Annotated in this window: 101 protein-coding genes and 3 pseudogenes (1 of these 104 only partly in view); 58 read left to right on the top strand and 46 right to left on the bottom strand. The window is 62.5% G+C overall.

Going from position 1 to position 113,066, the window contains the following annotated elements:
• The 5 genes in view from I6L32_RS01295 to nqrM are tightly spaced (at most 17 nt apart) and all read left to right on the top strand, a layout consistent with a single transcriptional unit that may run on beyond the window.
• A protein-coding gene (locus I6L32_RS01295) for an NADH:ubiquinone reductase (Na(+)-transporting) subunit D (protein ID WP_005303545.1) crosses the window boundary here: on the top strand, positions 1-296 show its 3' end. 337 nt of this gene lie to the left of the window's left edge; only the last 296 of its 633 coding nucleotides appear in the window; the start codon falls outside the window, past its left edge; its stop codon occupies positions 294-296.
• Between the two features lie 3 nt (positions 297-299).
• Positions 300-896: an NADH:ubiquinone reductase (Na(+)-transporting) subunit E gene (gene nqrE / locus I6L32_RS01290; protein WP_005303538.1), complete on the top strand. Its 597-nt coding sequence runs from the start codon at positions 300-302 to the stop codon at positions 894-896.
• A 17-nt stretch (positions 897-913) separates the two neighbouring features.
• A complete protein-coding gene (gene nqrF, locus I6L32_RS01285; protein ID WP_010673369.1) occupies positions 914-2,137 on the top strand; it encodes an NADH:ubiquinone reductase (Na(+)-transporting) subunit F in 1,224 nt (407 codons plus the stop codon).
• A gap of 3 nt (positions 2,138-2,140) precedes the next feature.
• Entirely contained in the window at positions 2,141-3,178 is a 1,038-nt protein-coding gene (locus I6L32_RS01280; RefSeq protein ID WP_103260659.1) for an FAD:protein FMN transferase, read from the top strand.
• A gap of 11 nt (positions 3,179-3,189) precedes the next feature.
• Positions 3,190-3,414, top strand: coding sequence for a (Na+)-NQR maturation NqrM (gene nqrM / locus I6L32_RS01275; protein ID WP_010673371.1), 225 nt, complete (start codon positions 3,190-3,192; stop codon positions 3,412-3,414).
• Positions 3,415-3,494: 80 nt separating this feature from the next.
• On the opposite strand, the gene I6L32_RS01270 is transcribed toward nqrM, so the two are convergent.
• On the bottom strand, positions 3,495-3,707 hold the full coding sequence (locus I6L32_RS01270) for a hypothetical protein (protein WP_039040708.1): 213 nt from the start codon (positions 3,705-3,707) through the stop codon (positions 3,495-3,497).
• A 192-nt stretch (positions 3,708-3,899) separates the two neighbouring features.
• Here I6L32_RS01270 and dinB point away from each other — a divergent pair, with 192 nt between their 5' ends.
• The 6 genes from dinB (at position 3,900) to rlmM (ending at position 10,527) form a co-directional block, all read left to right on the top strand.
• Positions 3,900-4,952, top strand: coding sequence for a DNA polymerase IV (gene dinB / locus I6L32_RS01265; RefSeq protein WP_216944537.1), 1,053 nt, complete (start codon positions 3,900-3,902; stop codon positions 4,950-4,952).
• Between the two features lie 67 nt (positions 4,953-5,019).
• The gene (locus tag I6L32_RS01260; RefSeq protein WP_216944536.1) at positions 5,020-7,155 is read left to right on the top strand and encodes a methyl-accepting chemotaxis protein; all 2,136 of its coding nucleotides are present in this window, start codon (positions 5,020-5,022) and stop codon (positions 7,153-7,155) included.
• A gap of 286 nt (positions 7,156-7,441) precedes the next feature.
• Entirely contained in the window at positions 7,442-8,362 is a 921-nt protein-coding gene (locus I6L32_RS01255; protein WP_216944535.1) for a transcriptional regulator GcvA, read from the top strand.
• Between the two features lie 12 nt (positions 8,363-8,374).
• Positions 8,375-9,010 (top strand): alpha/beta fold hydrolase, encoded by a 636-nt coding sequence (locus I6L32_RS01250; RefSeq protein ID WP_042015876.1) that lies wholly within the window; start codon positions 8,375-8,377, stop codon positions 9,008-9,010.
• Between the two features lie 43 nt (positions 9,011-9,053).
• Positions 9,054-9,440, top strand: a complete 387-nt coding sequence (locus I6L32_RS01245; RefSeq protein WP_010673377.1) for a DUF423 domain-containing protein — start codon at positions 9,054-9,056, stop codon at positions 9,438-9,440.
• Positions 9,433-10,527, top strand: coding sequence for a 23S rRNA (cytidine(2498)-2'-O)-methyltransferase RlmM (gene rlmM, locus I6L32_RS01240; protein WP_041211280.1), 1,095 nt, complete (start codon positions 9,433-9,435; stop codon positions 10,525-10,527). Before I6L32_RS01245 ends, rlmM begins: the two co-directional genes overlap by 8 nt.
• A 66-nt stretch (positions 10,528-10,593) precedes the next feature.
• On the opposite strand, the gene I6L32_RS01235 is transcribed toward rlmM, so the two are convergent.
• From I6L32_RS01235 to queF, 7 genes are all read right to left on the bottom strand, one after another.
• A complete protein-coding gene (locus I6L32_RS01235; RefSeq protein ID WP_041211281.1) occupies positions 10,594-11,037 on the bottom strand; it encodes a hypothetical protein in 444 nt (147 codons plus the stop codon).
• Positions 11,038-11,157: 120 nt separating this feature from the next.
• Positions 11,158-12,165, bottom strand: a complete 1,008-nt coding sequence (locus I6L32_RS01230; RefSeq protein WP_010673380.1) for an isocitrate dehydrogenase — start codon at positions 12,163-12,165, stop codon at positions 11,158-11,160.
• Positions 12,166-12,307: 142 nt separating this feature from the next.
• On the bottom strand, positions 12,308-13,105 hold the full coding sequence (gene xni, locus I6L32_RS01225; RefSeq protein WP_124813281.1) for a flap endonuclease Xni: 798 nt from the start codon (positions 13,103-13,105) through the stop codon (positions 12,308-12,310).
• Between the two features lie 120 nt (positions 13,106-13,225).
• Positions 13,226-14,581, bottom strand: a complete 1,356-nt coding sequence (gene ppnN / locus I6L32_RS01220) for a nucleotide 5'-monophosphate nucleosidase PpnN (protein WP_010673382.1) — start codon at positions 14,579-14,581, stop codon at positions 13,226-13,228.
• 158 nt (positions 14,582-14,739) lie between these two features.
• Positions 14,740-16,341, bottom strand: coding sequence for a diguanylate cyclase (locus I6L32_RS01215; protein ID WP_029313929.1), 1,602 nt, complete (start codon positions 16,339-16,341; stop codon positions 14,740-14,742).
• Between the two features lie 85 nt (positions 16,342-16,426).
• Positions 16,427-18,697: a hypothetical protein gene (locus I6L32_RS01210; protein ID WP_216944534.1), complete on the bottom strand. Its 2,271-nt coding sequence runs from the start codon at positions 18,695-18,697 to the stop codon at positions 16,427-16,429.
• A 116-nt stretch (positions 18,698-18,813) separates the two neighbouring features.
• Positions 18,814-19,662, bottom strand: coding sequence for an NADPH-dependent 7-cyano-7-deazaguanine reductase QueF (queF, locus tag I6L32_RS01205; protein WP_216944533.1), 849 nt, complete (start codon positions 19,660-19,662; stop codon positions 18,814-18,816).
• Between the two features lie 105 nt (positions 19,663-19,767).
• On the opposite strand from queF, the gene syd reads away from it, so the two are divergent.
• Entirely contained in the window at positions 19,768-20,316 is a 549-nt protein-coding gene (gene syd, locus I6L32_RS01200; protein WP_202042133.1) for a SecY-interacting protein, read from the top strand.
• 86 nt (positions 20,317-20,402) lie between these two features.
• Here syd and I6L32_RS01195 read toward each other — a convergent pair whose 3' ends face one another.
• The 5 genes from I6L32_RS01195 to I6L32_RS01175 all read right to left on the bottom strand — a co-directional run bounded on the left by I6L32_RS01195 (position 20,403) and on the right by I6L32_RS01175 (position 23,374).
• A complete protein-coding gene (locus tag I6L32_RS01195) occupies positions 20,403-21,188 on the bottom strand; it encodes a Zn-ribbon-containing protein (protein ID WP_125117466.1) in 786 nt (261 codons plus the stop codon).
• 9 nt (positions 21,189-21,197) lie between these two features.
• Positions 21,198-21,503, bottom strand: coding sequence for a DNA-binding protein (locus tag I6L32_RS01190; protein WP_069651743.1), 306 nt, complete (start codon positions 21,501-21,503; stop codon positions 21,198-21,200).
• Between the two features lie 181 nt (positions 21,504-21,684).
• Entirely contained in the window at positions 21,685-21,921 is a 237-nt protein-coding gene (locus tag I6L32_RS01185) for a DUF2789 domain-containing protein (protein ID WP_010673389.1), read from the bottom strand.
• 59 nt (positions 21,922-21,980) lie between these two features.
• Positions 21,981-22,277 (bottom strand): DUF3301 domain-containing protein, encoded by a 297-nt coding sequence (locus tag I6L32_RS01180; RefSeq protein WP_039039421.1) that lies wholly within the window; start codon positions 22,275-22,277, stop codon positions 21,981-21,983.
• 68 nt (positions 22,278-22,345) lie between these two features.
• On the bottom strand, positions 22,346-23,374 hold the full coding sequence (locus I6L32_RS01175) for a DUF3549 family protein (RefSeq protein WP_039039422.1): 1,029 nt from the start codon (positions 23,372-23,374) through the stop codon (positions 22,346-22,348).
• Positions 23,375-23,571: 197 nt separating this feature from the next.
• Between I6L32_RS01175 and I6L32_RS01170 the strand changes: the two genes are divergently transcribed.
• The 3 genes from I6L32_RS01170 to I6L32_RS01160 all read left to right on the top strand — a co-directional run bounded on the left by I6L32_RS01170 (position 23,572) and on the right by I6L32_RS01160 (position 25,308).
• Positions 23,572-23,907: a YqcC family protein gene (locus tag I6L32_RS01170; protein WP_202042134.1), complete on the top strand. Its 336-nt coding sequence runs from the start codon at positions 23,572-23,574 to the stop codon at positions 23,905-23,907.
• Complete coding sequence (gene truC / locus I6L32_RS01165) at positions 23,904-24,683, top strand: tRNA pseudouridine(65) synthase TruC (RefSeq protein ID WP_010673393.1); 780 nt, start codon at positions 23,904-23,906, stop codon at positions 24,681-24,683. Before I6L32_RS01170 ends, truC begins: the two co-directional genes overlap by 4 nt.
• 184 nt (positions 24,684-24,867) lie before the next feature.
• Positions 24,868-25,308 carry a flavodoxin gene (locus tag I6L32_RS01160; protein ID WP_143237917.1) on the top strand — a complete coding sequence of 147 codons (441 nt, stop codon included), beginning with the start codon at positions 24,868-24,870 and terminating at the stop codon, positions 25,306-25,308.
• A gap of 71 nt (positions 25,309-25,379) precedes the next feature.
• Here the strand turns inward: I6L32_RS01160 and I6L32_RS01155 are convergent, their stop codons facing one another.
• Positions 25,380-25,520, bottom strand: coding sequence for a hypothetical protein (locus tag I6L32_RS01155; protein ID WP_010673395.1), 141 nt, complete (start codon positions 25,518-25,520; stop codon positions 25,380-25,382).
• A gap of 315 nt (positions 25,521-25,835) precedes the next feature.
• On the opposite strand from I6L32_RS01155, the gene I6L32_RS01150 reads away from it, so the two are divergent.
• From I6L32_RS01150 to ptsG, 4 genes are all read left to right on the top strand, one after another.
• A complete protein-coding gene (locus I6L32_RS01150) occupies positions 25,836-27,158 on the top strand; it encodes a maltoporin (RefSeq protein ID WP_119197404.1) in 1,323 nt (440 codons plus the stop codon).
• Between the two features lie 90 nt (positions 27,159-27,248).
• Entirely contained in the window at positions 27,249-28,223 is a 975-nt protein-coding gene (locus I6L32_RS01145) for a MalM family protein (RefSeq protein WP_053288143.1), read from the top strand.
• 159 nt (positions 28,224-28,382) lie between these two features.
• The gene (locus I6L32_RS01140) at positions 28,383-29,585 is read left to right on the top strand and encodes an ISL3-like element ISAeme19 family transposase (protein WP_084865641.1); all 1,203 of its coding nucleotides are present in this window, start codon (positions 28,383-28,385) and stop codon (positions 29,583-29,585) included.
• 380 nt (positions 29,586-29,965) lie between these two features.
• The gene (gene ptsG / locus I6L32_RS01135; protein WP_143237916.1) at positions 29,966-31,399 is read left to right on the top strand and encodes a PTS glucose transporter subunit IIBC; all 1,434 of its coding nucleotides are present in this window, start codon (positions 29,966-29,968) and stop codon (positions 31,397-31,399) included.
• 163 nt (positions 31,400-31,562) lie between these two features.
• Here the strand turns inward: ptsG and I6L32_RS01130 are convergent, their stop codons facing one another.
• From I6L32_RS01130 to map, 4 genes are all read right to left on the bottom strand, one after another.
• Positions 31,563-31,946 (bottom strand): DUF3461 family protein, encoded by a 384-nt coding sequence (locus I6L32_RS01130; protein ID WP_039039426.1) that lies wholly within the window; start codon positions 31,944-31,946, stop codon positions 31,563-31,565.
• 275 nt (positions 31,947-32,221) lie between these two features.
• The gene (gene dapD, locus I6L32_RS01125; RefSeq protein ID WP_010673400.1) at positions 32,222-33,049 is read right to left on the bottom strand and encodes a 2,3,4,5-tetrahydropyridine-2,6-dicarboxylate N-succinyltransferase; all 828 of its coding nucleotides are present in this window, start codon (positions 33,047-33,049) and stop codon (positions 32,222-32,224) included.
• 178 nt (positions 33,050-33,227) lie between these two features.
• On the bottom strand, positions 33,228-35,870 hold the full coding sequence (gene glnD, locus I6L32_RS01120) for a bifunctional uridylyltransferase/uridylyl-removing protein GlnD (protein ID WP_216944532.1): 2,643 nt from the start codon (positions 35,868-35,870) through the stop codon (positions 33,228-33,230).
• Between the two features lie 64 nt (positions 35,871-35,934).
• Positions 35,935-36,723 (bottom strand): type I methionyl aminopeptidase, encoded by a 789-nt coding sequence (gene map / locus I6L32_RS01115; protein WP_010673402.1) that lies wholly within the window; start codon positions 36,721-36,723, stop codon positions 35,935-35,937.
• A 358-nt stretch (positions 36,724-37,081) separates the two neighbouring features.
• Between map and rpsB the strand changes: the two genes are divergently transcribed.
• The 17 genes from rpsB (at position 37,082) to accA (ending at position 56,404) form a co-directional block, all read left to right on the top strand.
• Complete coding sequence (gene rpsB, locus I6L32_RS01110; protein WP_010673403.1) at positions 37,082-37,810, top strand: 30S ribosomal protein S2; 729 nt, start codon at positions 37,082-37,084, stop codon at positions 37,808-37,810.
• Between the two features lie 104 nt (positions 37,811-37,914).
• Entirely contained in the window at positions 37,915-38,796 is an 882-nt protein-coding gene (gene tsf / locus I6L32_RS01105; protein WP_010673404.1) for a translation elongation factor Ts, read from the top strand.
• Positions 38,797-38,867: 71 nt separating this feature from the next.
• The gene (pyrH, locus tag I6L32_RS01100) at positions 38,868-39,602 is read left to right on the top strand and encodes a UMP kinase (RefSeq protein ID WP_010673405.1); all 735 of its coding nucleotides are present in this window, start codon (positions 38,868-38,870) and stop codon (positions 39,600-39,602) included.
• A 95-nt stretch (positions 39,603-39,697) separates the two neighbouring features.
• Complete coding sequence (frr, locus tag I6L32_RS01095; protein ID WP_010673406.1) at positions 39,698-40,255, top strand: ribosome recycling factor; 558 nt, start codon at positions 39,698-39,700, stop codon at positions 40,253-40,255.
• A gap of 72 nt (positions 40,256-40,327) precedes the next feature.
• Positions 40,328-41,104: a polyprenyl diphosphate synthase gene (gene uppS, locus I6L32_RS01090; protein WP_216944531.1), complete on the top strand. Its 777-nt coding sequence runs from the start codon at positions 40,328-40,330 to the stop codon at positions 41,102-41,104.
• Positions 41,105-41,131: 27 nt separating this feature from the next.
• The gene (locus tag I6L32_RS01085; protein WP_039039428.1) at positions 41,132-41,989 is read left to right on the top strand and encodes a phosphatidate cytidylyltransferase; all 858 of its coding nucleotides are present in this window, start codon (positions 41,132-41,134) and stop codon (positions 41,987-41,989) included.
• A gap of 67 nt (positions 41,990-42,056) precedes the next feature.
• Positions 42,057-43,253, top strand: a complete 1,197-nt coding sequence (gene ispC, locus I6L32_RS01080; RefSeq protein WP_216944530.1) for a 1-deoxy-D-xylulose-5-phosphate reductoisomerase — start codon at positions 42,057-42,059, stop codon at positions 43,251-43,253.
• 76 nt (positions 43,254-43,329) lie between these two features.
• Positions 43,330-44,682, top strand: a complete 1,353-nt coding sequence (gene rseP / locus I6L32_RS01075; RefSeq protein WP_039039430.1) for a sigma E protease regulator RseP — start codon at positions 43,330-43,332, stop codon at positions 44,680-44,682.
• A gap of 34 nt (positions 44,683-44,716) precedes the next feature.
• Complete coding sequence (bamA, locus tag I6L32_RS01070) at positions 44,717-47,140, top strand: outer membrane protein assembly factor BamA (protein WP_139736830.1); 2,424 nt, start codon at positions 44,717-44,719, stop codon at positions 47,138-47,140.
• Positions 47,141-47,287: 147 nt separating this feature from the next.
• Positions 47,288-47,800 (top strand): OmpH family outer membrane protein, encoded by a 513-nt coding sequence (locus I6L32_RS01065; RefSeq protein WP_029313943.1) that lies wholly within the window; start codon positions 47,288-47,290, stop codon positions 47,798-47,800.
• 3 nt (positions 47,801-47,803) lie between these two features.
• A complete protein-coding gene (lpxD, locus tag I6L32_RS01060; protein ID WP_039039449.1) occupies positions 47,804-48,823 on the top strand; it encodes a UDP-3-O-(3-hydroxymyristoyl)glucosamine N-acyltransferase in 1,020 nt (339 codons plus the stop codon).
• Positions 48,824-48,886: 63 nt separating this feature from the next.
• On the top strand, positions 48,887-49,309 hold the full coding sequence (gene fabZ, locus I6L32_RS01055; protein WP_223302594.1) for a 3-hydroxyacyl-ACP dehydratase FabZ: 423 nt from the start codon (positions 48,887-48,889) through the stop codon (positions 49,307-49,309).
• A 2-nt stretch (positions 49,310-49,311) separates the two neighbouring features.
• The gene (gene lpxA, locus I6L32_RS01050) at positions 49,312-50,103 is read left to right on the top strand and encodes an acyl-ACP--UDP-N-acetylglucosamine O-acyltransferase (RefSeq protein ID WP_010673415.1); all 792 of its coding nucleotides are present in this window, start codon (positions 49,312-49,314) and stop codon (positions 50,101-50,103) included.
• Entirely contained in the window at positions 50,096-51,235 is a 1,140-nt protein-coding gene (gene lpxB / locus I6L32_RS01045) for a lipid-A-disaccharide synthase (RefSeq protein ID WP_010673416.1), read from the top strand. The genes lpxA and lpxB overlap by 8 nt, the downstream gene beginning before the upstream one ends.
• A 78-nt stretch (positions 51,236-51,313) precedes the next feature.
• Positions 51,314-51,904 carry a ribonuclease HII gene (rnhB, locus tag I6L32_RS01040; RefSeq protein WP_039039433.1) on the top strand — a complete coding sequence of 197 codons (591 nt, stop codon included), beginning with the start codon at positions 51,314-51,316 and terminating at the stop codon, positions 51,902-51,904.
• A gap of 53 nt (positions 51,905-51,957) precedes the next feature.
• Positions 51,958-55,437, top strand: a complete 3,480-nt coding sequence (gene dnaE / locus I6L32_RS01035; RefSeq protein WP_041211337.1) for a DNA polymerase III subunit alpha — start codon at positions 51,958-51,960, stop codon at positions 55,435-55,437.
• A gap of 16 nt (positions 55,438-55,453) precedes the next feature.
• The gene (gene accA, locus I6L32_RS01030; protein WP_010673419.1) at positions 55,454-56,404 is read left to right on the top strand and encodes an acetyl-CoA carboxylase carboxyl transferase subunit alpha; all 951 of its coding nucleotides are present in this window, start codon (positions 55,454-55,456) and stop codon (positions 56,402-56,404) included.
• A gap of 82 nt (positions 56,405-56,486) precedes the next feature.
• On the opposite strand, the gene I6L32_RS01025 is transcribed toward accA, so the two are convergent.
• Complete coding sequence (locus I6L32_RS01025) at positions 56,487-57,878, bottom strand: MATE family efflux transporter (protein WP_216944529.1); 1,392 nt, start codon at positions 57,876-57,878, stop codon at positions 56,487-56,489.
• 106 nt (positions 57,879-57,984) lie between these two features.
• Positions 57,985-58,890 (bottom strand): LysR family transcriptional regulator, encoded by a 906-nt coding sequence (locus I6L32_RS01020; RefSeq protein ID WP_216945097.1) that lies wholly within the window; start codon positions 58,888-58,890, stop codon positions 57,985-57,987.
• A 496-nt stretch (positions 58,891-59,386) separates the two neighbouring features.
• On the opposite strand from I6L32_RS01020, the gene I6L32_RS01015 reads away from it, so the two are divergent.
• Both I6L32_RS01015 and yjeH read left to right on the top strand, forming a co-directional pair.
• Positions 59,387-60,679 carry an HAAAP family serine/threonine permease gene (locus I6L32_RS01015; RefSeq protein ID WP_216944528.1) on the top strand — a complete coding sequence of 431 codons (1,293 nt, stop codon included), beginning with the start codon at positions 59,387-59,389 and terminating at the stop codon, positions 60,677-60,679.
• Positions 60,680-60,804: 125 nt separating this feature from the next.
• The gene (gene yjeH, locus I6L32_RS01010) at positions 60,805-62,085 is read left to right on the top strand and encodes an L-methionine/branched-chain amino acid transporter (protein ID WP_216944527.1); all 1,281 of its coding nucleotides are present in this window, start codon (positions 60,805-60,807) and stop codon (positions 62,083-62,085) included.
• Between the two features lie 43 nt (positions 62,086-62,128).
• On the opposite strand, the gene I6L32_RS01005 is transcribed toward yjeH, so the two are convergent.
• The 4 genes from I6L32_RS01005 to I6L32_RS00990 form a co-directional block, all read right to left on the bottom strand.
• A complete protein-coding gene (locus tag I6L32_RS01005; RefSeq protein ID WP_216944526.1) occupies positions 62,129-62,665 on the bottom strand; it encodes a GNAT family N-acetyltransferase in 537 nt (178 codons plus the stop codon).
• Positions 62,666-62,737: 72 nt separating this feature from the next.
• A complete protein-coding gene (locus I6L32_RS01000) occupies positions 62,738-64,465 on the bottom strand; it encodes an ABC-F family ATP-binding cassette domain-containing protein (RefSeq protein WP_216944525.1) in 1,728 nt (575 codons plus the stop codon).
• Between the two features lie 349 nt (positions 64,466-64,814).
• A complete protein-coding gene (locus tag I6L32_RS00995; protein ID WP_201894463.1) occupies positions 64,815-65,252 on the bottom strand; it encodes a PliI family lysozyme inhibitor of I-type lysozyme in 438 nt (145 codons plus the stop codon).
• A gap of 112 nt (positions 65,253-65,364) precedes the next feature.
• Positions 65,365-67,395: a M13 family metallopeptidase gene (locus I6L32_RS00990; RefSeq protein WP_216944524.1), complete on the bottom strand. Its 2,031-nt coding sequence runs from the start codon at positions 67,393-67,395 to the stop codon at positions 65,365-65,367.
• Between the two features lie 129 nt (positions 67,396-67,524).
• Between I6L32_RS00990 and tilS the strand changes: the two genes are divergently transcribed.
• Positions 67,525-68,859, top strand: a complete 1,335-nt coding sequence (gene tilS, locus I6L32_RS00985) for a tRNA lysidine(34) synthetase TilS (protein WP_216944523.1) — start codon at positions 67,525-67,527, stop codon at positions 68,857-68,859.
• Positions 68,860-68,901: 42 nt separating this feature from the next.
• Here the strand turns inward: tilS and I6L32_RS00980 are convergent, their stop codons facing one another.
• The gene (locus I6L32_RS00980; RefSeq protein WP_102948811.1) at positions 68,902-69,828 is read right to left on the bottom strand and encodes a GGDEF domain-containing protein; all 927 of its coding nucleotides are present in this window, start codon (positions 69,826-69,828) and stop codon (positions 68,902-68,904) included.
• Between the two features lie 187 nt (positions 69,829-70,015).
• Here I6L32_RS00980 and I6L32_RS00975 point away from each other — a divergent pair.
• Positions 70,016-71,949: pseudogene (locus I6L32_RS00975) on the top strand (cation:proton antiporter).
• Positions 71,950-71,976: 27 nt separating this feature from the next.
• On the opposite strand, the gene I6L32_RS00970 reads toward I6L32_RS00975, so the two are convergent.
• The 6 genes and pseudogenes from I6L32_RS00970 to I6L32_RS00955 all read right to left on the bottom strand — a co-directional run bounded on the left by I6L32_RS00970 (position 71,977) and on the right by I6L32_RS00955 (position 75,897).
• Positions 71,977-73,137: a patatin-like phospholipase family protein gene (locus I6L32_RS00970; RefSeq protein WP_042864253.1), complete on the bottom strand. Its 1,161-nt coding sequence runs from the start codon at positions 73,135-73,137 to the stop codon at positions 71,977-71,979.
• 117 nt (positions 73,138-73,254) lie between these two features.
• On the bottom strand, positions 73,255-74,112 hold the full coding sequence (locus tag I6L32_RS00965; RefSeq protein ID WP_109112627.1) for an alpha/beta hydrolase: 858 nt from the start codon (positions 74,110-74,112) through the stop codon (positions 73,255-73,257).
• Positions 74,113-74,184: 72 nt separating this feature from the next.
• Complete coding sequence (locus I6L32_RS00960) at positions 74,185-74,766, bottom strand: TetR/AcrR family transcriptional regulator (RefSeq protein WP_128342569.1); 582 nt, start codon at positions 74,764-74,766, stop codon at positions 74,185-74,187.
• Between the two features lie 264 nt (positions 74,767-75,030).
• Positions 75,031-75,111: pseudogene (locus I6L32_RS23610) on the bottom strand (DNA-binding response regulator); the annotation flags it as partial.
• 30 nt (positions 75,112-75,141) lie between these two features.
• Positions 75,142-75,222, bottom strand: a pseudogene (locus tag I6L32_RS23605) (DNA-binding response regulator); the annotation flags it as partial.
• A gap of 30 nt (positions 75,223-75,252) precedes the next feature.
• A complete protein-coding gene (locus I6L32_RS00955) occupies positions 75,253-75,897 on the bottom strand; it encodes a response regulator transcription factor (protein WP_216944522.1) in 645 nt (214 codons plus the stop codon).
• A gap of 158 nt (positions 75,898-76,055) precedes the next feature.
• On the opposite strand from I6L32_RS00955, the gene I6L32_RS00950 reads away from it, so the two are divergent.
• A complete protein-coding gene (locus I6L32_RS00950) occupies positions 76,056-76,682 on the top strand; it encodes a glutathione S-transferase (protein ID WP_134997983.1) in 627 nt (208 codons plus the stop codon).
• A gap of 63 nt (positions 76,683-76,745) precedes the next feature.
• Here I6L32_RS00950 and I6L32_RS00945 read toward each other — a convergent pair whose 3' ends face one another.
• The 5 genes from I6L32_RS00945 to I6L32_RS00925 all read right to left on the bottom strand — a co-directional run bounded on the left by I6L32_RS00945 (position 76,746) and on the right by I6L32_RS00925 (position 82,272).
• Positions 76,746-78,869, bottom strand: a complete 2,124-nt coding sequence (locus I6L32_RS00945) for an alpha-amylase (protein WP_128296889.1) — start codon at positions 78,867-78,869, stop codon at positions 76,746-76,748.
• A 207-nt stretch (positions 78,870-79,076) separates the two neighbouring features.
• Entirely contained in the window at positions 79,077-80,243 is a 1,167-nt protein-coding gene (locus I6L32_RS00940; RefSeq protein ID WP_029313951.1) for a membrane protein, read from the bottom strand.
• Positions 80,243-80,614, bottom strand: coding sequence for a GtrA family protein (locus I6L32_RS00935; RefSeq protein WP_010673439.1), 372 nt, complete (start codon positions 80,612-80,614; stop codon positions 80,243-80,245). Before I6L32_RS00935 ends, I6L32_RS00940 begins: the two co-directional genes overlap by 1 nt.
• On the bottom strand, positions 80,611-81,669 hold the full coding sequence (locus tag I6L32_RS00930) for a glycosyltransferase family 2 protein (protein ID WP_041213382.1): 1,059 nt from the start codon (positions 81,667-81,669) through the stop codon (positions 80,611-80,613). Before I6L32_RS00930 ends, I6L32_RS00935 begins: the two co-directional genes overlap by 4 nt.
• 57 nt (positions 81,670-81,726) lie before the next feature.
• On the bottom strand, positions 81,727-82,272 hold the full coding sequence (locus tag I6L32_RS00925) for a hypothetical protein (protein ID WP_010673441.1): 546 nt from the start codon (positions 82,270-82,272) through the stop codon (positions 81,727-81,729).
• Positions 82,273-82,581: 309 nt separating this feature from the next.
• On the opposite strand from I6L32_RS00925, the gene I6L32_RS00920 reads away from it, so the two are divergent.
• From I6L32_RS00920 to I6L32_RS00905, 4 genes are all read left to right on the top strand, one after another.
• Positions 82,582-83,349, top strand: coding sequence for an ABC transporter substrate-binding protein (locus tag I6L32_RS00920; RefSeq protein ID WP_069651724.1), 768 nt, complete (start codon positions 82,582-82,584; stop codon positions 83,347-83,349).
• 91 nt (positions 83,350-83,440) lie between these two features.
• On the top strand, positions 83,441-84,922 hold the full coding sequence (locus tag I6L32_RS00915) for a murein L,D-transpeptidase (protein ID WP_216944521.1): 1,482 nt from the start codon (positions 83,441-83,443) through the stop codon (positions 84,920-84,922).
• 148 nt (positions 84,923-85,070) lie between these two features.
• The gene (locus I6L32_RS00910; RefSeq protein ID WP_039039271.1) at positions 85,071-85,616 is read left to right on the top strand and encodes a DUF882 domain-containing protein; all 546 of its coding nucleotides are present in this window, start codon (positions 85,071-85,073) and stop codon (positions 85,614-85,616) included.
• 103 nt (positions 85,617-85,719) lie between these two features.
• Positions 85,720-85,971 (top strand): DUF3862 domain-containing protein, encoded by a 252-nt coding sequence (locus tag I6L32_RS00905; RefSeq protein ID WP_216944520.1) that lies wholly within the window; start codon positions 85,720-85,722, stop codon positions 85,969-85,971.
• Positions 85,972-86,065: 94 nt separating this feature from the next.
• On the opposite strand, the gene I6L32_RS00900 is transcribed toward I6L32_RS00905, so the two are convergent.
• The gene (locus I6L32_RS00900) at positions 86,066-86,680 is read right to left on the bottom strand and encodes a trimeric intracellular cation channel family protein (protein ID WP_010673446.1); all 615 of its coding nucleotides are present in this window, start codon (positions 86,678-86,680) and stop codon (positions 86,066-86,068) included.
• A 135-nt stretch (positions 86,681-86,815) separates the two neighbouring features.
• The gene (gene cysZ / locus I6L32_RS00895) at positions 86,816-87,580 is read right to left on the bottom strand and encodes a sulfate transporter CysZ (RefSeq protein WP_128273587.1); all 765 of its coding nucleotides are present in this window, start codon (positions 87,578-87,580) and stop codon (positions 86,816-86,818) included.
• 110 nt (positions 87,581-87,690) lie between these two features.
• Here cysZ and I6L32_RS00890 point away from each other — a divergent pair, with 110 nt between their 5' ends.
• The 3 genes from I6L32_RS00890 to ligA all read left to right on the top strand — a co-directional run bounded on the left by I6L32_RS00890 (position 87,691) and on the right by ligA (position 94,317).
• Positions 87,691-91,065, top strand: a complete 3,375-nt coding sequence (locus I6L32_RS00890; protein ID WP_216944519.1) for an AAA family ATPase — start codon at positions 87,691-87,693, stop codon at positions 91,063-91,065.
• 15 nt (positions 91,066-91,080) lie between these two features.
• Complete coding sequence (zipA, locus tag I6L32_RS00885) at positions 91,081-92,211, top strand: cell division protein ZipA (protein WP_039039273.1); 1,131 nt, start codon at positions 91,081-91,083, stop codon at positions 92,209-92,211.
• Between the two features lie 99 nt (positions 92,212-92,310).
• Positions 92,311-94,317 carry an NAD-dependent DNA ligase LigA gene (gene ligA / locus I6L32_RS00880; protein ID WP_128273591.1) on the top strand — a complete coding sequence of 669 codons (2,007 nt, stop codon included), beginning with the start codon at positions 92,311-92,313 and terminating at the stop codon, positions 94,315-94,317.
• A gap of 57 nt (positions 94,318-94,374) precedes the next feature.
• Here ligA and I6L32_RS00875 read toward each other — a convergent pair whose 3' ends face one another.
• Entirely contained in the window at positions 94,375-95,343 is a 969-nt protein-coding gene (locus tag I6L32_RS00875) for an ABC transporter substrate-binding protein (RefSeq protein WP_125117444.1), read from the bottom strand.
• 439 nt (positions 95,344-95,782) lie between these two features.
• Here I6L32_RS00875 and nrdD point away from each other — a divergent pair, with 439 nt between their 5' ends.
• From nrdD to I6L32_RS00855, 4 genes are all read left to right on the top strand, one after another.
• Entirely contained in the window at positions 95,783-97,900 is a 2,118-nt protein-coding gene (nrdD, locus tag I6L32_RS00870; protein WP_041214709.1) for an anaerobic ribonucleoside-triphosphate reductase, read from the top strand.
• A 110-nt stretch (positions 97,901-98,010) separates the two neighbouring features.
• On the top strand, positions 98,011-98,520 hold the full coding sequence (gene nrdG / locus I6L32_RS00865) for an anaerobic ribonucleoside-triphosphate reductase-activating protein (RefSeq protein WP_125117443.1): 510 nt from the start codon (positions 98,011-98,013) through the stop codon (positions 98,518-98,520).
• 57 nt (positions 98,521-98,577) lie between these two features.
• Positions 98,578-98,748 carry a YqaE/Pmp3 family membrane protein gene (locus I6L32_RS00860; RefSeq protein ID WP_010673454.1) on the top strand — a complete coding sequence of 57 codons (171 nt, stop codon included), beginning with the start codon at positions 98,578-98,580 and terminating at the stop codon, positions 98,746-98,748.
• A gap of 133 nt (positions 98,749-98,881) precedes the next feature.
• On the top strand, positions 98,882-99,274 hold the full coding sequence (locus I6L32_RS00855; protein ID WP_125117442.1) for an energy transducer TonB: 393 nt from the start codon (positions 98,882-98,884) through the stop codon (positions 99,272-99,274).
• Between the two features lie 58 nt (positions 99,275-99,332).
• On the opposite strand, the gene I6L32_RS00850 is transcribed toward I6L32_RS00855, so the two are convergent.
• The 4 genes from I6L32_RS00850 to slyA all read right to left on the bottom strand — a co-directional run bounded on the left by I6L32_RS00850 (position 99,333) and on the right by slyA (position 102,445).
• Positions 99,333-99,692, bottom strand: a complete 360-nt coding sequence (locus I6L32_RS00850) for an MliC family protein (protein WP_010673456.1) — start codon at positions 99,690-99,692, stop codon at positions 99,333-99,335.
• A gap of 183 nt (positions 99,693-99,875) precedes the next feature.
• Positions 99,876-100,904, bottom strand: coding sequence for a DUF2955 domain-containing protein (locus tag I6L32_RS00845; RefSeq protein WP_010673457.1), 1,029 nt, complete (start codon positions 100,902-100,904; stop codon positions 99,876-99,878).
• A gap of 10 nt (positions 100,905-100,914) precedes the next feature.
• Positions 100,915-101,970 (bottom strand): HlyD family secretion protein, encoded by a 1,056-nt coding sequence (locus I6L32_RS00840; RefSeq protein ID WP_010673458.1) that lies wholly within the window; start codon positions 101,968-101,970, stop codon positions 100,915-100,917.
• A 1-nt stretch (position 101,971) separates the two neighbouring features.
• Positions 101,972-102,445 (bottom strand): transcriptional regulator SlyA, encoded by a 474-nt coding sequence (gene slyA / locus I6L32_RS00835; RefSeq protein ID WP_010673459.1) that lies wholly within the window; start codon positions 102,443-102,445, stop codon positions 101,972-101,974.
• A 258-nt stretch (positions 102,446-102,703) separates the two neighbouring features.
• On the opposite strand from slyA, the gene I6L32_RS00830 reads away from it, so the two are divergent.
• Complete coding sequence (locus tag I6L32_RS00830; protein WP_041213369.1) at positions 102,704-104,269, top strand: sensor histidine kinase; 1,566 nt, start codon at positions 102,704-102,706, stop codon at positions 104,267-104,269.
• A gap of 3 nt (positions 104,270-104,272) precedes the next feature.
• Entirely contained in the window at positions 104,273-104,965 is a 693-nt protein-coding gene (locus I6L32_RS00825; RefSeq protein ID WP_039039279.1) for a response regulator, read from the top strand.
• A gap of 114 nt (positions 104,966-105,079) precedes the next feature.
• Here I6L32_RS00825 and I6L32_RS00820 read toward each other — a convergent pair whose 3' ends face one another.
• On the bottom strand, positions 105,080-105,988 hold the full coding sequence (locus I6L32_RS00820) for a LysR family transcriptional regulator (RefSeq protein WP_216944518.1): 909 nt from the start codon (positions 105,986-105,988) through the stop codon (positions 105,080-105,082).
• A 99-nt stretch (positions 105,989-106,087) separates the two neighbouring features.
• Between I6L32_RS00820 and I6L32_RS00815 the strand changes: the two genes are divergently transcribed.
• Positions 106,088-107,071 (top strand): aldo/keto reductase, encoded by a 984-nt coding sequence (locus tag I6L32_RS00815; RefSeq protein ID WP_201922277.1) that lies wholly within the window; start codon positions 106,088-106,090, stop codon positions 107,069-107,071.
• Positions 107,068-107,472 (top strand): carboxymuconolactone decarboxylase family protein, encoded by a 405-nt coding sequence (locus I6L32_RS00810; protein WP_139737340.1) that lies wholly within the window; start codon positions 107,068-107,070, stop codon positions 107,470-107,472. Before I6L32_RS00815 ends, I6L32_RS00810 begins: the two co-directional genes overlap by 4 nt.
• A gap of 95 nt (positions 107,473-107,567) precedes the next feature.
• Here I6L32_RS00810 and I6L32_RS00805 read toward each other — a convergent pair whose 3' ends face one another.
• Positions 107,568-108,455 (bottom strand): DMT family transporter, encoded by an 888-nt coding sequence (locus tag I6L32_RS00805; RefSeq protein WP_041213365.1) that lies wholly within the window; start codon positions 108,453-108,455, stop codon positions 107,568-107,570.
• 96 nt (positions 108,456-108,551) lie between these two features.
• Between I6L32_RS00805 and I6L32_RS00800 the strand changes: the two genes are divergently transcribed.
• Positions 108,552-109,346 carry a helix-turn-helix transcriptional regulator gene (locus I6L32_RS00800; protein ID WP_010673466.1) on the top strand — a complete coding sequence of 265 codons (795 nt, stop codon included), beginning with the start codon at positions 108,552-108,554 and terminating at the stop codon, positions 109,344-109,346.
• A 51-nt stretch (positions 109,347-109,397) separates the two neighbouring features.
• Here I6L32_RS00800 and I6L32_RS00795 read toward each other — a convergent pair whose 3' ends face one another.
• The gene (locus I6L32_RS00795; protein ID WP_128342544.1) at positions 109,398-110,915 is read right to left on the bottom strand and encodes an aldehyde dehydrogenase family protein; all 1,518 of its coding nucleotides are present in this window, start codon (positions 110,913-110,915) and stop codon (positions 109,398-109,400) included.
• 290 nt (positions 110,916-111,205) lie between these two features.
• Between I6L32_RS00795 and I6L32_RS00790 the strand changes: the two genes are divergently transcribed.
• On the top strand, positions 111,206-112,882 hold the full coding sequence (locus I6L32_RS00790; protein WP_216944517.1) for a sigma-54-dependent Fis family transcriptional regulator: 1,677 nt from the start codon (positions 111,206-111,208) through the stop codon (positions 112,880-112,882).
• The last annotated feature ends 184 nt before the right edge of the window (positions 112,883-113,066 follow it).

Below are 113,066 nucleotides of genomic sequence, written 5' to 3'. Positions count from 1 at the left end.
TCGTGATGGGTCGTGCCGAAGCCTACGCCATGAAGAGTGCCCCGCTGCCCTCCTTCCTGGACGGTATCGGCAACGGTCTGGGTTATGGCGCCGTGCTGCTGACCGTGGCCACCGTGCGCGAGATCCTGGGTTCCGGCACCTGGTTCGGCATCGAGCTGCTGCCGCTGGTGAACAATGGTGGCTGGTATGTGCCCAACGGCCTGCTGCTGCTGCCGCCGAGTGCGTTCTTCATCATTGGTCTGATCATCTGGGGCGTGCGCACCAAGGATCCCAAGCAGGTGGAGGCGAAGGATTAAGGTATGGAACACTATATCAGTCTGTTGATTCGCTCGATCTTCATCGAGAACCTGGCGCTCTCCTTCTTCCTGGGGATGTGTACCTTCCTGGCGGTGTCCAAGAAGGTCAAGACCGCCATGGGCCTGGGGATTGCCGTTATCGTGGTTCAGACCGTTGCCGTCCCGGCCAACAACCTGATCTACAACTACGTGCTTAAAGACGGTGCCTTGGTATCCGGTCTGGATCTGAGCTTCCTGAGCTTCATCACCTTCATCGGGGTGATCGCGGCCCTGGTGCAGATCCTGGAGATGGCGCTGGACAAGTACTTCCCGGCCCTCTACAACGCCCTCGGTATCTTCCTGCCGCTCATCACCGTGAACTGCGCCATCTTCGGCGGCGTCTCCTTCATGGTGCAGCGTGACTACAACTTCGTTGAGTCCGTGGTCTATGGCGTGGGTTCGGGTGCAGGCTGGATGCTTGCCATCGTCGCGATGGCGGGGATCCGCGAGAAGATGAAGTATTCCGATGTTCCGGAAGGCCTGCGTGGCCTTGGCATCACCTTCATCACCGCGGGTCTGATGGCGCTGGGCTTCATGTCCTTCTCTGGTATTTCCCTGTAATCGGAAAGGAAATATAGATGGAAATTATTCTGGGTGTGGTCATGTTCACCGTGATCCTGCTGGCCTTGGTGGCAGTCATTCTGTTCGCCAAGTCCAAGCTGGTGACCGCCGGTGACGTGACAATCAGCATCAACGGCGACCCGGCCAAGGCTGTGACCAGCCCGGCGGGTGGCAAGCTGCTTGGCGTGCTCGCCGGCAGTGGTATCTTCGTCTCCTCCGCCTGTGGTGGCGGTGGCTCCTGTGGTCAGTGCAAGGTGCGTGTGAAATCCGGCGGCGGCGACATCCTGCCGACCGAGCTGGATCACATCAGCAAGGGCGAAGCCCGTCATGGCGAGCGTCTGGCCTGTCAGGTCACCGTCCGTTCCGACATGGACATCGAGCTGCCGGAAGAGATCTTCGGCGTGAAGAAGTGGGACTGTACCGTCATCTCCAATGACAACAAGGCCACCTTCATCAAGGAGCTCAAGCTGCAGATCCCCGATGGCGAGAGCGTGCCGTTCCGCGCCGGTGGTTATATCCAGATCGAAGCGCCTGCCCACCACGTGCAGTACAAGAACTTCGATATTCCCGAGGAGTATCGTGGCGACTGGGATCGCTTCAAGATCTTCGAGCTGGAGTCCAAGGTCAACGAGCCGATTATCCGTGCCTACTCCATGGCGAACTATCCGGAAGAGTTCGGCATCATCATGCTGAACGTGCGGATCGCAACCCCGCCGCCCAGCAACTGGACTGCCCCTCCCGGCCAGATGTCTTCCTACATCTTCAGCCTGAAGGCCGGTGACAAGGTGACCATCTCCGGTCCGTTCGGCGAGTTCTTCGCCAAGGACACCGACGCCGAAATGGTGTTCGTCGGTGGTGGTGCGGGTATGGCGCCGATGCGCTCCCACATCTTCGACCAGCTGCGCCGTCTGAAGACCAAGCGCAAGATGAGCTTCTGGTACGGTGCCCGTTCCAAGCGCGAGATGTTCTATGTCGAAGACTTCGACATGCTGCAGGCCGAGAACGACAACTTCCAGTGGCACGTCGCCCTGTCCGATCCGCAACCGGAAGACAACTGGGATGGCTACACTGGCTTCATCCACAACGTGTTGTTCGAGAACTACCTCAAGAACCACGAGGCGCCTGAGGATTGCGAGTTCTACATGTGCGGGCCTCCCGTGATGAACGCCGCCGTCATCAACATGCTGAAAAACCTCGGTGTTGAAGACGAAAACATCCTGCTGGATGACTTCGGTGGTTAATCCATGCACAGCGTTGTAAAGACCTGGCTAGCCTTCGGGCTAGCCTTTTTCTTGACTGGGTGCGGTCAGGAAACGGTCCAATCGAAGCCGGAGATCCACATCACCGGCAGCACCATGGGTACCTACTACTCCATCAAGGTGGCGGATAGCGCCGTTCAGGATGCCGCCAGGCTGCAAGCCGAGGTCGACGTCTTGCTGGAGCGGGTCAACGATCAGATGTCGACCTATCGCCCGGATTCCGAGCTGTCACGCTTCAACCAGCACAAGAGCAATACCCCTGTGGTGGTTTCCCGCGATACCGCGCGGGTGGTGACCGAGGCCATTCACATTGGCCGCGAGAGCCGTGGGGCGCTGGACGTCACCGTCGGTCCTCTGGTCAATCTGTGGGGCTTTGGGCCGGATGCCAGACCGAGCAAGGTGCCGTCCGACGAGCTGATCGCCCAGACCCGGCAGAAGACGGGCCTTGGCAATCTGCATGTGATAACCTCTGCCGATGCCGATACCCTGCAAAAGGACATCCCGGACCTCTACGTGGATCTCTCCGCCATTGCCAAGGGGTTTGGCGTAGACAAGGTGGCCGAGTACCTGGAGTCCCAGGGGGCGCGCAACTATCTGGTGGAGATCGGCGGCGAGCTGCGCATCAACGGCGTCAACGGCAAGGGGCATCCCTGGCGTGTCGCCATCGAGAAGCCGACCGTCAATGCCGGTTCCGTACAGGAGGTGATCCTGCCCGGTGACAACGGGGTGGCCACCTCGGGCGAGTACCGCAACTATTACGAGCTGGACGGCAAGCGCTTCTCCCACACCATGGATCCGCTGACGGGCAAGCCCATCCAGCACCGCCTGGTGTCGGTGACCGTCATCCACCCCTCCTGCATGACTGCAGACGGGTTGGCGACCGTGTTCATGGTCATGGGGCCGGAGAAGAGCCTGGCCTATGCCAAGGAACGGGGGCTGGCCATCTTCACCATCACCAAGACGGATGACGGGTTCGAAGAGGCCTATTCGGATGCCTTCAAACCATATCTGGTCAAGAAGTAAGGGGTAACTACATGCAGATCTTTCTGATCACCTTCGGGGTGTTTCTGATGGTCGTGGTGGCCATGGCCATCGGCTACATTTTCCAGCGCAAGTCCATCTCCGGCTCCTGTGGCGGCCTGGGTTCCATCGGGATCGAGAAGGAGTGCGACTGCCCCGAGCCTTGTGACAACCGCAAGAAGAAGATGGCCAAGGAAGAGGCCCGTCGCAAGATGCTGGTGGACAACCGCATCATCTAACGGCGGATATCGCTCTGAAGGCAGCCTTGCAACGAAACGAGTCGACCCCTGGGTCGGCTCGTTTTTTATGTGGCATGGGGTCAGTAGTCATATTGGCTGCATGCCTTTGCCTTGAACTCTTTCTTTCGCTTTGCCAGCTCCTCCCTGGTGCCCAGTTCATCCCCCTGCCTGATGGCGGTTTCCAGTATCTCGATGCGCTTGTATAGCCAGCTGCATTCGGCTGTCGGGTGATCCTTGGCCATGGTCGCTAGCGGCAACAGCAGCAGGCAGAGCCCCGCCCGGATGATGCTCATGCTTCTCCTCCTTGAGTCTCGTGTGGATGTGGCCTTGAGAGTCTATGCCGCCGCGCCCGCGCGCAGACTGGTAGAAATGACAGGGGTGGGGTAGCATGATTCAATCGACTGGTTATCTATACAGTGGTGTCGTCGGCAGGCCGTGCCCCTGGTGGCCACGCGACCGGCACCGACACAGCAACAGACACGGCCATGCGCAAGATCATTCACATCGACATGGACTGCTTCTTCGCCGCGGTGGAGATGCGGGACAACCCGGCCCTCAGGGAGGTGCCGCTCGCCATTGGTGGCGCCGCCGACCGACGCGGGGTCATCTCCACCTGCAACTACGTGGCGCGCCGCTTCGGGGTGCGCTCCGCCATGCCGAGCGCCCTGGCCAGAAAGCTCTGTCCGCCATTGGTGCTGATCCCCGGGCGGATGGCCGTCTACAAAGAAACTTCGCGCCAGTTGCGCGCCATCTTCCTGCGCTACACCGAGCAGGTGGAGCCGCTCTCCCTCGATGAAGCCTATCTCGACGTGACCCAGAGTCCCCGCTGCGGTGGCAGCGCCACCCTGATGGCGGCGGAGATCCGCACCGCCATCAGCGCCGAGCTTGGGCTGACTGCCTCGGCCGGTGTGGCGCCGAACAAGTTTCTGGCCAAGCTCGCCTCGGAGCAGCGCAAGCCTGACGGCCTGTTCGTCATCCGCCCCCAGGAGGTGGACGAGTTCGTGCGTCAGCTCCCTCTTGGCAAGTTGCCCGGCATCGGCCGCAAGACGGCAGAGCGGCTGGAGTCCCTCGGGCTGTATTCGTGCGAAGATGCCCGTCAGCTCGGCAACGAGGAGCTGATCGCCCGTTTCGGCAAGCTCGGGGAGATGCTGGCCGGCCGCATCTGGGGGCATGACGATCAGCCGGTGCAGGCCCGGCGGGTGCGCAAGAGCATCGGCGTAGAGACGACGCTCGCCAGCGATGTGCTGGACGAGGACGCCTGCTGGCAGGTGCTCAGCCGGCTCATTCCCGAGCTGGAGCAGCGTTTTGCCAAGGCCTGCCCTGCGGAGATGCTGATGGGGCAGGGGATCAAGCTGAAGTTTGCCGATTTTCACCAGACCACCGTTTATCGCAAGGGGAGTTATCAGGCGGCCCGTTTCCACGATCTGCTGCACGAGGGACTGCAACGGGCTCAAGGAAAGCCCATTCGCCTGCTCGGTCTGGTCGTTGGTTTGCCCGGAGCGGGTGAAATCAATCAATTAAGCCTGGATCTCTGCTGATTTAGTTAAGTTTTTGTATCCAAAGCCGATATAGTGTTCACATCTGTAGACGTTAGGAAATAGTGGCATGAGTTCTCTTTCTGTTCAGGGACGGATCACCCTGATCGCCGGTTGCTGTCTGCTGGCCAGTGCCGTCGCGCTGGTGGCTTCTTCTCTTTTCAACGCGGCCCGCATGCAGGAGCAGGTGCTCACCTCCACCACCCTGGAGGGGCAGCACGCGGCAGAAAACTGGATGCAGGCCATGGGAGCGACCCAGGCAGCCCGGGTGACCAGCTACCTCGATGAGGCTTACTTCAGGGCGACCCTGCTTGCCGAGGGTATCTTGTTCCAGCGCAAGAACGCGGCCGACAACTTCGTTCACTCCGAGGCGCTGCGCAATGCCGTCAACCAGCAGTTGCAGGATGCGGCGGAGTCGTCAGCGAACCTGCTCGGTGTCTATGCGGTATTCGAACCCAACCAGCTCGACGGGGAGGATGACAACTATCAGGGGTCGACGGCGCTCGGCGCCAACGACAAGGGGCGTTTTTCCAGCTATTGGGCCAGGGTCGACGGCAAGGTCAACCTGGAGGTGATGGACGAGGCGATACTGGCCAACGACAAGCCCTCCGGACACGGCGGCCTTGAGAACGACTGGTACAGTTGCAGCATCCGCAGCAAGGCGCTCTGTCTGCTCGAACCCTATGTGGACGAGGTGGGGACCCAGCAGGTGTTGATGACCTCGGTGACCGTGCCGTTGCTGGACCAGGGTTCCCTGCTTGGCATGGTGGGGGTTGACATCTCCCTGGGGACCCTGCAGAGCCTGGTGGAAGAGATGGGCCGGACCCTCTACAAGGGGCAGGCCAAGGTGCTTCTGCTCAGCAGTGAAGGGCGGGTGGCCGGCGTGGAAGGGTTCCCGGTCGCCCTTGGCAATCTGCTGGAGCAGCAAGGGCTGGCGCAGGATCTCAAGGGGTGGCTGACCAAGGGAGATGTGGTGACGCGCTGGAGCCCGGATGGCGCTCTGTTGCAGACCTTCGTGCCGGTCAGCATGCGCGGTACGGATCGCAAGTGGGGCACCTATATCGAGCTGCCCCGCGCCGTGGTGCTCGCCTCGGCCCTGCAACTGCAAGGGGAGCTTGAGGATCAGGCCCAGCGCAGCGTGGCCACCCAGCTCACCATAGGTGGCGGGATTTCGGCGCTCGCCCTGCTCTGCATCTGGCTGATGGCCCAGCGCATCGTGGCGCCCATCCGCGCCGTGGTGGCACGCCTCAAGGACATCGCCAGCGGGGAGGGGGATCTCACCCAGCGCATCGATCTGCGCAGAGATGACGAGATTGGCGAGCTGGCCAAGTGGTTCAACAAGTTCCTGGACAAGCTGCAATCCACCATCAGCCAGGTGATCGACACCGTTGCGGGCACTCGGGCCAGTGCGGCCCTGGCGGCGCAAGGAGCAGCCCGTACCAGCGCCGGCATGCAGTCCCAGTATCAGGAGGTGGATCTGGTGGCGACCGCGTTTGAAGAGTTGAGCGCTACCGCCCTGCAGGTCGCCGGCAATGCCAATGCGGCGGTGGCGGCGGCCGATGAGGCCGACACGGCGGCCCAGGAGGGCAAGTCCGTGGTGGCGCAGACCCAGGAGGCCATGTCCAGACTGATGACGGTGATAAGCGATGCCAAACCAGTGGTGGAGCACCTCTCCGCCAACAGCGACAACATCAACGACATCCTGGTGGTGATCCAGGGGATTGCCGAGCAGACCAACCTGCTGGCCTTGAACGCGGCCATCGAGGCGGCCCGAGCCGGTGAGCAGGGGCGCGGTTTTGCGGTGGTCGCCGACGAGGTGCGCAACCTGGCGGGCAGAACCCAGAACGCCATCGTCGAGATCCAGAACCTCATCGGCCAGTTGCAGTCGGGGACGGAGGCGGTGGTGAAGGCGATCCTGGCCGGCCATCACCAGGCGGATCTGACCCTCACCAAGGTGGAGCTGTCGGTCAGCGTGCTGGAGCAGATCATCCAGGCTGTCGGCACCATCCACCAGATGAACGAGCAGATCGCGAGGGCCGCGCAGGAGCAGAGCGGAGTGGCGGACGAGATCAATCGCAACGTCAGCAACATTCGCGATGTGAGCCATACCATTCGGGCGGAAGCGGCGACCTCCGCCGACAACGGGCGCGAGCTGTCGCAACTGGCGGACAAGCAGCAGCAACTGGTGGGCCAGTTCCGGGTGTAGGGGAGGATAAGAAAAAAGGCGCCATCCAACCGGAGGCGCCAAACACATTCAGATGACAGACTGGGTTAAATCGACCTGATTTAGCCCTTCTTCCTGCAGAGGAAGAAACACAACACCACAATCACTGTCGACTCACTCACAAAAACCACATGTAAACCAACATGGAAGAGAAGGTGTGAGCCATATGACAACGAATTGCGTGGCGAATTATGTTTATTCACTGGTCGACCCGCAACCGACAATTTATAATGCGCCTCATTAGAAAAATTCATCGTCGGCCGATTCCATGTCTCGTCGTTTACCTCCGCTCAATGCACTGAAAGCGTTTGAAGCCGCTGCTCGTCACTTGAGCTTTACCCGCGCAGCAGAAGAGCTGTTCGTGACCCAGGCCGCCATCAGCCACCAGATCAAGGCGCTGGAGGAGTATCTCGGCATCAAGCTGTTTCGCCGCAAGAATCGCTCCCTGCTACTGACCGAGGAGGGGCAGAGCTACTTCCTCGACATCAAGGACATCTTCGCCTCCATCTCCGAGGCGACCGACAAGCTGCTGGCCCGCAGCGCCAAGGGGGCGCTCACCGTCTCCCTGCAGCCGAGCTTCGCCATCCAGTGGCTGGTGCCCCGCCTGGTCAAGTTCAGCGAACGCCACCCGGACATCGATGTGCGGATCAAGGCGGTGGACATGGACGAGGGGTCGCTGACCGACGATGTGGACGTGGCCATCTACTACGGCCGCGGCAACTGGCCGGGTCTTCGTTCGGACAAACTGCACACCGAGTACCTGATCCCGGTCTGCTCGCCCCTGTTGCTGACCGGCCCCAAGCCCCTGCGCATCCCGGACGATCTGACCCGTCACACCCTGCTGCACGACACCTCCCGGCGCGACTGGAAGGCCTGGTTCCGCCAGCTCGACATCGACGCCCCCAATGTCAATCAGGGGCCCATCTTCAGCCACTCCACCATGGTGATCCAGGCGGCGATCCACGGTCAGGGGGTGGCGCTCGGCCACAGCGTGCTGGCCCAGCCGGAGATCGAGGCGGGTCGTCTCATCTGCCCGTTCGAACAGGTGCTGGTGAGCAAGAACGCTTTCTATCTGGTGTGTCAGGAGCAGCAATCCGATCAGGGCAAGATAGTGGCTTTTCGCGACTGGATGCTGGAACTGGTGGAGCAGGAAGAGGCCCGCAGGCGTGCCCGCCTTGCCGATGCCTGAGGAGTTGACCTGGTGACTGACCTGACAAGAGAGGGGGCGAGTGACGCCCCCGTTCGCATTCTGCTGGCCCACGGCGCTGGGGCGGGCATGGAGCACAGCTTCCTGGCCGAGTTGTCGCGACTGCTGGCGGGGCCGGAGATCGAGGTGGTGCGCTTCAACTTCCCCTACATGACCAAACGGGCTCAGGACGGCAAACGCAGGCCGCCGGACAGACAACCCGTGCTGCTGGCTCACTGGCGCGAGATGGTGCGCCAGTTTGCCCATCCCCGGCTGTTTCTGGCGGGCAAGTCCATGGGGGGGAGGATGGCGGCCGAGCTGTTTTGCGAGGGGGGTGACGAGATGGATGCTGCAGGATTGATCGTTCTCGGGTATCCTTTCCACCCCCCGGCCAAGCCCGACGCATGGCGGGGCGAGGTGCTCAAGCAGATCACGACGCCCACACTGCTGCTGCAGGGGGAGCGCGATACCTTCGGTTCCCGCGCCGAGCTGGCCGATTTCCCCTTCTCACCCGCCGTATCGGTCCACTGGCTGACCGACGGGGATCATGGTTTCAAACCGAGAAAGGCGAGCGGCATGAGCGAGCAGGAGAACCTGCGCCTGGCCGCGGAGCGGATCAAGGGTTTTATCGCGGCGGTGGGGCGCTCCTGACCATCTCGAGCGGGTCGAGAGAAGAAGCGTGCAAGGAGAGAAGATGCAGATCCAACGACATTGGCTGGTGCTGGCGGGCTTCTTCGGCCTGACGGCCACCATGCTCGGGGCCTACGGCGCTCACGGGCTGGCGGCGACCGGCATCGCCCCTTCGTTGCTGGCGGCGTTCAACACCGCCGTGCAATACCAGTTTTTCCACGCCCTGGCCCTGCTGGTGCTGGGGTTGTGCGGCGTGCGCGGCAAGGTGATCACCTTCGCGGGCGCCGTCTTTGTGCTGGGGATCCTGGGATTCTCCGGCAGTATTTACGCCATGGTGCTGCTTGGCAGCAAGGGGCTGGGGCTCATCACCCCGGCCGGTGGCCTCTGTTTTATGTTGGGATGGGCGGCTCTGATGTGGGCCGGCTGTCGTCTTGGAGGAAAGAATGAATAATCTGCTGCTTTATTGCCGCCCGGGTTTTGAGAAAGAGGCGGCGGCAGAGATCACCGAGCGTGCCGGCAACATGCAGTGCTACGGCTTTGCCCGGGTCAAGGACGACAGCGGCTATGTGATCTTCGAGTTGTATGACGAGGAGCAGGCCGATCTGCTGGCGCGCAAGTTGCCGTTCCGCGAGCTCATCTTCATTCGCCAGATGCTGGTGGTGACCCACGAGCTGAAAGATCTGGAAATAAGCGATCGGGTCTCTCCCATCCTGGAGGCGGCGAGCGGTTACGCCATCTGCGGGGATCTGCGGGTGGAGACGGCCGACACCAACGAGGCGAAGGAGCTCTCCGCCTTCTGCCGCAAGTTCACCGTGCCGCTTCGCCAGGCGCTGCGCAGCAACGAGATCCTGACCAAGAAGGAGACCCCGAACCGTCCCGTGTTCCACGCCTTCTTCCTGGCCAATGACCACCTGATGCTGGGGTACTCCTACTCCTTCAACAACTCTGCCTTCCACATGGGGATCCCGCGCCTGCGATTCCCGGCCGATGCCCCGAGCCGCTCCAGCCTCAAGCTGGAAGAGGCGTTCTACGTCTTCGTGCCGAAGGAAGAGTGGGACTTGCGCCTGTGCTCCGGCCTGAAGGCTGTGGATCTCGGCGCCTGCCCGGGTGGCTGGACCTATCAGCTGGTGCGTCGCGGCATGATGGTGACGGCGGTGGACAACGGCATGATGGCCCAATCCCTGATGGACACAGGTCAGGTGAAGCACATCCGTGACGATGGTTTCGTGTGGCGGCCGAGCAAGAAGAATACCTACTGGCTGGTGTGCGACATGGTGGACAAACCGGCGCGAGTGACCCACATGGTGGCCGACTGGTTCAGGGAGAACGACTGTCAGGAAGCCATGTTCAACCTCAAGCTGCCGATGAAGAAGCGCTACGCCGAGGCGGTGCACAACATCGAGGTGCTGCGCGGACTGCTGGCGGAGATCGACAGCGGCTTCATCATTCAGGCCAAACAGCTCTATCACGATCGCGAAGAGATCACGGTGCATGTCTACAACAAGTTCTGGGTCTCCAAGCTGGCACCCAAGTCCTGAAGCAGCATCGGGAACAGGGCATGAAAAAACCGGACGGTGACGTCCGGTTTTTTTGTGTCTGGGTCATCAGAAGCGGTAGTCCAGACGCATCATGGACTCGTCGTCGGTGATCTTCAGCTCAATTTGCAGGGGAATGGTCTTGTCACTGGGGTTGAACTGCATCTTGACGCCATCCCCGCGAAGCTTGACCGAGGTGTTGATGCCGCCAGCGTTGAACTTGATCCTGGGCTTTTGCTTTTCGAAGGAGAGGCTGACGCTCTTCTCTGCCGTGAGGTTCAGCTTCTGATAGGGGGTGACCTGCCGATTACCGTTGCTGTCGGTGGTGATATCCACCCCCAGAGAGAGCGGCTTGGGCTGTTTGAGCAGATCGTTGGTATCCAGGGTGGATTGCCAGGTCTGCTTGGCTGGCGCCTCGTGCTGGGGAGGCGGCGTCAACCAGGCATTGTCGACTGGCCTGTCTAATGCCGTGGCACTGCTGCTGACAATCAGCAAGATGAAAGTAGCACGCATGGTGGATCTCCTTATCCCTCATATCAACATAGTATTCATCTGGCGAGGGAGGTAGGGAGGCGTTGGCATAAAACAAAGGGAGCCGAAGCTCCCTTTTAAAATCATATGGTTGGACTCTATTTATAGACGGTCGATGATGGCCTGGGTGAATTCGCTGGTGGACGCTGTGCCCCCCAGGTCACGGGTCACCCGATCACCGGACTCGATGGTCGCCCGCACGGCCTCGCGAATGCGCTCCGCCTTGTCCTGCATGCCGAGATATTCCAGCATCTGGATGGAGGCGAGGATCACCGAGGTGGGGTTGGCGATGTTCTTGCCGGCGATGTCCGGCGCAGAGCCGTGTACCGCTTCGAAGATGGCGGCCCCTTCACCGATGTTGGCGCCCGGCGCCATGCCCAGCCCCCCCACCAGACCGGCACAGAGATCCGAGAGAATGTCGCCGAACAGGTTGGTGGTGACCATCACATCGAAGCGCTCCGGGTACATCACCAGGTTCATGCAAGCGGCGTCGACGATCATCTCCTCGTTCTGGATGTCCGGGTAGCGGGCCGCGACCTGACGGGCCACTTCCAGGAACAGGCCGGAGGTGGACTTGAGGATGTTGGCCTTGTGGATGATGGTGACCTTCTTGCGTCCTTCCTGGCGCGCCAGCTCGAAGGCGAAGGTGACGATGCGCTCGGCCCCTTCCCGGGTGATGATGCTCATCGCCTCGGCGCTCTGGTTGTCATCGCTGCGCTTCTGGCCAGCACCGGAGTACATGCCTTCGGTGTTCTCGCGCACCGTGATGATGTCGATGTTGTCGTAACGGCTCTTGGTGCCCTTGAAGGAGAGGACGGGGCGCACGTTGGCGTAGAGATTGAACTTCTTGCGCAGGGAGACGTTGATGGAGGTGAAGCCGCCGCCGACCGGAGTGGTGAGCGGGCCTTTCAGGCTGACCTTGTTCTTCTCGATCAGGTCGAGGGTGGCCTGGGGCAGCAGCTCGCCATGTTTTTCCAGGGCTACCAGACCGGCATCTGCGTATTCGTAGTCGAAGTCACAACCCGCGTGGGTCAGGATCTGGATGGCGGATTCGATGATGCTGGGGCCGATGCCGTCGCCCGGGATGACGGTAATCTTTCTTTTTGACATGAGGCGTATCCACTTCTAGGGAACAGAGGGGGAGGATTCGTCGGCTTTATACCATTTTTGCACCACATCCTCCATGTTTCTTTACATTTTACCCATTTATGTCAACAGGTACGGCCTGTCTTGGGAAATGGTGTGCTGGGGATCACGCCCCGGCATCAGGGACGGGAGGGTAGCGGATCTCCCGCAGGTTGAACCCGAGCGGGATATCGTGCTGCAGCCGGACCAGGCGTTGGGCCAGCAGGGCCTCTTCCCGGTGCTGGCGCAGCTTGAGCAGGGGTCTGGTGGCCTCCTCCCGCTCACAGGCCTCCAGCATGGCAGCCAGGTCCCCGTATTGCTGCAGCAACTGGGTGGCGGTCTTGGGGCCAATGCCGGGCACCCCCTTGATGTTGGAGCCGCTGATACCGGTCAGGGCCCAGAAGTCCACAAGCTGGGTCGGTGTAACGCCGTACTGCTGCTGGACGAAGGCGGCATCCAGCCAGCGTTTGTTGAAGTAATCCCGCACCCGGATCTGCGGGCAGATGAGCTGGCAGAACCCCTTGTCGGTGGAGATGATGGTGGCGCTGGCGCCGTGCTGGGCAATGCCGCTTGCCAGGGTGGCGATGAGATCGTCCGCCTCGTCGGTCTGGGAGAGCAGGGCATCCACACCGCACTCCCAGAAGGCGTCCTGCAGGTCGGCAAGCCCTTCCCTCAGCTCATCCGGCATGGGGGGGCGGCCCTCCTTGTAGGGGGGATAGAGCGTCTTGCGCCAGCTGTGGACCTCACCGTCAAAGACCGCGATGGCGTGGGTCGGCTCGCTGGCTGCCAGGAGCTTCTTGCAGGTGTTGATGAGGTTGGCTCGGGTGGCGAGCAGGGCCTGGGCTGGGGTCAGTCCCTGCTGGCTCTGCACCGCGTGCAGTCGGCGGATGAGGTTGAGGGCATCGATGATGAGCAGGTGTGGCATGGGGCACTCCGGGCGTCGGGGAAGCCATTGTAACAATGGTGGCGTCTCCTGCTAACCCCGTAGAAGACCATCAATGAAAGAGGGGCCCATGGGCCCCTCCGGTGCATTGTGATGTCCCGACTATTTGACTATCTCGTAGCAGGGAACGTACTGGCTGCCCGGCAGCTTCATGCGCTGCTGCTTGACGAAGCTCTCCAGCAACCTGTCCATCAGGTGCATCAGCTCCTTGTCGCCGTGCAGCTTGAAGGGACCCTTCTTCTCGATGGCCCTGATGCCCCCTTCCTTGACGTTGCCTGCGACGATGCCTGAGAAGGCGCGGCGCAGGTTGGCTGCCAGCAGCTGGGGCGGCTGGTTGCGATGCAGATCCAGGCTGGCCATGCTGGCGTGATCCGGCTCGAACGGTAGCTGGAACTCGGGCTCGATCCGCAGGGACCAGTTGAAGGAGTAGGCATCTCCCACCGACTTGCGGTATTCGCGGATCTTCGGCATCGCCTCCTTCATCACGCGGGCCACCTCGGGCGCATCGCCGATGATGATCCGGTAGAGACTGGTGGCGGCTTCCCCCAGGGTCGCCTTGACGAAGTCGTCGATGGCGCGGAAGTAGTCGGCGCTCTCTTTCGGGCCGGTCAGCACGATGGGGATGGGTTGGCGATCGTTGGCCGGGTGCATCATGATGCCGAGCAGGTAGAGCAGCTCCTCGGCAGTTCCGACCCCGCCCGGGAAGATGATGATGCCGTGACCCAGACGCACGAAGGCTTCCAGCCGCTTCTCGATGTCCGGCAGGATCACCAGCTCGTTGACGATGGGGTTCGGCGGTTCGGCGGCGATGATGGAAGGCTCGGTGAGACCGATGTAACGGCCGTTGCGCACCCGCTGCTTGGCGTGGCCGACGGCGGCCCCCTTCATGGGGCCCTCCATGGCACCCGGACCGCAACCGGTACAGATGTTGAGCTCGCGCAGACCCAGCTCGCTACCCACCGCCCGGGTGTACTGGTATTCCACCTCGTTGATGGAGTGGCCGCCCCAGCAGACCACCAGGTTGGGATCGGCGCCGGGCAGGATCGCCTTGGCGTTGCGCAGGATGGCGAACACCACGTTGGAGATATGGGTGGAGCTGGTCAGGTTGACCAGACGATTGGACTCGAGCTGGGTCGACACATAGAGAATGTCCCGCAGCACGGAGAACAGGTGCTCCTGGATGCCGCGGATGATCTCGCCGTCGACGAAGGCGTGCTCGGGGGCGTTGAACAGCTCGAGCTTGACCCCGCGCTCGCGCCGGATCACGTGAATATCGAAGGATTTGAAACGTTCCAGTATCTCTTTGGAACTGTCGGTATGGCTGCCGGAGTTGAGGACCGCCAGCGAGCAGTTGCGAAACAGTTGATAGATATCGCTGGAGGCCGTCTGCTTGAGGCGATCCACCTCGAGCTGGGACAGCAGGTCCATGCTGCCCACGGGATTGATGTGTGTAATCATAATTTCCCCTTTCACTCGCTTGTTATCGTTGTGCTTTCCCTGGGGAGAAAACGGGATGCTTTGGCATCCCTCGGGTTCGATAGTAGAGGCAAGGGGGTGGGCAGGGGAATAGGGGGACTGTGCGTTTGCCGCTTTTTTAGCCGCCCCTCAAAGCGGATTCAGGCGAGATTGACCTGATCCCGGCCGGAGTGCTTGGAACTGTAGAGCGCCTTGTCGGCACGCTCGAACGCATCCGTGGTATGGTCGCCGGTCCGAAACAGGGTGGCACCGATGGAGATGGTGATCTCGACCCTGGCATCGCGAAAGCGGAACGGGATGCTCTTGATGGTCTGACGCAGGTTCTCCAGCGGCTTCTGGTACTTGTCCGGATTGATGTTCGGCAGCAGGACCACGAACTCCTCACCGCCAAAGCGGGCGATGAAGTCGGTGTCGCGCAAGGCGTTCTGCAGGGCCTTGGCAACCACCTTCAATGCCTTGTCGCCGGCCATGTGGCCGTAGTTGTCATTGATGTGCTTGAAGTGGTCGATGTCGATGATGGCCAGGCACAGGGGGGTGCCATAGCGTAGCCAGCGTTTGTATTCGAGCTCGAGCCGCTCGTCCAGGGCCGCCCGGTTGTGTACCTGGGTCAGGCTGTCGAGGAAGAGCTTGTGTTTCTGGATGGTGAGCCGCTTCTTGTACTCGGCGGTCTCGTCCTTCATCAACCTGAGCTTGGCTTCCATGTTGGAGAGGTGGGTGAGCAGGTGGCGCTCGCGGTTGGCCATCTCCTCCCGCTCCTGCTGCAGCCGGCGGATGGTGTCCAGATGCCCAGAAATGGCGCCCCTGAGTATCTGTGGCGAGTCATGGGCTGCCATGGCGCGATCGATGGCGGCGAGTTCCCGCTCCAGCGCCTGTCCGCTGAGATGGGCGGCATTTTGCAGCGCCCGCCCTTCATCCAGGGATTCGGTAAAGCTGTAATGGACCGAGGAGAGGCTCTCGTTCAGGGTGCTGAGAAACGCCTGGGAGGCTTTGCGCTCTTCCCGGGTACCCTCGATGATGAGTTCGATGATCTGCAGGCAGACTTCGGCCAGCAGGGCAGGGGTGATGCCCCCGAGCAACTGGCGGCGGATGTCTGCGAGGCTCTCGCCCACGGCGCCGGCAAAGTCGAGCTCGGTGATGAGACGCTGCAACTCGTCTGAAATCTGGGCATGTGCCTTGATGTCAAAGGAGTCGGTAGGGGCCGGGCTGGAGAGCTCGGTGGGGATCTCCGCCGAAGGGGGGATCAGCGGCTTGCGCGGCAGCAGCTGGATCTTGATCGCCTGCTGGTAGAACTCCAGCAGCCGGATCACCTTCTTCTGGTGATCGCCGATGCCGTAACTCTCCGGGCTGGCGAGAAACTCCTTGAGGGCGCGGCGGGTATCTTCCGGAAACCCCTTGATGGTTTTGAGCTGTTTGCTGCCGAGATCGATGGCTGCCCGGGTCAGGCTGATGGACTCTTCCATGGTGTGGCTGTGCTGCTGCAACAGCTTCTCGATGGCGATCAGATCGGCATCGATGGAGGTGAGCGGAGGGTTGCCTTCAAGTTTCTGCTTGAGCTTGGCGAGCCGGTTGTCGAGCTCGCGATCGTGGCCGCGACAGGCTTGCATCAACTTGCCGATGAACTGGATACTGCGGGTGCGTTCGGCATCGGAGAAGCTCGCCATGCCGTCAAGCTCCTGCTGTTTCTGCTGGAGGGATTCCCTGAGTCTTGCCAGTTGTCCTGTTACGGCAGCCATATCATTCATTCTTCAGGTCGCCCTGTTGTCATTATCGTTTTTGTTTCGTCCAGCAACAGAAAGCCAATCAAAGACCCCGTTGAGTACCTTTTTGTCACGGATTGTCCACAACCTTCGTCCGTGAAAGCGCAAGCCAGTTAACCCATTGCTTTTCATGAGAAGAATTTACTTTTACCAGTCCCTTGTCAATTGCCATCAAGCAGCATTGCCACACATCTCCGTTAAAAAATGCGGCCTGCTGGCAATCGATGGCGGCCAGCTCAAGCCAGACGCTCTGCTGGCATTTTTCGCTGAGCTGAATGGCACCCGAGAGGGCCAGGTAGCAGAGATCGAACAGGCCGTGGTGATCGAGGGCCATGGCCGCCTTGGGCAGGAAGGGATGACTGACGATGCCGAGGCTGATGCACCTGTCCAGCGGGTGCTCGCAGGGGAAGGCTGCCAGGGTATCGAGCAGGGTCTGGGCCAGCTGATGCAACTGGGCCACGTGGCGCTGGGGCACCACATAGAGCAGGTGGCCTTCGCGCAGGTCGTAGATGCGGCCATCCTGCGGAGTCAGTTCGTTGACGTAACGGCCGAAGGCCTGCTCTATCTCGCGGCTGACCTGATAGCCGTGCTGCTCCAGGCTGTTGATCAGGAAGGGAACCCGGAACAGCAGGTAGTGCAGCTTGTCGTCAAATTCGCTGGTGGGGCGTTCGCTCAGGTACCAGCGCTCGGATTTTTGCTGGCGCTTGGCCATCTCCCGCGGCCAGCGGCTCATCAGTCGCTGCCAGTTGGCCAGGCCGCTGCGCGGCTCTACCAGCAGGGCTTCTCCCAGCTGTTTGGCATGAAGGCGCGCGACCCGCAGTTTCAGCCAGAGGGTGAAGAACAGATAGATGAAGAGTGCCAGCAGCAGCCCGGTGCTGACGCTGGTCCAGAGGTATCGCTCCTGCTGGTGCTGGCTGACGTCGAGTTGCTGTTCCAGCTCCTTGACCTGTTGCACACGCTCCACCTGGGCGTAGTTGTCGCGCACCGCCTCCTGCTCCAGCGCCAGCTGTTGCTGGCGAACCAGTTCGCTGCGCTGGTGGTAATTCTTGTAGCTCTCCAGGGCCTGCTGGAGGTAACCCTTCTGCTCATAGGCGACGGAGAGCAGGCGGAAGATCTCGAATTGGCGCCGGATGTCTCCAATCCGGTTGGCCAGGGTGAGAGCGTTCTCCAACTGCAGGATGGCGATGCCCGCCTCCTGCTGCTTGAGGTGCAACTCTCCCAGCAACAGCAGGGTGTCGATGAGCGACTCCTTGTCATCCCCCAGCTCATGGGACTGGCGTGCGGCGTTCAGGTAGTTTCGCGCCAGGTTGAGGTTGCCGGTCTGCAGGTAGGTCTTGCCTATCTCGAACTTGAGATGGGCGATGCGGGTGCGGTTGCTGCTCTCGTCCAGCAGGTCGAGGGCATTGAAGAAATAGACCAGCGCCATGTTCATCTCGCCCTGATCCCGGTTGAGACGGGCGAGCACGATCAAAGCGTCGCTCAGCATGGAGGAATTGCCGAGGGCATGAAAATAGTTGGCCGCCTCGCTGGCGTATTGCAGCGCTTTTTGTGGCTCCTGCTCTTCCTGATAGAGGCTGACCATCTGGTTCGAGAGCAGGCCGAGGAAGAGGGGATCCTGCAGGGGCTTGGCTTGCTGTTGTGCTTCGATGTATTCCCCCAGTGCAAGCTGGGGCTGACCCAGCGCCTGATAGAGATCCCCGCCCACGGCGCTGGTCCAGGCCCTGGCCAGAGGGTGTTTGGCGTGTTCCGCCCATTTGCGGGTCTCGGCCAGCTGTTGTTTGGCGAGATCGAATTGCCGCTCCTCTACGCTGGCGTTGACGCGTAGCAGACGGCTGTAGACCTGCAACTGGCTCTCCTTGAGGTCGGGATTGGCCAGCAGTTTGTCGAGTTTGTCGAGCAGGGGGGACGCGGCGCCATGGGTATGCTGTTGCAGGTTGCGGCTTCGAACCAGCAGATAGAGCCCATGGGCCTGCAGCTCGAACTGCTGCTCTTTCTCGGCCATGGCGATGCCCTGCTCAAAGGACTCCTGTGCCTGGGTGAACTGCCCTAGCTGCTGCAGACACTCCCCCTTGAGCAGATAGGCGCCCGTGGTCTGGGTGGCGGTACCGTAGTTCAGCATCGGCTCGCGATAGCCGTACTCCTGACGGTTGCTGATGATCTGCTTGGGATTGTTGGCCGTGCGTTCGAGGAAGGAGGTGGCAATCTGGGCACATCTGGCGGGATCGGTCAGCACCAGGGTCTGGGCCTGCTGCAGGTCGATGGACAACTGCTCCTTGGCCAGATCCAGATCAGGAGCCGACAGGGAGGACATCATCATTGCCAGAAAAAACAGTTGATTCATTGGATTAAGAACGGCACGGAGGTGCAGGCATGTTATCCAAGCCCACCCCCGCCCGTCCAGAGTTTACTGAGGTGATGCGCAGCGGGCCGCAGCCCGCAGGATGGCGGCGCCGGTGATTACTGGCGTATGAGGCGCAGGTTCGCCGGAACCGGCTCCCAGTCGCTGCGGAAGGGGTTGATGTCCAGGCCGCCGCGGCGAGTGTAACGGGCATGGACGGTCAGTTGCTCCGGGGCGCAGAAGTGTTTGAGATCGGTAAAGATGCGCTCGATGCACTGCTCGTGGAACTCGTTGTGCTGGCGGAACGAGATGAGGTAGCGCAACAGCTTCTCCCGGTCGAGACGCGGGCCGCGATAATGGATCACCACGGATCCCCAGTCCGGCTGGCTGGTCACCAGGCAGTTGGACTTGAGCAGGTGGCTGTGCAGGGTCTCCTCCACGATCTCGCGACCGGCGGCCCCTTGCAGCAGGGTCTCGTCAAACTCGTAGCCGTCCACCTCGATATCCAGGCTGTCGATGCACTCACCGGGCTGCTGGGCTATCTGGTGGGGGGCCTGGTCGAGGGTGAAGAGGGTGACGCTCACCGGGGCACCAGCGCAGCCACTCAGGTCCTGAACCAGCAGCGCTTGCACTGCCTCCAGGGAGTCGCAGCGGGTCTGGTTGAAGGAGTTCAGGTAAAGCTTGAACGACTTGGACTCGATGAGATTCGGGCTGGTAGCAGGCACAAAGACCTCCCCGATGGCAACCACGGGCTTGCCTTTGGCATTGAGCCAGGAGAGTTCATACAGGGTCCAGACGTCGCACCCCTGGAACGGCAGTTCACCTCTCAGGCCAAGATCGTCGCGGTTCAGGCTGCGTGGCACGGGCTGCAGCAGACTCGGGGTGTACTGGCTGATGTAGGCGGACTGCTGCCCCAGGCTCAGGCCTTGCAGCGCACTGGCGCCGGCGTATCTCTCTTGTTTGCTCATGCTGGTTTGCTCACGCTTGTCTGATAAGGGGTTTGATGGTGCAATGGCCCGATTTTTCGATCAGGTACTTGCGGCCATCAGAGGCCGCTATTGTGGGGAATATCGATGTCGGATCAAGTCCTGTCTGCCCTGGAGCAGTTCTTTTTACGCTGGCAGCGTGATGGCGAAGGAAGGCGGGGGCTGCCCCTGTGTGACTGGGAGGCCGACTGGCGCTCTCCTTGCGAGCTGGATGAACCCAGGGAGGGGCGGGTAGCCTGGCGTCTGTTCCAGCGGGAGCAGGCAGCCGACTTCACAGCCATGGCGAACGCCCTGGAACTGACCCTGCATCCCAGCGCCATCGCCCTGTTTGGCCACTGGTTCAGCCGCCCTCTGCCCTGCTCTTTCAAGGGGCTGCGCATCGAACTCATCCTGCCGTGGAACGACGCCGATCTGGATCTGCTCAAGGAGAACCTCATCGGCCACCTGCTGATGCTGCGCAAGTTGAAGCGATCCCCTTCACTCTTCATTGCCACGACCCGCAACGAGATGACGCTGGTGTCCCTCGATAACGAGAGCGGCCAGGTGTGGCTGGAGTGGCTGGACTCCGGACGGCGCCTGACGCTGGCCCCCTCGTTGCCGGCCTTTCTGGCGCGACTGGAAACCTTGCCCCAGTGATGCCCCAAAAGAGAGGGCCTTGCCACCTGGCAAGGCCCTCTCTTTTTATGGCGCCATTTTATTGCGCCATTGTGCGCGGTAGGCTCCTACTCCTTGAAGTCCCAGGAGAGGTTGGACACCAGCCTGCAAGGCTCGCACCTGAAGTCGAAGATCTCGTGCAGGGGGGCGTCCAGCGCCCATGGGCCACCACAGCCAGGGCAGGGGCGAGCCCGCTCTTCGGCGGCGCTCAGGCCACCTACCCGGTAGAGATAGTAATAGGTGGGAATGCCGCTCAGGAGCTCCAGCCGTCTGGCGAGATCACTGCCCCGACGATGAAGGCGGCTGCCCACCTCGCCGATTTCGTGCAGGGCGGCGTGCTCGGCGATGGAGCCGTTCATCTGCAACTGATCGCAGGCTTCCCAATCTTCCTGCCACTTGATGATCTGCTTGTGGTCACCGTTGGCGACGGCGGGCAGCCGATAGAGCGGGATGGGGGCGAAGTGATCGCCACAGCGCAGGGGAGAGCAACTGTGCAGGAAGCTGGTGTAGAGCAGCATCCAGCTGGGACGCTCTCCCTGCTCTGCGCACGGGTCCGTACTGTCCGAGAGCAGATCCGCCCCTTGCAGGTGGAGTTTGGGGGCGAGCAGGCCCGCCTGGTGCAGACCTTGCTCGGCAAGGGCGACCAGCTCGCTCTGGTTGTCAGGGTGCAGGCTGTCCTGCTCCGGGCAGACCACCCGGCTGACGAAATAGCCTTCGTGCATGCTGGTGGGAAACTCCCGCCCCAGGATCTGACCCTGATAGCGCAGCATGTCGAGGTAGTGGACGATGGCCCGTTCGGCCTCCCCGAGGGAGGTATCGCGGTAGCACTCAAAGGTGAGTTCGAGGATATACATGGCGATGGGTCAATCCGGCTTCTGGTTGAGCAGCAGATCGGTGAGGCGATCGACCTTCTGCTCCAGCCGGGCGAGCTGTTCGCTCAGTTGCTGAAGAGTGACGCTTTCCGTGGCCAAAGGGGGCGCCTCGGGGGCACTGGCGGGGGCGGGCGCTGTCGCCGCAGGCTGGGGTTGTTGTTTCCACTGGCTCAACACCTTGAGCAGCTCGGCCATGGGCACGGGATGGCTGAGGCGGGCCTTGACCATGGCGGTAGAGGGGGTGATCCCCCTGGCACTGAGTTCGTTGGCTATCTGGATGATCTCTTGGGCTGACATCTTGGCTCCTGCACGGCCGTCTTGCTGCGGGTGGATAGTGGCACAGAGCTTAATCAAAGCCTGTCCATCAGGAAAGCGGAGCGAAGGGCGTGGGTGGCGAGAGGGAGGGGCGCCTGGGTGATGGAGGGAGGGGATTGGCGGCTCCGCGTCGACCCAACGCTGGCCGTCGGGAGTGGGGGGATCAGGTCCCCTGGCGCAGCATCACATCCAGCTGGTCGATGGCTTCCGCCCAGTCGGCGTCGTGGCTGAGGGCATCGCGCAGAAAGTCTGCCTGGGAAGGTGTCCAGAACGGCGCGTCGGGCAACTGGGTATGGCGATCGATGGGATGGTCGCGGATAAAACGCTGCTGGCTGATGTCGTCACTGGCCAGCCCCAGCTGGGCAAACAGGGCGGCCATGTCATGGGTGAGCAATTCCATGTCGGTACTCCTTGGAAGGGGGTTGTGGAAGAGTATAGCCAGCCCCCGTGCTCTCAAATCTAGGAGGGGAGACGATGGGGTGGCAGCTCGACACCGGCGACATGCAGCCCCTGCATGCAGAGCTGTCCCTGATAATGGCTCTCTCCGTCGCTGGAGAACTCGAACTGGTAGTAGGTGAGCAGGCGCAGGGGTTTGTGCCCCAGGGCGCGGTGTGTCCGCGCCAGCGACAGCAGTTGCAGGTCGTGGTGCTGGCAGTAGCGGCGCATGTATTGCCAGGCCAGCTCCGCCTGGCGGCGCTGTTGCCAGAAGGCCCAGCCAACGAGGCCGAGCAGCAAGATCCCAAGCATTTCTCCCATCAGCGGGTTCCTTCTGTGATGTGTGGGGGGCCCTGTTCACCTCAGGCAACAGGGCCGTCGTGCCGGGCCTAGGTGGCAGCGAACAGGCGACCGATGGCCAGACCCAGGGCCTCGCTGCGTTCGGGGTCACGCAGTTTTGCCAGCATATCATTGCGCAAGGCCGGTAGCGTGACGAGCTCGGCAAATACCTGGTTGAAGAACTGGGTGGGTTGCAGGGCGAGCTGCTCCAGAAACAGGCCGAGCAGTTCGGGGTGTTTCAGATCGGGCCAGAGGCGGCCAGCGATGGCGAGGAGCAGGGAGGGGCTTGGCCGGGTTTGCAGCAGGGTCAGCAGCTTGTTGGTGCGCAGTCCGTTGCCCGGGCAGGAGGCCAGTGCCCGGCACAGATAGGCCAGGGTTTCGGGGTCAGGCTCGGCGCACTCCTGCTCCTTGCCGATGCGCTCCAGCAATGCGCCTTGCAGGGCAGGAGGCAGGGGGGCGTTCTCCAGGCTCTGGCACAGGGCGTAAAGAGGGGCCTGCGGCAGCATGGGCAAGGCCTTGCAGACCAGTGCCAGGTTGCGTTCAACTTGCAGCCGCTCAGCGAGATCTGCAAACCCTTGCAGTCCCAGGGCCTGCCACCCCTCTTCCCCCGGCGCCGCCAGATAGTGGCAGAGGGCCTCGTAGTAAGCGGAAGGGGCTTGTTCCAGCTGGCGGGCCAGCTTGGCGTGCACACTGGCCATCTTGGCCTCGGCCGGACGGAAGGTGTAGGGGTTGTCCGCCAGACGCTGGGCCTTCTCTTCGTCCAGTTCACCGGTGAGCTTGTAGCCCAGAGTCTCTACCACCTGATCCATGAAATGCTTGGGGCCGCTGGAGATGAGGAGGCCGCGCTCATCGAGGGCGAACTTGAGGAACCAGAGGTAGTGCCTGGATTCGGTTGGCTGGAAGAAGTGCACGCCGAGCCAGGCGTGCTGCTGCAACGGCCAGGGGTAGGGCTCCTGCTGCTGCTCGATGCGCACGAAGAGGTCGCTGGGGAGCGGGCGCACCTGGCGGCCCAGATCGAACAGCTGGAACTGGGTATCGGCCTGGGTCAGAAACTCGGTCAGGGTGTTGATGGAAGACATGAAGAGATCCCGCTTGAAGATAATGCGGGCGATTATAAGGGGGCTGCACCAGATAGCCAGAGGCGGTGATGCAGGGTATGAAGGTGACGGCAACATGGCAGCCATTGCGGGGTCGGTGTATAGTAGCGCCCCTTTTTGATGGCCGTATTGAGTGGGGCCCCGTCGCAGACCGGGCCCGCGATGAGGAAGTGAGCGAGATGAATCAATATCTGCTGGTTGCCGGTCTGCTGGGAGAGCTGACTGCCGAGTTGCAACGTCTGGAACGCTGGCAAGCCGACCATCCGGGGAGCGAGGCGCTGGCAAGCGAGCTGCCGTTCTGTGTCGATACCCTGAGTTTCGATCAATGGCTGCAGTTCGTGCTGATCCCGCGCATGGAGCAGCTAGTGGTGCTGCAGGCTCCGCTGCCGACCAGCGTCTCCCTCTATCCCATGGCGAGTGAGGTCTATAAAGAGGAGCTGGCGGAGGCCGAGGCCCTGCTTCGTCTGATCGCCCGTTTCGATCTGCTGCTCTCCGGCAAAGTGGTCGAACAATGATGGACGAGCAGACCCGGACAGCGGATGCCTTGCAGCCGACTCTGCTCTATCAGGATGACTGGCTGGTGGCGGTGAACAAACCGTCCGGTCTCCTGGTACACCGCAGTTGGCTCGACAAGGCCGAGACCCGTTTCGCCATGCAGATGACCCGGGATCTGATCGGGGGTCGTCATGTCTACCCCGTGCACCGACTGGACAGGCCCACTTCGGGTGTGCTGCTGTTTGCTCTCGATCCTGCCGTGGCCCGTACCCTGACCGAGGCCTTTGCTGCCCGTCAGGTCCACAAGGAGTACCTGGCACTGGTGCGGGGATGGGCCCCCGAAGAGGGGCTCATCGACTATCCGCTCAAGGAGCAGCTGGACAAGATTGCCGATGCCTTCAGCGACCCGGATCGCCCCGCCCAGGAGGCGGTGACCGCGTTTCGTCGTCTGCATCAGGTCGAGCTGCCCTTCGCCGTCTCCAAGAAGCATCCCACCAGTCGCTACAGCCTGGTCCGCCTCTTTCCCAAGACGGGGCGCAAGCACCAGCTGCGCCGCCATCTGGATCACCTGTTCCACCCCATCGTCGGTGATACCACCCACGGGGATGGCCGACACAACCGCTTCTTTCGCGAGCACTACGGGTGCGACCGCCTGCTGCTGATCGCGCACCGTCTGAGCTTCGAGCATCCGGTGCTCAAGGTGCCGATGCGGATCCAGGCGCCCCTGGGCCCCGAGGTGCTGGGTCTGTTCGCCCGTCTGGGCTGGCCTGCCAGCGAGCAAGACTACGGCGCCTGAGCCTCTTTCCATCTGTTGCCTCTGACCGGGCTGTGGCATGCTGTAGCCTAGGTACGTCAGAGGAATGACTTATGGCTCAACGAGATATCGCCTGCGCAATCGCGTGCCCCCCGCCCGTTCAGGGGGGCTCTTCCTACCCATCCCGGTCTTGCCGGGCCCATTGTTTGTCCCTGAGGAGTCGCTGATGGCCGAGATCGATATCCTGGTCGGCACCGTCTACGGCTCTGCCATGCTGGTGGCCGAGACCCTCTGTGACCACCTGCAAGCCAATGGCCATGTCTGCCAGATCTTCGATGACGCGGCGCTGACCGACATCGATGCCTCCCGCTTTCTGCTCATCGTGACCGCCACCACGGGGCAGGGGGATATACCGCCCAATTTGCAGCCCTTTGCCAGTGCCCTGGCCGATCGTGCTCCTTATATGAAGGGATGGCGCTATGCCCTCATCGCCATGGGAGACAGCAGCTATGAACACTTCTGCGGAGCGGGGCGAACGCTGGATGCCCTGTTGCAGGAGCTGGCTGCCGAGCCACTGGTTGTGCGCCTGGAAATCGATGCGACGGTAGAAGATGAGCCTGAAGTGGCAGCGCTGGCCTGGTTGAAAACCTGGAAAAATAGACTGTAGCCAGACCCTTCTCCCCGAGAATAAATTCACCTCCGTGAGTGTGCTGACGGGGGTGTTTTATTTTTGGGGCGTCACGCCTCAGCCCCCAAATATATCCTCTCTTTCGTCCGGTTATTTTTCTCGCCAATGATGATAACCGGTTGGCCATATTCATCATCACCCACGACAAATTGAAAAATTAAAAGTTCCGCATTGAAAGCGATTTCAGTCATGTTTTTGCTACTGCGACACGGATTTATCACTTAACTCTCGTCGCGAATTAATATTTGAAATCGCTTTCTTTGGTTGTTGTTTTTATTTTTTGTGCTTTTAATGGGTGATTTGAACCAACAAATGCAAATTTATTGATATTTTGTTGCCGTGGTTGTCGGTGGCGTGCGATTTGTCATCGTTTTGTGAATCAGCTCATGTTTGCAGGGAATTTGGGTACCTATAATCGACCTCGGTTATCACCAAAACGTTTTTCCGGTGATAAGAACTTGAATATCAGGATCACACTCCTCTCAGCGGGAATAAGGAAAATGAAAATGAAAGCAAAGTGGCTCCCGATCGCTGCAGCAGTAACCGCAGCCCTGGCTTCCCAAGCCGCCTTCGCCGTTGATTTCCACGGCTACTTCCGTTCCGGTGTCGGTGTTTCCGGTGACGGGGACATGGTCAAATACAACGTCAACAAGGTTGGTCGTCTGGGTAACGAAAATGATACCTACGGCGAAGTCCAGCTGGGTCAGGAAGTCTTCAACAAAGATGGCAAGACTTTCTACGTAGACTCCATGTTCGCCATGGCGTCCAACGGCTCCAACGACTGGGAAGGTACCGGCACCGTCTGTAACTTCGATGCCAAGCAGTGCAACGGCGACTCCGACTTCGCCCTGCGTCAGTTCAACGTGCAAGCCAAGGGGCTGCTGGGCTTCGCGCCGGAAGCCACCCTGTGGGCCGGTAAGCGTTTCTACCAACGTCACGACATCCACATCTCTGACTTCTACTACTGGAACATCTCCGGTGCCGGCGCCGGTATCGAAGGCATCCAGGCTGGTCCTGGCAAGCTCTCCCTGGCCTGGGTCCGAAACGACCGCAGCGCGGGTGATGTCTTCGGTCAGTACACCCAGACTGGTGTAGATGGCAACGGTGATCCGGTTTACCAGAAGAACGAAGATCTGAACGTCAACACCCTGGACGTGCGTTATGCCGGCATCCCGCTGTGGCAGGACGGCTCTCTGGAAGTGGGCGCCATGTATGCCCTGGTCAATGAGACCGACGCCCAGAAAGATCTGAAGAACGACAACATGAAGAACGGCGTCATGCTGACCGCCGAACTGACTCAAGGCATCTTCGGTGGCTTCAACAAGACCGTGCTGCAGTACGGTACCGAAGGCTACTCCAAGACCATGGCCTTCTACGGTGACGGTTCCTGGTATGGTGCCGAAGCCAAAGCCGGTGCCGATGGCTACCGTATCATCAACTGGGGCGTCATCCCGATGGGCAACTCCTGGGAGATGGGTCACCAGCTGGTCTACGGGGTAGGCAACGAGATGTGGAACGGCAACGACAAGTACGAAACCATGTCTGTCGTCGCTCGCCCGATGTACAAGTGGGATGACTTCAACAAGACCATCTTCGAAGGCGGCTACTTCCAGGACAAGAGCAAGTCCACTTCCGGTACCACCGACAAAGATGGCGCTTACAAGCTGACCCTGGCTCAGGCCTGGTCTGCCGGCTCCAGCTTCTGGGCCCGTCCGGAAATCCGCGTGTTCGCCACCTACCTGAAGAACACCGAAGACCAGAACGCCTTTGAAGGCAACACCTCCAAAGACACCTATCAGGTTGGCGTACAAGCAGAAGCCTGGTGGTAAGCAATATCTTCAGTTAAGTTAGTCACTGCCCCCTTATGGGGGCAGTTTTGTTTCGCATGATGTGGCAACCGGGTTATGGAGATAAGAAGAATGAAACTGGTAAAGATGTCTATCGCGGCCATGGTTACCGCGCTGCTGGCCGGTTGTTCCGGTAGCATGGTGGTGCCCGTGCAGGAGCACGCCTCCATTCTGAGTAATGCCGATCAGGCCAAGCAGGCGCTCTCCCAGGCAACCAGTTGTTGCACAGGGTTCAACGAATTCAATTATGTCTCCCTGCCGGAAGGCGAGACGCTGCTGGCCATCGACGGCAAGCAGCCCAGTTATCAGTTTGACGAGGGCATGAGCTATTTTGCCGCCTATCGTCTGCCGGCCAATACCGGCAATCTGGCCATCACCCTGGCCTCCCAGGTCAGCAAGACGGTCCTGGTTCCCAAGGTGATCATGCTGGATGCCCAGTTCAAGGTGACTCGCGTGCTGGGTGAGTCGGTCTTTGCCTATCAACCAGCCCACCTGCTCGACAACGATAGGATTGAGGGGCGTGTGTTTGTGGACCGCAGCATGCCGGGCAATCCCGCCACTGAAACCTATATGGTGGTCTATGCGCCGACCAACGAGACGGCGGGCAGCACCACCATCTTGCACCCCGCCAAGGCCTTTGCTCGTGCCAACGGCACGGTCGAGCCGGATATCAAGGACCCCGTGATCCCCCATTCGCCCTGGGGTCTGGTACAGATAAAGGTCACGGACATGGCCAAGGGACAAGGCCTGGAAGCCGTGTTCAAGCCTGAATACGCCGACAAGGTGGCGATGAGCCAGGCCAAGCCTGCTACCACTGCCGTGGCTGCGACGGCGGCCACCACGGCAGCCGTTGCCGCAGCGCCGAGCAAACCGGCTCCCGCCATGCTGAGCGAGACCGAGAGCTTCTACAACGCCCAGATCGAGAAAGCGGTGAAGGCCGGTGACATCGACAAGGCGATGCAACTCGTGAATGAAGCCGAGCGTGCCGGTTCAACCAAGGCGAAATCGGTCTTTATTGATGCAGTGAAACGTTCACAGAAGAACTAAATATCTCGGTTTATTAAAATCGATATTTATTGGAGGCCTCCCTTGTTGGAGGCCTTTTTAAGGTTCTTCGCGGGATCTTGGGGAAGTGGAAGTTGACAGACAGGGTGCTGGTAAACTGGCTGTCTCCAAACACACCACCACCATCACCCTGCTGTCGCCGTGCATCATATTGATATTGCCTCCTTCTGGCCAGGTTATACCGTCATCGCCCAAGCGCTTTCTGCCAACCATCACACCCTGTTTACCCTTGAGCCTCGCGCCGACCTGTTGCCCCGTTGTCGCCGATGCCTGCAACCCACGCCATTGATCCACGACCAACGTATCCGCCGGGTGCGTGAGCGAGACCTATTTGACCGACAAGTCTGGTTACAACTGCCTGTTCGCCGCGTCGACTGTCTGCGCTGTGGTCGCGTCAGTGAACATATCGACTGGCTCCCCTCTGGCTCCCGCCTCACCCGGCGCATGCAGTGCTGGATTGAAGCGCTCGTTCAGTACCTCCCCATCCGCCATGTCAGCCAGCTCACCGGGGTCGGTTGGCACACCATCAAGGAGATCGACAAGCGCCGTTTGCAGACCAGTGTGGGCACCATCGAACTTGGGGAGGTGCGGCGGCTGGTGATGGATGAGTTTGCCCTGCACAAGGGACACCGCTATGCCACCGTGATCATGGATGCCGAGCGAACCCGCGTCCTGTGGGTGGGGCACGGCAACAGCCGGGCCGCTATCCGTCCCTTCTTCGAGCAGCTCGGCGAGCGATGCCAGCAGATTGAGGCGGTGGCGATGGACATGAACACGGCGTTCGACCTGGAGGTGAAGCAACACTGCCCGCAGGCGGAGGTGGTCTACGACCTGTTCCACGTGGTGGCTCGCTATGGCCGAGAGGTGGTGGACCGGGTGCGAGTGGAGCAGGCGAATGCACTGAAAAGCGATAAACCGGCGCGAAAAGTGGTCAAAAGTGCGCGTTGGTTGCTGCTACGTAATCGGGCGAAGCTGAGTGAAAAACAGGATGTGAAGTTGCAGGAGCTGTTGGCGGCGAATCAACCGCTGGCGATGGTGTACGTGCTGAAAGAGGCGTTGAAGGGCATCTGGTATGCGCCGAGCGTGTGGGAAGGATGGCGACGATGGCGGAGCTGGATGCGGCAGGTGAAGGAAAGCGGGCTAGCGCCGCTGCAACGATTTGGTCGAAATTTATCGAAATATATGCGGGGGATCCTGGCGAGTGCAAACTACCCGATGCACACGAGTGTGCTGGAAGGGGTGAACAACAAGATCAAAGTGATAAAGCGTATGGCATATGGATTTAGGGACTCAGAATACTTTTTTCTGAAAATCAAGGCGGCCTTCCCCGGAAAGCCGCGATGAACCCTTTTTAATCGGTAGACTGGATAATATAAATCCGCAATAAGTTACATTCGGTTACAATGAGTATCTTTAAGTATTACTTGGTTTCTTTGTGATTTGTTTTGAAGTGGTTTATTTCTTTTTGCGGCGAAGCTATAACAATACGAAATAATATTCAAGATAGTCCCCTCTCTGCTTATTTATTATCTTGTGATCTCTCCTCCAAATTTATTATTCCCTTGTTTCCGACAGAGGCATTTCCACCCCCGCTGGGTTATATTCTGCTGGTCAAAATAAGCAACCCGGAAAACGCACTTGGCGCAGTGACGAATGAAGCACATCGTTATCAATAAACTGCCCTGAGTCGTTGTCGGAAAAAAAATCCATTCAGGAGCGCACACATGTTAAAAAATGCTTTCTCTAATCTGCAAAAGGTCGGTAAGGCGCTGATGCTGCCCGTATCGGTCTTGCCCGTTGCAGGTATTCTGCTGGGGGTGGGTGCTGCCCACTTCAGCTGGTTGCCGGAAATCGTCTCCCAACTGATGGAGCAGGCCGGTGGTTCCGTATTCGGCCAGATGGCTCTGCTGTTCGCCGTGGGCGTCGCCCTTGGCTTCACCAATAACGACGGTGTTTCCGGCCTGTCCGCCATCGTCGGCTACGGCATCATGACTGCCACCCTGACTGTGATGGCGCCTGTGATGGGTGTCGAGAAGATCGATACCGGTGTGCTGGGTGGTATCCTCGCCGGTGGCGTGGCTGCCTGGGCGTTCAACCGCTTCTACAAGATCCAGCTGCCAGAGTACCTCGGCTTCTTCGCTGGCAAGCGCGCCGTGCCCATCATCACCGGTTTTGTTTCCATCGGTCTGGGTGTCGTGCTCTCCTTCATCTGGCCGCCGATCGGTGGTGCCATCGGTGCCTTCTCCGACTGGGCTGCCAACCAGAACCCGGTCCTGGCCTTCGGCATCTACGGCGTGGTTGAGCGCTCCCTGATCCCGTTCGGTCTGCACCACATCTGGAACGTGCCGTTCTTCTATCAGGCTGGTACCTGCGTCAACGCCGCCGGTGAAACCGTACACGGCATCATGACCTGCTTCCTGACTGCTGATGACGCTTCCCGTGCTGCCGGTAACGGCTTCGGTCAACTGGCGGGTGGCTACCTGTTCAAGATGTTCGGTCTGCCTGCTGCCGCGTTTGCCATTGCGCACTCCGCCAAGCCGGAAAACCGCGCCAAGATCGTAGGTATCATGGCTTCTGCTGCCCTGACCTCCTTCCTGACCGGTATCACCGAGCCTATCGAATTCTCCTTCCTGTTCGTGGCCCCGGTACTGTACGCCATCCACGCTCTGCTGGCAGGTCTGGCATACGTGCTGACCAACATGCTGGGTGTTGTTCACGGTCACACCTTCTCCAACGGCTTCATCGACTTCGTGGTGCAATCTCCGCGTGCCGACAACATGCTGCTGCTGGTGGGTCTGGGTCTGGTCTACGCGGTCATCTACTACGTGGTCTTCACCGTGGTCATCCGTGCCATGAACCTGAAAACTCCGGGTCGTGAAGACGAAGCCGCTCAAGAGTCCTCTACCGGTCAAAGCAAGGACGAGATGTCTGCTGCACTGGTCTCCGCCTTCGGTGGCAAAGAGAACATCGCCTCTCTGGACGCCTGCATCACCCGTCTGCGTGTCGGTGTGAAGGATGTGGCCAAGGTTGACCAGGCTGGTCTGAAGAAGCTGGGTGCCGCCGGTGTGGTGGTGGCGGGTTCCGGTGTACAAGCCATCTTCGGCACCAAGTCCGACAACCTGAAAACTGAAATGGACATCTGGATGAAGAGCAACTGATTGTCGCTCCGATATCCGAGTTCCGAAAAGGGAGGCGCAAGCCTCCCTTTTTGCTGGGTTGCGTTTGGTGGCGGGGCATGTGCGGGGGCTTTCCTGGCGGCGCCAGTATGGTGTGATCCAATGAAAAAGGCGCCCTTGGGCGCCTTTGCTGCATCAGACCGGCTTAAAGCTTTTCGAGATCCCGTTCTATCTCGCTGATCTTGTTCTGCACCACTTTTTCCAGATGACGCAAGTCGCGCAGTATTTTCTGCTTGATGTCCGGATCGGCGGAAGGCTGGCCGCCCTGGGTCAGATTGTCCAGCTCATCCACCACGTATTTGAGGTTGGCGTTGATCTCGGTGACATCCTTGTACTCATGGGTCCCCGAGTCGACCAGCATGGTCTTGCGCTGGCGAGGGTATTTGAATTTGACGCTCTTGGCGAAGAATTCCCCCTTTTGCTTCTTGAAATAGATCTTGAGGATGTCGTGGTTGGCTTCCTGGCGCAGGGTGTAGCTGTCCACCGAGGTGGGTTCCTGGATCCCCAGGCTCTTGAGATTCTCGTACATCGGGCTTCCTTGGTTTGAAACGATCCTGACCCCTCTATCTTACCCGAGTCCGGATGCCTTGCCTGTGACAGGCGCGCCAAATTCAAATTGGTGTCAAAAAGGTCTTTTTTAATCAATGAGCAAAGGGGGAGGGGTGAACGCCTTGTCAGCACGGCCATAAGCGGTATCACCTCGTGGGGATGTGCAGCGATGGTGGGGCAGGGGAGTTGGCGCCCGCCCATGAGAGCGGGCATGAAAAAGGGCACCAGAGGTGCCCTTGATAACATCGGCGTGGATTACTCGTCGATGGAGCGCAGCAGGGCGTTGATGCCGACCTTGGCGCGGGTCTTGGCATCCACCTTCTTGACGATGACGGCGGCGTAGAGGCTGTATTTGCCACACTTGGAGGGCAGTGAGCCGGAAACGACCACGGAGCCGGCCGGGACGCGGCCGTAGTGGATTTCGCCGGTTTCGCGGTCATAGATGCGGGTGGACTGGCCGATGAAGACCCCCATGGAGATGACGGAGCCCTCCTCGACGATCACCCCTTCAACCACTTCGGAACGGGCACCGATGAAGCAGTTGTCTTCGATGATGGTCGGGTTGGCCTGCAGTGGCTCCAGTACGCCGCCGATGCCGACGCCGCCGGAGAGGTGCACATTCTTGCCGATCTGGGCGCAGGAGCCCACGGTGGCCCAGGTGTCGACCATGGTGCCTTCATCGACGAAGGCGCCGATGTTGACGTAGGAGGGCATCAGCACGGTGTTCGGGGCTATGAAGGATCCTTTGCGCGCAGTCGCGGGCGGCACGACGCGTACACCGGCAGCCTTGAACTGCTCTTCGGTGTAGTTGGAGAACTTCAGGGGAACCTTGTCGTAGTACTGGGCATCGTCGCCCTTGATGATGCCGTTGTCGTTGATGCGGAAGGAGAGCAGCACGGCCTTCTTCAGCCACTGGTGGACGACCCACTCGCCGGCAATCTTCTCGGCAACCCGGGCTTTGCCGGAGTCCAGCAGGTCGATGGCTTCCAGAATGGCGGCCTTGGTGGCGGCATCGACGGAGCCGGGGGTGATGGAGTCACGGCGCTCGAAGGCCGCTTCGATGGTCTGTTGCAACTGGGTCATGACAGGTTTCCTTTATAAAATTCTGTTTGTTGTATCACACTTTTCCAATCGTTTTTAAGGGCTCTCGCCGATTTCTTCAGAATCAGGGCGATTTATTGTACTTGAGTGGTCCAACCATTTGTTCTGATTGAGGAATCAATACGTCAAAAAGCCTCTTTCGAGGCTTCATCCGAGCGTGTCAGGCACTCTCGCCAACCGGTTCCTGGGGGTTGAGCTGATTGACCAGCCTCTCCTCGAGGGCCTGCTGTTCCTCCGAGTTCAGCGGCTCTCCGGCCAGGGTGGTGAGGCTGAAGAAGTCCTCCACCCTCTCACCGATGGTGGTGATCTTGGCGGCATGGAGGGAGAGGCCGCACTGCTGGAACACGGCACCGATACGGGCCAGCAGGCCCGGGGTATCCAGGGCCGTCAGCTCCAGCAGGGTGTGGCGGTTTTCCCCCTTGTGAGGCAGGAAGACCACCCTGGTCGGCACGCTGAACTGGCGGTGGCGTCTGGACAGGGGCTTGCTGCGCAGCACCAGCTTGCCCGGCTCCTGAAGGGCTTTCTCCAGCGCCTTCTTGATGGTGGCGGTGCGGTTGGGGCTGATGGGCTCGCCGTTCGGTTCCAGCACGATGAAGGTGTCGAGCACGTAGTCGTTGCGCGAATTCATGATCTGGGCGTCGTGGATGCTGAGGTTCTTCTGATCCAGCGCCGAGGCCACGGTGGCAAAGAGGTTGGGGGTATCGCGGCAATAGATGAACACCTCGCTACCGCCCCGTATGGGATGCTTGCCGATGAGCACCAGGGGGGCCGGGTTGTCACCGTGGGCGATGATCTTGCGGCAGTGCCAGGCGATCTGCTCCGGGCTGTGGCGCAGGAAGTAATCGGCCTTGAAGTCGTTCCAGAGGGCGGTGACCGCCTCCTGTGGCACCTCGCGCTGGGTCAGGATCTGCCTGGCCTGGCGCTGGTTTTCACGGATCTTGAGGCGCATGTCCGGCGGGTTTTCCAACCCCTGGCGCAGGGCCTTCTGGGTGGCGAAGTAGAGTTCGCGCAGCAGGGTGCCCTTCCAGTCGTTCCACAGACTGTCGTTGGTGGCACAGATGTCGGCCACGGTCAGGCAATAGAGCAGGTCGAGGTGCAATTCATCCCGCACCTTCTGGGCGAAGTCAGTGACCACATCCGGGTCGTAGATGTCGCGGCGCTGGGCGGTGACCGACATCAGCAGATGGTGGCGCACCAGCCAGGCGACCAGTCGGCTCTCATAGCGATCCAGCCCGTGCAACTGGCAGAACTCCAGCGCATCCACGGCCCCGAGTTCGGAATGATCGCCGCGCCTGCCCTTGGCGATGTCGTGGAAGAGGGCGGCGATGCTGAGCAGCTCGGGCTTGCGCAACTGGGTGAACACCTCGTGGCAGAGCGGGTGAGTCTGGCGGCTGGCCGGATTCGGGAAGCGATGGATGTTCTGCAGCAGCCGATGGGTGTGCTCGTCCACCGTGTAGGCGTGGAACATGTCGAACTGCATCTGACCGACGATGAGGTTCCACTGGGGCAGGTAGGCCGCGAGGATCCCGTACTTGTGCATCAAAGTAAGGGGCTGGCCGATGCCGTTGGGGTGGCGCAGGAGCGCCATGAAGAGACGGCGGCACTCGGGTAGATCTTGCAGCCAGCAGTTGAGGGTGCGTCTGGCCTCGCGCAACTGGCGCAAGGTGGCGGAGTGGATGCCGGCAATCTCCGGGTGCTGGGCTATCTGGTAGAAGAGTCGCAGGATGGCGGCAGGATCCCGGCCGAACAGCTCGGAGTCCACCGCATCGATGAGGCGGCCGCGCAGCTGGAATTCGTCGCTGATGCGGCGCACGTCCATGGCGGTGTTGCCGAGAATGGCCTCGTCAAAGAGTTGCAGCAGCATCTCGTTGAGCTCGGCCACCCGCCGCACCGTCTGGTAGAAGCGCTTCATCATCTGCTCAACCGGGCCGTTGCCTTCCCCCTCGAACCCCAGCATCTGGGCCACGGTGCGCTGGCGGTCGAACAAGAGACGGTTATCCCCCTTGTTGATGGCCATGTGCAGGGCGAAGCGCACCTTCCACAGGAAGTTCTGACAGTCGAGCAGCTCCCGGTACTCGGCCCGGTTGAGAAAACCGTGGCTGGTCATCTCGAACAGGGTGGTGGCGCCGAAGTGGCGGCGGGCGACCCAGGCCAGGGTCTGGATGTCGCGAAGCCCCCCGGGATTGTTCTTGAGATCCGGCTCCAGCTTGTAGGCGGTGCCGAGAAACTGCTGGTGGCGCAGGGCCTGCTCTTCGCGTTTGGCACGAAAGAAGGCTTCGCTCGGCCAGAAGTGCTGGGGCTGGGTGGCCGCCTGCAACTGCTCGAATCCCGCCAGGCGACCCGTGATGTAACGGGCCTCGATGAGGTTGGTGGCAACCGTGATGTCGTTGCGACCCTGCTCGATGCACTCGGCCACGTTGCGCACCGACTGCCCCACTTCCAGCTTGAGATCCCACAAGAGGGTGATGAACTCGCCGATGCGAAGCCCCAGCACCTCGTCCAGTTCATCTCCTTCGTAGAGGATCAGCAGGTCGATATCGGAGTGGGGATGGAGTTCGCCGCGGCCATAGCCGCCTACCGCGATCAGGGTGAGCTCGGTCCTGTCGAAGCCGAACTTGTGCCAGAGCCTGGTCAGCAGCTCGTCCATGTATTCGGAGCGGGTGGCCACTAGTTCGATGATGTTGTCACCGGCGTCGAAGCGCTCGTGCAGCCAGGCGAGAAAGCGGCTCAGGTACTCCTTGCAGTTGTCACGGGTGAGCTGATCGTCTGGGAGCAGATGGGGAGAAAGCAGGCTGGCATCCATGGCATGTCACACTCTCGGTCGGGCCGGGTAAAGAGCAACCCCGGCGCGCGGCCGGGGTTGAATGTCAAACGTGGCGGATAAAACGCTCGATAGTGTCGTCGGGGCGCAGGGTCAGGACCTCGCAGCCATCCTCGGTCACCAGCAGGGTGTGCTCCCACTGGGCGGAGTCGCCGCCGTCCTTGGTGGTGACGGTCCAGCCATCCTTCGGATTGACCTTGCAGTGGTACTTCTTGCTGTTGACCATGGGCTCGATGGTGAAGCACATGCCCGCTTTCAGCTCCAGCTTGCCGCCGTTGCGGTAGTGGAGGATCTGCGGCTCTTCGTGGAACTCGGCACCGATGCCATGGCCGCAGTAGTCGCGTACCACGGAGAAGCCGGCCTGCTCGACGATGGGCTGGATGACGGCGCCGATCTCGGTGATGCACATGCCCGGGCGCACCCGCTTGATGGCGGCATAGAGGCTATCCTGGGCCACCTTGCAGAGCTGGCGGCGCAGGGGGGTGGTCTGGCCCACGATGAACATGGCGGAGGTATCGCCGTGATAACCATCCTTGATGACGGTGATATCCAGATTGATGATGTCCCCTTCCCGCAGTTTCTTGTGGTTCGGGATGCCATGGCAGATGACATCGTTCACTGAAGTACAGATGGACTTGGGGAAGCCGTGGTAATTGAGCGGCGCGGGGATGGCCTGTTGCACGTCGACGATGTAGTCGTGGCAGAGGGTATTCAGTTCGTCTGTGGTGACGCCCGCCTTGACGTGGGGGGCGATCATGACCAGCACGTCGGCGGCCAGCTGGCCGGCGACACGCATTTTTTCAATCTCTTCCGGTGTCTTGATTTTAATGGACATGGGATCTCTCTTGGGGCCTGATTGCGCATCCTGCCGATGCCCAACAACCAGGTAATGAAAAATAGATGCGTTTGTAATCAGGGCGAAATTTTATCCCCAACCCCCGTTTACTTCCAGTGTGATCGTCATCGCAACGTCATCAGGCGGTCGCACCATGGTCCGGGATCCATTTTTAGCACCCGGGCTGGTGGTGTCATGACCAAAGTTATGGTATAAAGCGCGCCGGAATGGGGAACTCGTGTCCTCATGCCATCACCCTTACTCAACAACACACACACATCGACACATATGCCGGGGTGCCTTAACGGGTCGGTTATATGGGATGTGTGGAGGCCTAACCCCAATACAGAGGTATAAAATGGCTAAAGTTTCTATGCGCGACATGCTGCAAGCCGGCGTTCACTTCGGTCACCAGACTCGTTACTGGAACCCGAAAATGAAGTCCTACATCTTCGGCGCCCGCAGCAAAGTTCACATCATCAACCTGGAAAAAACCGTTCCGATGTTTGACGATGCCATGAACTTCATCAGCTCCGTAGCTGCCAAGAAAGGCAAGGTACTGTTCGTAGGTACCAAGCGTGCCGCGTCTGAAGCCGTCAAAGAAGCCGCTGAGCGTTGCGACCAGTTCTATGTTAACCACCGCTGGCTGGGCGGCATGCTGACCAACTGGAAAACCGTTCGTCAGTCCATCAAGCGCCTGAAAGATCTGGAAACCCAGAGCGAAGACGGTACCTTCGACAAGCTGACCAAAAAAGAGGCGCTGATGCGTACTCGCGAAATGGAAAAGCTGGAGAAGAGCCTGGGTGGTATCAAGAACATGGGCGGCCTGCCTGACGTTCTGTTCGTTGTCGATGCCGACCACGAGCACATCGCTATCAAAGAAGCCAACAACCTGGGTATCCCGGTAGTTTCCATCGTTGATACCAACTCCAACCCGGACGGCGTTGACTATGTCATCCCGGGTAACGACGACGCTATCCGTGCCGTACAGCTGTACCTGAACGCTGCTGCTGACACCGTTCTGGAAGCCCGCGAGCAGGACATCGTTGTTCAAGCCGAACAAGATGGCTTCGTTGAAGCTGAGTAATTGATAAGGACTGAAAAGCCCTTATTAACCAAGCTGATGTAATTGGTTAGCAGGGGCCCTTGTGGCCCCTGTTTCTTGTCAATTCAAGACCGAGGATACTGGACATGGCAAACATTTCTGCCGCCCTGGTAAAAGAACTGCGCGAGCGCACCGCCGCTGGCATGATGGATTGCAAAAAAGCGCTGGAAGAAGCCAACGGTGATATCGAGCTGGCTATCGAGAACATGCGTAAATCCGGTCAGGCCAAGGCCGCCAAGAAAGCTGGCCGTATCGCCGCTGAAGGTGTGATCTTCGCCCGTACCGAAGGCAACGTTGCCGTCATGATCGAGCTGAACTGCGAGACTGACTTCGTTTCCAAGGATGCCGGTTTCCTGGCCATGGGTCAGAAGATCGTCGAGATCGCTGCTACCCAGAAAATCGCTGACGTTGACGCGCTGAAAGCCGCCGATTTCGGCAACGGCGAGTCCGTCGAGCTGACCATCACCAACCTGATCGCCAAGATCGGTGAGAACATGAACCTGCGTCGCGTGATGCTGGTTGAAGGTGACAACCTGGGCACCTACGTTCACGGCTCCCGCATCGGTGTTATCACCAAGCTGGTTGGCGGTACCGACGAGCTGGCCAAAGATCTGGCCATGCACGTTGCTGCCAACAGCCCGCAATTCGTCAAACCGGAAGATGTGTCTGCCGAAGTCGTTGCCAAAGAGCGCGAAATCCAGATCGACATCGCCATCAACTCCGGCAAGCCGAAAGAGATCGCCGAGAAGATGGTTGAAGGCCGCATGAAGAAGTTCACCGGTGAGGTTTCCCTGACTGGTCAACCGTTCGTGAAAGATCCTTCCATGACCGTTGCCGAGCTGCTGAAGAAAGAAGGCGCTGACGTTGTTTCCTTCACCCGTTTCGAAGTGGGCGAAGGCATCGAGAAGCAAGAGACCGACTTCGCTGCTGAAGTAGCAGCCCAGATCGCGGCCGCTCAGAAGGCCTAATCGAACCGGTTTTTCCGTTTCCCCAGACCGCGACTTATGTCGCGGTCTTTATATGACCAGGAATCAGTGACATGAGTACCAATCCCAAGCCTGCATACAGACGTGTTCTTCTGAAGTTGAGTGGTGAAGCCCTGCAAGGATCCGAGGGTTTCGGCATTGATCCGGCGGTGCTGGAACGGATGGCCCAAGAGATCAAAGAGCTGGTTGAGCTGGGTGTTCAGGTCGGTCTGGTCATCGGTGGCGGCAACCTGTTCCGTGGTGCCGGCCTTGCCAAGGCGGGCATGAACCGCGTGGTGGGTGACCACATGGGCATGCTGGCGACCGTCATGAACGGCCTGGCCATGCGTGATGCCCTGCATCGTGCTTATGTGAATGCCCGCCTGATGTCGGCCATCTCCCTGCAAGGGGTCTGCGACTCCTACAGCTGGGCCGAAGCCATCAGCCAGCTGCGCGCCGGCAAGGTGGTGATCTTCTCTGCCGGTACCGGCAACCCCTTCTTTACTACCGACTCGGCAGCCTGCCTGCGCGGTATCGAGATCGAAGCCGACGTCGTGCTGAAAGCCACCAAGGTCGATGGCGTGTTCACCGATGACCCGGTCAAGAACCCGGATGCCGTGCTCTATCAGGAACTGAGTTATGATGAAGTTCTTGAAAAAGAACTCAAAGTGATGGATCTTGCTGCTTTTACCCTGGCCCGCGACCACGATCTGCCGATCCGGGTGTTCAACATGAACAAACCGGGCGCGCTGCGCCGCGTGATCATGGGTGAGCCGGAAGGTACCCTGATCCACCAGGCCAGCAAGTAAGGCAAGTGTGAGCCCCAGGCTCGCTTGTCCATTACGCCAGTCAACAAGATAGATACGAGCCGCCTGTCGGCTCGTTCGCCAAAAGGAAAACCACTGTGATCAACGAGATTAAAAACGACGCCAAGGACCGCATGGGCAAAAGCGTAGAGTCGCTGAAGACCCAGATGTCCAAGATCCGTACCGGCCGTGCTCACCCGAGCCTGCTCGACGGCATCCAGGTGGAGTATTACGGTGCTGCCACTCCTCTGAAGCAGTTGGCCAACGTGGTGGCAGAAGATGCCCGTACTCTCTCCATCTCCATCTTCGATCGCTCCATGATCCAGGCGGTGGAAAAAGCCATCCTGACCTCCGATCTGGGCCTGAACCCGTCCAGCAACGGCCAGACTCTGCGCGTGCCGCTGCCGCCGCTGACCGAAGAGCGTCGCCGTGATCTGACCAAGATCGTCCGTGCCGAAGCCGAAGGTGCCCGGGTTGCCATTCGCAACATCCGTCGCGATGCCAACGCCGATCTGAAAGCCCTGCTGAAAGAGAAAGAGATCTCCGAAGACGACGACCGTCGCGCCCAGGAAGAGATCCAGAAGCTGACCGATACCTTCATCAAGCTGGTGGATGACGCCCTGGTTGTGAAGGAAAAGGAGCTAATGGAAATCTAAGCCTCCGACAGGTATATTACGAGCGCCGTGTAGTGCCCCTGCACGGCGCTTTTGTCTTTGTGGGAGAAATGAATGTCGCTTTTGGCAGCGCTAGGCGATAGCGCCAGCTCGTCCTTGCCCCGTCACGTCGCCATCATCATGGATGGCAATGGTCGCTGGGCCCAGAACCGCGGCAAGATGCGGGTTTCCGGGCACAAGGCGGGCGTGAAATCCGTGCGTGAGGCCGTGGCCTTTGCCGCCCGTGCCAAGATGGAGGCGCTGACCCTGTTTGCGTTTTCCAGCGAGAACTGGCGCCGTCCGGAAGGAGAAGTGAACGCCCTGATGGAGTTGTTCATGACGGTGCTGGGTCGCGAGGTGATCAAGTTGCACAGCAACGGCATTCGCCTTCGGGTGATTGGCGACACAGCCCGCTTCAGCGAGCGGCTGCAGGCCAAGATCGCCAAGGCCGAGGCCTTGACCGCCAACAATCAGGGATTGACCCTCAATATCGCCGCCAACTATGGCGGTCAGTGGGACATCGCCCAGGCGGCCCGGACCCTGGCACGGGCCGTGGCGGCGGGTGAACTGGATGCCGAGGCGGTCGATGAGGCGGCATTGGGTCGTCATGTCTGCATGGCTGATCTGCCCCCCGTGGATCTGTTGATCCGCACCGGCGGGGATCATCGCATCAGCAACTTTGTCCTTTGGCAGCTCGCCTATGCCGAACTCTATTTTACCCCGGTCCTGTGGCCCGATTTTGACGAGGCCGAGTTCAGTGGGGCAGTTGCCTCCTTCGTTGCTCGCGAGCGTCGCTTCGGGTGTACGGGTGAACAGATCCGGGAATTGATCGCCGCGCAACAGACCGGCTAAACCCCGCTCCCAAGAGAGAGGTTTCTTTTGCTAAAACAACGAATTATTACCGCATTACTGTTAGTACCCCTGGTGTTGGGGGCGCTGTTTTTTCTGCCGTTGAAATTCTTTGCCCTGCTCGCCGCCCTGGTCTTTCTGCTGGCCAGCCGTGAGTGGAGTGCCTTCGTCACTGCCCAGCCGCAACAGTGGTTGCCGCTGGTGTTCTGTCTGCTGCTGGGGGCCAGCCTGTTCTGGGTGCCCGTGGAGCAACTCTGGATCCCCCAACTGCATCCGCTGGTGATGGGCGTGCTCTGGACTGCCGTCAGCTGGTGGCTGCTGGGGCTGCTGCTGGTGCTGCGCTACCCGCAAAGCGCCAGGCTGTGGCGTGAATCCATCTGGCTCAAATCCCTGTTCGGTCTGGTGACCCTGGTTCCCTTCTTCTGGTCCCTGGTGGCCATTCGCGGCTACAACTTCTACCACGACCCCATGATGGGGGCCTGGATCCTGCTGTTCGTGATGGGACTGGTCTGGGCGGCAGATTCTGGCGCGTATTTTTTCGGCAAGGCGTTCGGCAAACACAAGCTGGCGCCGGCCGTGAGCCCGGGTAAAACCATCGAAGGCATGCTGGGCGGCCTCTTTACCGCCAGCCTGCTGGCCATCGGCGTGACCTGGTTCATGGGCTTCGTGCCTGCCAAGATGGGCACCGTGCTGCTCTGTTCCCTGCTGGCGGTGCTGGCCTCCGTGCTCGGCGATCTGGCCGAGAGCATGTTCAAGCGGGAAGCCGGCATCAAGGATTCCGGCACCCTGTTGCCGGGCCATGGGGGCATTCTCGATCGCATCGATAGCCTGACGGCGGCGCTGCCCGTCTTCCTGCTCAGCTACCTGTTGCTCGGTCCGGAGTTTTGATGTTTCGCGCACTGATGATCCCGGGAGCGTCCCGCTCCATCAGTCTGTTACCCAATCAGGAGTCTTGATGCAAAACCTGGTGATCCTGGGAGCGTCAGGCTCCATCGGTCAGAGCACCCTCAAGGTACTGCGCCACAACCCCGGGTGCTGGCAGGTGCTGGCGCTGACCGCTGCCCGCAGCGTGGATGCCATGCTGCGCGACTGTCTCGAATTCTCCCCCCGGTTCGCCGTCATGGTGGACGAAGGCGCCGCCAGCGATCTGGCGGGTCGGCTCAAGGCTCACGGCAGCACCACCCGGGTGTTGTCCGGTCAGGCAGCCCTGTGCGACGTGGCTGCTCACCCCGATGCCCACAGCGTGATGGCGGCCATTGTCGGTGCGGCGGGTCTGGCACCCACCATGGCTGCCGTGCGCGCCGGCAAGCGCATTCTGCTGGCCAACAAGGAGGCGCTGGTGATGTCCGGCGCCTTCTTCATGGAGGCGGTGCGCGAGCACGGCGCCGAGCTGCTACCCATCGACAGCGAACACAACGCCATCTTCCAGTGCCTGCCGGTCGACGTGCAGCGCCAGCCCGGTTTCTGCGATCTGGCCGGGGCGGGGATCAGCAAGATCCTACTGACCGGCTCCGGTGGACCTTTCCGCTATGCCGATGTGGGTGAACTGCACCATGTCACCCCGGCGCAAGCCATTGCCCATCCCAACTGGTCCATGGGGGCCAAGATCTCGGTGGACTCCGCCACCATGATGAACAAGGGGCTGGAGTACATCGAGGCGCGCTGGCTGTTCAATGCGGCCCCCGAGCAGATCCAGGTGGTGATCCACCCCCAGTCCGTCATTCACTCCATGGTGCAGTACAAGGATGGCTCCGTGCTGGCCCAGCTCGGCAACCCGGACATGTGCACCCCCATTGCCCACGCTCTGGCCTATCCGGAACGGATCGAGTCCGGTGTGGAACCTTTGGATTTCTTCAGTGTCGGAGAGTTCAGCTTTATCCGGCCCGACTATGAGCGCTATCCCTGTCTGGCGCTGGCCATGAGCGCGTGCCAGCAGGGGCAGGGGGCGACCACCTCCCTCAATGCCGCCAACGAGGAGGCCGTCGCGGCTTTTCTTGCAGAGCGGATCGGATTTATGGATATTGCCAGAGTCAACGAATCCGTCATGGCCGAGCTGGGCAGCAGTGCTGCCGGCTCTCTGACGGATCTCATCGCCCTGGACGGTACGGCCCGAGCCCGTGCCCAGCAACTGATAAAGGAGCTTGCCGTATGAACGGACTGTGGTGGCAGCCAGCCCCTCTCCATGCTCTCGAGCGCAGGACTGGACATGACCGCGAGGTACGAGGCTGATGGGCGGGCTTCTGTGGAATATCGGCGCCTTCATCGTGGCCCTCGGGCTGCTGGTGGCGGTGCATGAATTTGGCCACTTCTGGGTGGCTCGTCGTTGCGGCGTCAAGGTGGAGCGCTTCTCCATCGGCTTTGGCAAGGCCATCTGGCGTCGCCTTGGCAAGGATGGCACCGAATACGTGCTGGCCCTGATCCCCCTTGGCGGTTACGTCAAGATGCTGGATGGCCGGGTCGACGAACTCAAGCCGGGGGAGGAGGCGCAGGCCTTCAACCACAAGAGCGTCTGGGCCCGGATGGCCATCGTCGCGGCCGGCCCCATGGCAAACTTCGTGTTCGCCCTGTTCGCCTTCTGGCTGATGTTCATGATAGGGGTGCCGAGCGTCAAACCCGTGGTGGGCGAGGTGCGTCCCGCCTCCATCGTGGCAGAGGCCGGCATCCTGCCAGGCATGGAGATCGTCGGCGTCGGCGGCGAGGAGACCGGTGACTGGGAGAGCGTCACCTACGCCCTCATCAGCCACCTTGGTGATGACTCGGTCCAGCTCAAGCTCAAGGCGGCCAACACCAGCTATGCAGTGGACAAGACCCTGCAGCTGGCAGGCTGGAAGTTTGACCCCGACAAAGAGTCTCCCATTGGCAGCCTCGGGATAGTGCCCCTCGGTGGCAAGGTGCTGCCCGTGGTGGAGGCCGTGGTGCCATCGAGCGCCAGCGAGAAGGCCGGCCTCCAGATAGGGGATCGCATCAAGGGGGTCGATGGAGAGGCCATCACCGAATGGGCCCAGTTTGTCGAGCGTGTCCAGCAGTCACCGGCGCAGCCGCTGCAGGTGACGGTGGAGCGCGGGGGCAGCGAGATGACCCTGACCCTGACCCCGGACGGGAAGAAAGTGAAGGGCCAGCTGGTCGGTTTTGTGGGCTTGTCGCCGCAACTGGTTCCATTACCGGATGAGTATCGAACTCTGTTACAGTATGGGCCTTTGCAAGCCCTGTGGCATGGGGTCCAGAAGACCTGGAGCCTGATCACCCTGACCTTCGACATGATAGGCAAGCTGATCGGTGGCATCGTCTCTTTGGACAACCTGAGCGGCCCCATCTCCATCGCCAAGGGGGCCGGCAGCAGCGCCGATTACGGGTTGGTCTATTTCCTCGGATTCCTGGCGCTCATCAGCGTCAACCTGGGGATCATCAACCTGTTCCCCCTGCCGGTGCTCGATGGTGGCCATCTGGTCTATTTCCTCATCGAGGCGATCACCGGCAAGCCGGTATCGGAAAAAATTCAGGAAGTTGGGTTCAGGATAGGCGCCGCCATTCTGATGTTACTGATGGGCATTGCGCTGTTTAATGATTTCGCTCGCCTCTGAGGCCAGAGCATCAACAAGGACACATAAGAACAAAATGGCTGTTAAAAAAGCATTGGTGTTGAGTTGCCTGCTGGGGGCCAGCTTCCTGGCTCAGGCTGCCCCGGCCTCTTTTGTGGTGCAAGACATTCAGGTCGAGGGCCTGCAGCGGGTGACCCTGGGTGCCGCCCTGTTGAATCTGCCGGTGCGGGTCGGTGATTCCGTCGACTCCGTGTCCCTGGCGAACGCCATCAAGAAGCTCTATGCCTCCGGCAACTTCGAGGACGTCAAGGTCTATCGCGACGGTCAGGTGCTGCAAGTGGTGGTCAAGGAGCGCCCGACCATCTCCAGCATCGAGTTCTCCGGCAACAAGGACATCAAGGAAGAGCAACTGACCCAGAGCCTGGAATCCTCCGGGATCCGCGTGGGTGATCCGCTGGATCGCACCGTGCTGAGCTCCCTCGAGAAAGGGCTGGAAGATTTCTACTACGGCGTGGGCAAGTACTCCGCCAAGGTCAAGGCCATCGTCACCCCGCTGCCGCGCAACCGGGTCGACCTCAAGTTCACCTTCGTGGAAGGGGAAGCGGCCAAGATCCAGCAGATCAACATCGTCGGCAACAACGTCTTCCCGGAAGAGAAGCTGCTGGCCCAGCTCTCCCTCAAGGACGACGTGCCCTGGTGGAACTTCACCGGCGATCAGCGCTACCAGAAGCAGAAGCTGGCCGGTGACATCGAAGTGCTGCGCTCCTACTACATGGACCGCGGCTACATCCGCTTCACCCAGGAGTCCACCCAGGTCTCCATGACCCCGGACAAGAAGGGGGTCTATGTCACCCTCAACGTCAAGGAAGGGGAGCAGTACAAGGTTTCCGGCATCCAGCTCAAGGGTGACCTCATCGACCGCGGCGGCGAGATGAAGGGCCTCATCCCCATCGAGGCGGGCAGCGTCTACTCCGCCAGCCAGGTAACCCATACCGAAGAGGTGCTCTCCAAGTTCCTCGGCCGTTACGGCTACGCCTATCCGAAAGTGGTCACCTTCCCCCAGATCAACGATCAGACCAAGGAAGTGGAGCTCATCGTCAACGTGGAGCCGGGTCCCCGGGTCTATGTGCGCAACATCAACTTCAGCGGCAACGTCACCACCAAGGACGAAGTGCTGCGTCGCGAGATGCGCCAGATGGAGGGCACCTGGCTCTCCTCCGACAACGTCGAGCAGTCCAAGACCCGTCTCAACCGCCTCGGCTTCTTCGAGACCGCGGAAGTGGACACCAAGCGGGTGCCGGGCAGCGATGACCAGGTCGATCTGGACTTCAAGGTCAAGGAGCAGCCGGCGGGGTCCATCAACGCCGGTATCGGCTACGGCACCGAGTCGGGTCTGAGCCTGCAGGCGGGTCTGCAGCAGGACAACTTCATGGGGACCGGCAAGAAGATCGGCATCAACGCCAGCACCAACGACTACTCCAAGAGCGTCGACCTGAGCTATAACGACCCCTACTTCACCGTGGACGGGGTGAGCCTGGGCGGCCGTCTCTACTACAACAAGTTCAGTGCGGCCGACGCCAACATCGTGGACTACGAGAACACCACCGTCGGTTTCCGTCTCTCCAGCGGCTTCCCGGTCAACGAGAACAACCGTCTCGACTTCAGCCTGGGCTACGAAAACAACAAACTGTCCCAGCCCAACCCCTATGTACAGGTGGACGAGTTCTGGAAGGTCTACAACGGCAATCTGGATGGCGACAACCGCATGGTGTTCAACACCGTGGACGTCACCGCCGGCTGGACCCGCTCCACCCTCAACAAGGGTCAGTTCCCGACCTCCGGTGACCGCCAGCGGGTGAACGCCAAGGTGACGGTGCCCGGCATGGATCTGCAGTACTTCAAGCTCAACGCCGAAGATGCCCACTACTTCCCGTTTGATGCCGATCACAAATGGGTCATGCTGGCCAAGGCCCGTGCCTCCTACGGCGATGGCTACGGCACCAATGGCGATTACGAGCACGTCCTGCCGTTCTTCGAGAACTACTACGCCGGTGGTTTCGATACCCTGCGTGGCTTCAAGAGCAACACCGTGGGTCCGAAGGCGCTCTACTACTACAACCTGGGCGGCAACGACGTCATCCAGGGCACTGACAGCTCGGTCGGGGGCAACGCCCTGGCGGTGGCCTCGCTGGAAATGATCGTGCCGACGCCCTTTGCCTCCGAGACCTATCAGCCCCAGCTGCGGACCAGTTTCTTCATCGACGCCGGTTCCGTGTGGGATACCCACTTCGACTACAGCCAGTATCAGAACCGTTGCTTCAGTGGTTGCAACTATCTGATGGACTACTCCGACCCGAGCAACATCCGGATGTCGACCGGTCTGTCGCTGCAGTGGCTCTCTCCCATGGGCCCGCTGGTGTTCGTGCTGGCAAGACCAATCAAGAAATACGAAGGGGACGACACCGAAGTCTTCTCCTTCAACATCGGCCGTACCTTCTAAGGGAAGCGGACGCCCCCCCGCCATGGCGGGGGGAAGCATGATGGGTCGCGCATTTGCGCGCCTCACCAGGTAACAAGACGATCTCGTGGATCGCTTGCACAATCAGGTAAATCAGGTAGCCCTCGACCGAGGGACCAAGGAGTAAGTGTGAATAAAGCGTTGAAAGTAGCTGGTTTGAGCTTTGCACTGATGGCTGCCGGCATGGGTTCTGCCTTCGCTGAGACCAAGATTGCCGTGGTCGACATGGGCGAAGTCTTCCAAAAGCTGCCCCAGCGTGAAGCCGTTGCCAAGAAGCTGAAGGGTGAGTTCGAGCCGCGCATGCGTGAACTGCAGAAGCTGGAGTCTGACGGTCAGGCACTGGTCGAGAAGTTCAAGAAGGACGAAGCCTTCATGAGCGCCGAGCAGAAGAAGCAGAGCCAGGAGAAGCTGGCCAAGCTGCAGATGGAATTCAACCAGAAGCGTCAGGCGTTTGAACAGGACAACGGTCGCCGTCAGTCCGAAGAGCGCAACAAGATCCTGACCAAGGTGCAGGCTGCCATTGACGCCATCGCCAAGAGCAATGGCTACGATCTGGTGCTGGAGCGCAACGCCGCCCCGTATGCAGCCAGCAAGCTGGACATCTCCGGCCAGGTTATTTCTCAGGTTAGCAAGAGCAACTAATTGATGGCATTCACTCTCGCACAGCTGGCCCAGCAACTGGGGGCCGAGGTCCATGGGGATGGGACCCGGGAAATTCGCAAGGTCGCGACACTGGAAAAAGCCGGGGAGGGGGAGATAGCCTTCCTGTCCAACAAGAAGTACCGGCATTTTCTGGAGCAGAGCAAGGCCACTGCCGTGCTCATCACCGAGGCAGACCTGCCGTTTTGCCCCACCAACGCCCTGGTGCTCAAGGACCCCTACGTGGGCTTTGCACGGGTTGCCCAACTGCTGGACACCACCCCGCAGCCGGCCATGGATATCCATCCGAGCGCCGTCATCGCGGCTGACGTGCAACTGGGCGAGAGAGTGGCCATCGGTGCCAATGCGGTGATCGAATCCGGCGTCGTGCTGGGTGACGATGTGCGCATCGGCCCGGGCTGTTTCGTTGGCAAGGATACCCGACTGGGAGCGCGCTCCCGGTTGTGGGCCAACGTCACCCTCTATCACAACGTGACCCTGGGCACGGACTGTCTGGTACAGGCCGGCACCGTGATCGGGGCAGACGGTTTCGGTTATGCCAACGAGCGCGGCGAGTGGATCAAGATCCCCCAGCTTGGTGGCGTGACCATCGGCAACCGGGTCGAGATCGGTGCCTGCACCACCATCGACCGCGGTGCGCTGGAAGATACCCGCATCGCTGACAACGTCATCATCGACAACCAGTGCCAGATCGCCCACAACGTCGAGATCGGCTACGGCACTGCCGTGGCGGGCTCCACCGTGATGGCCGGTAGTCTCAAGGTCGGCAAATACTGTATCATTGGTGGTGCCTCCGTCTTTAACGGGCACATGGAGATCTGCGACCAGGCCACCGTCACCGGCATGGCCATGGTGATGCGTCCCATCACCGAGCCCGGTATCTACTCTTCCGGCATCCCCCTGCAAACCAATAAAGAGTGGCGCAAGACCGCTGCCCGGGTGATGCGTATCGAAGAGATGCACAAGCGGTTGAGCAAGCTTGAGAAAAAGCTGGATCAAGAATAATCACGATTGGTATAGGGTACTGTTTTGACTACTGAAAAGAAGAGCCTGGGCATCCAGGAAATCATGGATCTGCTGCCCCACCGTTATCCGTTCCTGATGGTTGACAAGGTGGAAAACTACGAGATCAGCGATGAGCGCAAGACCCTGCGCGCCATCAAGAACGTCTCGTTCAACGAGCCGATCTTCCAGGGCCACTTCCCGGCCAAGCCGGTCTTCCCCGGCGTGCTGATCCTGGAAGCCATGGCTCAGGCCACCGGTATCCTGGCCTTCACCATGGTGGGCAAGCCGTCCCCCAACGAGCTCTATTACTTTGCCTCCATCGACAATGCTCGCTTCAAGCGCCCGGTGGGTCCCGGCGATCAGCTGGTGCTGGATGTGGAGTTCCTGAAGGAGCGTCGCGGCATCGCCAAGTTCACCGGTGTCGCCACCGTCGACGGTGAAGTGGTCTGTACTGCCGAACTGATGTGCGCCAAGCGCGAGGTATAACCGTGATCGATCAGACTGCCATCATCCACGACACCGCCATCGTCCATGAGTCTGCCGTCATCGGCAAAGGGGTTGAAATCGGCCCCTTCACCGTCATCGGTGCCGAGGTGGAAATCGGTGACAACACCTGGGTGAGCTCCCACGTGGTGATCAAGGGCCCGACCAAGATCGGTCGCGGCAACAAGATCTTCCAGCACACCTCCATCGGTGAGGATTGCCAGGACAAGAAGTACGCCGGCGAGCGCACCTTCCTCGAGATCGGCGACAACAACGTGTTTCGCGAGAACTGCACCGTGCACCGCGGTACCACCCAGGACCAGAGCCTGACCAAGGTGGGTAGCGGCAACCTGTTCATGGTCAACGTTCACGTGGCCCACGACTGCATCATCGGTGACAACTGCATCTTCGCCAACAACGCCACCCTGGCGGGCCATGTGCACATCGGTGACTTCGTGATCTTCGGCGGTCTGTCTGCCATTCACCAGTTCGGCCGCGTCGGCTCCCACGCCTTCGTCGGCGGCTGCGCTGCCCTGAACAAGGACGTGCCGCCCTACGTGATGGCCGCCGGCAACTACGCCAAGCCGTTCGGGGTCAACTCCGAAGGCCTGCGTCGTCGTGGCTTCAGCGCCGAGGCGATCTCTGCCGTCAAGCGCGCCTACAAGGAGATCTTCCGCTCCGGCAAGACCATTGAAGAGGTGTTGCCCGTGCTGAGCGAGATGGCCCAAAGCGAACCGGCCATCCAGCTCTATGTGGATTTCCTCAAGGACAACGAGCGCGGGATCATCCGTGCCTGATCCCATTCGCATCGGCATCGTCGCCGGAGAGACCTCCGGCGACATCCTGGCCGCAGGGCTGGTGCGCGAACTGCAAGCCCGCTACCCGGATGCGCAGTTCGAAGGGATCGCCGGGCCGCGGATGCAGGCTCTCGGCGTGAAGGCGCTGTTCGAGATGGAGGAGCTCTCCGTCATGGGCATCACCGAGGTGCTGGGCCGTCTGCCCCGCATCCTCCAGGTACGCCGCGAACTGCTGCGCCACTTCATCGCCAATCCCCCCGACATCTTCGTCGGTGTGGATGCACCGGATTTCAATATCGGGGTGGAGCTGAAACTGCGCCGCGCCGGTATCAAGACGGTCCACTATGTCAGCCCCTCCGTCTGGGCCTGGCGTCAGGGCCGCATTCACAAGATCAAGGCCGCCACCGACATGGTGCTCGCCTTCCTGCCGTTCGAGAAAGCCTTCTACGACCGTTTCGATGCCCCCTGTCGTTTCGTCGGCCATACCATGGCGGACGACATTCCGCTGGTCCCGGATCAAGGGGCGGTGCGCGAGGCCCTCGGCATCGATCCCGCCCGTCGCTGGCTGGCGGTACTGCCGGGGAGTCGCACGGCGGAAGTGGGCTTCATGGCGCCGGTCTTCCTCGAGGCGTGCAAGCACCTGACGGTGCACAACCCGGATCTCGGTTTCATCGTGCCTCTGGTCAACCAGAAACGGCGCGAGCAGTTCCTCGCCATCAAGGCCGAGGTGGCCCCGGAGCTCGACATGGTGCTGCTGGACGGCCAGGGCCGCGAGGCCATGATTGCCGCCGACGTGGTGATGCTCGCCTCCGGCACCGCAGCCCTCGAGGCCATGCTGGTGAAAAAGCCCATGGTGGTCGGTTACAAGCTCAAACCCTTCAGCTATTTGCTGGCCCAGTGGCTGGTGAAGACGGATTATGTCTCCCTGCCGAACCTGCTGGCGGACAAGATGCTGGTGCCCGAGCTCATCCAGCACGAGTGCACCCCGGCCAACCTGGTGGAAGAGGTGAGCAAGCTGCTGGACCATGACAACAGCGAGCTCATCACCACCTTCACCCGGTTGCACGAGAAGATCCGCTGCAATGCGGATGTGCAGGCAGCGGAAGCGGTTGCCGCGCTGCTGGAACGCTAGTGGGCTCTGCCTGTGTGTCAGGCGTGATGTTGTGCTGATACTGGCCCTGCGGGGCCGGTTTTGATTCAAGGCTATGAGATGACGATCGATATTCCCGAAGACAAGCTGATTGCCGGGGTGGACGAGGTGGGTCGCGGCCCCCTGGTGGGTGACGTGGTCACCGCCGCGGTGATCCTGGATCCTGCCAATCCCATCCTTGGCCTCGCCGATTCCAAGAAGCTCTCCGAGAAGAAGCGGCTCGCCCTGTTTGGCGAGATCAAAGAGAAGGCGCTGGCCTATGCCATCGGCCGCGCCAGCCCGGCGGAAATCGACGAGCTCAACATCCTGCACGCCACCATGCTGGCGATGCAGCGCGCCGTGGCGGGGCTCAAGGTGACGCCCGAGCTGGTCTTCATCGACGGCAACCGCTGCCCCAGATTGCCGATGGAGGCCCGCGCCGTGGTCAAGGGTGACAGCCTGGTGGCCGCCATCAGCGCCGCCTCCATCCTCGCCAAGGTGACCCGGGACGCCGAGATGACCGAGCTGGACAGCCGCCATCCCGAGTACGGTTTCGCCCGCCACAAGGGCTACCCGACGGCGGAGCACCTCGCCATTCTGGCCGAACGGGGTCCGCTGCCCGAATACCGGCAGAGCTTCAAGCCGGTGCGCCGCGCCCTGGGGATCGAATAACCGATGCCGATCTGTCTGAACGATTTCTGCTTGCGCAATGAGAGGGCGTGACCATGGCTGATCCCCGTTTCATCCACCTGAGGGTGCACTCCGACTTCTCCATGGTCGACGGCCTGCAGAAGATCGGTCCCATCGTCTCCGCTGCCGCCGCCAACAACATGCCGGCCCTGGCCCTGACGGACCAGATGAACATGTGCGGCCTGGTGCGCTTCTACGGCTCTGCCCACGGCAAGGGGATCAAGCCCCTGGTCGGGGCGGATTTCTGGGTGCAGAGCGACGAGCTTGGGGACGAGCAGTTTCGCCTCACCCTGCTCGCCATGGACAACGACGGCTACCAGAACATCACCCTGCTCATCTCCCGCGGCTATCAGCGCGGTCATGTGCAGGGGCGCCCCGTCATCGACAAGGCCTGGCTTGGCGAACATGCCAAGGGGGTGATCGTCCTCTCCGGCGGGCGCGAGGGGGATGTGGGCAAGTTCCTGCTCAAGGGCAACCGCCAGATGGTGGAGCATTGCCTCGCCTTCTACCAGACCCACTTCCCGGATGCCTACTACCTGGAGCTGCTGCGTACCGGCCGCCCTGACGAGGAGGTCTACCTGCACATGGCGGTGGCCATTGCCACCGAGTTCGAACTGCCGGTCGTGGCCACCAACGAGGTGGTGTTCCTCACCGCCGATGACTTCGACGCCCACGAGATCCGGGTCGCCATCCACGACGGCTACACCCTGATGGACAAGCGCCGACCGCGCCGCTACAGCCCCCAGCAGTACCTGCGCAGTCAGGAGGAGATGGCGGAGCTGTTTGCCGACATCCCGGAAGCCCTGGAAAACACGGTGGAGATCGCCAAGCGCTGCAACGTGACGGTGCGCCTCGGTGAATACTTCCTACCCAACTTCCCCACCGGCGACATGACCACCGAGGACTTCCTGGTCATGAAGTCGAAGGAAGGGCTGGAGGAGCGGCTGGCCTTCCTGTTTCCGGATCCGGCGGTGCGGGCCGAGCGTCGTCCCGAGTATGACGAGCGTCTCGACATCGAGCTCAAAGTGATCAACCAGATGGGCTTCCCGGGTTACTTCCTCATCGTGATGGAGTTTATCCAGTGGTCCAAGGACAACGGTATCCCCGTCGGTCCGGGCCGGGGCTCGGGGGCGGGGTCGCTTGTGGCCTATGCCCTCAAGATCACCGATCTCGATCCGCTGGAATTTGACCTGCTGTTCGAACGTTTCCTGAACCCCGAGCGGGTCTCCATGCCCGACTTCGACGTCGACTTCTGCATGGACAGACGCGACGAGGTGATCGATCACGTCTCCGAGATGTACGGTCGGGAGGCGGTATCCCAGATCATCACCTTCGGCAGCATGGCGGCCAAGGCGGTGGTGCGGGACGTCGGGCGGGTGCTGGGCCACGCCTACGGCTTTGTCGATCGCATCTCCAAGCTGATCCCGCCCGACCCCGGCATGACCCTCGCCAAGGCGTTCGAAGCCGAGCCCAAGTTGCCGGAGCTCTACGAGCAGGACGAGGAGGTCAAGGACCTCATCGACATGGCCCGCCGCCTGGAAGGGGTGGTGCGCAACGCCGGCAAGCACGCTGGTGGCGTGGTGATCGCACCTACCAAGATCACCGACTTCGCGCCGCTCTATTGCGACGACGAGGGGCATCACCCGGTCACCCAGTTCGACAAGAACGACGTGGAGTATGCCGGGCTGGTGAAGTTCGACTTCCTGGGGCTGCGCACCCTCACCATCATCGACTGGGCCCTTGGCATGATAAACCCCCGTCTTGCCAAAGAGGGCAAGCCGCCGGTGGACATCGCCGCCATCCCCATCGACGACAAGAAGTCGTTCGCCCTCTTGCAGCGTTTCGAGACCACGGCGGTGTTCCAGCTCGAATCCCGCGGCATGAAGGACCTCATCAAGCGGCTGCAGCCCGACTGCTTCGAAGACATGATCGCGCTGGTGGCCCTGTTCCGTCCGGGCCCGCTCCAGTCGGGCATGGTGGACAACTTCATCGAGCGCAAGCACGGCAAGGAGGCCATCTCCTACCCGGACGAGAAGTGGCAGCACGAGAGCCTCAAACCCATACTCGAGCCCACCTACGGCATCATCCTCTACCAGGAGCAGGTGATGCAGATCGCCCAGACCCTGGCGGGGTATACCCTGGGTGGCGCGGACATGCTGCGCCGGGCCATGGGCAAGAAAAAACCCGAAGAGATGGCCAAGCAGCGGGCGGGCTTCGAGGAGGGGGCGGTCAAGAACGGCGTCGACGGCGAACTGGCGATGAAGATCTTCGATCTGGTGGAGAAGTTTGCGGGCTACGGCTTCAACAAGTCCCACTCCGCTGCCTATGCGCTGGTCTCCTACCAGACCCTCTGGCTCAAGACCCATTTCCCGGCGGAGTTCATGGCGGCGGTGATGACCGCGGACATGGACAACACCGACAAGATAGTGACCCTGGTGGACGAGTGTCAGCGCATGGGGCTGACCGTGATCCCGCCGGACGTCAACACCGGTCGCTACCGCTTCAGCGTCAACGAGGACGGCCACATCGTCTACGGCATCGGCGCGGTGAAGGGAGTAGGGGAAGGGCCCATCGAGGCGATCCTGGAGGCGCGGGATCGGGACGGTCCGTTCCGCGACCTGTTCGACTTCTGCAACCGGGTCGACATCAAGAAGCTCAACAAACGGGTGATGGAGAAGCTCATCCTCTCCGGCGCCATGGACAGGCTCGGCCCCCACCGCGCCGCCCTGATGGCGACCCTGGAGGAGGCGATGCGCGCCGCCGAGCAGCACGCCAAGGCCCAGGCGGTGGGGCAGGTCGACATGTTTGGTGTGCTCACCGAAGAGATCGACGACGTCAAGAAGGCGTTCGCCAACGTGCCGCACTGGCCCGACAAGGTGTGGCTGGAAGGGGAGCGCGAGACCCTCGGGCTCTACCTCACCGGTCACCCCATCAACCAGTACAGCAGCGAGCTGCGGCGCTACACCTCGGGCCGACTGTGCGATCTGCATCCCACCTCCCGGGATACGGTGACCACGGCGGCGGGGTTGGTGATCGCGGCGCGCAGCATGGTGACCAAGCGCGGCAACAAGATGGGGATCTTCACCCTGGACGACAGATCCGGCCGTCTGGATGTGACCCTTTTCAGTGAAGCGCTGGAAAAATACGAAGAATTGATGCAAAAAGACCGTATTTTAGTGGTTTCTGGACAGGTCAGCTTTGATGACTTCTCCGGTGGCCTTAAAATGTCGGCCCGCGAGTTGCTGGATATCAACGATGCGAGGGAGCGTTTTGCCAGGGCAATCCGCATCTCCCTCGATGAACAACGCATTGACGAGCGCTTTTTCCCGCGTTTGTGCGAGATTTTGGAGCCCGCCCGTGCCGGAGTCTGTCCGGTTCAGGTAAACTATCGTCGCCCCGGTTCCCGGGTGCGATTGACGCTCGGTACCGAGTGGCGGGTGACGCCCACCGATCAACTGATAGATGACTTGCGAGTCCTGCTTGGACGAGAGCGGGTTGAATTGGTTTTTGATTAGAGGATCTATTGTCCCTATGAGTCTTTTTCTGGATTTTGAACAGCCGATCGCCGAGTTGCAGGCACAGATCGATGAACTGCGCCATGTGAGCGAGCACAACAGTGCCGTGGATCTCAGCGAAGACATTCGCCGGCTGGAGAAGAAAAACGAAGAGCTGACCAAGAAGATCTTCGGCGATCTGGGGGCCTGGCAGGTATCCCAGATGGCACGTCATCCCCAGCGCCCCTATACCCTCGACTACATCGAGCAGATCTTCACCGATTTCGACGAGCTGGCCGGGGATCGCGCCTATGCCGATGACAAGGCCATCGTCGGCGGCATCGCCCGTCTCGACGGCGAGCCCGTGATGATCATCGGTCACCAGAAGGGTCGCGAGACCAAGGAGAAGATCAAGCGCAACTTCGGCATGCCGCGCCCGGAAGGGTACCGCAAGGCCCTGCGCCTGATGGAGATGGCCGAGCGCTTCAAGATGCCGATCATCACCTTCATCGACACCCCGGGTGCCTACCCCGGCGTGGGTGCCGAGGAGCGTGGCCAGTCCGAAGCCATCGCCCGCAACCTGAAAGTCATGGCCGGCCTGACCGTACCGGTGGTCTGCACCGTGATCGGTGAAGGCGGCTCCGGCGGCGCGCTCGCCATCGGCGTGGGCGATCGGGTCAACATGCTGCAGTACTCCACCTACTCCGTCATCTCCCCGGAAGGGTGCGCCTCCATCCTCTGGAAGAGCGCCGAGAAGGCCTCGGTGGCGGCGGATGCCATGGGCATCACCGCCCAGCGCCTGAAGGAGCTGAAGCTCATCGACAACATCGTCGAGGAGCCTCTCGGCGGTGCCCACCGCGACGTGGAGAAGATGGCCAAGCACCTGAAAGCGCGCATCAAGCAGGATCTGGATGCCCTGCGCCCCCTCGACAGCGAGCAACTGCTGGAGCAGCGCTACCAGCGTCTGCTGGGTTACGGCTACTGCTGATCTGCCGCTTCCAATAAAAAGTCCCCGCATGCGGGGACTTTTTTTATGGGCGACGTTTGTGGGGGGACGCCGGGGGCGGGCCTCAGGGGACGGTCAGCGCCCGGTGCATGGGGGCGGAAGCACGCCCTCCGGCAGGGCTCAGGGCCCGCCACTCCCGCCACAGCAGCCAGCACAGGGGGGGCGTCAGCAGCAGCACGGTGGCGGGCTGTGCCATCAAGACCCCGTCGCGCCCCCACCAGAGGGGCAGCAGGAAGATGAGGGGCAGCAGCAGCACCGTCTTGGCCACGGAGATGACGAGGGCCTGGCGGGTGCGGGCCATGGCCTGCAACAGCACGATGCCGAACATGACGATCCCCTCCAGGGGCAGGGCAGCGAGGTTGAGGGTCAGGCTGCTGATGGCGGCGGCGAGCAGCTCTGCGTCCTGATCCCCGGTGTAGAGCATGGCGACCGGCTGCGGCAGCAGCTGGACAATCAGCCAGACCCCCAGGCCATAGACCAGGGTGATCTTGAGCCCCATCGCCATCAGGAACTGGAGGTCGCGATGGCGGCCGGCCCCGGCTGCCTGGCTCACCAGAGGCTGGATGCCAAACGCCAGTCCCTGCAGGATGACGATGAAGACCGCCTCCGTGTATCCCGCCACGGTGAAGCCCGCCAGATCCTTGACCGTGCCGTGCACCATCAGCTGGCTGTTGTGCAGCAGCAACAGCAGCCCCAGATTGAACTGGGCGATGAGGCTCGGCAGCCCGGTGAAGAGCAGGCCGGGCATGGCCGGGAAGCGGGGCACCAGCTGGCACCAGGTCAGCCGCAACCGGGCGTGGCGGGTGAAGAAGTACCCCAGGCCGAGCAGGCTGACCATGGCCTCCGAGAGGAGGGTGGCCTGGGCCGTGCCGGTGAGGCCGAGCCCGAGCCGGCCCACCATGATGTAGTTGAGCAGGATGTTGAGGAGGGCGCCGCCGCTCACCAGTACCATGGCGAGGCGAGGGCGGCCGTCGTTGCGAAGCAGGTAGGGCACCGCCAGGTTGCTGGCGAGCAGCAGAGTGCCACCGCCAATCCAGGTGAGGTAGTCGCTGGCCTGCTGCCAGGTGTCGGTGCCGGGGGCCATTCCCAGGGCCTGTAGGATATCGGTGTGCCAGTGGTGCAGCAGCAGCGGCGCTACCGTGCCCAGGATCAGCAGCAGCCAGAGGGCGCTGACCAGAGCCTGGCGGGCCAGAGCGAGGTTCCTGGCGCCCTGCTGGAAGGAGATGGCGGTGGCGGCCCCCATGGCGATCATGGCGGCAAGGCCGATGAGCACCATGATGACCGGATAGACCAGGTTGATGCCGGCAAGGCCGGCGGCCCCCACGTAGTGGCCGACGAAGATGCCGTCCACCAGGTAGTAGGCGCCGGAGACCAGCATGGCCATGACGGAGGGGAGGGCATAGCCCCAGAAACGGCGGGCCATGGCCCGTTGACGCAGGCGGAAGTAGGCGGACATATCTGTACTCGGGAAAAGGGCCGGAATCGAGCAGATAGTCTAGTTTCTTATGGTTTAATTGATAATCAGGCTTTCATTTGATGAATTGCTGAATGGATTTCATCAATCAGCGGATCCTGTGATACTCCTTCAGCATGTCGATCAGGGCTCGCAGCCCTTGCCCCAGCTGGTGCCGGCCCGGATAGAAGAGGTTGAACCCGGCAAAGCTGGGGCTCCAGTCATCCAGCACGCTCACCAGCCGCCCCGATGCCAGGGCGTCGAACACCTCCCCTTCATGGCAGTAGGCGAGCCCGAGCCCCGCCTCGGCCGCCCCCAGGTAGAGCGCGGGCGTGCTGGTGGTGAGCGGGCCCGTCACTTCGATCTCAAGCAGTTCCCCCTCGGCGGCAAAGGCCCAGCGATAGTGGTGATGGGGCGTGAGCCGATAACCGATGCAGTCGTGCTGGCGCAGATCCGAGGGGTGGCTAGGGGTGCCACGCCGTGCCAGATAGTCGGGGGAGCCCACCACCAGATAGCGCTGCTGCGGGCCCAGGGGAACCGAGATCATCTCCTGGGGCAGCAGGTCGCCGTAGAAGAGGGCGGCGTCGTAGCCATCCTCGATGAGGCGGGGCATCAGCTCCAGCTCCTCCACCTCCACCTGCATGCGCGGGTAGCGCACCAGATAGTCGATGAGCACCGGGGCCAGCACCTCCTGGATGGCGGCTCGCGGGGCACAGAGCCTGAGTCTGCCCACGGGTTCGCCCGCGTGGCGCGTCAGCTCCGCCAGCGCCGCCTCCAGTTGCCCCAGGGTTGGCAGCACCTGGGCCAGCAGCCGTTCGCCCGCCTCGGTCGGCACCACGGCCCGGGTGCTGCGATTGAGCAGCCTGACGGCCAGGCGACTCTCCAGCCCTTTGAGGGCATGACTCAGGGCCGAGGCGGAGACCCCGAGCTCGAGGGCGGCCTTGCTGAAACTGCGGTGACGGGCGACGGCGGCAAACACGGCCAGCTCGGCGAGATCGGTGCGGGAGAGGGTCATGGTCGGTACGCAGAAAAGGGGCGGAAACAAAGGGTACGCCATGGGGCGACGGGAGACAATCGGGGGGCAATGAGGGGGTTGTGACAAAATTGTTGCGCGTTTCAAGGGTGAGGTGGATCACACTAAAAAGTTTATATGTTAAAAAAAAATCGCAATATGGCGATTCAAGTGTGATCTGAAGCGACGGAAAGGCGATTCCAATCAAACTTTGGTTGATTAATTCAAAAAAACGCTGTGATTAATAGGGCCTTTTAACTAGAGTCATCTCATCGGATGAGGTGAGCGTTATCCCGTTGTTAACGAGCGAGCACGATCCCCTCTGTATTACGACTCCCCGCCGGTGTTTGTTGCAATCAGGTTGCCACAGGGAGTGGCGGCCGGATGGCCGGGGCGGAGGAACAAACAGGACGAATAGCTGGAGTTCCAGGGAAAGGAACCGGGCCCAGGCCCACTGACAAGTTAAGATCCCACTTTCCTTGATGACAGGAACACCCCTATGTCTGACATGAACATTGCAGTTGAAGGCAGCTTGAGCAAAGCCTCCTCCCGTGGCATCAACAAGGCCGACGTGGTCTGGATGCTGGGTCTGTACGGTACCGCCATCGGCGCCGGTGTCCTCTTCCTGCCGATCAATGCCGGTGTCGGTGGCCTGTGGCCGCTGGCCGCCATGCTGATCCTGGCCCTGCCGCTGACCTTCTTCGCCCACCGTGGCCTGACCCGCTTCGTGCTGTCCGGCTCCACCCGTGACGGCGACATCACCGAGGTGGTGGAAGAGCACTTCGGCAAGACCGCAGGCAAGTTCATCACCCTGCTCTACTTCTTCGCCATCTACCCCATCCTGCTGATGTACTCCGTGGCCATCACCAACACCGTCGAGAGCCTGATGGTGCACCAGCTGGGCATGACGGCACCTCCCCGTGCCATCCTCTCCCTGGTGCTGATCCTGGGTCTGATGGCGATCGTTCGCCTGGGCGGCCAGGTCATCGTCAAGGCGATGAGCGTGCTGGTCTTCCCGTTCGTGATCACCCTGATGGGCCTGGCGCTCTACCTGATCCCGCACTGGAACGGTGCCATCATCACCGAAGCCCCGGCGCTGGGCGAGGCCTTCAACGGCGACTTCATCAAGACCCTGTGGCTGGCCATCCCGGTGATGGTGTTCTCCTTCAACCACTCCCCGATCATCTCCTCCTTCGCGGTGGACAACAAAGGCCGCTACGGCGCCAACGCCGAGAAGAAGTGCAGCAACATCCTGCTGGGCGCCCACGTCATGATGGTGATGACGGTGATGTTCTTCGTGTTCAGCTGCGTGCTGAGCCTCTCCCCGGCTGACCTGGCGGCGGCCAAGGAGCAGAACATCTCCATCCTCTCCTACCTGGCCAACCACTTCGACAACCCGGTGATCGCCACCGTGGCACCGCTCATCGCCATGGTTGCCATCAGCAAGTCCTTCCTGGGTCACTACCTGGGTGCGCAAGAGGGCATGAACGGCCTGATGGCCAAGTCCCTGCGCGAGAAGGGCAAGAACGTCGACGTCAAGCAGCTGAACAAGGTGACCGCGGTCTTCATGATCCTGACCACCTGGGCCGTGGCCACCATCAACCCGAGCATCCTCGGCATGATTGAAGATCTGGGCGGCCCCATCATCGCCATGCTGCTCTTCCTGATGCCGATGTACGCCATCGCCAAGGTACCGGCCATGCGCAAATATGCCGGCAACCTCAGCAACGGCTTCGTCACCCTCATCGGCCTCATCGCCATGTCCGGCATCATCTACAAGCTGATTGCCTGATGACAGCGTTCATCCCTGTGAGAAAGCCGCCCCCCGGGGCGGTTTTTTTATGGGCACAAATGCTTAACAAAGCGGTGGTGGCGGCCTAACATGGCGGGATGTTTTTCTAGACGGGACAACAGGATATGTCTGGGTTGAAAAAGGATCTCGGGCTCTGGCAGGGGATGGGGCTGCTCGCCACCTCCCTGCTCGGTACCGGGATCTTCGTGGTACCGGCCACCGCCGCCTCGCTGGCGGGAGGGGCGTCGCTGTGGGCCTGGTTGCTGCTGATTGCCCTGGTGCTGCCCATCGCCTTTACCTTCGCCCGCCTCGGGCGGCGTTATCCCCACGCGGGTGGCGCCCCCCATCTGATTGGCCTGGCCTTTGGCAACGGCGCCGAGCGCTTCTCCGCTTTCCTGTTTCTGGCGGTGCTGCCGGTGGGCCTGCCTGCCGCCCTCACCATCGCCGCCGGTTTCTGGCACGCCCTGTTCGACATGGGGGAGTGGACCCTCTGGGGCATCCAGCTGCTCACCCTGCTCGGGGTCTTTCTGCTGGGGCTGCGGGGAGCGCGCTCCTCCGGCAACCTGCAACTGCTGATCGCCCTGGCCATCCTGGGGCTCACCCTGCTTATCTGGGTCAAGGGGGATCTCAGCTGGCGCGATGCCGCCCAGCCTCTGCCAACGGCGAGCGAATGGCCCGCCATGGGCTCGGCGCTGGCGGTGATGTTCTGGTGTTTCGTGGGGCTCGAGGCCTTCGCTCACATGGGGGAGGAGTTCAAGCGGCCAGAGCGGGACTACCCCCTTGCCCTGCTGGGGGGCGTGCTGCTGGCGGGGCTCATCTACTGGGTTCACTCGCTGGTGGTGCTCAAATATGACCTCTACGGGGACGAGGCGACCAATGCCACCGCCATTCCGGCCCTGCTCTCCCTGCTGTTCAGCCCCACCGCCAAGTGGCTGGTGGCGGTGCTGGGCTATCTCTCCTGCTTCGCCAGCATCAACATCTACCTGCAAGGTTTTGCGCGCCTTATCTGGAGCATGGCGCGGGAGGGCAAACTGCCGGTCTCCCTCTCTCGCCTCTCGGCCCGGGGCGCTCCCCTGCATGCCCTTGCCTGGGTGCTCGCTATCTGTTTCGTCTCCATCACCCTGATCCTCTGGCTGCGTCTGCCCCTCGATGCGCTGATCCGCTACGCCAACGGCAACTTCGTGCTGGTCTATCTGCTCTGCATGGCGGCCGGCTGGCGCTTGCTGTCGGGGACCAGCAAGGGGCTGGCGGGCCTCAGCGTGCTGCTCTGTGCCCTGGTGCTGCTGGCCCTCGCCACCCAGGTGCTCTATGCCGTCGTGCTGAGCCTGGGGTATGGCGGCTTCTCCCTGTGGCGGCGCAGACGCCGCCGCTCGGCGTCCGATGAGGGTGTCTGCGCCATCAAGTAACTCCCGAAAAAAAGCCCCGCAGCGCGGGGCTTGTTGTTGCGGGTCACAGGCTGGCGGGCAGGTCGCTGCGCAAGATGGCGTAGTGGCGCAGGGAGATGAAGCCATCCCCCTTGCGCTCGCACTCCCGCGCCGTGCCCTCGTAGTGAAAACCGGCCCGCTCCAGCAGGCGGGCGGAGGGGCGGTTGGGCTCCTCCACCACCGCCATAAGCCGGTGCAGGTCGGTGGTGCGGTAAGTGAGCGGTAGCCAGAGTTGCAGCGCCGCGCTCATTACCCCCTTGCCCCAGTGTTCGGGATAGAGCCAGTAGCCCAGCTCAGCACACCGGTGAGTCGGGTCGGCATCGTTGTAGCCGATGGCCCCCAGCGGTTCGCCCGTGTGCCGGTCGCGAATGAGGTGCCAGGCGCCACGGCCGGTGCGGGTCAGCTCGGCATACCAATCCATCTGTGCCCGGCATGCCGCCAGGCTGTCGTAGCTGACGCCGTAGTAGGCGACGACCCGGGGATCGGAGAGGCCGCGATAGATGTGAGGCAGGTCGGTGTCGGTGACGGGATCCAGCCTGATGTGGGGTGGTGCTGATGTCATGATGACTCCTTGCGGCCAGCCGTGGCTGGCCGCGTGTGTTGCGTAACAAGAGATGGATGAGCCGGGCTGGCGTCAGGCAAAGCCGAGGCGCTCGGCAAGGCGCGCCAGCTCGTCACGCCACTGCTGCTGCAGGCGCGGGGTCTGGTGCCTGGGCTTGCGGGCCAGATCGGCGGCGAGCAGGGCATCGAGCTCATACCAGCGCGCCAGCAGCGCCTCTTCGTCATCCCCCGTGGCGGCCGCGGTCTGCGGGTCACCTGATCGAGCCGGGCTGCCCGCCTGCGGCAAGGGGGCATCGCCCAGCAGCTCGGCATAGGCCCGCTCGGCACTGTGAGCCTCCTGGATGCGCCCGTCCTGTATCAGCCAGAAGCGGTTGCAACTGCGCTCGATCAGCTCCCGGTCGTGGGAGACCAGCAGCACGCCCCCCGGGAAGGCGGCAATCGCCTCGGCCAGCTCCTCCTTGCCCGCCAGATCCAGGTGGTTGGTGGGTTCGTCGAGCCAGAGCATGTGGTGGCTGCCGAGGGACAGGGCGAGGAACAGCAACCGTGCCCGCTCGCCCCCGCTCAGGGTGTGCACCTGCTGGCCGTGGCGGGCATAGGGGAAGCCCGCCCGGATCAGCGCCTGTCGCCGCGTCACCTCAGGCAGAGGGGCCAGGGGGTACAGCGCGTCGCTCAGGGTGGCGTCGTCAGCGAGCTGCTGCAGGGACTGATCGTAATAGGCGATGCTGGCGCCGGGGTGGCAGTACCAGCCCGCCTGCGGACTCAGGTCAGTCAGTTCGCGCCAGCACTGGCGCAGCAGGGAGGACTTGCCGGTGCCGTTGGCACCGAGCAGGGCAACCCTGTCCCCCGCTCGCAGCCAGAGCCCCTCGGCACGCAGCAGCGGCGGCAGTGCCGGTGCCGGCGATACGTCGAGGGCTTCCAGTCGCAGCAGGGTGTCGGCAGGCAGGCTCACTCCGCGCAGCTCGAGCCGCCAGGGGGCCAGCGCCGCCACCTGGCTCTGCTCCTCCTGCAGGCGGGCGATGCGCTTTTCCATGGACTTGGCCTGGCGCACCAGCTTCTCGTTGTCATATTCGCGCCCCCAGATGGCGAGGCGCTTGCTGCTGGCGCTCAGGCGGTCTATCTCCTTTTGCTCGTCCGCCCGGCGCAGGCGGGCCTGCTCATCCTCGGCAGCCAGCGCCGCCCTGGCCTGGCTGCAGGGCAGGGCGAAGCGGTGCAACTGGCCGTCTCGCAGGATCAGGGTCTGAGCCGTGACGCTGTCCAGCAGGCGAGCGTCGTGGGAAACCAGCACGAAGGCGCCGCGCCAGCCCAGCAGAAACTGCTCGAGCCAGAGCAAGGCGGGCAAGTCCAGGTGGTTGCTGGGCTCATCGAGCAGCAGCAGGTTGGGTTGGCGCAGCAGGGCGCGGCCTATCTGCAGCCGGCTGTGCTGGCCCACGCTCAGTGCACTGACCGGCAACGTGGCCTGAGCCTCCAGCTGCAGTTCGGCCAGCAGCTTGTCCACCTGCCATTCGGCGGCGGGGTCGTTGCCCAGGGCATCCAGCAGCACGGCGCGGGTGCTGAGGGTGGAAAGCTCGGCGGGCAGTTGCTGGGCCACGAACTCGCAGCGGCAGGCGGCGGCCTGCACGACCCGGCCGGCCTGGGGCGTGCGCTCGCCCGCCAGCAGCGCGAGCAATGTGCTCTTGCCGCAGCCGTTGGCGCCAATCAGGCCGAGTCGGTCGCCTGCGCGAATGCCGAGTTCGAGATGGTCAAATAAGGGAAGATGCCCCGCACTCATCTGCAGGGAATGGGTACTCATCAGGGTTGTCATGCTCTTGCTCTCTTAAATCGCGGGATGGGAAATCCCTGTCATCAGGAGCGCTGGCGACAACGGCAGAGTCGAGAAAGGTCTCGGTATGGAAGGGAGTCGGCTTTGCTCGAACCCGCTATCGCAGCGCGATGGTATGCAGGCAAGAGCACTTGAATGTGCCGAACAGGCGAGCCGAGAACATCGGACACGCTTGGATAACCATTTTTTACCTCCTTGTGTTTCGTTATGGCAGGGTGCGGCGATTATAGGCACAGAAAAAAACAGGCGTCCATCCGCCCTGTGGGGGGCCGTGGGCACCGCATCGGGAGGTGCGGGGTAAAAAACGCCCCGTGATACGGGGCGTGGGGGGTCAGTCGCGGGGGGTCTTGAGGGCCTCAATCACATCGTCACTGGGGGCCAGTCCCTCCACGTGGTTGAAGCTCTCCAGCCCCTCCTGGGGATTGATGGTGAGGGCGTCGGCGCTCAGGTAGCTGCCGCTGCCGGCGCTCTCCACCACGACGATGACTTCAGGCTGCTTGTCGCCGTTGAGATCCAGCAGCTTGATTTCCTTGATGCTGCCATCGCGCGGCAGCACCTTGCCGTCGATGAACTGATCCAGCGGAAACTGGGGGTTGGCACCGGAGTAGAGGCGCACGTCGTAGCTGCCGGTGGAGGCAGGCTCGCCGCGCCCTTCGCTGACGGTCACCACCTGGCCGGAGGGAAGTGTCAGCTGTTTGAAGAAGCCGTCCGCCGCCTGGCTGGCGAGGGGCAGGCTGAGCAGGCCGAGAGTAAGGAATAAGGCTTTCATGGAGAGGACCCTTGTTGCTGCTTGTGTGTCTGTGACGGGCAGGGGACGCTTCCCTGCCACGTCGGAAGCGGGCAGGGGGCCGCTGGTCGGCCGCCCCCTGCCCGGGTTGTCATCACCATATCTTGACCCGTTTGGCCGGGTCCAGATAGAGCTTGTCGCCGGGCTGGATCTTGAATGCCTCGTAGAAGGCGGGGATGTTCGGTACCACGCCGTTGACCCGGTATTCCGGCGGCGAGTGGGGATCCGAGGCGAGCAGCATCTGCATCAGTTCGGGGCGATACATGCCCTTCCACACCTGGGCCCAGCCGAGGAAGAAGCGCTGCTCGCCGGTAAAACCGTCCAGCACCGGGGCCTCCTTGCCATCCAGGGAGAGCAGGTAGGCCTTGTGGGCGATGGTGAGGCCGCCGAGATCGCCGATGTTCTCCCCCAGGGTAAACTGGCCGTTGACGTACTGGCCCTTGATGGGCTCGAAGCGGTTGTACTGGGCCACCAGCCGGCTGGTGCGAAAGCGAAACTCCTTGAGATCCGCCGGCGTCCACCAGTCGCGCATCACGCCGTCACCGTCGGATTTGGCCCCCTGATCATCAAAACCGTGGCCCATCTCGTGGCCGATCACCCCGCCGATGGCGCCGTAGTTGACCGCATCGTCCGCCGTCATGTCGAAGAAGGGGGGCTGCAAAATGGCGGCCGGGAAGACGATCTCGTTGTTGCTCGGGTTGTAGTAGGCGTTCACAGTCTGGGGCGACATGTGCCACTCGTCCCGATCGACCGGCTTGCCGAGGCGCGCCAGGTTGTCGGCGTATTCGAAGGCGCGGGCCCGCTGCAGGTTGCCCACCAGATCGTCGGGGCGAATGGTGATGGCGCTGTAGTCCTTCCACTTGTCCGGGTAGCCTATCTTGGGTCTGAACTTGGCGAGCTTCTCGAGGGCCTGGGTCTTGGTGGCCGGGGACATCCAGTCCAGCTCCTGGATGCTCTGGCCGTAGGCGGTGCGCAGGTTCTCCACCAGCTGCTCCATACGGGCCTTGGCCGCTGGCGGGAAGTAGCGCTCGACATAGAGCTTGCCCACCGCCTCCCCAAGATTGTTGTCCAGCACCCCGAGGGCCCGCTCCCAGGGGGCGCGCTGCTTGGGCGTGCCGCTCAGGGCGGTGCCGAAGAAGGCAAAATTCTGGGCATCGGTCTGGCTGTCGAGGTAGGGGGCGTAATCGGTGATGAGCTGCCACTTGAGGTAGGCCTGCCAGTCAGCGACCGGGGTCTGCTGCATCACCTCGTTCAGGGCCGAGAGATAGGTGGGCTGGCCGATGACCAGGCTCTGCTGCCCCGCAAGGCCGGCCTGGGCCAGGTAGGCGTCCCAGTCGATGGCGGGGGCGAGGCGCCCCAGCTCGCTCACCGGTCCCTTGTTGTAGTTCTTCTCTCTGTCCCGCAGGGCCACGTTGTCCCACTGGATCTGGGCGAGCCTGGTCTCGAGGGCCAGGATGCGTTTCGCCTTGGCCTGGGCATCCGTCTCACCGAAGCGGGTCAGCATGGCGGCGATGTGTTGCTCGTACTTGTGCAGCAGCGCCTGGCTGTTGGGGTCGCGCTTGAGGTAGTAGTCCCGATCCGGCAGGCCGAGGCCGGCCTGGTAGAGGTAGACGGCATAGCTGTCAGGGGCCTTGGCGTCGGCGTCTATCCAGAAACCGAAGGGGGAGCCGCCACCGGTGCGGGCGCTCTGGGCGAAGGCGCGGGCGAGATCCTGCGGCGTGCTGATCTGCTCTATCTCGCTCAGCATCGGCAGCAGGGGAGTGGTGCCCTTGGCGTTGCGGGTCGCCTGATCCAGATAGCTCTGGTAGAGGTCGTGGATCTGCTGGGCCGGGGTGCCGGTGGCGGCCTTGCCATCCAGCCCCTCCACCAGCACTCGCACGTCCGCCAGGGATTTGTCCCGCAGCAGGTAGAAGGCGCCGTCGGCGGGCCTGTCATCGGGGATCTTGGCCGTGGCGAGCCAGTGGCCGTTCACGTAGCGGAAGAAGTCGTCACCAGGCTTGACGCTGGTGTCCATGTTGGCCAGCGCAAGGCCGGAGTGTTTGTCCGGTTGGCTCGGTGCCTGACTGCAACCGGCCAGCAGGGCCAGCCCGACGAGGGTGGCCAGGATGTGTTTCTTGTTGTTCATTATGGTTTTATTCCAATTCGGGTTATATGGCTTCCTTGCCCACGCAGGGAGCGATTCACTCTAGCAGCCGGGTTAGCGCTTGATAAGCCCGACTCTGCTAAGATCGGCCTGGTCGTATTGGGGAAGCCTATGATTTCTCGTATTTATTCTCGTTTTTGTCAGACCCTGCCCGCGCCGGAAGGTTCCCGCGGTCTGCTGGTGGCTTTCAGCGGCGGGCTCGACTCCACCGTCTTGCTGGTGCTGGCGGCCCGTTTTGCCCGCGCCCACGGCCTCGCCCTGAACGCCCTGCACGTTCATCACGGCCTGAGCCCACATGCCGACGACTGGGTGACTCACTGCGAAGGGGTGTGCCGGCAACTGGCGGTGCCCCTCATCGTGGAGCGGGTGCAGCTCTGTCGAGGCAACGGGGAGAGCCTGGAGGCCCAAGCGCGGGCGGCGCGTTATGAGCGACTCGCCGCCCACCTGGGGGAAGGGGAGTGGCTGCTCACAGCTCACCATCAGGACGATCAGCTGGAGACCCTGCTGCTGGCGCTCAAGCGGGGTGCCGGTCTGCGCGGGCTGGCGGGCATGGTGGCGAGCCAGCCTTTTGCCGCAGGCCATCTGTTGCGCCCCTTGCTCGACATGAGCCGGGCCGAGCTGGCGCAAGCCGCGCAGTCACTTCCTTATGGCTGGGTTGAGGATGAGAGCAACGAGGACCCGAGCTATGACCGCAACTTCCTGCGCCAGCAGATCATTCCCCTGCTCAAGGACCGCTGGCCCGCCATGGCCCGGACGACGGCGCGCACCATGGCCCTGTGCGCCGAGCAGGAGGCGCTCATCGGCGAGCTGGCCGAGGCGGACTGGCAGGCGGTGGGTGAGGGAGAAGGGCTGCGCATTGACGGACTCCTCTCACTCTCCCCCGTGCGGCGTAACAACCTGCTGCGCCACTGGATCCGCCGCCAGGGGGGGGAGATGCCCTCCCGCGAGCTGCTGGGCCTGCTGTGGCAGGAGGTGGCGCTGGCGCGCGATGACGCCAACCCCAGGCTGAGCCTGCAAGGGCTGGCGTGTCGCCGCTATCAGGGGCGTCTGTACCTGGTGGCGCCGGATCTCGCCCCCCGCGAGGAGGTGCTGCCCATCCGGATGGAAGAGACGCTCACCCTGCCGGACGGGCTCGGGCAGTTCAGGCTCTGGAGAACGGATGGTGAAGGGTTGCGGACACCGAGGGGGGACGAGCCGCTCTCGGTGCGTTTTCAGGTCGCCCCCGGCGTCATGCTGAAACCGGTGGGGCGGGTGGGCAGCCGGCGGCTCAAGAAGCTGCTGCAAGAGTACGGGGTGCCCTCCTGGCAGCGGGGGCGCATTCCCATCCTCTACTACGGTGAACAGGTGGCACTGGTGGCCGGGCTCTTTGTCTGCGACGGATTTCTGGCGCCAGAAGAGGGGGTGGCGTGGGAGTGGCGGCCCCCCGTCCCCCAGGATGCGGATTGACATCGCAGAGTGACAGGGGGCCGGGAGGGGAAGGGGGATGCCCTATTCGGGCAGGCCGGAGCCCCCGGCTTTCTTGCGGGCGTAGAGATGGGTATCGGCCGTCTCGTAGAGGCGCTGCACATCCATGCCAGACTGCCAGCTGGCGGCTCCCAGGCTGCACCCCACCGAGAAGGCGCTGAGCTCCTTGTGGCTGTGGAGCACATGTTGCAACCGCAGCCAGACCGGGCGCCAGGCCTCGGGGTCCGCGGGTTGCAGCAGCAGGGCAAACTCGTCCCCGCCGAGGCGAAACGCCTGATCCGTCCCGCGAATGCACCCCTGCAGCAACTGGGCGAAGCGGCTTAGCACCAGGTCGCCCACCGGGTGGCCCCAGGTGTCATTGACCTGCTTGAATCTGTCGAGATCCAGCAGCACCAGCACCAGGCCGTGGGGTTCCCGGCTGTGTTGCTCCACCGCCCGGCCGATGGCCTCGTCGAAGTAGGCGCGATTGCCAAGCCCGGTCAGGTGGTCGAGCCGCACCTGCTGTTCCAGCCGATCCAGCCGCAGATAGAGGGGCAGGGGGAGGCTGAACAGCTGATGATATTGCTCAAGCAACCGCCTCTGGCCGTCGCTCAGGGGGTGCTCCAGCTCGTAGTGCAACTGGCCGAGCAACTGCTCGTGTCGTCCCCGCAGCTCGAAGCGATAGGCATGCAGGGTCAGCCTGGCCTGAGGCGGGTGCGAGATGAGGGGATGGGGCTGGCCACAGTCGAACTGGAGCGAGTGGATCCGGACAATGTTTGCCACCCGCTCGGCAAAGATTGCCAGCAGGGCGTCAAGATCCCGTTGCCCCAGCAACTGCTCTATCTGCTGAAAGCGGTCCTGCCCGGTCAACGGCGCAAGCCGCTCCATCTGCTGTACCCACTGCTCTATGCCATGTCCGAAGCCGTTCAATGACGATGTGTTTTCCACGTTACAGCCCTTACACCTCTCCATTCATTGCGCAGGCTCTTGCAAGCCCTGTGCCTAAAATATGTCCGATGAAAAACAAGGGGGCTGGCTAGGCTTAACGGGATGAAACGGGAGGGGAAATCCCTGCCGCTGAGCGAGTGGCGTGCCATATGGGGAGCGGGCGCTGTGCTTGCAGGGAAGAGAGTGCCGGGCAGATGAAGGAGAGGGATGGGTGTACACCGATGTGTTGATCCTGCTGATCTTCGCCGTTGTGCTGGTGGCCATTTTCCGGCGCCTCGGCCAGCCGGTGATCCTTGCCTATCTGTTTGCCGGCATGCTGCTCGGCCCCCATGGCGTGGCCATCGTCACGGGTCAGGCCATGATGCAGACCATAGGAGAGCTTGGCATCGTGTTCCTGATGTTCTCCCTCGGGCTCGAGTTCTCCCTGCCGCGTCTGCTCGCCATGCGCAAGCTGGTGCTGGGGTCGGCAGCCTGCAGGTGCTGCTCACCTCACTGCTGTTTTTCGGGCTCGGCTGGTGGTGGGGGCTGAGCCTGGCCCAGGCGCTGGTGGTGTCAGGCACCCTGGCGCTCTCCTCCACCGCCGTGGTGATCAAGCAGTTCCATACCCGGCGAGCCCAGCTCGGGGTGAGCGTGCTGCTGTTCCAGGATCTTGCCGTGGTGCCCCTGCTGGTGATGATCCCCATCCTGGCCCAGCCCGAGGTGCAGGACAGCGCCCTGCTGGCGGAGGTCGCCTGGGCCTCCCTCAAGGGGTTGTTTGCGCTCTCCGTGCTGCTGGCGGTGGGGAAGTGGCTGCTGCCCATGCTGTTTTTCGAGGTGGCGCGCGCACGTTCAGACGAACTCTTCGTACTGAGTGCCCTGCTGGTGGCATTGCTGGCGGCCTCCCTGACCCAGTGGATGGGGCTCTCCATGGCGCTCGGTGCCTTCCTGGCGGGCATGATGCTGGGGGAGTCCCACTATCGTCATCAGCTCGAAGTGGACATCAAGCCGTTTCGCGACGTGTTGATGGGGCTCTTCTTCATTACCATCGGCATGACCATGGACTGGGCGCTGGTGGCGGACGCCTGGTGGCAGGTGCTGGCCTGTGTGACGGGGCTCATCCTGTGCAAGTCGCTGTTGATATTGCTGGCGGGCCGCCTGATGGGGGAGCGCAAGCGCGACGCCATGGCCGCGGGCATCATGTTGAGCCAGGTCGGGGAGTTCGGTTTTGTGCTGCTGGCGCTGGCGAGTCATCACGGCTTGCTGGATCACCAGCTAGTCTCTCTGCTCATCGGCATCGGTGTCATCTCCATCGCCCTCACCCCCTGGCTGGTGTTGCGGGTGCTGGGGCTTGTCCACTCCCTCACCGACAGTGCCCTGCTCTCTCGCGCCGAGGTGGCCCAGTCGGGCCTGAGCAAACACCAGCACGTCATCATCGCCGGGTTCGGACGCACCGGCCAAACCTGTGCCCGCTTTCTCAAGCTCGAAGAGATCCCCTTCCTGGCCCTGGATCTCGATCCCGAGCGGGTGAGCGAGGCCAAGCTGGCGGGGGAGCAGGTGGCGTTCGGCGATGCCAGCCGGCGCGACATCCTGCTGGCGGCCGGTCTGCTGCGGGCGCGGCTGGTGATCATCACCTTCGACGATCAAAAGCGGGTCGATGCCATGCTGACGCTGATCCGGGAGCTGGCGGGGGAGATCAAGGTGCTGGTGCGTACCCGGGATGACAGCTTCCTTGAACACTACAAGCAGGCCGGCGCCTTCGAGGTGATCCCCGAATCCCAGGAGGGAGCCCTGATGCTGGTCTCCCACCTGCTGCTCAACTGCGACATTCCCATCGGCCGGGTGATCCGGCGCATGGAGCACGAGCGCAGCAGCCAGTATCGCTTTCTGCACGGTTTCTACTGGGGCGGCAAGAGTGCGGGCAATCTGGAGACGGATCAACAGCTCGAGCGGCTGCATCCCGTGCTGCTGCACGACCAGGCCTGGGCGGTGGGACACAGGGTACGGGATCTCGCCCTGGGAGAGGTGCGCATCAAGGCGATTCATCGCGGGGAGCGCAGCCTGGATCCCAGGCGCGAGCTGGTGCTGGCGGCGGGAGATACCCTGGTGCTCTTCGGCACGGCCGTGGCCATGGAACAGGCCGAGCAGCGCCTGCTGGAGGGACGCTAGGATCTCCTTGCCATGGGATAAGGCCCCTCAGGCCTCTTCGCGAAACTGCTCCTGCCTCCCGCTGCCCGGCAGGTCGAGGAAGGCCTCGATGCGCTGGCGGTGATCCAGCGCGTCCTGGTATCCCAGCTTGATGAGCCGCTGGCAATAGCCGGGGTCAAACATCAGGAAGCTGGCCAGGCTGCTGCTCTCTTCGCCGTTGACCCCGAGCACTCGCAGCAGACGGCGCAGCTGGGTCGGCAACCGTGGGAGGTATTCGAGGGCGATGAGGTCGAGATCCTGGCTGGGGCGGATCACGCAGGTCTCCACTTGGCGCAGTTTCAGTCGACTGCGCTCCCGTGCCGGAATAAGGGAAAGGGTCTGGTTGATGCGCCCGAGCCGCTCCAGATCCGAATTGAGGGTGTCGGAGAAAACGGTGTTGAGCAGATGGCTCGCAATGTTGGAGCTGGTCAGGTGCCCCTGGCGGGGAGTCGGGTTCTCCCTGTGAGGGGAGTCCAGGGTCACCAGCAGGATCCGCTCCGCCCCCAGGTGGATGGCGGGGCTGAGCGGGCTCAGCTGGTGGATGGAGCCATCCCCGTAGACGCGATCGCCGATGGGGGTGGCGGGAAAGACAAAGGGCAGCGCCGACGAGGCCAGCAGATGATCCGAGGTGAGCAGGGTACGCAGGCCACGTCGTCTGGCGCGCTCCCAGGGCTGATGTTCGGCCCGCCCCTGGAAGAAGGTGGTGGAGAGGCCGTCATCGTAGTCGGAGGCCGTGATGGCGATGGCCTCCAGGCTGCCGTAGAGGATGTTGTCATCGATGCGGTGATAGTCGATGAGCTGGTCCAGCAGACGGCGCAGGGGGGCGTTGTCAAACAGGTGAAAGGCTCGGTTGCTCTGGGGGGTGATGAGGCCGGCCGAGCCCTGATAGAGGGTGCGCCACAGCAGTTGGCAAGGGTGGAAGTCGAAGATGTGGTGGGTCTCGAATCGTCGCCAGACCCACTCCAGCTTGCGCACCCCCAGATGGAAACAGGAGGCGTAGCACGCCAGCGCCGTGATGTTGAGAGCCCCCGCCGAGGTGCCGCACAAAATGGGGAAGGGGATGCCGATGTTGCGGGGGTAGAGTTCGGCCACCGCCTTGAGTGCGCCGACCTGATAGGCGGCGCGGGCACCACCACCAGTCAGCAGAAGAGCAGTATTGGGTCTGGCCATGAGGGTGTGCCTTATCGTGATCGCCAGGGCGGGTTGCCACCGCGCAATTCAACTATAAGACGTTGTATACCGGATAAAAATGGGCCGCACGCTCAATTTTTGCGGCCCGTTTCATTTTCAGTTTGCCAAGGGCGTCTGGCTCAGTTGATCGAAGGCGGCGAAGGCTGGAGGGCTTGCCAGAATACGGCCATGGCCGAGCCCCCGGGTGCTCACCAGCCGGGTGCGGCCATCCTGAGCCGCGCGCAGGGAGTCGCCATGGGGAGCGAAGCGGTCTTCCTCATCGTGCACGATGAGGGCGGCGCCGCTGCGCCGGGCGAGCCGGCCAAGGGGGTCAACCGTGCTGAGCGGGTGCTGGTATTCGTGTTCTATCTCCTTGACCACCGCATCGAACAGCCGGATGGAGTAGCCGGAGCGCGCCACCATGCCGTAGAGCTGGGGCACGTAGTCGAGCACGGGGGAGATGAGCAGCAGCGGCAGCGCATCGATTGCCGGGTGACGGCTGCTGAGGGTGACGGCGCCCCCCATGCTGTGGGTGATGACGCCCTGGACGGGGCCGACCCGCTCGAGGATCTCGTCGAAAGCGCGCACGAAGCGGGGCAGGTGACCCCTGTTCCCTTCGCTCCGGCCGTGGGCGGGGTGATCGTAGGCGAGCGCCGTATAGCCCTGGGCGGCGATGTGGCTCATCAGCGGATAGAACTGGCTGGCACTGCCTGACCAGCCGTGCATCAGCAGCCAGACCGGCCCCTGCCCGAGCCGGTAGCTCATCAGGGTCCCTTCACTGGTGTGGATGGCCTGCTCGACCAGGCCGGCCGGGGCTGCGACGTCCCGGGTCGCTCGCTGCGGGGTGAGCAGCAGCTTGCTGGCGGTGCGCTTGGCGTGGGTGGGCGCCAACACGTGATGCAGGCGGGTGCCGAGGCCCAGCAGCAACTTGCTCGGGCTGAAGCGGCGTGTGTTGAAGTAGATCTTGCTGCTCATGGTCATCCTGTGTCTTTTGTGTGCGAACGATCGTGCTTTTTTGCGGGTTTTTAAAAAGAAGAGCCCGTCGGGTCAGCGCCAGCTGGCCAGCAATTGTTCCACCTCGGGCCAGAAGTGGCGGGCCGGATCCTCGCTGAGCGCCAGGGCATGGAACACCTGATCCCCGAGATAGAGGCCATAGAGGCGATAGACGGCGCGCCAGGGATCGAGATCGCTGCGCCACTCCCCGCTGGCCTGCCCCTGCACTACCTGGCGTGCTAGGTAGTCGAGCCAGAAACGGACCAGCTCGCGTGCCGCCTGCTGGACCTCACCCTCCTGGGCGGAGGTCCAGGCATCGAGGAACATGCAGCGGCCGGCAAAACTCTGGTTCCAGGCCAGCCAGGCCTGCAACAGGGCGAGCAGTTTCTCCTGCTGGGTGGCGTACCCCTGTTGGCGCACCGGCTGGATCACCCGCTCCCGAAATACCTCGGCGGAATGGGTGAGCACGGCGATCTGCAGGTTGTCACGGGACTGGAAGTGGGCGAATAGACCGCTTTTTGACATCTCGCAGGCCGTTGCGAGGGAGCCTATGGTGAGGCTCTCCAGCCCCTGCTGGCTCGCCTGCTCGAATGCAGTCTGCAAAATGGTGTCGCGGGTCAGACGTCCCTTGCTCATCCGGCTCTCCTCTCTCTGGGCTGGCAGCATAAAGTACGACCGTGCTAATTGTCGAGCCGCAAATGGTGCAGGGAGGCCGTTTCCGGCTGCCGCGGGGTGCCAGAGAGTCTGTTGGAGGGGGGCTGGCTCGATACAAGCCAGCCGGGGACGAGCTCAGTCGTCCTTGATGCCCATTTGCTGCAGGGCGATGACTGCCTGGGTGCGGTGCTTGACCCCAAGTTTGCGGAAGGCGGAGTGATATGGGCTCTGATGGTGACAAGGTGCTCAACTGTCCTTGATATCCATCTGCTGGAGGGCGATGACCGCCTGGGTGCGGTGCTTGACCCCGAGTTTGCGGAAGGCGGAGTGATATGGGCTCTGATGGTGGCAAGGGGCTCAGCTGTCCTTGATATCCATCTGCTGGAGGGCGATGACCGCCTGGGTGGGGTTTTTGACCCCAAGTTTGCGGAAGGCGGAGTGATATGGGCTCTGATGGTGGCAAGGGGCTCAACTGTCCTTGATATCCATCTGCTGGAGGGCGATGACCGCCTGGGTGCGGTTCTTGACCCCGAGTTTGCGGAAAATCGCGGTGATATGGGCCTTGATGGTCGCTTCGGAAACGTTGAGCTCCCAGGCGATCTGTTTGTTGAGGCTGCCATCCCGCAACATGATGAGCACCTTGTATTGCTGGGGGGTGAGGCTGGCCAGCTTGGTGGCGAAATCGGGCCCTTCGCTGGGCTCGGGATGGAGGGAGATGCCTTCCGGCACCCAGTTGTCCCCCCCGATCACCGTATTGAGGGCGCTGACCAGCTCTTTCATGGGGACGGACTTGGGAATGAAGCCGAGCGTGCCCAGGCGCAGCACCTGCTGGATGATGGCGGGATCCTCGGAGGCCGAGACCACGACGATGGGGAGATCCGGGTGATGTCCGCGCAGATAGGCCAGCCCCTCGAAGCCGTTGGCCCCCGGCATCTTGAGATCCAGCAGCAGCAGGTCGACGTCGGGATGTTCATCGAGCAGGTGGCTCAGGCTGTCGATGGAGTCAGCCTCCAGCAATCTGGCGTCGTCGATGGCCATGTGCACCGCTTGATAGAGGGCGCCCCGAAACAGGGGGTGGTCATCTGCGATGACGATGGTAAATTGGCTGTCCATAGCTCACATTGTTGCTAACTGATTGTTTTGAAAAATCAAACTAGCACTGCTACCCAAGTGGGTCAAACCCGCCAGTACGCAAATGTGAGGTGGTCATCGGATGTCGTGCCACGGGGCCGGCGGGATGGCCAGTAAACAACCCATGCAGGAGGCAATCGATGGGATCCCTGGTTTTGACGGTGGGCACGGGCTCCACCTGGGCAATGAGAACGGCGCTGGTGCTGGCCATGAGCGGGCTCAAGTGGCAGGAGCAGGTCTTCGATCTGGAAGATACCAAGGAGCTGCAACGGCTCAAGCGCACGGCCCCCGCCGGCCTGGTGCCCTGGCTCGACGACGGTGAGCTGCGTATTCACGACTCTCTGGCCATCGCCGAATATCTCTACGAGTGTTGCCCGGAGCGTCACCTTTATCCGGTGGACAAGGCCGAACGGGCCCTGGCCCGCAGCCTGTGCGCCGAGCTGCACGCCGGTTTTCGCCAGATCCGCACCCTGCTGCCCTTCTTCCTGGGGGCGCCCACCCAGAGTGAACCGCCGGTGGAGGTCATTGACGAGCTGGCCCGGTTGCAGACCCTCTGGTCCCAGGCGCGGGGGCCCTTCTATTTCGACGAGGCGAGCATTCTGGATGCCTTCTATGCGGTGATGGCCTATCGACTGGCAAGCTATGGCATTTCGCTGCCCGGTCAGGCTGGCGCCTATCAGCAGGCCTTGCTGGCCTGGCCCCTGTGGCAGGAAACCCTGCTCAGGGCGAGGTTGCAGTGGCCAAAGGCGGCCCGCCAGTCTGATTGATGCGGGCGTTGGCAAGACAAAAAAGGGGAGCCATCGGCTCCCCTTTTTATTCAGGCCAGGTCGCTATTTCTGCCGACCTGCGAAGACCACGACCACTTTGTCTTCTCCTTTCTCCCGCACGAAGCCGTAGGGGGCATCGGAAATCTTCTTGTGGCTGCCCGCCGCGATGGCAGGGTGGGCGGCACGGAACTGGCCGAGCCGTTGCCAGTGCTTGACCAGCTCCGCCTTCTCGCCACTCGCCAGCTCCTGCCAGTTCATGTCCGAGCGTACGCTCTGATCGAACACGCCGCCATCCTTGGCCAGTCCCCGGCCGGACTCGTCGCCATAGTAGATCTGGATGCCCCCCGGCAGCAGCATGAAGCTGTTGGCCACCCGCCGTTGCAGCGCCACGTCCTGGTAGTCGCCGAAGAAGAGCTTGGTGTCGTGGGAGCTGATGTAGCTCAGCACGTTGAACTCGGGATCCTGGTTGATGCGGCTGGCATAGCTCGCATAGGTGGGCTCTGCCCCTGCCATGCACTGGGCCTGGGGCAGGGCGAATTCACGCTGGTAGTCGAAGTTGATCAGGGAATCGAAGCCGTGCTGGTACCAGAAGTCCTTGGCGACCCCGTGATCCCACACCTCGCCCACCATGTAGAAGGGAAGGTCATCGAGTGCCTTGCCCGGGTTGGCGGCCTTCCACTCCTTGAGCGCGTCGGTGCCCGCCTGCTTGAGCCTGGCCCAGACCGCGGGCTCCAGGTGCTTGACGGTGTCGGCACGGAAGCCGTCGATGCCGAAGCGGCGCACCCAGTCGGTGTGCCAGGCAATGAGGTAATCGCTCACGGTGGCGTTGGGCAGTGCCTTGGCCCTGGTGTCTTTTTTGGCAGCGAGCAGCGGTGGCAGCCCCACCGATCTGGTGGATTCGGTCAGGAAGTCCGGCAGTCCCGCCACCGAGCCGGTGACGTCGTCGGTGCCGGGTTGCGGGTAGCCGGGCAGGCCTGCGCGCACCCAGTCAGGGCCCCACCACTTGTCCCAGTGGGATGACTGGTAGTCGATGAACTGGTTGTAGCCATGCCAGTTGAGGCCGCCGCTTGGGCGCCATTCGTTCCAGCGACTCGGCAGCTTGCCGGTGTTCTGGGTGAGATCGGTGAGCCCCAGATCCTGCAAGTCGGCGAGGGTGGCGTAGCCTGCGTGGTTCATCACCACGTCGAGGATGATCCGCATGCCGCGCTTGTGGGCCTCGTCCACCAGGGTTTTCAGGCTCTCTTCGTCGCCGTAGTTGGGGTCGATTTTGGTGAAGTCGAGCGCCCAGTAGCCGTGGTAGGCGTAGAAGGGGAAGTTCCCCTGTTCGCCACCGCCGATGAAGCCGTGGACCTGTTCCACCATGGGGGTGATCCAGATGGCGTTGATGCCGAGTTGCTTGATGTAGTCGAGCTTCTCGGTCAGCCCCTTGAAGTCACCGCCATGCCAGGTGGCCACTTCGTCCTGACCATCCTTCTGACGACCGAAGCTGTGATCATTGGCGGGATCGCCGTTGTGGAAGCGGTCGGTCAGCAGAAAATAGACGCTCGCCTGATCCCAGCTGAAGGGAGCAGGCTTGGCGGCCTTGACCGGCTCGAGCAGCAGCAGGCCGCCGCTCTCCTTGCTCGGTGTCAGGGTGATCTTGCCGCCTTTGACCACGGCTTCCTGTCCCGAGTAGGCATCCCGCAACCGGGTGCCGTCGGGCCAGACGCCCTTGAGTGATGTCGTAACCGGGCCGCCATCCCAGCTGATGCAGGGCTCTTCCGGAGGCTGGCGTTTGAACTCGCTCTTTTTGGTTGCCCGCAACACCTTGAGGCTGGGGGTATCGGGGTTGAAGGTGAACTCGTAGTCCCCCGCCAGCATCACCCTCAGATTGAAGTCTGTCCCCTTGCTGCACTTGTCCATGGGCTGGGCGGTGCCGAAGGGAAGGGGCCTGGCCTCGGTTGGCCCGAAGCTGGTGCCGCAGCTGTTGCCCGCATCGCTGATGCGGATCTGGTGGCTCCCCTTGTCCAGTCTGTGGGTCAGGGTGACGGTGCCCTTGTCCAGCGTCAGCGCCTCGGCCACCGGTTTGCCATCCACATGGAGATAGACCTCGGGGGCCGCCATCGCCTGACCGATGAACAGCGGTGTGGCGAGCACGGCCAGCCACAGGGGTGATGGGCGAAGAGCGGGGCGCGAAGAGAGACGCATAAGCCATTCCTTGAGCAGAGTGTGAGGAGCAGGGTCCGTTGAGGCACTCATTCTAGGGCGCGCTGGGGCAGGCTTGGACCGGTAAAATACCGATTTGTGACGTCAGTTCAAATGGTTACGTTTTCAAGAATGGAAAAGTGTGAACCGGGTGTCGCGGCCATGAAAAAAGCCGGTCAGTTGACCGGCTTGTAGGCATTCGGGGTGGCGTCACACGGTGAAGAACTTGAAGTTGACGAAGGCCACCGCAATGAAGGAGGCAACCATGCCGCTGATGCAGAGCACCGCAGGGCGGATGGCAGGCCAGCGATGGGCCAGCAGCACGATGGCCAGCAGGGTCGGATAGAGGCCGAACATGTAGCGGGGCATGGCGTTGAGGCCGGTCATCAGGGGGATGGTGCAGCAGATGAACATCAGGGTCGCTTCGGCCCAGCGTTTCTGGCTGAACAGGTAGCCATTCAGGCACCAGCCGAAGATCACCATGATGGAGAGATAGGCCTTGCGCCCCCCCAGCTCGAAGCCGCTCAGCCACCAGTCCAGGGGGCTGTCCATATAGCGGCCCCAGGCCACCTGGATGTGCTTGAAGGCCAGGGCATCCCCGGTGAGGTGATAGAGATAGACCATGTAGGAGAAGAGGCCGAGGGGAATGAGCCAGAGGGTGAACACCACCTTGAAGGCTCGCTCGGTGAAGCGGAAGAACTCGCGCCAGCCGTAGGCTTGCAGGGCCAGGATCAACACCGGGAATACCATCATCACCCCCAGGTTGCGGGTGGCGGAGATGAAGATGCCGAGGAAGGCGACCATGAGCCACTGTTCGCGGTAGGCGAACAGGAACATTCCCAGCATCAAGGCCATGAACATGGGCTCGGTATAGCCGGAGACGAAATAGGCGGAGAAGGGGGAGAAGGCCAGCAGCCAGACCCCGAAGCGGGCGGTGTCGTCCCCCAGCTTGAGCTGGCGCAGCACCAGCAGCATCAGGGGCAGGCTGATGAAGAAGGCGATGTTGGCCACCAGCATCAGGCCGATGAGGCTCTCCATGTCAAACAGGCTGGAGAGACCGCCGGCCAGCATGGGATAGAGGGGCATGAAGGCCCAGTTCGCCGCATTGCCCTTGCTCAACCAGCGTGGATAGAGGTCGTAACCATTCTCGATGATGCGCTGGAACCAGACGCAGTCGAACTGGCAGTAGGCTTGCAGCGGTCCGATGTCGGTGGCGCCATAGAGCTGGACGCCGAAATAGCCCATGCCATAGAGCGCCACCCGGCTCAGTACGAAGGCGGCGACGATCATCAGCCAGTCGCGGCCGCTGATGCGCAGTGACGGGCGATAGGGGAGTGCAGCCCCGGTTGACGGGGCGGTATTGGTCATATCATTCATCAGGCAAAAACCCAGATACGGGAGAGAACGTAGGTGAGCACGGTGACGGTCAGGGTGGCGATCACCACCGGCAACAGGCCGGAGAGACCGGCAAACAGCAAACCGCTCAGGATGAGATTACGCACCGCCAGCGAGAAGAGGGCAACCAGCAGGAACTTGCTGGCGGCACCCTGTTTCTGGAAGGTGATGTAGCGATGGCCGAAGAACGAGAACCAGAACGCCACGGCAAAGGCCAGGGTAGTGACCAGGTGCTCGGAGATGGCCGGCCAGGTATGAAACAGGGCGATGGAGGTACCCAGATCGACGAGGGTGGCCCCCCCGCCGACAAAACCGAAGCGAACCAGCCGCCAGAATTCCTCGCGGGAGATCATTGAGACGCCTGCTCCTGCTGATCATCAGCGGCTTTCGCGGCGGCCTTCTTGCCAGCGCTCTTCTTGCTGGCGGTGGGCACTTCCTGCTTCTGCTCTTCATCCTGCTTGGCGTACTGGCCGTAGACCCCTTCGATGAGGTAGACGGGGCGCTGTTTCACCTCCACGAACATGCGGCCGATGTACTCACCGATGATGCCCAGCGACAGCAGCTGGATGCCGCCGAGGAACAGCATGACCGACATCAGGGAGGCGTAACCGGGCACGTCGATGCCGAAGAAGAGCACCTGGGTGATGATCTTGAGGATATAGAGGAAGGCGATGAAGGAGACACCGACCCCGATGTAGCTCCACACCCGCAGCGGCCAGCTGGAGAAGCTCATCAGGCCGTCAAGGGCGAAGTTCCACAGCTTCCAGTAGTTGAACTTGGTTTCGCCTGCATGGCGGGCCGGGCGCTCGTAGGGGACGCCGACGGCGCGAAAACCGGCCCAGGCGAACAGCCCCTTCATGAAGCGGTTGCGCTCCGGCAACTGCTTGATGGCCTCGACCACCTTGCGATCGATGAGGCGGAAGTCACCGGCGTTCTCCGGCAGCTTGGTGCTGGTGGAGAGGGCGTTGAAGAAACGGTAGAAGCCACCGGCGGTCAGGCGTTTCATCGGGGTATCGGCGCTGCGATCCACCCGGATGCCGTAGACGGTGTCATAGTCGCCGGTCTGCCACAGCTTGACGAACTCCAGAATGAGAGAGGGGGGATCCTGCAGGTCCACGTCCATGGGGACGATGGCGTCGCCCTTGGCCTGGTGCAGGCCAGCGGTCATGGCCGCTTCCTTGCCGAAGTTGCGGGCCAGGTTGACCAGGGTCACACGGGGATCCCGGGCGATGGCCTGCTCGACCACCTCACGGGTGCGGTCACGGCTGCCATCGTTGACGAACACGATTTCAAGCTGGTCTTTGAGCGGGGCCAGTTCGGTATCTATCGCGCTGATGAAGGCGTCTATGCTCTCTTCCTCGTTGTAAACGGGAACGACCAGAGAGAGTCGAAAATCGGCACGGGACATGGGAACTTCCTTATTGAAAGAATTATTTTACGGAACAGATGCTTGGGGCATTCCGCTTCACTGAGCCACGGTCAGCCGCACGGACTGGACGTTGAGCGGTGTCGGAGCGGAGAGCGCCAGGAAGTTGGGACGCTTGGGATCGGCGGTCAGGGAGTCGCCCGGCAGGCTGAGACGGATCTCGTTGATGCCCGCCTTGGCCAGCTTGACCGTGGTGGTGAAATCATGACCCAGCGCCACCTTGAGCAGGGCGCCAGCCTGGGGGCTGTTGATCCTGGCCTGGATGGTGAGCTGCTCCGGCTGGGCCTGCTGCTTGGGCAGCACGAAATAGAGACCGCCCTGACCGCTCAGCTCGGTGCCTTGCTCGCTGGGCTTCTTGGCCCAGCCTTCGCTTGAGAGGAAGCGGCTCGGCTTGGTCAGGTTGAGTTCGTTGCCGGGCTGGTAGGTCATGCTGGAGTTGTGCTCCCAGAAACGGGTCTTGCCTTCCAGGTAATAGAGCTTGTAAGCCAGGCTCACGTTGGGGTGAGCGGCCAGATAGAGGGTATAAAGGTAGAAACCGCTCAGTGCCAGGATGGCAGCCAGAAAACCGAACTTTTTGTAGGTCATATTACTCACTCGACGCCCGACAGATTGATAGGCAGATTTCGCGCATATGCTAATCCAATTGCAAAAAAAGCATAGTGGATCACAAAAATATATTTGCTCACATATTAACCCTCAATCACCCTGCTTACCAAGGGGCTTTGGGGTCGTTTGCTTCCTCTTCTTGATTGTGGCTTTTTCGGCGCCAACCTGTCTGCCGCCACCTGGGGCGCATCAGGCAAACGGCTGATATTGTGCTTTGTTGTGGCAGGATCTGTCGCCATTTCACCCGGGCAGAATTAAGATGGCCTGTCCCGTCGTCAAGGATGACCCATGAGACTCTTCTCTCTGTGTGTGCTCTGCTGTCTGCCCCTCCAACCGTTGTGGGCGCAATCGTTCTGCTCCTCCCCCCTTCGCGTCGGTTTCGATGACTGGCCCCCATACCACTATTACCAGCAAGAGGGAGCACGTCGGGAACTGCGTGGATTTGCGGTCGACTACCTCAATGCCGTGTCGAATCGGCTGGGTTGTCGTCTGGTCTATGTGGAGCGTCCCTGGAAGCGGGGGTTGCACGATCTTGAGCGGGGTCGGCTGGACATCGTGATGGAGGCGTATTTTGCTGATGAGAGGGCGCGTTATGCCTGGTTCTCCATCCCCTACAACCCGGGCCGGACATCGCTCTGGGTACGCAAATCCGGTACCGGTGAGGAGTCGGATCTGGCGAGCTGGCTGGCCCACGGGCATCGCCTCGGTGTGACCAGGGACTACTATTACGGCCCGGAAATCACCAAGGTTCTGCAGCGATACCGCAACCAGGTGAGCGAGGTCAACGATGTGCAAAACTATCGCAAGCTGCTGCTTGGGCGGATAGACGGTTTTCTCGGGGATAGTCTGGCCACGCCCTGGGGTCTGAAGAGAGAGGGGCTGTCGGACGCGGTCGTCCCCCACACCATGGCGATCCATGAGACGCCCACCTTTTTCATGTTGAGCAAGAAGACCTTGTCCGGGGAATTCGTAGCGCGGTTCAACGAGGCGATAGTGGCCGTCGGTGACAGCGGGGAGCAGGAACTCATCTGGCGTCGTTACACCTCCGTCCGCTAGCAAAGTAGCCAGCATTCACGCATCATGGGGACCTGACCGTCGCGCCTGACAGGCCGAAATGAACCGATTTGAGGCAAGCGTGGTAAGAAGCATGGGTAAGAAGTATTGGTTGGCATTGGCGAATCTCATCTGGCTGGGCTGCTGGCCGGCCAGCATGGTTCATGCCAGCACGGAACAGGCGGTAGTGGCCAGTCCCAGCATCCAGCATGACTGGTATCAGAACGAGGTGGCCGAGCAGGCTCGTCATGAGCTTGAACAGCAGTTGCAGGAAGCGGTGCTGGCCCAGCTGCATCCGGATTTCTACCGCCTCTGGCAGCAGTTGCAAAAGACCCCGGCGGATCGGCGCGGTGCCCTCTACGATGAGGCCTTTGGCAAGCTGGCCCGGTTCCAGCAGGCCTGGCGAGGGATGAATCTGGTCGCGCGCGAACAGATGCAGACCCTCAAGCTGGATCTGAACCGCCCCCTGGTCCATGCCCCCCAGGGAGACAATCTGCTGGAGCAGGTCAAGCAACTCAGGCCACAGGTGGCGGAATACGACGCCGTGCGCGAAGAAGTGCGCAAGCTGCTGGCCATGCCCATGGCCAAGCACTGGCCCACTCTCTCCATGCCGACCCTGCGGGCCGGGGAGAGCTCGACCGAGCTCGGCCAGATCCGCTCCATCCTGAACGAACTGGGGGACAGTGCCCCGACTCACCAGGACAGCCTCTACGATCCCGAGACCGAACAGGCCATCAAGCAGTTCCAGCGCCGCCACGGCCTGACCGCCGACGGCATCATCGGCCGTCAGACCCGCAGCTGGCTCAATACCGGCCCCGAGGTGCGCGCCAGCCTGCTGGTACGCAACCTGTGGCGCCGTGATCTGGTGGATCACCTTGCCGGTCGCTATGTGCTGGTCAACATTCCGGACTACCGCCTGAGCGTGGTGGAGTCTGGCAGCGAGGTCTTCACCAGTCGGGTCATCGTCGGCAAGGAGCAGCGGGCCACCCCCATCCTCGCCAGCGAGATCCGCTCCATCGTGCTGAACCCGGCCTGGCACGTGCCGCGCTCCATCCTGAGCAAGGACATTCTGCCCAAGCTCGGGCGCGATCCTGCCTACCTGGATCGCGAACAGTTCGAGGTGATCGACGGCGAGGGCAATCCGGTGCAGTTCAGCGAAGATGGCTGGCACCATGCGCTGGCCTCCGGTTTCCCTTACCGGTTGCGGCAAAAGCCGGGGGATCACAATGCCCTGGGTCGCTACAAGTTCTATCTGCCCAACAACGATGCCATCTATCTCCACTCCACCCCGCGCAAGGCGCTGTTCGAGCAGGGGGCCCGTGCCTTCAGCTCGGGTTGCATCCGGGTGGAACACGCCGACGATCTGGCAGAGCTGCTGCTGGCGGACTCCCGCTATCAGCCGGACAAGGTGGCCAGCATCCTGAAAGAGACCCAGACCAAGTGGCTGCCCCTGAGCAACCCTATCCCGGTGTTTACCGTCTACTGGAGCAGCTGGATTGATGAAGAGGGACGTCAGCAACTGCGCAACGATATCTACGGATTCGACAGAGTCAGCTATCAAAGCCGCTTGCTGTGATCCTCGCCACAGAGTGAAAAGCCCGGCCCGTGCCGGGCTTTTTCATGGGTGAATGGGGTTTGACAGCGCTTTTTCTGGCAGGTAGTTTCGGCCCTTGTATCAAATTCATTCACCTGTGTGACTTCACCATGAGATGGACGGACAACGGATGCTGGGACAAGAGATAAGCCGACGCCGTCTGCTGCTGGGGGCGGGTTGCCTGATGGGGACCAGCCTGCTGTCGTTCCCTGCGCTGGCGAGCCGCAGCACTTCGGGACGGGAACTGAGTTTCTTCAACCTCAATACCGGCGAGCGGGTACGCGCCAGTTATTGGGAAGATGGCCACTATCTGAGCGACGGGCTGGCGGAGCTCAACCATATTTTCCGTGACTACCGTCGCAACGAAGTGTTCAACATCGACAGAAAGCTGTTCGATCAGCTCTTTCTGCTGCAACACAAGTTGGGACGCCACGGCGAAATCCAGCTCATCTCGGGTTATCGCTCCCCGGCCACCAATCAGCAGAAGCGGCGCAAGAGTCGCGGCGTCGCCAAGCACAGCTACCACACCCTGGGGCAGGCGGTTGACGTGCGCATCCCCGGCGTGCAGCTGGCGCACCTGCGCAAGGCCGCCCTGAACCTCAAGGTGGGCGGTGTGGGTTATTACCCTTCCGACAACTTCGTGCACCTGGACACGGGCCCCGTTCGCAGCTGGTAAGTCGGGTTCTTCTCAAAGCTTGAGTTCCGATTGTATCTTGTTGCCGCTGGCATTGAGGGGGACCAAGCTGCTAGGCTCTGGACTCCAGCCAGAGGAGAGAAAGATGAAGCAGATTGTGATCGGGGGGCTCATCGCCCTGTTGTTGACTGGTTGCGGCAAGCTCAACCGCGAGAGCTACGACAAGCTGAAAGTCGGGATGAGCTATGCCGAAGCGAGCGCTATGCTCGGCAAGGCCGAGCGTTGCGACGATGCTCTCGGCACCACGAGCTGTGTCTGGGGAGGGGAAGGCAAGAACATCAAGGTGCGTTTCATCGCCGACAAGGCGACCTTTTTCAGCTCGGAAGGGATCAACTGACCCTTTCCTCTCTTGCCGATGCCCAACAAAAAAGCGCCGTATGGCGCTTTTTTGTTGCTCGTTATCCGTGCGATATGGCCAGGAACTGGCATGTTCAATGGGTGGCGTACTGATAGTTGAAGGTGGGCAGTCCCCACTTGAAGCGTACCGCCAGGAGCCGCAGCACGAAGCCGATGCCGATGGCACCGAAAGCGGCCCAATCGTTGGGCAGCCCATGGTGCAGCGCAAAGCAGTAGAGCGCGGCGGTGATCAGCGAGACGGCGGCATAGAGCTCGCGCTTGAACACCAGCGGGATACGCTGGCACAGCAAGTCCCGCAGCACCCCCCCGAACACGCCGGTCACCACGGCCATGATGCAGGCGATGCCGGCCCCGTGGCCCATCTCGAGCGCCCGGGCAGCCCCGAAGATGGAGAAGACCACGAGCCCCAGGGCATCGAGCGCCAGGAACAGCTTGCCAAGGTAGCGCATCAGCGGGGCCGAGATGACCCCGGCCATGGCAGCGCCCGCCACCAGCAGCACGTATTCGGGGTGCTCGACCCAGAGCAGGGGATAGTGGCCCAGCAGCACATCCCGAATGGTACCGCCACCGATGGCCGTCGCCGAGGCGATGATAACGACGCCAAACAGATCCATCCGTCGCCGACCCGCTGCCAGCGCGCCAGTCATCCCTTCGGCCACCAGGCCGAGCAAGAAGAGTGCATGTAACATGAGATATCCCAGGGTGCGAGAAAGGCCCGCATCCTAACAACCCTGTGCTGAGGCGACAAGCTATCTTGGTTATGCATTAGATTAAGTAATGAAAAGGGGGCTTTCGCCCCCTCTTTATGATCATGATGACGCGGTTCAGCGTCCAAGTTGCTCGCTGCGGTATTGGTCTACCCACATGGCGGTGGCGCCACAGATGGCCACCGGCATCACGAAGAGATTCACCACCGGGATGGCGGAGAAGAAGGTCACCAGGGCGCCGAAGCTCAGGCACTTTCCACGACGTTGCTTGAGGGCGTCGCGCATGGTGATGAAGCCGATCTTGTGGTTGTCGAACGGATAATCGACATACTGGATCGCCATCATCCAGGCGCTGAGCAGGAACCAGAGCACGGGTGCCAGGGTCTGGCCCACTACCGGGATCAGGAAGAGGATCAGGCAGCCGATGGCCTTGGGCAGATAGTATTTCAGCTTGGTCCATTCGCGGCCGAAAGTACGGGGCACATCTTTCACCACATCCAGCATGCCGGTGTCATTCATGGCTTCACCGGTGAGGATCTGTTCCACCTTCTCTGCCAGCAGGCCGTTGAAAGGGGCAGCTATCCAGTTGGCCACCGAGCTGAAGATGAAGGAGAAGACCACCAGTATGGTGATGAGGGCGATGGGCCAGAGCAGGTAATCAAGCCAGGAGAGCCAGCTCGGGATCTGCTGGTGCAGCCAGGCGAACAGGCCGTCCAGTTGTAGCAACAGGGCGTAGAAGGCACCGGCAAAGAGCACGAAGTTGACCAGCAGGGGGATCAGCACGAAGGTGCGGATGCCGGGCTGGCGGATGAGTGAGAACCCGCGCAGGAAGTAGTCTGCACCGCTGACCGAATCTTTGACCATGTGGGGTGATTGGCTCATGTGAGCTCCATCAGTGAATGGGGAAAGTGCCAGCATATTACAAACAAGCCTTTGATTTGGTAAAGTCGCCTGCCCGCCTCCTCTTTATTTCGTTACCCACATAGGCCGCCATGCGTCTGAAATTGATCAAACTCGCCGGTTTCAAGTCGTTTGTCGAGCCGACCCGCATCGAACTCAACGCCGACATGACCGCCGTGGTGGGCCCCAACGGCTGCGGCAAATCCAACGTCATCGACGCCGTGCGCTGGGTGCTGGGGGAGAGCTCCGCCCGCCATCTGCGCGGCGAGAACATGACCGACGTCATCTTCAACGGCTCCATCAACCGCAGCGCCCATGGCCGCGCCTCGGTGGAGCTGGTGTTCGACAATCCCCACAACCGGGTACCCGGCGAGTTCGGCCGCTTTACCGAGATCTCGGTGCGCCGCGAAGTGCTGCGCGACGGCTCCAATCACTACCAGATCAACGGCCAGAAATGCCGCCGCAAGGACGTGACCGACCTCTTCCTCGGCACCGGCCTTGGGCCCCGCAGTTACGCCATCATCGAACAGGGCACCGTCAGCCGGCTGGTGGAGTCCCGCCCCGCCGATCTCAAGCTGTTCATGGAAGAGGCCGCCGGGGTCTCCCGCTACAAGGAGCGGCGCCGCGAGACCGAGCAGCGCATCCGCCATACCCAGGAGAACCTGGAACGCCTTGGCGATATCCGTAGCGAACTGGGCTCGCGCCTCGAACATCTCAAGGCCCAGGCCGAGACCGCCGAGCGCTACAAGCAGCTCAAGAGCCGCAGTCGCGCGGCCCGCAGCGAACTGATCGGCTCGGAACTGTGGGCGCTGGAGACGCGTCTTGGCGAAGCCAAGACCGAACTGGCCCAGACTGAACAGGCGCTGGCGGCCCTCGATGCCAAGCGCACTGCAGACGAAGGGCGTCACGTCACCCTGTCGGTGGCCCGCCAGGAGGCGCAGGCCGAGCAGGCCAGCCGCCAGCAACAGATTTTTCTCGGCGGGCAAGCCATCGCCCGCCTCGAGCAGCAGCAATTGCACCAGAACGAACTTGGCCGCGACTGGCAGGCGAGGCGACAAGCCCTCGGCGAGCGTATCGACGGTCTCAAGGCCCAGCTGGCCGGCCAGCTGGAACAGCTGAGCGACAGCACGTTGCAGGGGGAGGTGGCGTCGGCCCGCCTCGAGCAGTGTGAGCAGTTGCTTACCGACCAGCAGAGCGTGCGTGTGGCAGCGGGCGATCGGCTCGAGCAGGCGCGCCAGCGTCAGCAGCAGTGGCAGCAGCAGCTGGGCCAGTTGCAGGGGCGGCTCAACCAGACCCGCGCCGAGGTGAACGGTCTGCAGGAGCTGCAGGCCAAGACCCGGCTTGCCCGCCTCAAGCTGGAAGACGAACAGGCCGGGCCCCTTGGCGGGGAAGGGGAGAACCTGCAACCGGCCCTCGATGCCCTGGCGGCGGAACTCTCGCTCTCCCGCGCCCGCCATGAGGAAGCCGATGCAGCGTGGCAGGCCGGTGTGTCGCGCCATGAAGAGCTCAAGGCAGAGCAGGGTCGCCAGCAGGGCCTGCTGCGCGAGCTGGAGGCTCGCCTCGCCACCCTGGATCAGATCCTGGGGGAGCAGATGGCGGGCGCGACCCTGGCGGATCGGTTGCAGGTTCCCCCCGAGTGGGCCCGGGGGCTGGACAAGGTGCTCGGCCGCTGGCTCACCGCAATCCCGGCGGACGAGTGCAACCTGGCGCAACCCGGACTCTGGATTGGCCCGGCCCAGCCAGCCAGGGCCGGTACCCTGGCGGCGCAACTGGGGGGCGAGCACATTCCGGCTTTCCTCAACGCCATCTGGCTGGCAGAGAGCAGGGAGGAGGCGCTGTCCCGCCTGCACAGCCTCTCTGCCGGTGAGTCGCTGCTCACTCCCGCCGGCGACTGGTTCGGCCCCAACTGGGCGGATCTGGGGGAGGGCATGGCCCTGGGTACGCTGGCGTTGCTCGGTGAGCGTGAACGGCTGCACACCGAGCTGGCCGCGGGTCGGGAGGCGCTGCACAGACTCGACGAGCAGCTTGTCGCCGCCGATGCAGCGCGGGCCCAGCAGCATGGAGCGCATGAGCTGGCTCAGCGCACCCTGCGCGAGCAGGAGCTGCGGTGGCAGCAACTGCGCGAAGCCTGGAGTCTGCGCGAGGGGCAGCGCCAGGAGCGCTTGCAGCGCCTGGGCCAGCTGGGGGAAGAGCTGGCCCGGCTCGACAAGGAGCAGGCTGAGGAGGCGCAGCGACTGGCGTCGGCCGGGGAGCGGTTTGAGCAGGATGAAGCGGCCCTTGGCGAGCTGCAGGAGCAGGGGGAGGTACTCGCCGAGGCGCTGCTGCTCGCCCAGGAGCAGGTGAGCGGGGCGGAGCGGGCGCTGGAAGAGGTGCGCCTTCGCCGGGAGCAGCAGCAGGCGGCCTGCCAGCGGTTGCAACTGGAGCAGCAGAACCAGCGCCAGCTCATCACGCTGCGCGAGCAGGAGCTGGCCCGTCTCGGCCTGGAGCTGGCGGAACTCAAGGAGCCAGGGGCCGCTCCGAGTCAGGATCTGTCGCCCCTGCTGGTCGAACAGCGCAATCTTGAGGCGCAGCAACTGGCCTGTCACCAGCGGCTCGCGGAGCTGGATCGTCAGCTGACCGAGCTGGAGCAGGCCAGAAGCGCCGATCACAAGCAGCTGGTGAAAATTCAAGAGAAGCTGGCGACTCTGCGGCTCGAGCGCGAGCGCAACCTGACGCGCAGGCAGGGACTGCACGAGCAGTTCGAAGAGCTGGGCGTGCGCCTGGTGGACCTCGATCAGGCGGTGCTGATTGCCGCTGATCGCGGCAAGCTGCGCCAGGAGATCCAGACGCTGGAGGCGCAGGTGGAGGCGCTTGGCGCCATCAACCTGGCGGCACTGGAAGAGTATGAGGAGGCGAAAACCCGTTCAAGCTACCTGGAAAATCAGTGCCAGGATCTGGAGCAGGCCCTCGATACCTTGAGCCAAGCCATTAAAAGAATTGATAAAGAAACACAAATACGCTTCCGCGACACTTTCGATAAGGTCAATGAAGATTTAAAATCCCTGTTCCCAAAAGTGTTCGGGGGGGGCAGTGCCTGGCTTGAGCTGACCTCGGATGATCTTTTGGAGGCCGGAGTGAGCATCATGGCAAGACCTCCGGGCAAGAAGAATGCTACCATTGCCCTGCTTTCCGGGGGGGAGAAGGCGCTAACCGCCCTTGCGCTGGTTTTCGCCATCTTCAGACTCAATCCAGCACCATTTTGTCTGCTGGATGAGGTGGATGCACCGCTCGATGAAGTGAACGTCGGTCGCTTCTGTTCTCTTGTCAAAGAGATGTCGAGCACAGTACAGTTCGTTTACATCAGTCATAATAAGGTCTCCATGGAGATGGCCGAGCAGCTGGTTGGCGTCACGATGCAAGAGCCCGGGGTTTCGCGCATAGTGTCGGTCGATATCGGTGAAGCCGTCGCTTTGGCTGAGCAAAACTAGAAAGAGAAGCAGCTAATGCAGGAATTGCGTTACATCTTGGTTGCCCTGGGCGGTATTGCCATCGCGGCATTGCTCATTCACGGGTTGTGGAGCAACAGAAAGAATCGTCAGGCACCGATCAAGGAGAAACCTCTGGGTCGGATGGAGTCCAAGTCCCGTGAGCGTGACAACGACGCCTTCGACAGCGATGGCATCGGTCAGGTGCGTGTGGTGAGCGGTGGCCGTCGTGCCGAGCCCAAACTGCGCAGCGACGAGGCCCGTCAGCCCGAACCCCGCCGTGTCGCCCCCGTTCCCGCCTTCGATGATGAAGATGACGACGCCGATCTGCCGCCTCCCGTGGTGCGCAAGCCTGCCGCTCGCCCTGTCCCCCCTCAGCCTGTGTATGAGGAAGAAGAGGACTATGACGAGCCGGTTGCCGCCCCTGTTGAAGAGGCCCCTGCCGCGCCGGTGCGCAAACCTGCACAGGTGATCCGCCGTACGCCGGTACACCGTTCCCGTCCGCAGCGCGAGCCCATGATGCAGCCGCTAGACGAAGAGCCGCTGGTGGAGCCGGCCTATGCCCAGGCGCCAACTTTCGGTGCACGCGAGCCGGCACCGGTTGCCCAGCAGGCTCCCCGCTACGCCCAGCCGGCTTATGAAGAGCCCGCTTACGATGACGAGCCAGCCTATGAAGAGCCGGTTCACGCAGCCGAGCCAGAACCCGCCCCGGCCCCGGTCGAGAAGATCTGGCAGGATGTCTATGTCATCAACCTGATGGCCCGTCCCGGCCACGATCTGCAAGGTGCGACCCTGCTCTCTTCCCTGCTGGCGTTGGGCTTCAAGTTTGGCGAGATGGACATCTTCCACCGTCACGAAGATCTGGGCGGCAAGGGTGAAGTGCTCTTCTCCATGATCAACATGGTCAAGCCGGGTACCTTCAACCCCTATCGCATGGAGCAGTTCAGCACCCCGGGTGTGTCCCTCTTTATGCAACTGCCCCTTCGCAGCAATGCCGCCTTCGCCTTCGAGCACATGTTGCAGGCCGCGGATCAGCTGGCGAGCGATCTCGATGCCATGCTGACCGACGCCTCGCGCAGTCCCCTCAGCGACGACGACATCGCCCGCTACCGTCACGAGCTGGCGGCCTACGAGGCCAGCCGCGACTGATGCGCCATGGGGCTTGAACAATGAAAAGTGCGGTACCCCGGTGCCGCATTTTTGTTTCTGCCCCAGACTGAATGTTCCATCACACTTCGAGACTTTTTCATGAGCGATATCCTCTCCCGCCACCGTCAACTGTGTGAGCTGCTGACCGAGTACGGCCATCAGTACTATGTGCTGGACAACCCCACGGTGCCGGACGCCGAATACGATCGCCTGATGCGCGAGCTCATCGCGCTGGAGGCCGAGCATCCCGAGCTGAAAACCCCGGCCTCGCCGAGCGTGCGGGTGGGGGGCCAGCCGCTGACCGCCTTCAAGCAGGTACGCCACGAGATCCCCATGCTGAGTCTGGACAACGTCTTCAGCAGCGAGGAGTTGCAGGCGTTCGAGCAACGCATGAGTGATCGCCTCAAGCGGGAGGTGACTTTCACCTTCTGTTGCGAACCCAAGCTCGACGGTCTGGCGGTGAGCCTGCTCTACGTGGATGGCCAGCTGGTACAGGCCGCCACTCGCGGGGACGGCACCACAGGGGAGGAGATCACCGAGAACGTGCGCACCATCAAGGCCATTCCCCTGACCCTGCGCGGCCAGGGGTGGCCTGCGCGGCTGGAGGTGCGTGGGGAGGTCTTCATGCCCAAGGCGGGGTTCGAGGCGATGAACCGCGATGCGCTGGCGGCGGGGGAGAAGGTGTTCGTCAACCCGCGCAACGCCGCTGCCGGCAGCCTGCGCCAGCTCGATTCACGCATCACCGCCAGCCGCCCCCTCAGCTTCTATGCCTACGGCGTGGGAGTCGGTGGCGACGAGCTGGGGAACTCCCACTTCGCTCGCCTCAATCAGCTCAAGGCCTGGGGTCTGCCGCTCAGCCCGGAAGTGAAGCTCAAAGAGGGTGCCGCCGGCTGCCAGGCGTTTCACGACGACATTCTGGCGCGCCGTAGCGAGCTCCCCTACGAGATCGACGGCGTGGTCTACAAGGTGGACGACATAGCACTGCAACAGGAGCTCGGTTTCGTGGCCCGCGCGCCGCGCTGGGCCACCGCCCACAAGTTCCCGGCAGAAGAGGAGATGACCCTGCTGGAGAATGTTGAGTTCCAGGTGGGCCGCACCGGTGCCATCACCCCGGTGGCCAAGCTCAAGCCGGTGTTTGTCGGCGGCGTCACCGTTTCCAACGCCACTTTGCACAATGCGGACGAGATCGCGCGCCTTGGCGTCATGATCGGCGACACCGTGATCGTGCGCCGTGCCGGGGACGTGATCCCCCAGGTCGTGGCTGTGGTGGAGGCGCAGCGCCCGGCGGATGCCCGCGCGATCCTCTTCCCGACCGAGTGCCCGGTGTGCGGCTCGGCGGTGGAGCGGCTGGAAGGGGAGGCCGTGGCCCGCTGTTCCGGCGGTCTCTTCTGCGAGGCCCAGCGGGCGGCCGCCATCAAGCACTTCGCGGCGCGTCGCGCCATGGATGTGGATGGCCTTGGCGACAAGATAGTGGAGCAGCTGGTGGACAAGGGGCTGGTGAAGACCCCGGCGGACCTGTTCAGTCTCAACGCCATCCAGCTGGCCGGTCTCGAGCGGATGGGGCAAAAATCGGCCCTCAATCTGGTGGCGGCCATCGATGCCGCCCGCAGCACCACGCTGCCCCGCTTCCTGTTTGCCCTGGGGATCCGCGAAGTAGGGGAGGCGACCGCCTTGAACCTCGCCAACCACTTCCTTACCCTGGATGCCCTGCGCGCCGCCTCGGTGGAGCAGTTGCTGGAAGTGGCCGACGTGGGGGACATAGTGGCCAAGCACGTCTACTATTTCCTGCGTCAGCCCCACAACATCGAGGTGCTGGAGGCCCTGCTGGCCGCCGGCATCCACTGGCCGGTCATCGAGAAGAAGGAGGCAAGCGATCAACCTTTTGCCGGCAAGACCTTCGTGCTGACTGGCACCCTCACCGCTTTGTCCCGCAACGACGCCAAAGCGGCGCTGCAGGCCCTGGGGGCCAAGGTGGCGGGCTCGGTGTCGGCCAAGACCGACGTGCTGGTAGCGGGGGAGGCGGCAGGCTCCAAGCTGGCCAAGGCCCAGGAGCTGGGGATCACCATCTGGACCGAAGCCGAGTTGCAGGCGGCCATTCAGCCCTGAGGATGCACGTTTGAGCAGACAAACCCGGCCCACTGGCCGGGTTTGTCGTTGGTGGGCTCACTCGATGTAGCTCACCTTGTCCTGCCAGGCATCGGGAGCCGTCAGGTGCCAGCGTGCCAGTTCGCTCTTGCTGAACAGATATTCCCCGCGGGATGCGGCGCGGGGGGAGAGGGCGCCGGGCGCCGTGCCCGAGAGGATGGCATTGGCCAGTTCGGCGGCTCTCTCTCCCTGGCTGTGGCCGTCGAGCACCAGACCGCCGATGGCGGCTCCCCTGCCCACTGCAAAGGCCCAGAAGCAGAACAGTGGCACCGGACTGTTGGCGCTGGTCCATGCCAGTACCTGTTGCTCGCTTACATGCTGGCCCTGAGCGTCGGTGAGAGTGTGGTAGAGGCCGAGGAAGAGCGCCTGATAGCCATTTTCCCGGCTGGCGAGCACTGCCTCCTGCCAGCGTCCGTAGTCGGTGAACTGGCGGCTGCTGACCCGGGTCTGGCCGATCGTCAGCTCGCCTCGCCCCTTGAACTCGTGGGCGACGGCGGTGCGGGACACCTCGCTTTCGTCAAACAGCACCAGGGCACGCTCCAGCCCTCCCATCAACTGACTCATCTCGCTGATGCTGCGCTTGAGCAGGGGGCGTTCCAGTACGCCGGTGATCAGGGGGTGGCCGACCAGCCCCTTGGAGCGCGGATTCTCGTTCATCCCGAGAAACACCATGGGCGTTCCCCGGGCGGCGATGGGTCGGGCGAGGGCGTTGATGGCGTTGTCATCCCCCAAGATCACCTGCGCCGGCTGATGGGTCCGGTAGGCGGCCATTCCCTTGGCGAGCAGTTCGTCACGGGTCTGGCCGGGCTGGCGCTTGGTGTCCAGATAGAGATAGCCGAGGTGATGCGCCTGCTTGAGGTGTTTCTCGAGGCCGGCACTGTAGCTCTGATCCCACTGGTTGCTTTGGTGATAGCTGCTGATCACCAGGATCTCGGCGGCCAGCAGCGGGAGGGAGAGGAGAGAGAGCAGGAGCAAGACCTTGGTCACGTGTGTTTTCCGCAAGGGACAGACTGTTCCCCAGTATGTGCTCTCCCGCTCTCTGGCGCCTCGGTCAATTGTTGTCGGAAGGCGTGCCCCTCTCTTTTTATCCCTTGCCGGGCGGGAGCCCGCATCCCGTCTGGGATGCACAGAGATAGTCTCTTTTGGCGCTGGTCGTGAACTGCCCCACTCCTTCCAAAACCTGTTCTGGATCAAGAAACAGGGTACCGCTTTGGTGCCTAATAGACCCCACATATAGGGGTAAGCATAAAAAAAATACCCATATATAGTGTCATAAAGCTGTGCATAAGTGGTCACCCTCTCAGTGTCAGCCCAGGTGTTTCAAGCCTTGGCTGACCTTGTTTGCGCCGGGGACGGGCGTGGAGAAGGGGACTCAACGAGGGTGAGCCGAGGGTGGCCACCAGGTCTTTCAATACGGGGAAAATCGATGAAACCGGTAGTGATCAAACGCGATGGATGTCGTGCACCATTCAATGGCCAACTGATCCGCGATGCGGTCAGCCGGGCGGCGGCCGCGGTCAATCAGGCCAGTCCGGCGCTGGCAGAGCGCATTGCCGCCGCTGTCAGCCAGGAGCTGGAGGGGCGAGGGGAGGTAGACATCCACGAGATCCAGAACCGGGTCGAGAACCACCTGATGGCCTCCGACGACAAGGCCATCGCCCGTGCCTACATCGAATACCGTCACGACCGGGATCAGGCCCGCGAGGCCAGGGGTCGTCTGGCCCAGGAGATCCGCGGTCTGGTGGAGCAGACCAACGCGGCCCTGCTCAACGAGAACGCCAACAAGGACTCCAAGGTGATCCCGACCCAGCGTGACCTGCTGGCGGGCATTGTCGCCAAGCATTACGCCATCAGTCACATGCTGCCCCGTGACGTGGTACAGGCCCACGAGAGCGGCGACCTGCACTTCCACGATCTCGACTACTCCCCCTTCTTCCCCATGTTCAACTGCATGCTGATCGATCTGCAGGGGATGCTGACCCACGGCTTCAAGATGGGCAACGCGGAGATAGACACTCCCAAATCCATCAGCACCGCCACTGCGGTGACCGCCCAGATCATCGCCCAGGTGGCGAGCCACATCTATGGTGGCACCACCATCAACCGCATCGACGAGGTGCTGGCACCCTATGTGACCATCAGCTGGCACAAGCACCGGGAGGTGGCCGAGGAGTGGGGGATCCAGGATGTGGACGCCTACGCCATGGCCCGCACCGAGAAGGAGTGCCACGATGCCTTCCAGTCCCTCGAATACGAGGTCAATACCCTGCACACCGCCAACGGTCAGACGCCGTTCGTCACCTTCGGCTTTGGCCTGGGGGATAGCTGGGAATCGCGCCTCATCCAGCGCGCCATCCTAGGCAACCGCATCGCCGGCCTTGGCAAGAACAGGAAGACCGCCGTCTTCCCGAAACTGGTGTTCGCCATCAAGGATGGCCTGAACCACAAGCAGGGGGATCCCAACTACGACATCAAGCAGCTGGCGCTGGAATGCGCCTCCAAGCGGATGTACCCGGACATCCTCAACCACGACCAGGTGGTCAAGGTCACAGGCTCCTTCAAGACCCCCATGGGGTGCCGCTCCTTCCTCGGTGCCTACGAAGAGAATGGCGAGCTGGTCCACGAGGGGCGCAACAACTTAGGTGTCGTGAGCCTCAATCTGCCGCGCATTGCCCTGAAATCCCGCGATGAAGCCGACTTCTGGGACAAACTGGATGCCGCCCTGCGGGTGGCCAAGACAGCGCTCATGTACCGCATCAAGCGCCTCGACGGGGTCAAGGCCCGGGTCGCCCCCATCCTCTACATGGAGGGGGCCTGCGGGGTGCGCCTCAAGGCCGATGACAACATCAGCGAGATCTTCAAACATGGCCGCGCCTCCATTTCGCTGGGTTACATCGGGGTACACGAGACCATCAACGCCCTCTATGGCACCGACGTCCACCTGTTCGACAGCGAGACCCTGCGCCAGAAGGCCATCGCCATCATCGCGCGGCTCAAGGCGGCCACCGACGAGTGGAAGGAGGAGACCGGCTACGGCTTCAGCCTCTACTCCACCCCGAGCGAGAACCTCTGCACCCGTTTCTGCCGCATCGACGCCAAGGAGTTTGGCGTGGTGGCCGGGGTGACCGACAAGGGCTACTACACCAACAGCTTCCACCTGGACGTGGAGAAGCAGGTGAACCCCTACGACAAGCTGGACTTCGAGGCGCCCTATCCGCCCATCGCCAGCGGCGGCTTCATCTGCTACGGCGAGTACCCCAACATCCAGCACAACCTGGAGGCGTTGGAGAACGTCTGGGACTACAGCTATGACAAGGTGCCCTACTACGGCACCAACACCCCCATCGACGAGTGCTACGACTGCGGCTTCACCGGCGAGTTCGAGTGCACCTCCAAGGGCTTCACCTGCCCGCGCTGCGGCAACCACGACCCGGCCAAGGTGTCGGTGACCCGCCGGGTGTGCGGCTATCTCGGCAGCCCGGATGCGCGCCCCTTCAACGCGGGCAAGCAGGAAGAGGTCAAACGCCGCGTCAAGCATATGTAAGCGAGCAGACCCCACCCCAGCCCTCCCCTTGGCAGGGGGGGCAAAGAAGCTCCTCCCCCTTTCGAAGGGGGAGGTTGGGAGGGGGTTGGCCGTTAACCCAGAGAACTCGAATGCACTACCACCAGTACTACCCGGTCGATGTGATCAACGGCCCCGGCACCCGCGCCACCCTGTTCGTGTCGGGTTGCGAGCACCAGTGCCCCGGTTGCTACAACCAGAGCACCTGGCGGCTCGATGGGGGCAAGCCGTTCGATGAGGCGATGAGCGATCGCATCATTCACGATCTCAACGACAGCCGCATCAAGCGGCGCGGACTGTCGCTCTCCGGCGGCGATCCGCTCCACCCCGCCAACGTGCCGCATGTGCTGGCGCTGGTGAAGCGGGTGCGGGCCGAGTGCCCCGGCAAGGACATCTGGTGCTGGACCGGCTATCTGCTGGCCGATCTCAGCCCGGCCCAGCGGGAGCTGGTGGCCTTGCTGGACGTGCTGGTGGATGGCAGGTTCGAGAAGGGCCTGGCGGATCCCGGTCTGCTCTGGCGTGGCAGCAGCAACCAGATGGTTCACGACCTCAACGCCTGGCGGAAAGGAGGAGAGCGGATCCCCTGTCTGGTTTGCAGTTGAGGCCTTGGGTGTTTATGGTTAGGCCAACCCCAAGCGCTGTTTACACGAGGAATCCCGATGAACAATCTGCTCAAGATCCTGCTGGCCATCTTTCTCCCCCCGGTCTGCGCCTTTATCCAGGTAGGCTTCAGCCTCCATTTCCTCATCAACATAGTGCTGACCCTGCTGGGCGGTCTGCCCGGCATGGTTCATGCCCTCTGGCTGGTGGTAAGCGACAAGCGCGCCTGAGCCGTGAGAGATCACAAGGCCAGCCCTCCGGGGTTGGCTTTTTTTTGCCTGCCAGATGGGGGCTTCCCGGATGAGCCCCTTTGCCTGACACTGGCGCGTCGCTCATGGAGTCGAGTGATACAACGAAGAGGGAATGTCAGTGCGTGTGAAAGGGTTGTTGCTGTGGGCCGCCCTGGCCCTGCTCGGGGGCTGTGCCAGCCCCACCGCCAAGCTGAATCAGCCTCCGGTGGATGTCACCTGGGAAACGCTGCCCGAATACTGGGTGCTGGTGGGGGATGCCATCAGGTTTAACCCGGTCGGGGGGCTGCCGGCGAAGAGGCCGGTCAAGGGGTATGTGACCCTTCGCTACCTCATCGATTCCAATGGCACGCTGTTCAGCCCAGAGGTACTGGAGTCCCAGCCTCCCGGCGTGCTGGATCTCATCGCCATCTCCGGGCTGGCGCAGCTGCGCTACCGGCCATCGGAGCAGAATCAGCAAGCCATTCCGGCTCGGGTTGTGGCCCGATTTGAAGTGGAAGTGAAATGACAAACACCCCGGCCAGGCCGGGGTGTTTCGTGTGGGCTGTGTGCCATGACGGCGCGGATCACTGCTCCTTGCAGTCGTTGTAGCGGCTCTGCCACTCCCCGGCGTCATCACGCATCTCGACGAACCCCTCCTTGCCCTTGTTCCACCAGACCACCTCGTGATCGTCGGTATAGCGGGCGCCGGAGGCGGAAACCGCCTGAGGCAGGGTGTAATCCTTGCCATCGGGGAGGGAGAGCTTGACGAAGTTCAGGCTCTCGTCCGAGAGGGAGAAGTAGCGAACCTGCACTTTCTGGTTCTGTTCACACAGATAGGTGACGGGATCGCCGCCGGTCACTCCCAGCTTGCCGCTGCCCAGATCGCAGCCGCCGAGCAGGGTGATGGCGCCCGCCCCCAGTAGAAAGAGCTTGGCGTGTTTCATGTTTGATCCTCACAACGGTGTCATATGGCCTTGAGCCTAACAGGATGAGGCACAACTGCAACCTCGTGGCGGGAGCCCTGCGTCGGGATGCGTCCGTCTCCCTCTGGTCCGTGGGGCAGGCAAAAAAACGCCCCGGCAGGCAAGCGGGGCGAAAGGGAGCCATCCAATGGCTGCAGAAAAGGGTCAGTGGCCGAACCGTGTCGCCTCGAAGCGATTGAGCAGCCGGTGGATGAGGTAGCAGGCGAGCAGGGTGACCACGATGGCAAAGAGGATGCTGCTCACCCGATAGAGGGCGCTGAACACCAGGTCGTTGCCCGGGGTCAGGTACTGGCCGAACAGGATGCCGAGGGTGGTGAGGGCACCGAAGCCGACTCCGGAGCCGCTCGCCTCCTTCACATGGGCATAGCTGAACAGCATGGCACCGAGCCAGAGCACCGGGGTCACCAGCAGCAGCAAGCCGGACCAGTCATAGAGCACCAGCTGCCCCAGGATGCCGAAACTCACCCCCAGCAGGGTGCCCATGGCCCGCTTGCGGGCATAGTCCAGGGCGCCGTTCCAGTGCATGGGGAAGAGCAGCAGCAGGGTGGTGGCCTGGGCGGACATGGAGTCGCGCAGATCGAAGATCTGGAACACCAGGAACGAGAGGGTCGCGATGGACGCCCCCAGCAGGGCTTCGTGGCGCATCCGGTGCGGCGCCTTGGGGGAGGGGGCCGGCCTGGGGCGCTCCTCCACGTCCGGAATGAGGGCCGTCATCAGATAGGCGATGAGCACCGACAGGACGCTGGCCCAGAGATTGCTGAAGATGAGGTCGTTCAGATCAATCCCGGGGTAGCTGGCAAAGTGCAGCATGATGCTGAGGCTGAGCACCCCGTTGGCACCGAACAGGAACAGGCTGCCCCGGGACATGGCGGCGAAACGGTAGAGGAAGAGCAAAAAGACCAGGGGGGTCATGAGCCCAGGGTGGCCGCCGAACAGGCCGCCGAGCAGCCCCACTTCCAGACCGCACATGGCGGCGGAGGCGATGAGCTGGCGGGCGGCGTGACCGTTCATCACCGGCACCAGGCCGAGCAGCAGCACCGGGGTGACGGTGAAGAAGACCCCGTTGCTCCAGCCGAAGATCTTGCACAGCACAAACCCCAGGGTACAGCCAAAGGCGATGCGCAGACACTGGCGCAGTTCGTTGGGGGTGAGGGGTCTGTGCCACAGGTTCATGGTCGTCATCTCAATAGATGTAGTGCAGCAGGCTGAGCAGACGGATCTGGCCGCGGGCCAGCAGCCCGGTCAGGGTGTTGTCCGGCAGCAGCTGCACCGTGGCGCGGGCCCCGGCCGGCAGGTGGGCGGGCAGTTGCTCCAGGGTCAGGTGCAGGCGCAGGCGCTGGGCATCCCGTACCCAGCGATCGGACTCGACGGGGTTCGCAAGCTGGCCGTTGGCGTCAAACTGGCCGGCGCTGACCCCGGCATCCAGGCTGGCGACGCGGGCAGGATAGAGACGACCGGGCTCGCCGTCGAAGGCGACGAGGGCCTGACTGCCGGCGCTGACGTGGCGCAGGCTCTTCTCGCGAAAATCGGCGATCACGTCCACCTGCTCGGAGACCAGGGCCAGCAGGGGGGAGCCTGCATTGGCCACGCTGCCAGGCTTGAGCTGCAGGTTGGTGATGATGCCGTCCTGGCTCGCATGAACCCGGCTGTAGGCGAGGTTGAGCTCGGCCTGGGCGAGGCGGTTGCGGGCCTGGCGCAGCAGCAGGTTGTCTTCCCCTGGCAAGCCGCGGTTGACGCGGGCCTGCTCTACCCGGGCCTGGCTGCCGAGCAGGTTGGCACGGGCGGTGCGGGCGGCGCTGTCGGCGTCATCTTTCTGCTGCTCAGAGACCATGTGACGGCGGTAGAGGGCGTCGATACGTGCCGCTTCCCGCTGTTTCTGGTCGGCCTGGGTGCGCAGCGAGCTGTACTCCGCCTCATAGGCGGTCAGGGTTGCGTCCAGCTGGCGGTTCTGCTGCCTGGCCTGGTCCAGGGCGAGCCTGGCCTGATCCACGGCGAGCTGGAAGGGTTCCGGGTCGAGGGCGAAGAGCAGATCCCCCTGCTTGACGTGCTGGTTGTTGGCGACGGCGACTTCGACCACCTTGCCGCTGACCTGGGGGGCCATCCGGGTGACGACCCGGGTGGCCATGGCCTGGGGGGTCAGGGGCATCTTGATGTCGGCCAGCAGAAAGTAGCCAAACACCAGGACGAAGCAGACGATGGCCCACTTTATCCAGCGCTTGAATTGTTGATCCGGTGTCATCTTATTCTCTCTCTTCATGCTGTGCGGCTATCTTGCCAAGGGCGTTGGCGGAGATGCGGTGCACAATGTCTTCAAACTGGGCCAGCTCCTGCTGGCTGATGCCGGTGAGCAGCTCCCGGCGCACGGCGATGATGCGGCCCTCGATCTGATCGAGCAGCGCCTTGCCCGCCGGGGTCAGGGTGACGATGCGGGCCCGCTTGTCCTGGCTGCAGCAATGGCGCTCGATCAGCCCCTGCTCCTCGAGTTGACCCAGGGTCCGCATCAGGGAGGGGAGCTCTATCTCCAGGGCCTCGGCCAGGGTCTTCTGGCTGAGGTGGCCGCCGAGGCGGCTGAGTTTCCACAGGGCGGTCCAGCGGGGATGGGTGAGCCCCAGAGGCGCCAGCTCGAGATCGGCCACGGTGCGCCAGAGCCGGTGCAATCGCCCCAGCTGCTCGGCGAGGGAGAGTTCTCGCAACATCTCCAGATCCTTTTTCATGACGGGCACCTCAATTACTTAGCTTGCGAAGTATTATATTTATTTCGCAGGCTAAGTAAATAGTGTGATACAGCTCACGTTCAGGTTTTTTGCCCGGGCCGTGGTGTTTAAGTTTTTATATGGCTTTGCGGGCCAGCTAACCGACAACGGCCGGAGGAGGCGTTAGAGTGGCCACCTTTGAGGTGCGCCAGGCTGGCCATTGACCCGGCCGGGGGACACCCTCACCCTGGGCTTTCCCGTCCGCTGCAAGGTTGAACGATGAAACTGCGCCACCAGCTAGTCACCCTCTCGCTTGGCTTGTCACTGCTGCTGATCCTGATCCTGGGCTGTCTGCTCGCCCTCTTCATGCGCCACCTGCTGGAGAACAACCTGAAGGAGAAGGGGAGCGATCTGGCCCGGGTGCTGGCGGCGGACAGCCGGGTGGTCCAGGCCCTGGAGAAGGGGAGCGATCCCGGGCTGCGGGATTATGTGCAGGGGATCTGCAGCCGCACCGACGCCGCCTACATGGTGGTGACCGACGAACATGCCAGGCGCCTGAGCCACCCCTCACCCGAGCTGGTGGGCCAGACCTTCCGGGGGGAGGACATCTGGCCTGCACTCCAGTCGCGCGAGAGTTACTGCTCCCGGGACGTGGGCACCCTGGGCCCCGCCATCCGCTGCTTCGCTCCCGTGGTGGGGCCCGATGGCCAGGCCATCGGCGCGGTGGCGGTGGGTTATCTGATGCGCACCGTGGAGGGCACCTATCAGGAGCGGATCGCCCTGCTGGTCGGCGCCATCGCAGCGGTGCTGGGGTGCGGCCTGCTGCTGGCGCTCTGGGTGCAGCACCTGCTGCGCCGCACCCTGCTGGATCTGGAGCCGGAGACCATCGCCAATCGCTTCGCCCAGCAGGATCTGGTGCTGGAGGGGATCTCGGAGGGGATAGTGGCCCTGGACAACCAGCACAGGATCACCATGCTCAACAGCGCCGCCTTCTATCAGTTGCGACTGCCCGGCACCGGGCGCCACGCCCTGCTGGGCCGCTCCCTGGCGGAGCTGGCCCCCGGTCTCGTGCCCACGTTGCAGCAAGGGGGGGCGGTCAGGTTCACCGTGCAGGGGGATGACTTCGTCGGCCACTGGCAGGAGCTCAGCGGTCGCGAGCCGGGGCGCATGCTCATCTTCAGCCGGCCAGACGGCACCGGCAGCCTGGGCATGCAGGTGACCCACCTGCGCCAGTACGGCGAGATGCTGCGCATCCAGACCCATGAATTCGCCAACAAGCTCAGCAGCCTCTCCGGCCTGCTCCAGCTCGGCCACGTGGATCAGGCGGTAGACCTCATCCAGCAGGAGAACGAAGCCTGCCAGAACATGTTGCAGGATCTGCTGCGGGTCATCGAGAACAAGCCGGTGGCCGGGCTCATCCTCGGCAAGTTCAGCCGGGCGCGGGAGCTGGGGGTGGAGCTGGTGCTGGATGCGGGGTCGGCCCTCGGGGAGTATCCGGCCGAGGTGTCGGCGGATCTCATCACCTGCATCGGCAACCTGCTGGACAACGGCATTCGCGCCGCCTGGGGGAACCGCGAGCATGCCGCGCCCAGGGTGCTGCTCTCCCTCGATGATCTGGGGCGGCGGCTGGTGATCGAGGTGGAGGACAGTGGCGAGGGGGTGGACGAGGCGCTGGCGGATCACCTGTTCGACTACGGTGTCAGCCGCCAGACCGGGGATCACGGGGTCGGCCTCTTCCTGGTCAAGAAGACGGTGGCCAGGCGGGGGGGCGTGATAGAATGGCGCCGCACCGCCGAGCAGACGACCCTGTTCGGTATCTATTTGAATAAAAACCAATTGGTGTAAGTCATGAAGCCAATCTTCACGCTGATTATCGAGGATGACGAGCGGATAGGCGCCATGTTGGGGGAGCTGGTCTCCTCCACGGCCGGGTTCTCCCTGATGGGGCGGGCCGGCACCCTGGCCGAGGCGGATCGCCTGATGGCGGGGAGCGAGCCCCGCTTGCTGATGGTCGACATCTCCCTGCCCGATGGTTCGGGCCTGGAGTGGGTGAGCCGGCTGCGCAGCCACAACCGGGAGGTGATGGTGATGATGGTGACCGCCTCCTGCGACGTGGAGACCATACAGCAGGCCCTCAACCTGGGAGTGCAGGACTACGTCATCAAGCCGCTGCGGCTGTTTCGCATCCAGCAGAGCCTGGAGGAGATCCTGGTCCTGCATCGCCGCCTGTGCGAGCCGGGGGAGCTGGCCCAGAGCGACCTGGACCGCCTGATGGGCAAGGCGCGCAACCAGGGGCGGGAGGCGCGGGAAACCCCCAAGGGGATCGACGCCATCACCCTGCGCCAGGTGCTGGATCTGCTGGCGGGGGAGCCGGACAACACCTTCTCCACCGACACCGTGGCCCTGCGCCTCTCCCTGAGTCGCACCACGGCCCGCCGTTACCTGGAGTTTCTGGAGTCAGAAGATCGGCTGGACGTGGAGCTCAACTACGGCCAGCGTGGCCGCCCGGAGCGGCGTTACCACTGGCGCCGGGAGTCGTGACCCCGTCGCGGGCACAACGCCGAAGAGGCCGCGCACACCATGCTGCGCAGGCTGCGCAGATAAAAGGGAGCCTTTGAGCTCCCTTTTGTTTTACCCCGATGCGACCCGGCCCCTCTATCTGGGGTCGCCCGAGAAGGGGTGCAGGGCGGAGCGGGCGCGCTCGAACAGGGCGATGAGGTGATCCGCCACGGCCCGCACCCGCCGGGAGTGGGCGAGATCGCTGTGGAGCACCAGCCAGATGGGCTGATCCACCCCGAGCTCCGGCAGCAGGCAGACCAGATCCGTCTGGCGGGCCAGGTAGTGGGGCAGCACCGCGAGCCCCAGACCGGCCTGGGCGGCGGCGAGCTGGGCCGCCAGGGTGCCGGTCTCCACCCGGCAGGGGCGGCCGCGCAGCATGCGGGTCATCCATCTGGCGGCGGGCAGGTGGCTCTGGGTTTCGTTCCAGCCGATGAAGTCATCCTGATCGAAGCTGGCGGCATCCAGCCCGGGGCTGCGGGCATCCAGGTAGGCGCCGGTCCCGTAGAGGCCAAAGCCCAGGGTGCCCAGGCGCCGCAGGGTGAGGTGGCCGGCATCGGGCTTGACCATGCGCACCGCGAGATCGGCATCGCGCCGGTGCAGGTTCACTGTCTGCACCCCGGTGACCAGCTCCACCTTCAGCTCGGGGTGCTGGGCAAAGAGCGTCGGCAGGGAGGGGATGATGAGGGGATTGGCCAGGTTCTCGGCGGTGGCGAGGCGCACGGTGCCGGCCACCTGTCCCTGCAACTGCCCCGCCTCGCCAAAGGCCAGCCCCGCATGTTCCAGCGCCTCGGCTCGCTCAAGCAGGGCCTCCCCGTCGTCGGTCAGGCGATAGCCCTGCTGGTGGCGGCTGAACAGGGGCAGGCCGAGGGCCGCCTCCAGCCGGTCCAGGCGCCGGGAGACGGTGGCCACCCCCATGCGAAGGGCGTGGGCGGCACCGCTCAGGGTGCCGCTGCGGGCGATGGCCAGGAAGACGCGGGCGTCGTCCCAGAGCAGGGGATCGTGCATAGTGTTTCCATAATCGGAAAATAGGTTGCCAGTTATCTCTATATCTCATTCATTTTCGGAAGACCATACTCCCCTGCAACTTGTCAGGGAGAAAATGCGATGCAACGACGAACACTGGGAGCCAACCTGCAGGTCTCTGCCCTGGGGCTGGGCTGCATGGGGATGAGCGAATTCTACGGGCCGCGGGACGATGAGACGTCTTTGCGGGTGCTGGCGGAGGCGGTGGAGCGGGGCATCGACCTGCTCGACACCGCCGACATGTACGGCCCCCACCACAACGAGGCGCTGATCGGGCGTTTTCTCGCGACCCGGCGGGGGCAGGTGAAGGTCGCCACCAAGTTTGGCATCGTGCGCCAGCACGGGGAGTACAGGCGTACCCTCGACAACAGCGCCCGCTATGCGCGTCAGAGCTGCGAGGGCTCCCTGCGCCGCCTCGGCATCGAGCAGATCGATCTCTACTATGTGCACCGCCTCGATCCGGCCCATCCCGTCGAGGAGACCATGGCCGGGCTGGCGCAGCTGGTACAGGAGGGCAAGATAGCCCGCATCGGTCTGTGCGAGGTGAGCGAGGCCACCCTGAGGCGCGCCCATGCCGTGCACCCGGTGGCGGCGGTGCAGACCGAATACTCCCTCTGGACGCGGGAGGTGGAGGCGGCGGTGCTGCCCGCCTGCCGGGAGCTGGGGATTGGTCTGGTGGCCTACTCCCCCCTGGGGCGCGGGTTTCTGACCGGGCGTTACCAGCAGGAGGCGGTGTTCGAGGAAGGGGATTTTCGGGCCAGTCTGCCGCGGTTTCAGGGGGAGAACCTCGCCACCAACCGCACCCTGGTGCAGGCGGTCATGGCCCTGGCGCAGCAGAAGGGATGCTCGGCGGCGCAGATAGCCCTGGCCTGGCTGCTGGCGCAATGGGAGGGGATAGTGCCCATCCCCGGCACCCGGCGCCTGACCCACTTGGCGGATAACCTCGGCGCCCTCTCGGTGCGCCTCTCCCCAGCGGAGCTCGGGGCCCTGGGCCAGGCCATCCGGACCCTGCCGGTGGCGGGGGAGCGCTATACCGCCGAGGGGATGAAGGGGGTGAACGCATGAGCGGCTCGCACACGGATCGCCGTGAACGGGCGTTCGCGCTGCTGGCCCGGCTCGATCCCCAGGCGCCCACGCGGGTCGCCGCCAGCCTGGATGCCCTGTCACCCGAGCTTGCCGAGCTGGTGCTGGGGTTTGCCTTTGCCGATGTGCTCGCCCGTCCCGGCATCGATCTCTGCACCCGCGAGATGCTCACGGTGGCGACCCTGATGGGGATGGGCACGGCGCCCGGACAGCTCGAGTTCCATATCCGGGCCGCCCTCAATGTGGGGGTCAGCCGGGAGACCATCATCGAGATCCTGCTCCAGGTCGCCGTCTATGCCGGAGTGCCCGCCTGCATGAATGGCATCCGTGCGGCCCGCAGCGCCTTCGCCGCCCATGACAAGGGGAGGGGGCGCAGGGATTAAGGAGGAGACGCCACCAGGGCGAAAAGGTCAGGCGTGCCCTGACGGGGGAAGCAAGAAGGGAGCCGAGGCTCCCTTCTTTCATGGTGCTGGCCGGCTCAAGCACCTTCCGGCAGAGGACGGCGTACCCTCGGCTTGAGCTGGGAGAGCATGACCCCGGTCAGGATGAGGCCGCCCCCCAGCAGGTGATAGCCGTGGATGGGCTCCCCCAGGGTGATGACGGCGATGAGGGCCGTGCACAGGGGCATCAGGTTCATGAAGACAGAAGTGCGCTCCGCCCCCAGGGTGGCGAGGCCGCGCATCCAGCAGTAGGCGGCGAAGATGGAGGAGGCGAGGCCGGCGAACAGCACCATGCTCCAGCCCTGGGCGGGAATGGCCAGGGAGTCGGCAGAGAGGGCCACCGGGATGAGCAGCAGCACCGCCAGCAGGATCTGCAGGTAGAGGTTGAGCCAGGGGCCGAACGGCAGTTGCCAGCGGCGGATCAAGAGGCCATAGAGGGCATAGCTGGCTGCCCCCAGCAGCATCATGCCGTCGCCGGGGTTGATGCCGCTGTGCAGCAGTGCCAGGAGGTTGCCCTGACCCAGCAGCCAGAGCACCCCGAACAGGGAGAGGCTCATGCCGAGCAGCGCCTGCTTGCCCGGCTTCTGGCCAAAGCAGCAGGCCCCGATGAGCAGGGTGAGCAGGGGCAGCAGGGAGCCGATGACCCCCATGTTGGTGGCCGAGGTGCTGTGGGCGGCGTAGTAGGCGAGGCACTGGTAGAGCACCATGCCGAGCAGGGAGAGCACCAGCAGCTTGCCGAGCCAGGGGCGGATGTCGGCCCGGCGGCGCCAGAGCTGCGGCAGGCAGAAGGGGGAGAGCGCGAGGGCGGCGATCACCCAGCGATAGAAGGAGATGGCGGCGGGATCCAGCACGCCGGCGGCGGCCTTGGAGACCACGGTATTGGCGGCCCAGATCAGGATGGCGAGCAGGGGAAAGAGAAAAGGCATAGGCACTCCTTGGTACGATGGGGAGAGTCTAGCCTTGTCTTGAACGAGGCAAGTAGCGTAAATAAGACATGTCATAACCGCTTTGGGACAATCTGCATGGGCACCCTCACCCTGGCCGAGCAGGATCGCCTGCTGGCCGACCCCAACCCCCTCTACTTTCGCTACAGCCAGATCCAGGGGGGCAACGCCTGTGCCGAGCACGCCCACCCCTGGGGTCAGCTCAGCCTCATCAGCCTGGGGGTCATGGTGGTGGAGGTGGGGGGAGAGCGGCTGGTGGCGCCTCCGGACTACCTCATCTGGGTGCCGGCGGACCTGCCCCACACCGCCTTCAACGAGCAGACCCTGGATTACACCTCCATCTACGTGAGCCACGCCTTGGCGCCGCGCCTGCCACGGGAACCCCAGCTGCTGGCGCTCACCCCCTTGCTTCGAGCCCTGCTGGAGGATTTCACCCAGCGCCGGGTCGGCCACATGGAGGATGAGTGGGATGCCCGTCAGGGTGAGCTCTTCATCGAGAAGTTGGCCCGCACCCGTTGCCAGCCGAGCTACCTGCCCCAGAGCCGGGATCGCCTGCTGGCCCCCTTGCTGGCGGCATTGCAGGCGGCGCCGGAGGACAACCGCACGCTGGTGGAGTGGGCCAGGGCGCTGCACACCACGGAGCGCACCCTGGCGCGGCGCTGCCAGAAGGAGCTTGGCATGAGCCTGGGCCAGTGGCGCACCCGGCTGCGGCTGGTGAAGGCGCTGGACTGGCTGCGGGGCGAGATGCCGGTGCAGGAGATCGCCTGGCGCCTCGGTTACGCCTCCACCTCGGCCTTCATCGCCATGTTCCAGCGGGAACAGGGCTGCGCCCCCCAGCGCTATCGCCAGCAACTGGGCCAACCCGTGGCCTGAACCGCATGAAAAAGGGCGCCCGCAGGCGCCCTTGTGGATCATGGGATGGGCTTAGAAGAAGCCGAGGGGGTTGATGTCGTGGCTCACCAGCAGGTTCTTGGTGTTCTGGTAGTGGTCCAGCATCATCTTGTGGGTCTCTCGACCGATCCCCGACTTCTTGTAGCCGCCAAAGGCCGCGTGGGCCGGGTAGGCGTGGTAGCAGTTGACCCAGACCCGGCCGGCCTGGATGCCGCGCCCCATGCGCCAGGCCAGGTTGCTGTCCCGGGTCCACAGGCCCGCCCCCAGCCCGTACTGGGTGTCGTTGGCAATGGCCAGGGCATCCGCCTCGTCCTTGAAGGTGGTGACCCCGAGCGCCGGCCCGAAGATCTCCTCCTGGAACACCCGCATCTTGTTCTGGCCCGAGAAGATGGTGGGCTGGATGTAGAAGCCCCCCTCCAGCCCGCTCACCCTGGCCGGGCCGCCGCCCAGCAGCATCTTGGCCCCTTCGCCGCGGCCGATCTCCATGTAGCTCAGGATCTTGTCGAACTGCTCGCGGGACGCCTGGGCCCCCACCTGGGTCGTGGTGTCGAGGGGGTTGCCCTGCACTATGGTGCGGGCGCGGGCCAGCACCCGGTCCATGAAGTCGTCATAGATGCTGGCCTGCACCAGGGCGCGGGAGGGGCAGGTACACACCTCCCCCTGGTTGAAGAAGGTCATCAGCATCCCTTCCACCGCCTTGTCGATGTAGCTGCTCTCGTGCTGCATCACGTCGGCGAAGTAGATGTTGGGGGACTTGCCACCGAGCTCCACGGTGGAGGGGATCAGCTTGTCGGCTGCGCAGCGCAGGATATGGGCGCCCACCTCAGTTGAACCGGTGAAGGCGAGCTTCTGGATCCGGTTGCTGGTGGCGAGCGCCTGGCCCGCCTCGGCGCCGAAGCCGTTGACCACGTTGACCACGCCAGGGGGCAGGATGTCCTTGATGAGATCCATCATCAGCATGATGGTGACCGGGGTCTGCTCGGCGGGCTTGAGCACGCTGCAGCAGCCGGCCGCCAGTACCGGGGCCAGCTTCCAGGCGGCCATCAGCAGGGGGAAGTTCCACGGGATGATCTGGCCGACCACGCCGATGGGCTCCTTGAAGTGGTAGCTGACGGTATTCTGGTCCAGCTCGGCGGCGGAGCCCTCCTGGGCGCGGATGCAGCCGGCAAAGTAGCGGAAGTGATCCACCACCAGGGGCAGGTCGGCGGCCAGGGTCTCGCGCACCGCCTTGCCGTTCTCCCAGGTCTCGGCGACGGCAAGCCGCTCAATGTTCTGTTCGATGCGATCGGCGATGCGCAGCAGCAGGTTGCTGCGCTCGGTGACGCTGGTCTTGCTCCAGCTGGCGAACGCCTTGTGGGCCGCGTCCAGGGCGAGCTCGATGTCGGCGGCGTCGGAGCGGGCCACCTCGCAGAACACCCGGCCATCCACCGGCGAGATGTTCTCGAAATAGCGGCCGGCGCGCGGCGCCACCCAGTCGCCACCGATGAAGTTGTCATAACGGGATTTGAAGCTGACCAGGGCACCTGCCTGACCGGGAGCGGTATAAATCATCTCATCATCCTTATGTGTGTGTGGTCCTGACCGGCCTGGCGGGCAGTCCGGTTGCTTCCTGTCATCGCAAGGGGCGTGCCAGCGGGTGGCGCTCTACACAAAAAGGTTGCAAAAACGTTATCAAACGGGGTGCCAAGGGGTATCTTGGTTAACCAGTGCCCCCCAAGACGGCCCCCGAACTGTGCCGTTTCTGAACATCGGGTGTGACACTGTGCAGTTTGTGAACAGGAGACGTGATGAAGGCGCTCCCCCAAGGCGGCCCTATTCGCGAGTGTGTAGAAGGAGGTGTGATGAGCGAGTTGCCTCAATCCGGTGCCAGCCCAATCCAGCGCTCCTGGGAGCGCTGCCTGCATCAGGGGCTGAGCCGCCAGCAGAGCGCCGAGCTGGACTTGCTGCCCCAGGGGGAGCTGTCGGCTCGCCAGGAGCAGCACAGGACGCTCATCGCCTGCTTCCAGCGCTTCGTGCTGCCGCTCTTTGGCCAGTTGCTGGCGGGCAGACCCTGTCGTCTGCTGTTGTGTGACGGCGAGGGGGCCATCCTCGCGGTGAGCGGAGACGACCGGTTTGCCCGTCATGCCGAGCGGATCTTCCTGCGCAGCGGCGCCCGCTGGGGGGAGGCGAGCAAGGGCACCAACGCCATCGGCACCGCGCTGGCCGAGCAGAGCGAGGTACAGGTGCTGGGGGCGCAGCACTTCTTCGCCCAGCACAGCTTTCTCAGTTGCAGCGCCTGTCCCCTGCTCGGGCCGGACGGGCAGCTGCTCGGCGTGCTCGACATCTCCACCGATGCGGCCCACCACGGCGGCGACATGCTGGGCACCGTGCGCCTCCTGGCCATGACCCTGGAAAACGCCCTGCTGGCCCGCCAGCCGGGCTGGCTGGTGGATCTCGATCCCCAGAGTCTCTGGTCTGCCCGCCTGCTGCTGGGGGAGGGGGGCGAGCTGCTCGGGGCCAACCGGGCCGGTCGGCTCTGGCTCGGCCAGCACCCCTTCGACGGCAAGCAGCTGCTGCGCGAGCGCCGCGGGCTGCGATTGGTGCCGGAGGCGGGGGAGCGCGCCGCCAGGCTCCCCCTGCCGAGCGCGGTTGAGGAGGGGGGATCGCAGGCGCAGCAGGTGCCGCTCAAGATGCTGGAGCGGGGCATCTCATTGCTCATCGAGGGGGAGACCGGCAGCGGCAAGGAGCACCTGGTGCGCACCCTGCACGCTAGATCGAGCCGTCGGGCGCGGCCTCTGGTGTGCGTCAACTGCGGCGCCCTGCCGGCGGAGCTGGTGGAGGCTGAGCTGTTCGGCTATGTGGGGGGGGCCTTCAGCGGTGCCCGCAGCCAGGGCAGCCAGGGCTATCTGCGCGCCGCCCACGGCGGCATCCTGATGCTGGATGAAATTGGCGAGCTGCCGCTCCAGGCCCAGACCCGGCTGCTGCGGGTGTTGCAGGAGCGCGTCGTCACCCCGGTGGGCAGCCACAGACCCGAGGCGGTGGATTTCTGGCTGGTCAGCGCCAGTCATCGGGATCTGGCGGCCATGGTGGCGGCCGGCACCTTTCGCGAAGATCTCTACTACCGCATCTGCGGCTGGCGCCAGCAACTGGCCCCCCTGCGGGCCTGGTCGGTGCCCGAGCGTCAGGGGCTGATCCTGAACCTGCTCGCCCAGATGGACCCGGCGCTACAACTGAGCCGGGAGGCGGAGCAGCGGTTGCTGGCCCACCCGCTGCCCGGCAACGTGCGCCAGCTCAAACAGGCGCTGGAGGTGGCCTGTGTACTGGCAGAGGGGCAGGGCTGGATTGAACCTGCCCATCTGCATCTGCCCGCCGTGGCGGGGGGAGCGAGCTCACCTTTGGGAGGGAATACCCTGCGCGAGCAGAGCCGGCAGCGGGTGCAGCAGACCCTGACGGAGTGCGGCGGCAACGTGAGCGAGGCGGCGCGCCGTCTTGGCATCAGTCGCACCACCCTCTATCGGGCGCTGCGGGAGGAGGGGTAACGGGTGTCGCGCCGTCCAGCGCTTGTGTAGACTGCGGTGGCAAGGACGTTTTTTCGTTATGTTTCCATCGCAGGGAGTGCGCAATGATCCATCTTACGACCGACGAGGCCCCCCGCCTCTCTCCCGGCTGTTGGCCGATGCCGCTTGCGCCCCATGGGGCCCGTGCCGGCTAGTCGGCACTCGT

Source organism: Aeromonas sp. FDAARGOS 1402, assembly GCF_019046925.1.
Lineage (GTDB): Bacteria > Pseudomonadota > Gammaproteobacteria > Enterobacterales > Aeromonadaceae > Aeromonas > Aeromonas caviae.
Note: the sequence above shows the minus strand (reverse complement) of the source record. Positions and strands in the feature narration are given on the sequence as shown.

Excerpts from the sequence above, each read along its gene's own strand:
- tsf (WP_010673404.1), top strand. The coding sequence starts at position 37,915 with ATGGCAAACATTTCTGCCGCCCTGGTAAAAGAACTGCGCGAGCGCACC.
- I6L32_RS00955 (WP_216944522.1), bottom strand. The coding sequence starts at position 75,897 with ATGGACAGCCAATTTACCATCGTCATCGCAGATGACCACCCCCTGTTT.
- I6L32_RS00915 (WP_216944521.1), top strand. The coding sequence starts at position 83,441 with ATGGGTAAGAAGTATTGGTTGGCATTGGCGAATCTCATCTGGCTGGGC.
- I6L32_RS00810 (WP_139737340.1), top strand. The coding sequence starts at position 107,068 with ATGAGCGGCTCGCACACGGATCGCCGTGAACGGGCGTTCGCGCTGCTG.
- nqrE (WP_005303538.1), top strand. The coding sequence starts at position 300 with ATGGAACACTATATCAGTCTGTTGATTCGCTCGATCTTCATCGAGAAC.
- I6L32_RS00790 (WP_216944517.1), top strand. The coding sequence starts at position 111,206 with ATGAGCGAGTTGCCTCAATCCGGTGCCAGCCCAATCCAGCGCTCCTGG.
- I6L32_RS01025 (WP_216944529.1), bottom strand. The coding sequence starts at position 57,878 with ATGTCCGCCTACTTCCGCCTGCGTCAACGGGCCATGGCCCGCCGTTTC.
- truC (WP_010673393.1), top strand. The coding sequence starts at position 23,904 with ATGATGGACGAGCAGACCCGGACAGCGGATGCCTTGCAGCCGACTCTG.
- I6L32_RS01155 (WP_010673395.1), bottom strand. The coding sequence starts at position 25,520 with ATGACTGAAATCGCTTTCAATGCGGAACTTTTAATTTTTCAATTTGTC.
- I6L32_RS00960 (WP_128342569.1), bottom strand. The coding sequence starts at position 74,766 with ATGAGCAAGGGACGTCTGACCCGCGACACCATTTTGCAGACTGCATTC.
- I6L32_RS01015 (WP_216944528.1), top strand. The coding sequence starts at position 59,387 with ATGTCTGACATGAACATTGCAGTTGAAGGCAGCTTGAGCAAAGCCTCC.
- I6L32_RS01260 (WP_216944536.1), top strand. The coding sequence starts at position 5,020 with ATGAGTTCTCTTTCTGTTCAGGGACGGATCACCCTGATCGCCGGTTGC.
- xni (WP_124813281.1), bottom strand. The coding sequence starts at position 13,105 with ATGCCACACCTGCTCATCATCGATGCCCTCAACCTCATCCGCCGACTG.
- I6L32_RS01245 (WP_010673377.1), top strand. The coding sequence starts at position 9,054 with ATGCAGATCCAACGACATTGGCTGGTGCTGGCGGGCTTCTTCGGCCTG.
- I6L32_RS00890 (WP_216944519.1), top strand. The coding sequence starts at position 87,691 with ATGCGTCTGAAATTGATCAAACTCGCCGGTTTCAAGTCGTTTGTCGAG.
- I6L32_RS00805 (WP_041213365.1), bottom strand. The coding sequence starts at position 108,455 with ATGCCTTTTCTCTTTCCCCTGCTCGCCATCCTGATCTGGGCCGCCAAT.
- ligA (WP_128273591.1), top strand. The coding sequence starts at position 92,311 with ATGAGCGATATCCTCTCCCGCCACCGTCAACTGTGTGAGCTGCTGACC.
- I6L32_RS01195 (WP_125117466.1), bottom strand. The coding sequence starts at position 21,188 with ATGTATATCCTCGAACTCACCTTTGAGTGCTACCGCGATACCTCCCTC.
- I6L32_RS01210 (WP_216944534.1), bottom strand. The coding sequence starts at position 18,697 with ATGAATCAACTGTTTTTTCTGGCAATGATGATGTCCTCCCTGTCGGCT.
- nqrF (WP_010673369.1), top strand. The coding sequence starts at position 914 with ATGGAAATTATTCTGGGTGTGGTCATGTTCACCGTGATCCTGCTGGCC.
- I6L32_RS00925 (WP_010673441.1), bottom strand. The coding sequence starts at position 82,272 with ATGACCTACAAAAAGTTCGGTTTTCTGGCTGCCATCCTGGCACTGAGC.
- I6L32_RS00965 (WP_109112627.1), bottom strand. The coding sequence starts at position 74,112 with ATGAGCAGCAAGATCTACTTCAACACACGCCGCTTCAGCCCGAGCAAG.
- I6L32_RS00900 (WP_010673446.1), bottom strand. The coding sequence starts at position 86,680 with ATGTTACATGCACTCTTCTTGCTCGGCCTGGTGGCCGAAGGGATGACT.
- I6L32_RS00850 (WP_010673456.1), bottom strand. The coding sequence starts at position 99,692 with ATGAAACACGCCAAGCTCTTTCTACTGGGGGCGGGCGCCATCACCCTG.
- I6L32_RS01145 (WP_053288143.1), top strand. The coding sequence starts at position 27,249 with ATGAAACTGGTAAAGATGTCTATCGCGGCCATGGTTACCGCGCTGCTG.
- pyrH (WP_010673405.1), top strand. The coding sequence starts at position 38,868 with ATGAGTACCAATCCCAAGCCTGCATACAGACGTGTTCTTCTGAAGTTG.
- I6L32_RS00815 (WP_201922277.1), top strand. The coding sequence starts at position 106,088 with ATGCAACGACGAACACTGGGAGCCAACCTGCAGGTCTCTGCCCTGGGG.
- I6L32_RS00980 (WP_102948811.1), bottom strand. The coding sequence starts at position 69,828 with ATGGAGAGGTGTAAGGGCTGTAACGTGGAAAACACATCGTCATTGAAC.
- I6L32_RS00795 (WP_128342544.1), bottom strand. The coding sequence starts at position 110,915 with ATGATTTATACCGCTCCCGGTCAGGCAGGTGCCCTGGTCAGCTTCAAA.
- I6L32_RS00930 (WP_041213382.1), bottom strand. The coding sequence starts at position 81,669 with ATGTCCCGTGCCGATTTTCGACTCTCTCTGGTCGTTCCCGTTTACAAC.
- I6L32_RS00970 (WP_042864253.1), bottom strand. The coding sequence starts at position 73,137 with ATGGCCAGACCCAATACTGCTCTTCTGCTGACTGGTGGTGGTGCCCGC.
- I6L32_RS00920 (WP_069651724.1), top strand. The coding sequence starts at position 82,582 with ATGAGACTCTTCTCTCTGTGTGTGCTCTGCTGTCTGCCCCTCCAACCG.
- I6L32_RS01020 (WP_216945097.1), bottom strand. The coding sequence starts at position 58,890 with ATGACCCTCTCCCGCACCGATCTCGCCGAGCTGGCCGTGTTTGCCGCC.
- fabZ (WP_223302594.1), top strand. The coding sequence starts at position 48,887 with ATGGATCTGCTGCCCCACCGTTATCCGTTCCTGATGGTTGACAAGGTG.
- nqrM (WP_010673371.1), top strand. The coding sequence starts at position 3,190 with ATGCAGATCTTTCTGATCACCTTCGGGGTGTTTCTGATGGTCGTGGTG.
- glnD (WP_216944532.1), bottom strand. The coding sequence starts at position 35,870 with ATGGATGCCAGCCTGCTTTCTCCCCATCTGCTCCCAGACGATCAGCTC.
- I6L32_RS01235 (WP_041211281.1), bottom strand. The coding sequence starts at position 11,037 with ATGCGTGCTACTTTCATCTTGCTGATTGTCAGCAGCAGTGCCACGGCA.
- I6L32_RS01280 (WP_103260659.1), top strand. The coding sequence starts at position 2,141 with ATGCACAGCGTTGTAAAGACCTGGCTAGCCTTCGGGCTAGCCTTTTTC.
- queF (WP_216944533.1), bottom strand. The coding sequence starts at position 19,662 with ATGAGCAAACAAGAGAGATACGCCGGCGCCAGTGCGCTGCAAGGCCTG.
- slyA (WP_010673459.1), bottom strand. The coding sequence starts at position 102,445 with ATGAAAAAGGATCTGGAGATGTTGCGAGAACTCTCCCTCGCCGAGCAG.
- I6L32_RS00990 (WP_216944524.1), bottom strand. The coding sequence starts at position 67,395 with ATGAACAACAAGAAACACATCCTGGCCACCCTCGTCGGGCTGGCCCTG.
- I6L32_RS00840 (WP_010673458.1), bottom strand. The coding sequence starts at position 101,970 with ATGACACCGGATCAACAATTCAAGCGCTGGATAAAGTGGGCCATCGTC.
- uppS (WP_216944531.1), top strand. The coding sequence starts at position 40,328 with ATGTCGCTTTTGGCAGCGCTAGGCGATAGCGCCAGCTCGTCCTTGCCC.
- I6L32_RS01255 (WP_216944535.1), top strand. The coding sequence starts at position 7,442 with ATGTCTCGTCGTTTACCTCCGCTCAATGCACTGAAAGCGTTTGAAGCC.
- I6L32_RS01175 (WP_039039422.1), bottom strand. The coding sequence starts at position 23,374 with ATGTCTTCCATCAACACCCTGACCGAGTTTCTGACCCAGGCCGATACC.
- ispC (WP_216944530.1), top strand. The coding sequence starts at position 42,057 with ATGCAAAACCTGGTGATCCTGGGAGCGTCAGGCTCCATCGGTCAGAGC.
- I6L32_RS01000 (WP_216944525.1), bottom strand. The coding sequence starts at position 64,465 with ATGACAACCCTGATGAGTACCCATTCCCTGCAGATGAGTGCGGGGCAT.
- I6L32_RS00860 (WP_010673454.1), top strand. The coding sequence starts at position 98,578 with ATGAACAATCTGCTCAAGATCCTGCTGGCCATCTTTCTCCCCCCGGTC.
- rpsB (WP_010673403.1), top strand. The coding sequence starts at position 37,082 with ATGGCTAAAGTTTCTATGCGCGACATGCTGCAAGCCGGCGTTCACTTC.
- I6L32_RS00945 (WP_128296889.1), bottom strand. The coding sequence starts at position 78,869 with ATGCGTCTCTCTTCGCGCCCCGCTCTTCGCCCATCACCCCTGTGGCTG.
- I6L32_RS00905 (WP_216944520.1), top strand. The coding sequence starts at position 85,720 with ATGAAGCAGATTGTGATCGGGGGGCTCATCGCCCTGTTGTTGACTGGT.
- I6L32_RS01160 (WP_143237917.1), top strand. The coding sequence starts at position 24,868 with ATGGCCGAGATCGATATCCTGGTCGGCACCGTCTACGGCTCTGCCATG.
- I6L32_RS01150 (WP_119197404.1), top strand. The coding sequence starts at position 25,836 with ATGAAAGCAAAGTGGCTCCCGATCGCTGCAGCAGTAACCGCAGCCCTG.
- I6L32_RS00830 (WP_041213369.1), top strand. The coding sequence starts at position 102,704 with ATGAAACTGCGCCACCAGCTAGTCACCCTCTCGCTTGGCTTGTCACTG.
- I6L32_RS01130 (WP_039039426.1), bottom strand. The coding sequence starts at position 31,946 with ATGTACGAGAATCTCAAGAGCCTGGGGATCCAGGAACCCACCTCGGTG.
- I6L32_RS00910 (WP_039039271.1), top strand. The coding sequence starts at position 85,071 with ATGCTGGGACAAGAGATAAGCCGACGCCGTCTGCTGCTGGGGGCGGGT.
- ppnN (WP_010673382.1), bottom strand. The coding sequence starts at position 14,581 with ATGATTACACACATCAATCCCGTGGGCAGCATGGACCTGCTGTCCCAG.
- cysZ (WP_128273587.1), bottom strand. The coding sequence starts at position 87,580 with ATGAGCCAATCACCCCACATGGTCAAAGATTCGGTCAGCGGTGCAGAC.
- lpxD (WP_039039449.1), top strand. The coding sequence starts at position 47,804 with ATGGCATTCACTCTCGCACAGCTGGCCCAGCAACTGGGGGCCGAGGTC.
- syd (WP_202042133.1), top strand. The coding sequence starts at position 19,768 with ATGTCGGATCAAGTCCTGTCTGCCCTGGAGCAGTTCTTTTTACGCTGG.
- I6L32_RS01005 (WP_216944526.1), bottom strand. The coding sequence starts at position 62,665 with ATGACATCAGCACCACCCCACATCAGGCTGGATCCCGTCACCGACACC.
- tilS (WP_216944523.1), top strand. The coding sequence starts at position 67,525 with ATGATTTCTCGTATTTATTCTCGTTTTTGTCAGACCCTGCCCGCGCCG.
- rseP (WP_039039430.1), top strand. The coding sequence starts at position 43,330 with ATGGGCGGGCTTCTGTGGAATATCGGCGCCTTCATCGTGGCCCTCGGG.
- accA (WP_010673419.1), top strand. The coding sequence starts at position 55,454 with ATGAGTCTTTTTCTGGATTTTGAACAGCCGATCGCCGAGTTGCAGGCA.
- I6L32_RS00845 (WP_010673457.1), bottom strand. The coding sequence starts at position 100,904 with ATGAACCTGTGGCACAGACCCCTCACCCCCAACGAACTGCGCCAGTGT.
- I6L32_RS00800 (WP_010673466.1), top strand. The coding sequence starts at position 108,552 with ATGGGCACCCTCACCCTGGCCGAGCAGGATCGCCTGCTGGCCGACCCC.
- I6L32_RS00855 (WP_125117442.1), top strand. The coding sequence starts at position 98,882 with ATGTCAGTGCGTGTGAAAGGGTTGTTGCTGTGGGCCGCCCTGGCCCTG.
- ptsG (WP_143237916.1), top strand. The coding sequence starts at position 29,966 with ATGTTAAAAAATGCTTTCTCTAATCTGCAAAAGGTCGGTAAGGCGCTG.
- I6L32_RS01190 (WP_069651743.1), bottom strand. The coding sequence starts at position 21,503 with ATGTCAGCCCAAGAGATCATCCAGATAGCCAACGAACTCAGTGCCAGG.
- dnaE (WP_041211337.1), top strand. The coding sequence starts at position 51,958 with ATGGCTGATCCCCGTTTCATCCACCTGAGGGTGCACTCCGACTTCTCC.
- I6L32_RS01215 (WP_029313929.1), bottom strand. The coding sequence starts at position 16,341 with ATGAATGATATGGCTGCCGTAACAGGACAACTGGCAAGACTCAGGGAA.
- I6L32_RS01185 (WP_010673389.1), bottom strand. The coding sequence starts at position 21,921 with ATGGAATTGCTCACCCATGACATGGCCGCCCTGTTTGCCCAGCTGGGG.
- rnhB (WP_039039433.1), top strand. The coding sequence starts at position 51,314 with ATGACGATCGATATTCCCGAAGACAAGCTGATTGCCGGGGTGGACGAG.
- I6L32_RS00935 (WP_010673439.1), bottom strand. The coding sequence starts at position 80,614 with ATGATCTCCCGCGAGGAATTCTGGCGGCTGGTTCGCTTCGGTTTTGTC.
- I6L32_RS00950 (WP_134997983.1), top strand. The coding sequence starts at position 76,056 with ATGGGATCCCTGGTTTTGACGGTGGGCACGGGCTCCACCTGGGCAATG.
- map (WP_010673402.1), bottom strand. The coding sequence starts at position 36,723 with ATGTCCATTAAAATCAAGACACCGGAAGAGATTGAAAAAATGCGTGTC.
- nrdG (WP_125117443.1), top strand. The coding sequence starts at position 98,011 with ATGCACTACCACCAGTACTACCCGGTCGATGTGATCAACGGCCCCGGC.
- I6L32_RS00825 (WP_039039279.1), top strand. The coding sequence starts at position 104,273 with ATGAAGCCAATCTTCACGCTGATTATCGAGGATGACGAGCGGATAGGC.
- I6L32_RS00940 (WP_029313951.1), bottom strand. The coding sequence starts at position 80,243 with ATGAATGATATGACCAATACCGCCCCGTCAACCGGGGCTGCACTCCCC.
- I6L32_RS01170 (WP_202042134.1), top strand. The coding sequence starts at position 23,572 with ATGAATCAATATCTGCTGGTTGCCGGTCTGCTGGGAGAGCTGACTGCC.
- I6L32_RS01270 (WP_039040708.1), bottom strand. The coding sequence starts at position 3,707 with ATGAGCATCATCCGGGCGGGGCTCTGCCTGCTGCTGTTGCCGCTAGCG.
- nrdD (WP_041214709.1), top strand. The coding sequence starts at position 95,783 with ATGAAACCGGTAGTGATCAAACGCGATGGATGTCGTGCACCATTCAAT.
- I6L32_RS01180 (WP_039039421.1), bottom strand. The coding sequence starts at position 22,277 with ATGGGAGAAATGCTTGGGATCTTGCTGCTCGGCCTCGTTGGCTGGGCC.
- bamA (WP_139736830.1), top strand. The coding sequence starts at position 44,717 with ATGGCTGTTAAAAAAGCATTGGTGTTGAGTTGCCTGCTGGGGGCCAGC.
- I6L32_RS00820 (WP_216944518.1), bottom strand. The coding sequence starts at position 105,988 with ATGCACGATCCCCTGCTCTGGGACGACGCCCGCGTCTTCCTGGCCATC.
- dapD (WP_010673400.1), bottom strand. The coding sequence starts at position 33,049 with ATGACCCAGTTGCAACAGACCATCGAAGCGGCCTTCGAGCGCCGTGAC.
- zipA (WP_039039273.1), top strand. The coding sequence starts at position 91,081 with ATGCAGGAATTGCGTTACATCTTGGTTGCCCTGGGCGGTATTGCCATC.
- yjeH (WP_216944527.1), top strand. The coding sequence starts at position 60,805 with ATGTCTGGGTTGAAAAAGGATCTCGGGCTCTGGCAGGGGATGGGGCTG.
- I6L32_RS00995 (WP_201894463.1), bottom strand. The coding sequence starts at position 65,252 with ATGAAAGCCTTATTCCTTACTCTCGGCCTGCTCAGCCTGCCCCTCGCC.
- rlmM (WP_041211280.1), top strand. The coding sequence starts at position 9,433 with ATGAATAATCTGCTGCTTTATTGCCGCCCGGGTTTTGAGAAAGAGGCG.
- dinB (WP_216944537.1), top strand. The coding sequence starts at position 3,900 with ATGCGCAAGATCATTCACATCGACATGGACTGCTTCTTCGCCGCGGTG.
- I6L32_RS01230 (WP_010673380.1), bottom strand. The coding sequence starts at position 12,165 with ATGTCAAAAAGAAAGATTACCGTCATCCCGGGCGACGGCATCGGCCCC.